Annotated in this window: 110 protein-coding genes and 1 riboswitch (1 of these 111 running past the window's edge); of the genes, 63 read left to right on the forward strand and 47 right to left on the reverse strand. The window is 72.9% G+C overall.

What is annotated here, in order from left to right:
* The 8 genes from ACFO9I_RS18845 to ACFO9I_RS18880 form a co-directional block, all read right to left on the reverse strand.
* Window positions 1–861: M20/M25/M40 family metallo-hydrolase (locus ACFO9I_RS18845; RefSeq protein ID WP_379183677.1), on the reverse strand; the 861-nt coding region annotated here is incomplete at its 3' end.
* 54 nt (window positions 862–915) lie between these two features.
* The gene (locus tag ACFO9I_RS18850; RefSeq protein WP_379183679.1) at window positions 916–2,163 is read right to left on the reverse strand and encodes a hypothetical protein; all 1,248 of its coding nucleotides are present in this window, start codon (window positions 2,161–2,163) and stop codon (window positions 916–918) included.
* 1 nt (window position 2,164) lies between these two features.
* Window positions 2,165–4,360, reverse strand: coding sequence for a hypothetical protein (locus tag ACFO9I_RS18855; protein WP_379183681.1), 2,196 nt, complete (start codon window positions 4,358–4,360; stop codon window positions 2,165–2,167).
* The gene (locus tag ACFO9I_RS18860) at window positions 4,357–4,905 is read right to left on the reverse strand and encodes a hypothetical protein (RefSeq protein ID WP_379183683.1); all 549 of its coding nucleotides are present in this window, start codon (window positions 4,903–4,905) and stop codon (window positions 4,357–4,359) included. The genes ACFO9I_RS18855 and ACFO9I_RS18860 overlap by 4 nt, the downstream gene beginning before the upstream one ends.
* Window positions 4,906–4,909: 4 nt before the next feature.
* The gene (locus ACFO9I_RS18865) at window positions 4,910–6,214 is read right to left on the reverse strand and encodes a hypothetical protein (RefSeq protein WP_379183685.1); all 1,305 of its coding nucleotides are present in this window, start codon (window positions 6,212–6,214) and stop codon (window positions 4,910–4,912) included.
* Window positions 6,198–7,082, reverse strand: a complete 885-nt coding sequence (locus tag ACFO9I_RS18870; protein ID WP_379183687.1) for a hypothetical protein — start codon at window positions 7,080–7,082, stop codon at window positions 6,198–6,200. The genes ACFO9I_RS18865 and ACFO9I_RS18870 overlap by 17 nt, the downstream gene beginning before the upstream one ends.
* Window positions 7,083–7,119: 37 nt before the next feature.
* Window positions 7,120–8,349, reverse strand: a complete 1,230-nt coding sequence (locus ACFO9I_RS18875) for a hypothetical protein (RefSeq protein WP_379183689.1) — start codon at window positions 8,347–8,349, stop codon at window positions 7,120–7,122.
* Between the two features lie 253 nt (window positions 8,350–8,602).
* On the reverse strand, window positions 8,603–10,735 hold the full coding sequence (locus ACFO9I_RS18880; protein WP_379183691.1) for a molybdopterin-dependent oxidoreductase: 2,133 nt from the start codon (window positions 10,733–10,735) through the stop codon (window positions 8,603–8,605).
* Between the two features lie 91 nt (window positions 10,736–10,826).
* Here ACFO9I_RS18880 and ACFO9I_RS18885 point away from each other — a divergent pair, with 91 nt between their 5' ends.
* The 4 genes from ACFO9I_RS18885 (at window position 10,827) to ACFO9I_RS18900 (ending at window position 15,604) form a co-directional block, all read left to right on the forward strand.
* Window positions 10,827–11,072 carry a DUF6458 family protein gene (locus tag ACFO9I_RS18885; protein WP_379183693.1) on the forward strand — a complete coding sequence of 82 codons (246 nt, stop codon included), beginning with the start codon at window positions 10,827–10,829 and terminating at the stop codon, window positions 11,070–11,072.
* Between the two features lie 255 nt (window positions 11,073–11,327).
* A complete protein-coding gene (rpsO, locus tag ACFO9I_RS18890; RefSeq protein ID WP_379183695.1) occupies window positions 11,328–11,603 on the forward strand; it encodes a 30S ribosomal protein S15 in 276 nt (91 codons plus the stop codon).
* 364 nt (window positions 11,604–11,967) lie between these two features.
* Window positions 11,968–14,217, forward strand: coding sequence for a polyribonucleotide nucleotidyltransferase (locus tag ACFO9I_RS18895; protein ID WP_379183697.1), 2,250 nt, complete (start codon window positions 11,968–11,970; stop codon window positions 14,215–14,217).
* 7 nt (window positions 14,218–14,224) lie between these two features.
* Window positions 14,225–15,604 carry a M16 family metallopeptidase gene (locus tag ACFO9I_RS18900; protein WP_379183699.1) on the forward strand — a complete coding sequence of 460 codons (1,380 nt, stop codon included), beginning with the start codon at window positions 14,225–14,227 and terminating at the stop codon, window positions 15,602–15,604.
* 8 nt (window positions 15,605–15,612) lie between these two features.
* Here ACFO9I_RS18900 and ACFO9I_RS18905 read toward each other — a convergent pair whose 3' ends face one another.
* From ACFO9I_RS18905 to ACFO9I_RS18915, 3 genes are all read right to left on the reverse strand, one after another.
* Window positions 15,613–16,164: a hypothetical protein gene (locus ACFO9I_RS18905; RefSeq protein ID WP_379183701.1), complete on the reverse strand. Its 552-nt coding sequence runs from the start codon at window positions 16,162–16,164 to the stop codon at window positions 15,613–15,615.
* A complete protein-coding gene (locus tag ACFO9I_RS18910; protein WP_379183703.1) occupies window positions 16,161–16,760 on the reverse strand; it encodes a sigma factor-like helix-turn-helix DNA-binding protein in 600 nt (199 codons plus the stop codon). Before ACFO9I_RS18910 ends, ACFO9I_RS18905 begins: the two co-directional genes overlap by 4 nt.
* 80 nt (window positions 16,761–16,840) lie before the next feature.
* Complete coding sequence (locus tag ACFO9I_RS18915; RefSeq protein ID WP_379183705.1) at window positions 16,841–17,356, reverse strand: class I SAM-dependent methyltransferase; 516 nt, start codon at window positions 17,354–17,356, stop codon at window positions 16,841–16,843.
* A 93-nt stretch (window positions 17,357–17,449) separates the two neighbouring features.
* Here ACFO9I_RS18915 and dapB point away from each other — a divergent pair, with 93 nt between their 5' ends.
* Both dapB and ACFO9I_RS18925 read left to right on the forward strand, forming a co-directional pair.
* Window positions 17,450–18,196: a 4-hydroxy-tetrahydrodipicolinate reductase gene (gene dapB / locus ACFO9I_RS18920; RefSeq protein WP_379183901.1), complete on the forward strand. Its 747-nt coding sequence runs from the start codon at window positions 17,450–17,452 to the stop codon at window positions 18,194–18,196.
* A gap of 147 nt (window positions 18,197–18,343) precedes the next feature.
* Entirely contained in the window at window positions 18,344–19,945 is a 1,602-nt protein-coding gene (locus tag ACFO9I_RS18925; protein WP_379183707.1) for a M4 family metallopeptidase, read from the forward strand.
* 103 nt (window positions 19,946–20,048) lie between these two features.
* Here ACFO9I_RS18925 and ACFO9I_RS18930 read toward each other — a convergent pair whose 3' ends face one another.
* A complete protein-coding gene (locus tag ACFO9I_RS18930) occupies window positions 20,049–21,107 on the reverse strand; it encodes a zinc-dependent dehydrogenase (RefSeq protein WP_379183708.1) in 1,059 nt (352 codons plus the stop codon).
* Window positions 21,108–21,320: 213 nt separating this feature from the next.
* Here ACFO9I_RS18930 and ACFO9I_RS18935 point away from each other — a divergent pair, with 213 nt between their 5' ends.
* Window positions 21,321–23,285: a PTS mannitol transporter subunit IICBA gene (locus tag ACFO9I_RS18935; RefSeq protein WP_379183709.1), complete on the forward strand. Its 1,965-nt coding sequence runs from the start codon at window positions 21,321–21,323 to the stop codon at window positions 23,283–23,285.
* Window positions 23,286–23,348: 63 nt separating this feature from the next.
* On the opposite strand, the gene ACFO9I_RS18940 is transcribed toward ACFO9I_RS18935, so the two are convergent.
* From ACFO9I_RS18940 to ACFO9I_RS18955, 4 genes are all read right to left on the reverse strand, one after another.
* Entirely contained in the window at window positions 23,349–23,651 is a 303-nt protein-coding gene (locus tag ACFO9I_RS18940; protein WP_379183711.1) for an AzlD domain-containing protein, read from the reverse strand.
* Complete coding sequence (locus ACFO9I_RS18945; protein WP_379183713.1) at window positions 23,648–24,361, reverse strand: AzlC family ABC transporter permease; 714 nt, start codon at window positions 24,359–24,361, stop codon at window positions 23,648–23,650. The genes ACFO9I_RS18940 and ACFO9I_RS18945 overlap by 4 nt, the downstream gene beginning before the upstream one ends.
* Before the next feature lie 42 nt (window positions 24,362–24,403).
* A complete protein-coding gene (locus tag ACFO9I_RS18950) occupies window positions 24,404–24,631 on the reverse strand; it encodes a hypothetical protein (protein ID WP_379183715.1) in 228 nt (75 codons plus the stop codon).
* Between the two features lie 111 nt (window positions 24,632–24,742).
* On the reverse strand, window positions 24,743–25,288 hold the full coding sequence (locus ACFO9I_RS18955) for a GNAT family N-acetyltransferase (RefSeq protein WP_379183717.1): 546 nt from the start codon (window positions 25,286–25,288) through the stop codon (window positions 24,743–24,745).
* A gap of 70 nt (window positions 25,289–25,358) precedes the next feature.
* Between ACFO9I_RS18955 and ACFO9I_RS18960 the strand changes: the two genes are divergently transcribed.
* On the forward strand, window positions 25,359–26,363 hold the full coding sequence (locus tag ACFO9I_RS18960) for an aldo/keto reductase family protein (RefSeq protein ID WP_379183719.1): 1,005 nt from the start codon (window positions 25,359–25,361) through the stop codon (window positions 26,361–26,363).
* A gap of 88 nt (window positions 26,364–26,451) precedes the next feature.
* Here ACFO9I_RS18960 and ACFO9I_RS18965 read toward each other — a convergent pair whose 3' ends face one another.
* Window positions 26,452–27,042 (reverse strand): DUF3043 domain-containing protein, encoded by a 591-nt coding sequence (locus ACFO9I_RS18965; protein ID WP_379183721.1) that lies wholly within the window; start codon window positions 27,040–27,042, stop codon window positions 26,452–26,454.
* 125 nt (window positions 27,043–27,167) lie between these two features.
* On the opposite strand from ACFO9I_RS18965, the gene ACFO9I_RS18970 reads away from it, so the two are divergent.
* From ACFO9I_RS18970 to ACFO9I_RS18990, 5 genes are read left to right on the forward strand one after another with little or no spacing between them, the layout of a single operon-like run.
* Window positions 27,168–27,950 (forward strand): PspA/IM30 family protein, encoded by a 783-nt coding sequence (locus ACFO9I_RS18970; protein WP_379183723.1) that lies wholly within the window; start codon window positions 27,168–27,170, stop codon window positions 27,948–27,950.
* On the forward strand, window positions 27,947–28,225 hold the full coding sequence (pspAA, locus tag ACFO9I_RS18975) for a PspA-associated protein PspAA (RefSeq protein ID WP_379183725.1): 279 nt from the start codon (window positions 27,947–27,949) through the stop codon (window positions 28,223–28,225). Before ACFO9I_RS18970 ends, pspAA begins: the two co-directional genes overlap by 4 nt.
* A 36-nt stretch (window positions 28,226–28,261) precedes the next feature.
* On the forward strand, window positions 28,262–29,191 hold the full coding sequence (gene htpX / locus ACFO9I_RS18980) for a zinc metalloprotease HtpX (RefSeq protein WP_379183727.1): 930 nt from the start codon (window positions 28,262–28,264) through the stop codon (window positions 29,189–29,191).
* 10 nt (window positions 29,192–29,201) lie between these two features.
* A complete protein-coding gene (gene pspAB / locus ACFO9I_RS18985; protein ID WP_379183728.1) occupies window positions 29,202–29,774 on the forward strand; it encodes a PspA-associated protein PspAB in 573 nt (190 codons plus the stop codon).
* Between the two features lie 59 nt (window positions 29,775–29,833).
* Complete coding sequence (locus ACFO9I_RS18990) at window positions 29,834–31,021, forward strand: sensor histidine kinase (RefSeq protein WP_379183730.1); 1,188 nt, start codon at window positions 29,834–29,836, stop codon at window positions 31,019–31,021.
* 25 nt (window positions 31,022–31,046) lie between these two features.
* Here ACFO9I_RS18990 and nadA read toward each other — a convergent pair whose 3' ends face one another.
* Both nadA and ACFO9I_RS19000 read right to left on the reverse strand, forming a co-directional pair.
* Entirely contained in the window at window positions 31,047–32,219 is a 1,173-nt protein-coding gene (gene nadA, locus ACFO9I_RS18995; RefSeq protein ID WP_379183732.1) for a quinolinate synthase NadA, read from the reverse strand.
* Between the two features lie 19 nt (window positions 32,220–32,238).
* Window positions 32,239–33,120 (reverse strand): GNAT family N-acetyltransferase, encoded by an 882-nt coding sequence (locus tag ACFO9I_RS19000; protein ID WP_379183734.1) that lies wholly within the window; start codon window positions 33,118–33,120, stop codon window positions 32,239–32,241.
* A 46-nt stretch (window positions 33,121–33,166) separates the two neighbouring features.
* Here ACFO9I_RS19000 and ACFO9I_RS19005 point away from each other — a divergent pair, with 46 nt between their 5' ends.
* Together ACFO9I_RS19005 and erpA are read left to right on the forward strand one after the other, a co-directional pair.
* Window positions 33,167–34,264, forward strand: coding sequence for a glycerate kinase (locus ACFO9I_RS19005; RefSeq protein WP_379183736.1), 1,098 nt, complete (start codon window positions 33,167–33,169; stop codon window positions 34,262–34,264).
* Window positions 34,265–34,354: 90 nt separating this feature from the next.
* Complete coding sequence (gene erpA / locus ACFO9I_RS19010) at window positions 34,355–34,717, forward strand: iron-sulfur cluster insertion protein ErpA (RefSeq protein WP_180933723.1); 363 nt, start codon at window positions 34,355–34,357, stop codon at window positions 34,715–34,717.
* Window positions 34,718–34,788: 71 nt separating this feature from the next.
* On the opposite strand, the gene ACFO9I_RS19015 is transcribed toward erpA, so the two are convergent.
* Entirely contained in the window at window positions 34,789–35,034 is a 246-nt protein-coding gene (locus ACFO9I_RS19015; protein WP_379183738.1) for a hypothetical protein, read from the reverse strand.
* 64 nt (window positions 35,035–35,098) lie between these two features.
* Here ACFO9I_RS19015 and ACFO9I_RS19020 point away from each other — a divergent pair, with 64 nt between their 5' ends.
* On the forward strand, window positions 35,099–36,091 hold the full coding sequence (locus ACFO9I_RS19020; protein ID WP_379183740.1) for a carbohydrate kinase family protein: 993 nt from the start codon (window positions 35,099–35,101) through the stop codon (window positions 36,089–36,091).
* 10 nt (window positions 36,092–36,101) lie between these two features.
* Here ACFO9I_RS19020 and ACFO9I_RS19025 read toward each other — a convergent pair whose 3' ends face one another.
* Complete coding sequence (locus tag ACFO9I_RS19025) at window positions 36,102–36,335, reverse strand: sulfurtransferase TusA family protein (RefSeq protein ID WP_379183742.1); 234 nt, start codon at window positions 36,333–36,335, stop codon at window positions 36,102–36,104.
* Window positions 36,335–37,513 (reverse strand): cysteine desulfurase family protein, encoded by a 1,179-nt coding sequence (locus tag ACFO9I_RS19030; protein WP_379183744.1) that lies wholly within the window; start codon window positions 37,511–37,513, stop codon window positions 36,335–36,337. The genes ACFO9I_RS19025 and ACFO9I_RS19030 overlap by 1 nt, the downstream gene beginning before the upstream one ends.
* 116 nt (window positions 37,514–37,629) lie before the next feature.
* On the opposite strand from ACFO9I_RS19030, the gene coxB reads away from it, so the two are divergent.
* From coxB to ACFO9I_RS19055, 5 genes are all read left to right on the forward strand, one after another.
* Window positions 37,630–38,553 carry a cytochrome c oxidase subunit II gene (gene coxB, locus ACFO9I_RS19035; RefSeq protein WP_379183746.1) on the forward strand — a complete coding sequence of 308 codons (924 nt, stop codon included), beginning with the start codon at window positions 37,630–37,632 and terminating at the stop codon, window positions 38,551–38,553.
* On the forward strand, window positions 38,550–40,313 hold the full coding sequence (ctaD, locus tag ACFO9I_RS19040) for a cytochrome c oxidase subunit I (protein ID WP_379183748.1): 1,764 nt from the start codon (window positions 38,550–38,552) through the stop codon (window positions 40,311–40,313). Before coxB ends, ctaD begins: the two co-directional genes overlap by 4 nt.
* On the forward strand, window positions 40,313–40,711 hold the full coding sequence (locus tag ACFO9I_RS19045; protein ID WP_379183750.1) for a cytochrome c oxidase subunit 4: 399 nt from the start codon (window positions 40,313–40,315) through the stop codon (window positions 40,709–40,711). The genes ctaD and ACFO9I_RS19045 overlap by 1 nt, the downstream gene beginning before the upstream one ends.
* Window positions 40,712–40,834: 123 nt before the next feature.
* The gene (locus ACFO9I_RS19050) at window positions 40,835–42,070 is read left to right on the forward strand and encodes a L,D-transpeptidase (RefSeq protein WP_379183752.1); all 1,236 of its coding nucleotides are present in this window, start codon (window positions 40,835–40,837) and stop codon (window positions 42,068–42,070) included.
* A gap of 283 nt (window positions 42,071–42,353) precedes the next feature.
* The gene (locus ACFO9I_RS19055) at window positions 42,354–43,358 is read left to right on the forward strand and encodes a hypothetical protein (protein WP_379183753.1); all 1,005 of its coding nucleotides are present in this window, start codon (window positions 42,354–42,356) and stop codon (window positions 43,356–43,358) included.
* A 198-nt stretch (window positions 43,359–43,556) separates the two neighbouring features.
* On the opposite strand, the gene ACFO9I_RS19060 is transcribed toward ACFO9I_RS19055, so the two are convergent.
* The 4 genes from ACFO9I_RS19060 to ACFO9I_RS19075 are packed head-to-tail and all read right to left on the reverse strand — an operon-like array spanning window position 43,557 to window position 47,908.
* On the reverse strand, window positions 43,557–45,302 hold the full coding sequence (locus tag ACFO9I_RS19060) for a cytochrome b (protein WP_379183755.1): 1,746 nt from the start codon (window positions 45,300–45,302) through the stop codon (window positions 43,557–43,559).
* The gene (locus ACFO9I_RS19065) at window positions 45,299–46,351 is read right to left on the reverse strand and encodes a ubiquinol-cytochrome c reductase iron-sulfur subunit (protein WP_379183757.1); all 1,053 of its coding nucleotides are present in this window, start codon (window positions 46,349–46,351) and stop codon (window positions 45,299–45,301) included. The genes ACFO9I_RS19060 and ACFO9I_RS19065 overlap by 4 nt, the downstream gene beginning before the upstream one ends.
* A complete protein-coding gene (locus ACFO9I_RS19070) occupies window positions 46,348–47,217 on the reverse strand; it encodes a c-type cytochrome (protein ID WP_379183758.1) in 870 nt (289 codons plus the stop codon). Before ACFO9I_RS19070 ends, ACFO9I_RS19065 begins: the two co-directional genes overlap by 4 nt.
* 43 nt (window positions 47,218–47,260) lie before the next feature.
* Window positions 47,261–47,908 (reverse strand): cytochrome c oxidase subunit 3, encoded by a 648-nt coding sequence (locus ACFO9I_RS19075; RefSeq protein WP_379183903.1) that lies wholly within the window; start codon window positions 47,906–47,908, stop codon window positions 47,261–47,263.
* A 66-nt stretch (window positions 47,909–47,974) separates the two neighbouring features.
* Here ACFO9I_RS19075 and ACFO9I_RS19080 point away from each other — a divergent pair, with 66 nt between their 5' ends.
* The 3 genes from ACFO9I_RS19080 to trpD are packed head-to-tail and all read left to right on the forward strand — an operon-like array spanning window position 47,975 to window position 50,439.
* Window positions 47,975–48,949 (forward strand): cytochrome c oxidase assembly protein, encoded by a 975-nt coding sequence (locus tag ACFO9I_RS19080; RefSeq protein ID WP_379183760.1) that lies wholly within the window; start codon window positions 47,975–47,977, stop codon window positions 48,947–48,949.
* Window positions 48,950–48,959: 10 nt separating this feature from the next.
* Window positions 48,960–49,382: a hypothetical protein gene (locus tag ACFO9I_RS19085; RefSeq protein WP_379183762.1), complete on the forward strand. Its 423-nt coding sequence runs from the start codon at window positions 48,960–48,962 to the stop codon at window positions 49,380–49,382.
* A gap of 31 nt (window positions 49,383–49,413) precedes the next feature.
* Complete coding sequence (gene trpD / locus ACFO9I_RS19090) at window positions 49,414–50,439, forward strand: anthranilate phosphoribosyltransferase (protein WP_379183764.1); 1,026 nt, start codon at window positions 49,414–49,416, stop codon at window positions 50,437–50,439.
* A 55-nt stretch (window positions 50,440–50,494) separates the two neighbouring features.
* Here trpD and ACFO9I_RS19095 read toward each other — a convergent pair whose 3' ends face one another.
* From ACFO9I_RS19095 to ACFO9I_RS19105, 3 genes are read right to left on the reverse strand one after another with little or no spacing between them, the layout of a single operon-like run.
* A complete protein-coding gene (locus tag ACFO9I_RS19095; protein WP_379183766.1) occupies window positions 50,495–51,124 on the reverse strand; it encodes a hypothetical protein in 630 nt (209 codons plus the stop codon).
* A 4-nt stretch (window positions 51,125–51,128) separates the two neighbouring features.
* On the reverse strand, window positions 51,129–51,407 hold the full coding sequence (locus ACFO9I_RS19100; RefSeq protein ID WP_379183768.1) for an Lrp/AsnC family transcriptional regulator: 279 nt from the start codon (window positions 51,405–51,407) through the stop codon (window positions 51,129–51,131).
* Window positions 51,408–51,446: 39 nt separating this feature from the next.
* On the reverse strand, window positions 51,447–53,228 hold the full coding sequence (locus ACFO9I_RS19105; protein WP_379183770.1) for a DEDD exonuclease domain-containing protein: 1,782 nt from the start codon (window positions 53,226–53,228) through the stop codon (window positions 51,447–51,449).
* 113 nt (window positions 53,229–53,341) lie between these two features.
* On the opposite strand from ACFO9I_RS19105, the gene ACFO9I_RS19110 reads away from it, so the two are divergent.
* The 6 genes from ACFO9I_RS19110 (at window position 53,342) to ACFO9I_RS19135 (ending at window position 59,012) form a co-directional block, all read left to right on the forward strand.
* On the forward strand, window positions 53,342–53,608 hold the full coding sequence (locus tag ACFO9I_RS19110; RefSeq protein ID WP_379183772.1) for a hypothetical protein: 267 nt from the start codon (window positions 53,342–53,344) through the stop codon (window positions 53,606–53,608).
* Window positions 53,609–53,619: 11 nt separating this feature from the next.
* Window positions 53,620–54,909, forward strand: a complete 1,290-nt coding sequence (locus tag ACFO9I_RS19115) for an NYN domain-containing protein (RefSeq protein WP_379183774.1) — start codon at window positions 53,620–53,622, stop codon at window positions 54,907–54,909.
* A 78-nt stretch (window positions 54,910–54,987) separates the two neighbouring features.
* Window positions 54,988–55,194 (forward strand): hypothetical protein, encoded by a 207-nt coding sequence (locus ACFO9I_RS19120; RefSeq protein ID WP_379183776.1) that lies wholly within the window; start codon window positions 54,988–54,990, stop codon window positions 55,192–55,194.
* Between the two features lie 163 nt (window positions 55,195–55,357).
* Window positions 55,358–55,506, forward strand: a riboswitch (cyclic di-AMP (ydaO/yuaA leader).
* A 98-nt stretch (window positions 55,507–55,604) separates the two neighbouring features.
* The gene (locus ACFO9I_RS19125) at window positions 55,605–56,528 is read left to right on the forward strand and encodes a C40 family peptidase (RefSeq protein WP_379183778.1); all 924 of its coding nucleotides are present in this window, start codon (window positions 55,605–55,607) and stop codon (window positions 56,526–56,528) included.
* Window positions 56,509–57,774, forward strand: coding sequence for a hypothetical protein (locus ACFO9I_RS19130; RefSeq protein WP_379183780.1), 1,266 nt, complete (start codon window positions 56,509–56,511; stop codon window positions 57,772–57,774). Before ACFO9I_RS19125 ends, ACFO9I_RS19130 begins: the two co-directional genes overlap by 20 nt.
* Window positions 57,771–59,012: a M48 family metallopeptidase gene (locus ACFO9I_RS19135; RefSeq protein WP_379183782.1), complete on the forward strand. Its 1,242-nt coding sequence runs from the start codon at window positions 57,771–57,773 to the stop codon at window positions 59,010–59,012. Before ACFO9I_RS19130 ends, ACFO9I_RS19135 begins: the two co-directional genes overlap by 4 nt.
* An 18-nt stretch (window positions 59,013–59,030) precedes the next feature.
* On the opposite strand, the gene ACFO9I_RS19140 is transcribed toward ACFO9I_RS19135, so the two are convergent.
* Window positions 59,031–60,818 carry an AMP-dependent synthetase/ligase gene (locus ACFO9I_RS19140; RefSeq protein WP_379183784.1) on the reverse strand — a complete coding sequence of 596 codons (1,788 nt, stop codon included), beginning with the start codon at window positions 60,816–60,818 and terminating at the stop codon, window positions 59,031–59,033.
* Between the two features lie 206 nt (window positions 60,819–61,024).
* On the opposite strand from ACFO9I_RS19140, the gene ACFO9I_RS19145 reads away from it, so the two are divergent.
* Genes ACFO9I_RS19145 through ACFO9I_RS19165 form a run of 5 tightly spaced genes read left to right on the forward strand, consistent with a single transcriptional unit; the run spans window position 61,025 to window position 65,078 of the window.
* A complete protein-coding gene (locus tag ACFO9I_RS19145) occupies window positions 61,025–61,477 on the forward strand; it encodes an SRPBCC family protein (RefSeq protein WP_379183786.1) in 453 nt (150 codons plus the stop codon).
* A gap of 22 nt (window positions 61,478–61,499) precedes the next feature.
* Window positions 61,500–62,681 (forward strand): ArsA family ATPase, encoded by a 1,182-nt coding sequence (locus ACFO9I_RS19150; RefSeq protein ID WP_379183788.1) that lies wholly within the window; start codon window positions 61,500–61,502, stop codon window positions 62,679–62,681.
* A complete protein-coding gene (locus tag ACFO9I_RS19155; RefSeq protein WP_379183790.1) occupies window positions 62,678–63,112 on the forward strand; it encodes a hypothetical protein in 435 nt (144 codons plus the stop codon). Before ACFO9I_RS19150 ends, ACFO9I_RS19155 begins: the two co-directional genes overlap by 4 nt.
* Window positions 63,109–64,050, forward strand: a complete 942-nt coding sequence (locus ACFO9I_RS19160; RefSeq protein ID WP_379183792.1) for an ROK family glucokinase — start codon at window positions 63,109–63,111, stop codon at window positions 64,048–64,050. Before ACFO9I_RS19155 ends, ACFO9I_RS19160 begins: the two co-directional genes overlap by 4 nt.
* A gap of 2 nt (window positions 64,051–64,052) precedes the next feature.
* On the forward strand, window positions 64,053–65,078 hold the full coding sequence (locus tag ACFO9I_RS19165; protein WP_379183794.1) for an ROK family protein: 1,026 nt from the start codon (window positions 64,053–64,055) through the stop codon (window positions 65,076–65,078).
* Here ACFO9I_RS19165 and ACFO9I_RS19170 read toward each other — a convergent pair.
* The 3 genes from ACFO9I_RS19170 to ACFO9I_RS19180 are packed head-to-tail and all read right to left on the reverse strand — an operon-like array spanning window position 65,011 to window position 67,529.
* Entirely contained in the window at window positions 65,011–66,255 is a 1,245-nt protein-coding gene (locus tag ACFO9I_RS19170) for a TIGR00300 family protein (RefSeq protein WP_379183796.1), read from the reverse strand. The genes ACFO9I_RS19165 and ACFO9I_RS19170 overlap by 68 nt on opposite strands.
* A 40-nt stretch (window positions 66,256–66,295) precedes the next feature.
* Entirely contained in the window at window positions 66,296–66,703 is a 408-nt protein-coding gene (locus ACFO9I_RS19175) for a hypothetical protein (RefSeq protein ID WP_379183798.1), read from the reverse strand.
* Between the two features lie 55 nt (window positions 66,704–66,758).
* Window positions 66,759–67,529, reverse strand: coding sequence for an alpha/beta hydrolase (locus tag ACFO9I_RS19180; protein ID WP_379183800.1), 771 nt, complete (start codon window positions 67,527–67,529; stop codon window positions 66,759–66,761).
* Window positions 67,530–67,647: 118 nt separating this feature from the next.
* Between ACFO9I_RS19180 and ACFO9I_RS19185 the strand changes: the two genes are divergently transcribed.
* Complete coding sequence (locus ACFO9I_RS19185) at window positions 67,648–68,382, forward strand: lysophospholipid acyltransferase family protein (protein ID WP_379183802.1); 735 nt, start codon at window positions 67,648–67,650, stop codon at window positions 68,380–68,382.
* 83 nt (window positions 68,383–68,465) lie between these two features.
* Window positions 68,466–69,536, forward strand: a complete 1,071-nt coding sequence (macS, locus tag ACFO9I_RS19190) for a MacS family sensor histidine kinase (protein WP_379183804.1) — start codon at window positions 68,466–68,468, stop codon at window positions 69,534–69,536.
* 4 nt (window positions 69,537–69,540) lie between these two features.
* Here the strand turns inward: macS and ACFO9I_RS19195 are convergent, their stop codons facing one another.
* Entirely contained in the window at window positions 69,541–70,980 is a 1,440-nt protein-coding gene (locus ACFO9I_RS19195; protein WP_379183806.1) for an NAD(P)/FAD-dependent oxidoreductase, read from the reverse strand.
* A gap of 97 nt (window positions 70,981–71,077) precedes the next feature.
* Between ACFO9I_RS19195 and ACFO9I_RS19200 the strand changes: the two genes are divergently transcribed.
* The 3 genes from ACFO9I_RS19200 to ACFO9I_RS19210 all read left to right on the forward strand — a co-directional run bounded on the left by ACFO9I_RS19200 (window position 71,078) and on the right by ACFO9I_RS19210 (window position 73,217).
* The gene (locus ACFO9I_RS19200) at window positions 71,078–71,584 is read left to right on the forward strand and encodes a flavin reductase family protein (protein ID WP_379183808.1); all 507 of its coding nucleotides are present in this window, start codon (window positions 71,078–71,080) and stop codon (window positions 71,582–71,584) included.
* A 66-nt stretch (window positions 71,585–71,650) separates the two neighbouring features.
* Window positions 71,651–72,319: a response regulator gene (locus ACFO9I_RS19205; RefSeq protein ID WP_379183905.1), complete on the forward strand. Its 669-nt coding sequence runs from the start codon at window positions 71,651–71,653 to the stop codon at window positions 72,317–72,319.
* Window positions 72,312–73,217, forward strand: a complete 906-nt coding sequence (locus ACFO9I_RS19210; protein ID WP_379183810.1) for a hypothetical protein — start codon at window positions 72,312–72,314, stop codon at window positions 73,215–73,217. Before ACFO9I_RS19205 ends, ACFO9I_RS19210 begins: the two co-directional genes overlap by 8 nt.
* Before the next feature lie 83 nt (window positions 73,218–73,300).
* Here the strand turns inward: ACFO9I_RS19210 and ACFO9I_RS19215 are convergent, their stop codons facing one another.
* Together ACFO9I_RS19215 and ACFO9I_RS19220 are read right to left on the reverse strand one after the other, a co-directional pair.
* The gene (locus ACFO9I_RS19215) at window positions 73,301–74,497 is read right to left on the reverse strand and encodes an FGGY family carbohydrate kinase (protein ID WP_379183812.1); all 1,197 of its coding nucleotides are present in this window, start codon (window positions 74,495–74,497) and stop codon (window positions 73,301–73,303) included.
* Window positions 74,494–75,330, reverse strand: a complete 837-nt coding sequence (locus tag ACFO9I_RS19220) for a DUF1028 domain-containing protein (RefSeq protein WP_379183814.1) — start codon at window positions 75,328–75,330, stop codon at window positions 74,494–74,496. Before ACFO9I_RS19220 ends, ACFO9I_RS19215 begins: the two co-directional genes overlap by 4 nt.
* A gap of 71 nt (window positions 75,331–75,401) precedes the next feature.
* Here ACFO9I_RS19220 and ACFO9I_RS19225 point away from each other — a divergent pair, with 71 nt between their 5' ends.
* From ACFO9I_RS19225 to ACFO9I_RS19235, 3 genes are all read left to right on the forward strand, one after another.
* A complete protein-coding gene (locus ACFO9I_RS19225) occupies window positions 75,402–76,640 on the forward strand; it encodes an MFS transporter (RefSeq protein ID WP_379183816.1) in 1,239 nt (412 codons plus the stop codon).
* A gap of 185 nt (window positions 76,641–76,825) precedes the next feature.
* Window positions 76,826–77,089, forward strand: a complete 264-nt coding sequence (locus tag ACFO9I_RS19230; protein ID WP_379183818.1) for a hypothetical protein — start codon at window positions 76,826–76,828, stop codon at window positions 77,087–77,089.
* A gap of 77 nt (window positions 77,090–77,166) precedes the next feature.
* Window positions 77,167–78,195, forward strand: coding sequence for a 6-phosphofructokinase (locus tag ACFO9I_RS19235; RefSeq protein ID WP_379183820.1), 1,029 nt, complete (start codon window positions 77,167–77,169; stop codon window positions 78,193–78,195).
* Window positions 78,196–78,200: 5 nt separating this feature from the next.
* Here the strand turns inward: ACFO9I_RS19235 and ACFO9I_RS19240 are convergent, their stop codons facing one another.
* The gene (locus ACFO9I_RS19240) at window positions 78,201–78,923 is read right to left on the reverse strand and encodes an endonuclease/exonuclease/phosphatase family protein (RefSeq protein ID WP_379183822.1); all 723 of its coding nucleotides are present in this window, start codon (window positions 78,921–78,923) and stop codon (window positions 78,201–78,203) included.
* Between the two features lie 105 nt (window positions 78,924–79,028).
* On the opposite strand from ACFO9I_RS19240, the gene ACFO9I_RS19245 reads away from it, so the two are divergent.
* The 15 genes from ACFO9I_RS19245 to ACFO9I_RS19315 all read left to right on the forward strand — a co-directional run bounded on the left by ACFO9I_RS19245 (window position 79,029) and on the right by ACFO9I_RS19315 (window position 95,571).
* Entirely contained in the window at window positions 79,029–79,637 is a 609-nt protein-coding gene (locus ACFO9I_RS19245) for a helix-turn-helix domain-containing protein (RefSeq protein ID WP_379183824.1), read from the forward strand.
* 149 nt (window positions 79,638–79,786) lie between these two features.
* The gene (locus ACFO9I_RS19250; protein ID WP_379183826.1) at window positions 79,787–81,103 is read left to right on the forward strand and encodes an MFS transporter; all 1,317 of its coding nucleotides are present in this window, start codon (window positions 79,787–79,789) and stop codon (window positions 81,101–81,103) included.
* Window positions 81,104–81,113: 10 nt separating this feature from the next.
* Window positions 81,114–82,490 (forward strand): FAD-dependent oxidoreductase, encoded by a 1,377-nt coding sequence (locus ACFO9I_RS19255; RefSeq protein ID WP_379183828.1) that lies wholly within the window; start codon window positions 81,114–81,116, stop codon window positions 82,488–82,490.
* Entirely contained in the window at window positions 82,487–83,686 is a 1,200-nt protein-coding gene (locus ACFO9I_RS19260) for a CaiB/BaiF CoA transferase family protein (protein ID WP_379183830.1), read from the forward strand. The genes ACFO9I_RS19255 and ACFO9I_RS19260 overlap by 4 nt, the downstream gene beginning before the upstream one ends.
* Window positions 83,683–84,492, forward strand: a complete 810-nt coding sequence (locus ACFO9I_RS19265; protein WP_379183832.1) for an enoyl-CoA hydratase-related protein — start codon at window positions 83,683–83,685, stop codon at window positions 84,490–84,492. The genes ACFO9I_RS19260 and ACFO9I_RS19265 overlap by 4 nt, the downstream gene beginning before the upstream one ends.
* Complete coding sequence (locus ACFO9I_RS19270; protein WP_379183834.1) at window positions 84,489–85,376, forward strand: dihydrodipicolinate synthase family protein; 888 nt, start codon at window positions 84,489–84,491, stop codon at window positions 85,374–85,376. The genes ACFO9I_RS19265 and ACFO9I_RS19270 overlap by 4 nt, the downstream gene beginning before the upstream one ends.
* Window positions 85,376–86,149 carry an SDR family oxidoreductase gene (locus tag ACFO9I_RS19275; protein WP_379183836.1) on the forward strand — a complete coding sequence of 258 codons (774 nt, stop codon included), beginning with the start codon at window positions 85,376–85,378 and terminating at the stop codon, window positions 86,147–86,149. The genes ACFO9I_RS19270 and ACFO9I_RS19275 overlap by 1 nt, the downstream gene beginning before the upstream one ends.
* 68 nt (window positions 86,150–86,217) lie before the next feature.
* On the forward strand, window positions 86,218–87,651 hold the full coding sequence (locus ACFO9I_RS19280; RefSeq protein ID WP_379183838.1) for an aldehyde dehydrogenase family protein: 1,434 nt from the start codon (window positions 86,218–86,220) through the stop codon (window positions 87,649–87,651).
* A gap of 7 nt (window positions 87,652–87,658) precedes the next feature.
* Window positions 87,659–88,621 (forward strand): adenosine deaminase family protein, encoded by a 963-nt coding sequence (locus ACFO9I_RS19285; protein ID WP_379183840.1) that lies wholly within the window; start codon window positions 87,659–87,661, stop codon window positions 88,619–88,621.
* Window positions 88,622–88,718: 97 nt separating this feature from the next.
* Entirely contained in the window at window positions 88,719–90,173 is a 1,455-nt protein-coding gene (locus ACFO9I_RS19290; RefSeq protein ID WP_379183842.1) for an APC family permease, read from the forward strand.
* Window positions 90,174–90,255: 82 nt separating this feature from the next.
* Window positions 90,256–91,590 (forward strand): class II 3-deoxy-7-phosphoheptulonate synthase, encoded by a 1,335-nt coding sequence (locus tag ACFO9I_RS19295; RefSeq protein WP_379183844.1) that lies wholly within the window; start codon window positions 90,256–90,258, stop codon window positions 91,588–91,590.
* A 70-nt stretch (window positions 91,591–91,660) separates the two neighbouring features.
* Window positions 91,661–92,656 carry a threonine aldolase family protein gene (locus ACFO9I_RS19300; RefSeq protein ID WP_379183846.1) on the forward strand — a complete coding sequence of 332 codons (996 nt, stop codon included), beginning with the start codon at window positions 91,661–91,663 and terminating at the stop codon, window positions 92,654–92,656.
* A 52-nt stretch (window positions 92,657–92,708) separates the two neighbouring features.
* Window positions 92,709–93,824: a hypothetical protein gene (locus ACFO9I_RS19305; RefSeq protein WP_379183848.1), complete on the forward strand. Its 1,116-nt coding sequence runs from the start codon at window positions 92,709–92,711 to the stop codon at window positions 93,822–93,824.
* Window positions 93,821–94,759: an ABC transporter ATP-binding protein gene (locus ACFO9I_RS19310; RefSeq protein WP_379183850.1), complete on the forward strand. Its 939-nt coding sequence runs from the start codon at window positions 93,821–93,823 to the stop codon at window positions 94,757–94,759. The genes ACFO9I_RS19305 and ACFO9I_RS19310 overlap by 4 nt, the downstream gene beginning before the upstream one ends.
* A complete protein-coding gene (locus ACFO9I_RS19315; protein ID WP_379183852.1) occupies window positions 94,756–95,571 on the forward strand; it encodes an ABC transporter permease in 816 nt (271 codons plus the stop codon). The genes ACFO9I_RS19310 and ACFO9I_RS19315 overlap by 4 nt, the downstream gene beginning before the upstream one ends.
* Here the strand turns inward: ACFO9I_RS19315 and ACFO9I_RS19320 are convergent.
* The 3 genes from ACFO9I_RS19320 to ACFO9I_RS19330 all read right to left on the reverse strand — a co-directional run bounded on the left by ACFO9I_RS19320 (window position 95,568) and on the right by ACFO9I_RS19330 (window position 99,580).
* Window positions 95,568–96,380, reverse strand: a complete 813-nt coding sequence (locus tag ACFO9I_RS19320) for a lipase family alpha/beta hydrolase (protein ID WP_379183854.1) — start codon at window positions 96,378–96,380, stop codon at window positions 95,568–95,570. The two genes, ACFO9I_RS19315 and ACFO9I_RS19320, sit on opposite strands and share 4 nt — an antisense overlap.
* Before the next feature lie 38 nt (window positions 96,381–96,418).
* Window positions 96,419–98,293: a zinc-ribbon domain-containing protein gene (locus ACFO9I_RS19325; protein ID WP_379183856.1), complete on the reverse strand. Its 1,875-nt coding sequence runs from the start codon at window positions 98,291–98,293 to the stop codon at window positions 96,419–96,421.
* A 129-nt stretch (window positions 98,294–98,422) separates the two neighbouring features.
* A complete protein-coding gene (locus ACFO9I_RS19330) occupies window positions 98,423–99,580 on the reverse strand; it encodes an NADase-type glycan-binding domain-containing protein (protein ID WP_379183857.1) in 1,158 nt (385 codons plus the stop codon).
* A 333-nt stretch (window positions 99,581–99,913) separates the two neighbouring features.
* On the opposite strand from ACFO9I_RS19330, the gene ACFO9I_RS19335 reads away from it, so the two are divergent.
* The 3 genes from ACFO9I_RS19335 (at window position 99,914) to ACFO9I_RS19345 (ending at window position 102,135) form a co-directional block, all read left to right on the forward strand.
* Window positions 99,914–101,188: an HNH endonuclease signature motif containing protein gene (locus ACFO9I_RS19335; protein ID WP_379183859.1), complete on the forward strand. Its 1,275-nt coding sequence runs from the start codon at window positions 99,914–99,916 to the stop codon at window positions 101,186–101,188.
* Between the two features lie 180 nt (window positions 101,189–101,368).
* The gene (locus ACFO9I_RS19340) at window positions 101,369–101,650 is read left to right on the forward strand and encodes a hypothetical protein (protein ID WP_379183861.1); all 282 of its coding nucleotides are present in this window, start codon (window positions 101,369–101,371) and stop codon (window positions 101,648–101,650) included.
* Between the two features lie 98 nt (window positions 101,651–101,748).
* A complete protein-coding gene (locus ACFO9I_RS19345) occupies window positions 101,749–102,135 on the forward strand; it encodes a DUF6281 family protein (protein ID WP_379183863.1) in 387 nt (128 codons plus the stop codon).
* A 4-nt stretch (window positions 102,136–102,139) separates the two neighbouring features.
* Here the strand turns inward: ACFO9I_RS19345 and aroF are convergent, their stop codons facing one another.
* The 5 genes from aroF to ACFO9I_RS19370 all read right to left on the reverse strand — a co-directional run bounded on the left by aroF (window position 102,140) and on the right by ACFO9I_RS19370 (window position 108,234).
* Complete coding sequence (aroF, locus tag ACFO9I_RS19350; protein ID WP_379183865.1) at window positions 102,140–103,186, reverse strand: 3-deoxy-7-phosphoheptulonate synthase; 1,047 nt, start codon at window positions 103,184–103,186, stop codon at window positions 102,140–102,142.
* Between the two features lie 129 nt (window positions 103,187–103,315).
* The gene (locus ACFO9I_RS19355; RefSeq protein ID WP_379183867.1) at window positions 103,316–104,203 is read right to left on the reverse strand and encodes a DMT family transporter; all 888 of its coding nucleotides are present in this window, start codon (window positions 104,201–104,203) and stop codon (window positions 103,316–103,318) included.
* Window positions 104,200–105,132 carry a deoxyribonuclease IV gene (locus ACFO9I_RS19360; RefSeq protein ID WP_379183869.1) on the reverse strand — a complete coding sequence of 311 codons (933 nt, stop codon included), beginning with the start codon at window positions 105,130–105,132 and terminating at the stop codon, window positions 104,200–104,202. Before ACFO9I_RS19360 ends, ACFO9I_RS19355 begins: the two co-directional genes overlap by 4 nt.
* 68 nt (window positions 105,133–105,200) lie before the next feature.
* Window positions 105,201–107,279: a Stk1 family PASTA domain-containing Ser/Thr kinase gene (gene pknB, locus ACFO9I_RS19365; protein ID WP_379183871.1), complete on the reverse strand. Its 2,079-nt coding sequence runs from the start codon at window positions 107,277–107,279 to the stop codon at window positions 105,201–105,203.
* A gap of 163 nt (window positions 107,280–107,442) precedes the next feature.
* A complete protein-coding gene (locus ACFO9I_RS19370) occupies window positions 107,443–108,234 on the reverse strand; it encodes a transglycosylase SLT domain-containing protein (RefSeq protein WP_379183873.1) in 792 nt (263 codons plus the stop codon).
* Window positions 108,235–108,414: 180 nt separating this feature from the next.
* On the opposite strand from ACFO9I_RS19370, the gene ACFO9I_RS19375 reads away from it, so the two are divergent.
* Entirely contained in the window at window positions 108,415–108,786 is a 372-nt protein-coding gene (locus ACFO9I_RS19375) for an Rv2175c family DNA-binding protein (RefSeq protein ID WP_379183875.1), read from the forward strand.
* A 76-nt stretch (window positions 108,787–108,862) separates the two neighbouring features.
* Here ACFO9I_RS19375 and ACFO9I_RS19380 read toward each other — a convergent pair whose 3' ends face one another.
* Window positions 108,863–109,945 carry a polyprenyl synthetase family protein gene (locus ACFO9I_RS19380; RefSeq protein ID WP_379183877.1) on the reverse strand — a complete coding sequence of 361 codons (1,083 nt, stop codon included), beginning with the start codon at window positions 109,943–109,945 and terminating at the stop codon, window positions 108,863–108,865.
* Between the two features lie 78 nt (window positions 109,946–110,023).
* Between ACFO9I_RS19380 and metF the strand changes: the two genes are divergently transcribed.
* A complete protein-coding gene (gene metF / locus ACFO9I_RS19385; RefSeq protein ID WP_379183879.1) occupies window positions 110,024–110,914 on the forward strand; it encodes a methylenetetrahydrofolate reductase [NAD(P)H] in 891 nt (296 codons plus the stop codon).
* A gap of 17 nt (window positions 110,915–110,931) precedes the next feature.
* On the opposite strand, the gene ACFO9I_RS19390 is transcribed toward metF, so the two are convergent.
* On the reverse strand, window positions 110,932–112,223 hold the 3' portion of the coding sequence (locus ACFO9I_RS19390; RefSeq protein ID WP_379183881.1) for a phytoene desaturase family protein. It continues 16 nt past the right edge of the window; the window shows 1,292 of its 1,308 coding nt (coding positions 17–1,308); its start codon lies off the right edge, out of view; the stop codon is at window positions 110,932–110,934.

The raw sequence follows: 112,223 nt of genomic DNA on the forward strand, positions 1-112,223 counted from the left end.
CGTGGGCACCGCGCCGGCGGCGGCGCCCGCGCGCAGCCTGCTCACGGTCAGCGCACCGCGTCGCGTGACCCGCGCGGCCAGGTCCCGCTCGTGCACGGCGCGCGCGCCGGCCGCCGCACGGACGTCCACGTCGCGCGGCAGGGGGGCACGCGACGCGCACGCCGATCCCAGTGCGGCCAGTGCGACCGACGCGCGCGTGAGGGCGCCGGCGAGGACCAGCGAGGGGTCGACGACCGCGCCGCCCAGCCGGCCGGCGTGCACGGGCGCCCCTCCCACGTCGACGCTCACCCGGAGCGGGACCGCGCCGCGCTGCGAGACCGTGACGGTGGGCCGGCCCGGCCCCGCCGCCCGGGTGTCGGTCACGACGACCGCGGCCACCGGTCCGGCCAGCGGGCCTCGCCGCCACGACGCGAGCACCGTCTCGAGGCCGGGGCTCCCCACCTCCTCCGTGCCGTCGACCACCGTCACCACCTCTCCCGGTGGGCCACCCGCCGCCGACCAGGTCGCGAGGGCCACGAGGTGCGCCATGAGCTGGCCCTTGTCGTCGCTCGCGCCTCGGGCCTGCAGGCGGTCCCCGATCCTGGTGGGCTCGAAGGGCGGCGTGGACCAGCCCGGCCCCGGCGGCTTCACGTCGAGGTGCCCGTAGACCACCGTGAGGGGCGTCGGCCGGCCGTGCCGCGCGGGGGTGCGCGCGACCACGACCGGTCCGGCGGACGTACGCCGCGTGGTCACCACGGGCGTGCCGCGCCGCAGCCAGCCGGCCACCCACGCGGCGGCACGGTCCACGTCACCCGCGTGCGCCGCCGAGCCGCTCACCGACGGGATGCGGAGCCAGTCCTCGAGCCGGGGGAGGGCCGCCACCGCGGAGCGTGCCCCGGCGGCACGGACCGCCCCGAGACGGACGTCCACGTGCGGTCAGCGCGGCGCCGGGCGGCGTACCCCGGCGCGCCCGCCGCGGTAGGTGCCGCGGCCCCCGCGGCGCGGGTAGACCGGCGGCACCTTGCGCCGCGGCTGCACCAGCCCCGGCGGCACCGTGAGCGGGCTGCGCTCGGCCACGGGCGCGGCGATGCCGGACTGCCCGAGCTGCTCCCAGGGGAGCACCCGGTCGCTGCCGGTGCGCCGCGCGAGGCTCATCGCCTGGGCGGAGGTGAGCCACTCCTCGGCGGGCTCCGCGATGTTCATCAGCATCGCCTCGAACTCGCCGCGCGAGGTCTCCAGGATGTGCGGGCCGGCCAGCCAGCGCAGCACGTCGCGACCGGTGACGGCCATCCGCTGGCGTGGCGAGCTCTGCAGCCGCTCGTCGAAGTAGCGGATCAGGACCTCGTCGACCACGTCCCAGGCGTTGTCCGCCCCGAACAGGTCCTTGACGTCCTCGGACCCCAGGATCCGGAAGCACTCCTCGAGCACCTGCATGACCTCGATGCGCATCACGTTGAGGTGGCCGAACGAGGTGAACTTCAGGTTGTTGCGCAGGTCGAGACCCGCACGCCTGACCACCGCGATCGAGCCGAAGCTCGGGTCGATCGCGCGTTCGCGGATGACGTCGGAGATCCGCTTGTCGCGCCAGAACAGCGTGACCTGGTTGACGAAGTGGCCGAAGAGCATGTGGAAATCGGTGTTCGGCCTGCTCTGCGCCGATCCCAGCCCGCGGCCGTAGCCGAGCACCCGGCGGTAGGCGTCGTGCCGGTCCTTGCGGGTGTAGCGCAGCACGTCGCGCCGGTCGAACTGGTAGAGCCGGTAGGCACCGGGCCCCGCCGAGAGCCGGACGGCGCCGCTCTCGAAGAGCTCCTTGAGCTTCTGCACGACCTTGAAGACGCCGATCTGCTCGTGCTGGTAGAGGTAGTAGAGGTCGCCGACCGCAACGATGCGCTCGGAGTTGACGGTCTCGTCGTACGGCGTGACGCCGTGCGTGGTGAGCGTGTCGCCGAAGTCCTGGGCGGCCTCCGGCCCGATGCCCACCAGGGCTGCGAGCCCGCGGTCCGGCGGTGCCGCCGCGTCGTCGTCCGCGTGGACCGCCGCGGCCTCCAGGTCGTCGATCTGCTGGTTCAGCTCCTCGGCCAGCGCCGGGTTGGACACCAGGCTGCCGGACAGCTGGTCCGCGACCTGCTGGCGGAGCGCCTGGATCCGGTCGAGCCGCTCCTGGTACTGCTTCTCGGTCAGCATCTCAGTGGCCTTCCTCGTTCGTGTCCGCCTCGCTCAACCCCTCCAGGTGGGCCTGGAGGTAGCCGTGCACCGACTCACCTGCGCCGCGGGCCTCGTCCAGGAGCGATCGCATGCGGCGGGCCACCGCGAGCTCCTCCTGACGGGCGGCGGCGGTCTCGGCCAGGTCCTGCAGCCGCGCCTCCTCCACCCCCGCGTCGTCCTCCAGCGCCGTCAGCTTGCGGGTCAGCGCGCTCTTGGGGCTGCCGGTCCGCTGCTCGCGCTCGAGCCGGACGTCCTCGATCTCCGCGCGGAGCGCCTCGAACCGCCGCCGCGCCTCCTCGAACTCGCCGGCCGCGACGACGTACTCCGCCTCCGCCCGGTCGTGCTCCTGCGTCACGCGGTCGGCCATCTCGGCCAGGGTCCGGCGCACGAAGTCGGCGTTGCCGACCGCGTTCCCGGCCTCCTCCGGCGGCGACGGCGGGTGCGTCCGGCGCCAGCGCGCGGCGTTCTCACCGAGCCGGCCGCTCGGCGGCGAGGTGGTCGCGGTCCGACCGCCGCCCGGGTCGGGGCCGACCCGGCTCAGCAGCTTCTTCTGCGGGCGCTTGGCCGGCCGGTCGGCGCGAACCAGGCGGGGCCAGGTGGTGGGCACCGGCGCGTGCACCGCGCGCCCGGTCTCGCTGTCGATGATCGCCACCGGTGCGTCGGCCGCAGGGAAGACCGCGCCGTCCGAGGCGATCCAGATCTTCGCCTCCTCGAGGATCGGGGCGATCTCGGAGTAGCGGAACAGCCCTGAGATGCTCTCGTCGTCGGCCGTGACCGTGCCCGGTATGGGTCGGACCAGCTTCCTGACGTTCAGCGTCTCCACCCGGCAGCCGTCCCCGTCCCGACGCAGCTTCCTCGGCACGAAGGCGGGCTCGTAGGTCGACCGGAGGTTCAGGCCGCGGAACTCGACGTTGACCGCTTCCTTGCCCGACTTGCCGGGCACGGTGTGCCCGAGGGACGACACGCTGATGTCGACCAGCACCACGCCCGCCCAGCGGCCGATCCGCTGAGCCCTGCGGGCCAGCTCGAAGAGCAGCCGGCACAGGCTGGCGACCGCGATCTGCACCCGCGCGGCGTACATCCCCGGCGGCCAGTCGTGGCAGCAGGAGGCCGGCAGGTAGCGCACGGGCGGCTCGTCCTCGTCGCCGGTCGTGGGCAGCAGCGGGTCGGCCAGGAACCGCTTGAAGGTGTCGGCGAGGGCCACCGCCGTCGGCGCCAGCGCGGCGACGATGCCGTCGCGGCCGGCGTCCTGGGCCAGCCGACGGCCCTCGTCGTGGAGGAACGCCGACAGCCAGCTCAGCAGACCGTCGAGGGTCAGGTTGGTCCGGTTGTCCAGCGGGATGGTCTGGCGCTCCGCGGAGCCGATCAGCACCGAGTCGAGCACCGTCTCGAGCTCCTCGACCTGGTCGGCCGCCGCGTCCATCAGGCGCGAGACGTGGATCAGCTCGGTGCCGAGGAACCCGTTGCCGGCGGTGCCGGAGAAGCGGCCCCGCTGGGCGCCCCACGCGCTGCGCAGGTCGCGCACCAGGTCGACGAGCGTCCAGAACGCCGTACGACGGCCCTCCTCCTCGATCGTGTTCACGTTGTCGTCGACGAGGCCGAAGCGCTCACGCAGCGCGCCGAGCTGGCCGCCGACCCCGTCCGCGTCGTCGTCGCCCCGGCCGACGAGGCCGTCGAAGTAGCTGTCGACCATGGCCACGCGCGGCCCACCGGGCAGGCCCATCTCGTCGACGAGGCTCTGCACGCTGTTGCGCACGATCACCCGGTAGGCCTCCATGTCGTCGAGGTCGCCGTCGGTGCGCAACGGGGTCAGCCCGTCGAGGATGCGCAGGATCTCGGCGCGCGCGATGGTGGCCCGCCGGTACAGCGAGGCCTGCCCGCCGCTGACGGCGCCGAGGTCGGCCTGGATGGCGTAGCCGCGGGGCACGAACTGTGACTCGACGTGGCCCTCGACCCGCACCAGCCGGAACGCCGCGGTGAGGGCGTCCACGAACGCCTTGGGGTCCTGCTCGCGGCTGCGCACGCCGAGGACGTTGCGGATCGCGGTCCGGACCGCCGGGCCCTGGTCGAGGGCCGGCACGGCCACCGACCGGGCGGGGGTCTCGACCATCGCGGGAAACGCCTGGTCGACGTCGACCACGGGGATCGTGGGGGGCTGGGCTTGGTTCGTGGTCACGATGTCCTCCAGTTGCTCGACGAGGGAGGGGCGGTCGTTGCCCTGCCTCCGGGTTCGGTGTTCTCGACTGCCGGTTCGGGGTGCCGCAACCAGAGCGTCACCAGGTCGGCGACCTCCAGCCAGACCCTGCGGGCCGCGGCCGCGGTCTCGGCGAGTGGCTGCTCGCACCGCTGCTGGGACTGCTCGATGCTGCCCTGCCAGGCCTGCCAGTCCCGGCCGCCGCGGCGGGCGACCTGGCGCATCGCGGCGGTTGCGGCGTAGGAGCGGAGGTCGCGCCAGTAGCACTGGCTCGCGGCGGCGAGCGCCTCGTCGATCAGCGGCATCCGCCGGGAGACCGGCACCGGCCCGTCGAGGGCGGCGAGCTCCTGGCTGACGGCGACGACCGAGGACTGCAGCTCCGAGACCTGCTCGGCAAAGTGGTCGACGGCGGCCATCTCGCAGCCGTCGGGGCGGTCCTCGTGCGCGATCATCACCAGCTCGGTGACGGCCTCGGACAGGCGGGCGGTGGCGGCTCGCAGGTCACGCAGGGCGAGGGAGATCGTCATGTGCTCACGTCCCGGAGAGTGCGGAGTAGAAGTTGCGCATCAGCACGTCGGGGGTGGCCAGCCGGCGGTCGACGGCGATGCGGACCGCCCCGATCAGGAAGCGCTCGGGGACCACGCCGGGGTCGACGCCGCGGGCCAGACGGCCTGCTGCCTCCTCGATCATCGCCTGCTGGCGCGGGGTGAACGTGATCACCTGGCGCAGCGACTTGTCGCCGAGCGAGGGGAACTTGGTGTAGCAGATCGCGTCCACCACCACCCGGACCGCCTCGGGCAGCGACTCGAGCATGGGACGCGGGATCGTCGTGCCCGCCGTGGAGGGGTAGAGCCGTCGCCACAGCCGCTCGTAGTCGGCGGCGATCGTGTCGAAGCCCATCCGGCGCAGCAGGTGGGTGGACAGGAAGGTCCGCAGGTACGGCGTCGGGTGCACGCCGCGCGGGGAGAAGGCCAGCACCTGCGCGGGCGACCGGCCGATGACGTCCATGAGCGAGGCCACGAACGCCTCCCCACCGAGCATGCAGCCCACGAGGTCGGCGAACACCTCCCGATCCCAGGAGGACCAGGTCCGCGCGACCGAGGGGGGCAGTCCGGCGGCCAGCAGCGCCCGGTGCACGGTCCGCGGGACCTCCTTCTCGAGCGCGAGCTCGTTCTGCAGGTTGTGGCAGACCTCGTGCAGCACCGCGCCCATCGTCCAGGGGTTCACCAGCCGGTGGTAGGGCAGCTGCACCAACGGGAACGGGTTGAGCTGGCGGCCCAGCTTGCGCAGCGGGATGTTGCGGCGGTAGGTCGCGGGGGAGAAGCCGGTGCGCATGTAGGCGAAGGGGCCGGGGCTCGGGATCGAGCGGGGCCTGCCCAGGTGCATGTGCACGTGCTGGTAGCAGTCGAGGGCGATCTTGTCGCAGGCGTAGAGCCAGTCACCGAAGGCGCCCTGCCGCTGCCCGAACAGCTCGAAGTAGAAGTCCCAGACCCGCTCGGTGGCGCGGACCCAGTCGTGGGCCCTGCTCTTGAGGTCGAGCAGCGCCCCCAGGTCGCTGCCCGAGCCGGCGGCCTCCACCTCGAGGACCGCGGTCTCCAGGGGGCGCCGCAGGCGGGCGAGCAGGTCGTTGACCGCCTGCACGTGCCCCTCGGACGGCCGGGCCACCCCGGTGCCGAACTCGGAACGCCGGAAGTCGCGCAGCGCCTCGAGGTGGCGTCTGACGTTGACGCCCTGGCTCACCGCGAACGCGGCGACCGGGTCGGGTGCGGAGCCGGCCCTCCGCACCCCCACGCGAGCGGGGTGGGTCGGGCCGACCCGCTCAGCGACGGCGGACACGGCGGGCCACCCGCCGGTTCACCGGGCGCACCGCCGGGCGCGCCACGGGCCGCCGGTAGCCGCGGCCGGGCCGCCCGCTGTAGACGCGGTACGGGCGGTTGCCGCGGCGGCGCGCGTTCCAGGCGGCGCGTCGCTGCCAGCGCCGGTCGAACGTGGTGACCGCCCGCACGGGCGAGGCGGGTTGCCGCAGCACCCGCCCGGTCATGGTGCCGAGCGTGCGGACCACGGTCGTGGCATCGATCGGCACACCGTTGGCGGCCTGGTCGGCCAGGCTCTGGGCGGTCCGCTGCAGCACCACCGGCAGCGCCCTGACCATGCGCCGGGTCTGCGGGCTGCGCCGGAGCCGGCGGGCGATCCGCGTGGCACCGCGGATCAGGGCCGGAGCGTTGCGGGCGAGCACCGAGGCGGCACGCGGGATCAGCCGCGCGGCGATCGGGACCAGCGCCCCGACGAAGGCCTCGGCCTCGGCCTCGCTCTGCGCCCGCTCGGCGCGGACGGCGAGGTGCGCCATCGTCTCGGCGTCGCGGTAGATGCGCCGCACCGGGTTGACGAACCCCTCGGCCTCCTCCTCGGCCTCGTCCTCGAACTCCTCCTCGAGCTCGGCCTCGGACTCCATCTCCATCTCCGCCTCGGCCTCGAACTCGAACTCGAACTCCTCCTCGAGCTCGGTCTCGTACTCCGACTCCAGCTCGTACTCCGCCTCGTACTCCTCCTCGCCGAGCAGGGAGCCGGCGATCGAGGCGAGCGGGCCGAGGAACGACTCGTCCTCGAGCTCCTCCTCGAGCTCGTACTCACCCTCGAGCTCCGACTCGTACTCGTCCTCGTACTCGCCCTGGATGGCGGGGTAGCGGTGGTTCAACGTGGTCATGTCGACTCCTCCTGGTGCGGGCTGGTGGGCGGGGCGGTCAGCGCCGCCGGCCGGCGGCCACGCCCACGGGGCGTCCGGACGGCACCGCGCCGCGGGGGACCTTGACGTCGCTGACGACCCGGACCGTCCGGGCGGGTGCGCCGCCGCGAGCGGGGACCCGGACCGGGGTCACGACCCGGACGAAACCGGGACGGGGCCGGGCGACACGGGTTCCGGCGCGCACGGTGCGCACGGCCGTGGGGCGGCGGCGGATCGTCGCCGGTCCGCGGCGCGCGCCGGCGTACGTCGGGCGCCGGTAGCCGGGGCGCGGGCGACGGCGGTTGACCTGGGCCAGTCCGCGGGCGTGGCGGCGGGACACCGCACGCTGCCAGCGGCCGTCGGCCAGCACCCGCTGGGCACTGCCGGCCATCACGGCCCCGACGTCCTCGGGACGCAGCCGACGGCCGCCGGCCTGCAGCTGGGCCAGTGTCCGGGCGCTGGAGCCCACGATGCCCGGGACCAGGCGGACACCCGGACGGCTGGCGGGGTTGCGGTGCAGCACCCGGGTCAGGACCGCGGCGCCGCGCAGCAGGTGGGGGAGCAGCCGCTCGAGCTCGCGGCGCTCGCGGGCGCTGATGGTCATCGCGACCGCGGAGCCGACGAAGCTCTCGGCCTCCGCCTCGGACTCCGTCGCGGAGGCGCGGGCGGCGAGGTACTCCGCCTGGGCCTGGCTCGAGGTGACCGGCGCGGTGGCCATCTCCTCCAGCTCCGACTCGAGCTCGTCCTCGAACTCACCCTCGAGCTGGGAGGTCACGGCCTTGGCGAGCATGCCGGCGGCGGGGCCGCCGACCGCGGTGGCCAGCAGCGGCGCCGCGGTCTTCGCGATGCGCTTGAGCATCGGGGCCGCCCGGCGCAGCGCCTTGCCGATCCGCTTGAAGAACAGCTCGGCCTCCGCTTCCGCCTCGTCCTCGTACTCGCCCTCGAGCTCGTACTCCTCCTCGCCGAGGAGGGAGCCGGCGATCTTCGCGAGGCCGCCGAGGAACGCCTCGTCCTCGTACTCGTCCTCCGTCTCGCCCTCGAACTCGGACTCGAGCTCCATCTCGAACTCGTCCTCGTACTCGCCCTCGAGCTCCTCCTCCATCTCGAGCTCGTACTCGTCCTCGTACTCCTCCTCACCGAGGAGGGAGCCGGCGATCCTGGCGATGCCCCCGAGGAAGGCCTCGTCCTCCGCTTCGTACTCCTCCTCCATCTCGAGCTCGTCCTCGAACTCGGTGTGCGCCTGCGTCATGGGCCTTGTCCTCTCAGCGCTTTCGAGCCGGCGGGCGGACCCGGGGTTCCGGGAGCGCCGGTGTGGTGGCCACCAGTGAACGGCGAGGGGGGCGGACGCAGTAGTCCCACGAGCGGGGTCGCCGGACCGGGGTCGGGCAGGCGTGGTCACCGGGTCCGGGTCGCTGTTCCGGGGTCGCCCGGAGATGTGTCACCGGGACGCGCAACCACGAGCGTGCGACCCCGGCCGGGCCAGGAGTCCTGGCCCGGGAGGGTCAGGCGGTGACGGTGACGGGTAGCCCGGTCAGCGCGGCGTTGCCGGACACGTCGAGCCTCGCGGGGTCGGTGAGGTCGTTGATGGAGACGCCGGGGACCGCGGCCGCTCCGGTCATCCGGGTGCCCGGGAGCGCGTGCCCGTAGCCGTGGGGGAGGGACACGACGCCGCGCATCATCTCCTCGCTGGCGCTCACCTCCACCCGTACCTTCCCGACGGCGGAGGCGACGGTGACGACGGAGCCGTCGGCCAGCCCGCGTGCGGTCAGGTCCGCCGGGTTCATGAGCAGCTGGTGGCGGGGCCGGCCGCGGGTCAGCCGCTCGGCGTTGTGGAGCCAGGAGTTGCAGTCACGCTGGTGGCGACGCCCGACGAGGAGCAGCCCGTCGGGGTCCGGCTGCGGCACCGTGCGCAGCCGCTCGAGGTCGTCGAGCACCAGCGGCGGCGCGGCCCGGACCCGCCCGCCGGGGTGGGGCAGCCGCTCGGGGAGCTGCCCGGCGCGGAGCGGACCGAGGTCGATGCCGCTGGGGTGGGCGCGCAGCCGGCGCAGGGTGACCCCCGAACGACCCCGGCGCAGCAGCAGCCCGACCAGCACCGTCGGGCTGGCCGACAGCCGCGCCCGCTGGGCCAGCCGCTTGCGCAGCGGGGGCTTGACGCGCAGGAGCGCGGTCGTGCGCCGGGCCAGCTCGCGGTAGATCTGCCAGTCGTGCAGCGCGCCCTTCTCGGGCTCCAGCACGGCGGGGGTGAACCGCGCCGTGTCGCGCACGGCCAGCAGGTGGAACACCAGGTCGTAGTGGTCGCGCTCGAGCGCGGTGGTCGGCGGCAGGATCACGTCGGCGTGCCGGGTGGTCTCGTTGACGTAGATGTCGACGGCGACCATGAAGTCCAGACCGGCGACCGCCCGGTCCAGCGCCGCCCCGTCGGGGGTCGACAGGACGGGGTTGCCGGCCAGCGTCAGCAGCGCCCGCACCTGGCCCTCGCCGGGGGTCTCGATCTCCTCGCGCAGCGCGGCCACCGGCAGCTCGCCGGCGAACTCCGGCAGCCCGCGCACCCGGCTGCGCCACAGGTCGTGGTGGCCGCGCCCGATCAGGCCGGTGCCGACCGCGTCGATCGCGGGGTGGGTGAGCATCGCGCCGCCGACCCGGTCGAGGTTGCCGGTCAGCAGGTTGAGCAGCTGGACCGCCCACTGGCACACGGTGCCGAAGGCGTGCGTGGACACCCCGACGCGCCCGTAGGCGACCGCGCCGTCGGCGGCCGCGAAGTCGCGGGTGATCCGGCGGATGTCGTCGGCGGCCAGGCCGCTGACCGCCTCGGCCCGCTCCGGGGTGAAGTCGGCGACGGCCGCGGTGGCCTCGTCCAGCCCGTCGACGTACGACGGCGGACACGTCAGCCCCTCGGCGACGAGGACGTTGACCATGGCGAGCAGCACGAACGCATCCGTCCCGGGCCGCACGAAGTGGTGCTCGTCGGCCGCCCGGGCGGTCTCGGTGCGGCGCGGGTCGAGCACGACCATCCGGCCGCCGCGCGCCTTCAGCTCGCGCAACCGGGCCGGGAAGTCCGGCGCGGTCATCAGCGAGCCGTTGGACGCCATCGGGTTGGCGCCGAGCACGAGGAAGTACGACGTGCGGTCGAGGTCCGGGACGGGCAGGAACAGCTGGTGGCCGTACATCAGGTGGGCCACCAGCTGGTGGGGGAGCTGGTCGACCGAGGTCGCGCTGAACTTGTTCCGCGTGCGGAACCCCTTCACCAGGGCCGTGCCGTGGGTCATCGAGCCCAGGCTGTGCACGTTGGGGTTGCCGAGGTAGATCGCGAGCGCGTCGCGGCCGTGGTCGTTGATCGCGGCGGCCAGGCCCTCGGCCGCGAGGTCGAGGGCCTCGTCCCAGCCGATCTCCTCCCACCGGACCTCCGGCTCGTCACCACCGGGACTCGTCGAGACCACCCGGCGGACGGGTCGGCGCAGCCGGTCGGGGTCGGCGTGCACATCGGCCAGCGCGATCCCCTTGGGGCAGATGTGGCCGCGCGAGAGCGGGTCCTCGGGGTTGCCCCGGATCCCGGTCACGACGCCGTCCTCCAGGGTGATGCGCAGGCCGCAGATCGCCTCGCACAGGTTGCACACGCCGATCCTGGTGGTCTGCATCACCGCATCCTCGCACCCCGAACGGGGTATGGATCGTTGGCACGCTCAAGTCCGCCCCGCCGGGGGCGGCACGATCGAAGGGACGCAACCGATGGGATACGGACTCGGAGTCTTCCTGCTCGCGCTGGGGCTGATCCTCGCGCTGGCGGTCACGGACTCGCTGAGCGGTGTCGACCTGACGATGGTGGGGTGGATCCTCACGCTCGCCGGCGTGCTGGTCATCGTGCTCACCGCGGCGCAGGCCAACCGCAGCCGCCGCTCGGCCGCCGTGACGACCCACGCGGACGGCTCGCGCACCGTCACCGAGCGCCGGGACGACGCGCCGCCGGCCGTCTGACCGCCGGCGGTCCGACCGCCCGTGACCGCCCCGGCCCGACCTCGTCGGGCCGGGGCGGTCGTGTGCCGGTCCGGCGAGGGGTCGGTGCCGCCTGCGCTCGGATTGGGTGGAGCACGCGCGGATTGATAGTCTTCACCGGTTGCCCCGACGTGGGCGACGTCCACGCACCACTGCCGTCCAACGGCCGCGGATCCAGAGTGCCCGGGTGAACAGGCCCCGGCGCGCCGCGCAACCAAGCACCGGAAGGAGCCCCGCATGTCGATCGGTACCGACGCGGAGACCAAGAAGAAGATCATCGCCGAGTACGCCACGACCGAGGGCGACACCGGTTCGCCCGAGGTGCAGATCGCGCTGCTGAGCCACCGCATCAGCCACCTCACCGAGCACCTCAAGACCCACAAGCACGACCACCACAGCCGTCGTGGCCTGCTGCTGCTCGTCGGTCAGCGCCGTCGCCTGCTGAACTACCTGCAGAAGACGGAGATCGACCGCTACCGCTCGATCGTCGAGCGTCTCGGCCTGCGTCGATGACCTTCGGAGCGGCTGCCCTTCCGGGCAGCCGCTCCCGTCACATTTCGGTCCTTTCCCGCTAGGGTCGGACCGGCACCAACAACTGAAACGCAACGCACGACCCACCAGGAGCGACCCGCCCGTTTCGGCCCGGTCCTCGGTAGTGGCTCTCAGGATCCCGACAGCTCGACCACCGGGCGCACGTCGCCCGGCCACCGGATTCCGGTGCGGGCACGGATCTGCGGGCCTCGATCGAAGACCGGCCCCCTCCCGTGGACGTCAGCACAGACGTCACGCCGAGGGACCCGGCGGGGGCTCGTCCCGAGACCCCGCCGCCAGAGCGGGACGCCGCGGATCGCTCCGCGAACAAGAAGGATGTACCCCTTTGACTGACACCAACGCCGGGGGTCCCGTGATCTCCGCCGTCGAGACCGTCCTCGACAACGGCAAGTTCGGCACCCGCACGGTCAAGTTCGAGACCGGGCTCCTCGCCCGCCAGGCCGCCGGTTCGGTGACCGCCTACCTCGACGACGACACCATGCTGCTGTCGGCGACCACCGCCGGCAAGCACCCCAAGGACCACTTCGACTTCTTCCCCCTGACGATCGACGTCGAGGAGCGGATGTACGCCGCGGGCCAGATCCCCGGCTCGTTCTTCCGGTCCGAGGGTCGTCCGGGCGAGGACGCCATCCTCACCTGCCGCCTGATCGACCGCCCGCTGCGCCCGACCTTCAAGAAGGGCCTGCGCAACGAGGTCCAGGTCGTCATCACCGTCATGGCGCTCAACCCCGACACGCCGTACGACGTGCTCGCGATCAACGCCGCGTCGATGTCGACCCAGCTCTCCGGCCTGCCGTTCTCCGGCCCGGTCGGCGGCGTCCGCGTCGCCCTGATCGAGGGCCAGTGGGTCGCGTTCCCGACGCACAGCCAGCTCGAGGACGCCGTCTTCGACATGGTCGTGGCCGGTCGGGTGACCGAGACCGGTGACGTCGCGATCATGATGGTCGAGGCCGAGGCCACCGAGCAGACCTGGACCCTGGTCCGCAGCGGTGTCCAGGCGCCGACCGAGGAGATCGTCGCCGGCGGTCTCGACGCCGCCAAGCCGTTCATCAAGCAGCTGTGCGACGCCCAGGTGGAGCTGGCCAAGGAGGCCGCCAAGCCGGTCCAGGAGTTCCCGATCTTCCTCGACTACGAGGACGACGTGTACGCCGCCGTCGAGGCCGCCGCCAAGGACGACACCGCCGCCGCGATGACGATCGGCGACAAGCAGGAGCGCGAGGCCCGGGTCGACGAGATCAAGGCCGGCCTGCTCGAGAAGCTCGCCGACCAGTTCGAGGGTCGTGAGAAGGAGATCGGCGCGGCGTTCCGCTCGCTGAACAAGCAGCTCGTCCGCGAGCGCGTCCTGCGCGACAAGGTCCGCATCGACGGCCGCGGCCTGGCCGACATCCGTCCGCTGCACGCCGAGGTCGCCGTGGTCCCGCGCGTCCACGGCTCCTCGCTGTTCGAGCGCGGCGAGACCCAGATCCTGGGTGTCACCACGCTGGACATGCTGAAGATGGAGCAGCAGCTCGACACCCTCTCCCCGGAGAAGTCGCGCCGCTACATGCACAAGTACGTCTTCCCGCCGTTCTCCACCGGTGAGACCGGTCGCGTGGGCTCGCCCAAGCGCCGCGAGGTCGGCCACGGTGCGCTCGCGCGCCGCGCGCTGCTGCCGGTGCTGCCGACGCGTGAGGAGTTCCCCTACGCGATCCGCCAGCTCTCCGAGGCCATGGGCTCCAACGGCTCCACCTCGATGGGCTCGGTCTGCGCCTCGACGATGTCGCTGCTCCAGGCCGGCGTGCCGCTGCGCGCCTCGGTCGCCGGCATCGCGATGGGCCTGATCTCGGGCGAGGTCGACGGCCAGACGCAGTACGTCGCCCTCACCGACATCCTCGGTGCCGAGGACGCGTTCGGCGACATGGACTTCAAGGTCGCCGGCACCCGCGAGTTCGTGACCGCGCTGCAGCTCGACACCAAGCTCGACGGGATCCCGGCCGAGGTCCTCGCCCAGGCGCTGACCCAGGCCAAGGACGCCCGCCTGGCGATCCTCGACGTCATGGCCGAGGCCATCGACGAGCCCGAGGAGATGTCGGTCCACGCGCCGCGCATCATCAGCCTGAAGGTGCCCGTCGACAAGATCGGCGAGGTCATCGGCCCCAAGGGCAAGGTGATCAACCAGATCCAGGACGACACCGGCGCCACGCTGTCCATCGAGGACGACGGCACCGTCTACATCGGTGCCACCAACGGTGAGGCCGCCGAGGCCGCCCGCGCCGCCGTCAACGCGATCGCCAACCCGACGATGCCCGAGGTCGGCGAGCGCTACCTCGGCACCGTCGTGAAGACGACCAACTTCGGTGCGTTCGTCTCGCTGCTGCCCGGCAAGGACGGCCTGCTGCACATCAGCAAGCTGCGCCCGCTCGCCGGCGGCAAGCGCGTCGACGCGGTCGAGGACGTCGTCTCGGTCGGCCAGAAGATCCAGGTCCAGATCGCCGAGATCGACGACCGCGGCAAGCTCTCCCTGATCCCGGTGGTCGAGGAGGGCGAGGGCTCCGAGGAGCCGGCCGACGAGGCTGCCGCCGAGGCTGCGGAGTGATCACTGCGTGAGCAAGCACGACGCTCCGACGACCGGCCAGCAGGCTTCTGCTGGCCGGTCGTCCGGTTCCACCCCGAAGTCCGCCCGCAAGAGCGGGACCACCAGGACCCTGCAGACGGTCACCGACGCCGAGGGCCAGGTGACCTCGCGCGTGCGGCGTACCGTCCTGCCCGGTGGCCTGCGCGTCATCTCCGAGAACATGGCGGGCGTCCGCTCCGCCAGCATCGGCGTCTGGGTCGGGGTGGGCTCGCGCGACGAGACCCCCGCGCTGCACGGCTGCTCGCACTTCCTCGAGCACCTGCTGTTCAAGGGGACCGCCGAGCGCTCCGCGCTCGACATCTCCATCGCGCTGGACGCGGTGGGTGGCGAGTTCAACGCGTTCACCGCCAAGGAGTACACCTGCTTCCACGCGCGGGTCCTCGACGAGGACCTGCCGCTGGCGGTGGACGTGCTCGGCGACATGATCACCAGCTCGCGGCTCGACCCCGAGGACGTCGAGGCCGAGCGTGACGTGATCCTCGACGAGATCGCGATGCACGACGACGACCCCGACGACGTGGTGCACAACCTGTTCGCCGCGCAGGCGTGGGGCGACTCCCCGCTGGGCCGGCCGATCGCCGGCACCGAGGAGTCGATCCGGGCGCTGACGCGCGACCAGATCGCCCGCTTCCACCGGCGCCACTACCGGCCCGCCACCATGGTGGTCGCCGCCGCCGGCAACGTCGACCACCAGGCGCTGGTGCGCCAGGTGCGCAAGGCCTTCGGGCGCAACGGCTGGCTGGACCGCGAGGAGGCCCCGGTGCCGCCGCGGCACGCGGCGCGTACCCGCCGCGTCACGCCCGGCACGATCGGCGCGCAGCGTCCCTTCGAGCAGGTCAACGTCGTGCTGGGGATGGAGGGGCTCACCCGCCAGGACGACCGGCGCTTCGCGCTGGGTGTGCTCAACACCGCGCTCGGCGGCGGCACGTCCTCGCGGCTCTTCCAGGAGGTGCGTGAGCGTCGCGGGCTCGCCTACTCGGTGTTCTCCTTCGCCAGCCACCACGCGGACTCGGGCCTGGTCGGCGTCTCGGTCGGCTGCCTGCCCAGCAAGCTCGACGACGTGCTGACCGTGGTCCGCGCCGAGCTCGCGAAGGTCGCCGCCGACGGGATCACCGCCGAGGAGCTCTCCCGCGGCAAGGGGATGCTGCGCGGGGGGCTGGTGCTCGGTCTGGAGGACTCCGGGTCGCGGATGTCACGGATCGGCAAGGCCGAGCTCGTCTACGACGAGCTGCTGAGCATCGACGAGGTGATCGCGCGCATCGACGGCGTGACCCTCGAGGAGGTGCGCGAGGTGGCCGCCGAGCTGTTCTCCCGGCCGGAGATCCTGGCGGTCGTCGGCCCGTCCTGAGCGCACGCTCAGACGACGAGGACGACGACGCCGGCGCAGGCCGCGGCGAAGAGCACGCTGGTGAACGTGCCGATGATGAAGCGCTCGGCCGCACCCGTCCGGACGCCGTCCTCGGCCGCCCGCAGCTCGGGGTAGCGTCCGAGCCCCTTCAGCGCCAGCACCACGGCCAGGCCCTCGGGCCAGCCGGCGACGAGGGAGGCGAAGATCGCGGCCCGCTCCAGGGCCCCGATCCAGGCGCCGCCCCGCAGCACCTGGCCGGCCCGGTCCATGGACCGGGCCTCGGTCTCGCCCCGGTCGACCAGGGCGAAGACGCGGGAGGTGACGGGGCCGCCGCCGACCACGGCCAGGGCACCCGCGAGCGCGACCAGCGCGACCCGGCCGCCGCGACCGTCGAGGGTGACGTCGGCGGGGACCGCGGCGACCAGCGCGGCGGCCGCGAGCAGCACCAGGCTGGCCGGCGCCCAGATGCGCAGCCCGAGCCGGGACCAGCCCCAGGCTCCTGCCACGACGCCGCAGGCCAGCAGGGTGACGACCAGCTGCCCGTAGTTCCCCGGGGTCACGCGTCCACCTCCGTGCCGAGCAGGTCGTCGGCGAGGTGCGTGACCAGCTCGCGGGCCCGCCGGCCCTCGACGATGCCGGCCGCCTGGGCGCGCTGGCTGACGGCGGACTGGCTGATGCCGAGCCGCTGCGCGGCCTCCTCGTAGGAGAGGCCCTCGTCGACGAGGTCGGCGACCTCCCACCCGCGGGCGGTGCGTCGGGCGAGCACGGCGGCCCACAGCCACAGCGTCGTCTCCAGGGCGCGCGCCGCGGGGGAGTCGCCGGCCACCCGCAGGTGCCAGGGGCTGTTCTTGGCGGTCGTCACGGCCTGGCGCGCGTGGAGGTACGCCGGCCCGCGGCCGGCGTTCGCGTGCTCCGGCAGCGGCAGCTCGACCTCACCGATGCCGATCCCGATGTTCCAGGCGGCCTCGCGCAGCAGCGCCTCCACGACCGGGGCGAGGGCGGCGGGGTCGTCGAGCACGCCCTGGAACTCGTCGCCGGCGGTGCGCTCGAACGGGCGGAGCAGGGCGACACCCGCCAGCGCCTCGAGGGTCGCGGGGATGCGGTCGTCGCTGGTGCGACTGCCCCGCTGGTCCACGGTCAGGACGGCAACGGCCACGGCTGCCTCCTCGGTCTCGGCCTGATGGCCACCGTACTTAAGGAAATTGCCTAATGCAAGCCGCGCATCAGGAAATAGACTTATCGACGGCCGATGATGCCGACGACGGCCGGGGCTTTCTGCTCCACGACCGAGACCCGGAAGCCGCTGCCGGCCAGGGCGGCCGAGGCCTTCTGCACGATGGTCGGGACCAGCTCGGCCCGGTTGGCCTCGTAGAACAGGAAGACGGCGCCGCCGGGCAGGACACGCTCGTGCAGGAGGGCCACCTCGTCGGCGCACTCGCGCACCCAGAAGAGGTTGACGTTGAAGGCGAACACCTTGTGCAGTCGCTTGACCGGGACCCGCAGGGTGGCGAGGTCGATCTGCCGCACGGTGAGGCGGCCCGCCTCGACGTACTTCGCGTTGCGCCGCTTGGTCCGGTCCACGCCGGACTCGGAGCGGTCGATCGCGAAGAGCTTGCCGGTCTGCAGCTTGCTGCAGATGAGCTCGGCGCCAGCCCCCGGACCGCACCCGATCTCGAGCACGTGGTCGGCCGGCTGGACGTCCATGAGGTCCACTGCCCACCGGATGCGCGCCGGAATCGTCTGCACCACCATGGGTCACAGCCTGCCAGAAGGGCGCGGAGGGCGTCACCGGACCTCGCCGTGTCCTGCATGGCCTAGGTTGTGGCGGTGAGCACGAAGCGGAACGTGGCGAAGGTGGGCGTGCTGGGCGCACGCGGCAAGGTGGGGTCCGAGGTCTGCCGGGCGGTGGACGCGGTCGACGACCTGGAGCTGGTGGCGCGGGTCGACGCCGGCGACCCGATCGAGGAGGTCACCTCGGCCGGGGTCGACGCCGTCGTCGACTTCACCCACCCCGACGTGGTGATGGCCAACCTCGAGTTCTGCATCCGCAACGGCATCCACGCCGTGGTCGGCACGACCGGGTTCGACGACGAGCGGCTCGACACGCTGCGGGGCTGGCTGGCGGACTCCCCGGGGACCGGAGTGCTGATCGCCCCCAACTTCTCGATCGGCGCGATCCTGATGATGCGCTTCGCCGCGGTCGCGGCGCCGTTCTACGAGTCCGTCGAGGTGGTCGAGCTGCACCACCCCGACAAGGCCGACGCACCGTCCGGCACCGCACGGCGCACGGCGGAGCTCATCGCTGCCGCGCGGGCCGAGGCCGGGTGCGGGCCGGTGCCCGACGCGACCAGCACCGCCCTCGAAGGCGCACGCGGCGCCGACGTCGCCGGGATCCGCGTGCACGGCCTGCGGATCCGCGGGCTGGTCGCCCACCAGGAGGTCGTCCTCGGCGGCGTGGGGGAGACCCTCACCATCCGGCACGACTCGCTGGACCGGGCGTCCTTCACCCCGGGCGTGCTGACCGGGCTGCGCGCGATCGCGGACCACCCGGGCCTCACCGTCGGCCTGGAAGGCTTCCTCGACCTCGGCTGAGCGCCCGCAGGAACTGCAGGTTCGTGCGCTGCACGAATCTGCAGGTGACCCTGCGTTCCCTCTCTCGTTGGGCCTTGCAACGCTCTGCGGGCCGCTCTCCCTCCAGGAAGCGGCCAGTCAACTTCGGGTACGACGAGAGGGATGTTCATGCGCAGGACTTTGGGGCTCGCCACCGTGGCGGTGCTGGCCGCCGGCACCATCGGCACCCAGGCCGGATCCGCCAACGGCCAGGCCGCCGGGGCGCCGAACCCGGTGACCGCGGCCGTCACGGCACTCCAGCAGCACCCCGGGGCGGCTCGCGACGCCGCGGGCCAGGCCTTCCGGGCCACCGACACCGTCATCGACCGGGACGGCAGCGCCCACGTGCGGATGGAGCGGACGTTCCACGGGATCCCGGTGCTCGGTGGCGACCTCGTCGTCCACCAGGGCCCCGAGGCGGGTTGGCAGGGCGTGAGCCAGACGCTGGCGGCCCCGCTGCACCTCTCGACGACGCCCACCGTCACCGCCGCGACCGCCTCCGCGCGCGCCCTGGCTCCGGCGAGGGCGACGCGCACCATCTCCGGCCTCGAGGCCAGCGGTGAGCCCCGCCTCGTCGTGGACGCCACCTCGGGCACCCCGCGGCTGGCGTGGGAGGTCCTCACCGGTGGCGTGCAGGAGGACGGCACGCCCAGCCGGCTCGCGTCGTACGTCGACGCCCGCACCGGCACGGTCCTGCGCCGCGAGGAGCAGATCCAGACCGTGGACGGCTCCGGCCAGTCGCTCTACGGCGGCACGGTGCCGCTGCAGCTGACGCTGTCGGGCTCGACCTACCAGCTCAAGGACCCGACCCGCGGGAACACCTACACGACCGACATGAACAACAAGTCGGACTCCTACCTGTGCCAGCTCTTCGGCAGCGGCTGCGCCACCGGGACGCTGTTCACCAGCCCGGACAACCTGTTCGGCAACGGCTCCACCAGCAGCCGCGAGTCCGCCGCGGTCGACGCGCAGTACGGCACCAACATGACGTGGGACTTCTACAAGAACACGTACGGCCGCAACGGCATCTTCGGCAACGGCACCGGCTCCTACAACCGGGTGCACTACGGCAACGGCTACGTCAACGCCTTCTGGGACGGCACCAAGATGACCTACGGCGACGGCGACGGGACCAGCTACGGCCCGCTCACCTCGCTCGACGTCGCGGGCCACGAGATGTCGCACGGCGTCACCGAGAACACCGCCGGCCTGACCTACTCGGGCGAGTCCGGCGGCCTGAACGAGGCGACCTCGGACATCTTCGGCACGATGGTGGAGTTCTACGCCGCGAACAGCAACGACCCGGGCGACTACCTGATCGGCGAGGAGTTCGACCTCAAGCAACACGCCGGCTTCCGCCGGATGGACAAGCCCAGCAGCGACGGCGCGTCGTACGACTGCTGGTCGACGCTGGTCGGCCAGGACGACGTGCACTACTCCTCGGGCGTCGGCAACCACTTCTTCTACCTGCTCTCGGAGGGCTCGGGCGCCAAGACCCTGAACGGCGTCTCCTACAACAGCCCGACCTGCAACGGCTCCACCGTCACCGGCATCGGCCGCGACGCCGCCGCGAAGATCTGGTACCGCGCGCTGACGGTCTACATGACCTCCAGCACCAACTACAAGGGCGCCCGCACCGCCACGCTCAACGCCGCCAAGGACCTGTACGGCGCCACGAGCGCGCAGTACAACGCCGTGGCCGCGGCCTGGAGCGCGGTCAACGTCGCCTGACGGCGTCCCGAACGGGGGAGAGGGCCCGCACCGGTGACCGGTGCGGGCCCTCTGTCCGTCCGAGCCTCTGTCCGTGCGAGCCCGGGCCGCGGCGACCTCGTGACTACGGCTCGACGGTGACCTTGATGGCCTCGCCCTTCTCGACGATCGAGAACGCGTCGAGGACCCGCTCCAGCGGGATGTGCTCGGTGATCAGGTCCTTGACCGGGACCTGGCCGGTGGCGATGTACTCCAGCGCCCGCTTGTTGTGCTCGGGCGCCGACCCGTTGGCGCCGTGGATGTGCAGCTGGCGGTAGTGCACGAGGTTGGAGTCGCAGGTGATGGTGGGGTTGGTCTTGGGGAGGCCGCCGAAGAAGGAGATCCGGCCGTTGCGGGCGGCCATCGAGATGGCCTGCTCCTGGGTGACGTTCGCAGCGGTGGCGGTGATGATGACGTCCGCGCCCCGACCGCCGGTGAGCTCCATGACCCGCTCGACCACGTCGACCTCGGCGCCGTTGATCACCTCGTCGGGCTGGACCGCGTCCGCCGACATCTTCAGCCGCTCGGCGTTGACGTCGACGAGGAAGACCTTGCCGACCTTGTGCACGCCGCGGGCGATGCGGATGTGCATGCAGCCGATCGGCCCCGCGCCGAAAACGACGACGGTGTCGCCCTCCTCGATGCCGAGCAGCTCCTGGGCGTTGATCGCGCAGGCGAACGGCTCGGCGGCGGAGGCCTCGTCGTACCCCACGTTGTCGGGGATGCGGTTGAGCCCGTCGACCTTGAGGACCTGCTGGGGCACGATCATGTACTCGGCGAAGCCGCCGTCGTACTGGTAGCCGACCGAGGTCTGGTTCTGGCAGACGGCCATCCAGCCCTTGTCGCACTCGTAGCAGTCACCGCAGGGAACCGCCGCGATGACCTGCGCCCGGTCGCCGACCTGCCACTGCGAGCCGTACGTCGCGTTGACGTCGGCGCCGACCTCCACGACCTCGCCGGCGATCTCGTGGCCGATGGTGCGCGGGGGAGTGAGGTTCTGGTGGCCGTTGTGCAGGATCTTCACGTCGGTGCCGCAGGTCGAGCAGTTGCGGACGCGCAGCTTGATCTCGCCCGGCCCGCACTCGGGTTCCGGCACGTCCTCGAGGCGCAGGTCCTCGGGGGCGTAGAAGCGCAGTGCCTTCATGGTTCCTCCTGGTCGCTACACGGGTGTGGGCCGACACTACCACCCGTATATCTGTGTTTGCCTGTGAATCTGTTGGCTAAAAGCCTTGACGTGGGCATTTTCGGCGGGATATACAGACAATCACAGATCCGCATGACGTGCGTCACACAGCGGCCCGCGCGCGCGGATGAGGAGCGGCCAGCCTCGGCTGGCTTTCCTGAGGAGGAAATGAGCATGGCGACTGCCACGCAGAACCCGGTCGCACGCCGCTCGGCGCGCGTCCACGTGCAGAAGTTCGGGACGTTCCTGTCCAACATGATCATGCCGAACATCGGCGCGATCATCGCCTGGGGTCTGATCACCGCGTTCTTCATCCCCGACGGATGGACCCCGAACGAGAAGATCGCCACGATGGTCGGCCCGGCCATCTTCTACCTGCTGCCGATCCTGATCGCCTACACGGGCGGCAAGATCGTCTACGACGTCCGCGGCGGCGTCGTCGGCGCGTTCTCGGTCATGGGCGTCATCATGGCCACCAGCGACCCGGTCTTCATCGGTGACAAGGGTGGCTCCCCGATGTTCCTCGGGGCCATGATCATGGGACCGCTCACGGCGCTGGGGATGAAGCACCTCGACGCCCTCTGGAGCCACCGGATCCGACCCGGCTTCGAGATGCTGGTCAACAACTTCTCGGCCGGGATCTTCGCGGGGATCATGGCCATCCTGGGCATGTTCGCGCTGGCTCCGGTCCTGCGCCAGTTCACGGAGTGGCTCGGCGACGCCGTCAACACCCTGGTCGACCACGGCCTGCTCCCGCTGACCTCGATCTTCATCGAGCCGGCGAAGGTGCTGTTCCTCAACAACGCGATCAACCACGGCGTGCTCACACCCCTCGGCATCCAGGAGGCCGCCGACAAGGGTCAGTCGGTGCTGTTCCTGCTCGAGGCCAACCCCGGCCCGGGCGCCGGCCTGCTGCTGGCCTACACGTTCTTCGGCAAGGGCCTCGCCAAGGCCTCCGCCCCCGGCGCGCTGATCATCCAGTTCTTCGGCGGCATCCACGAGATCTACTTCCCGTACATCCTGATGAAGCCCAAGATGATCCTGGCCACGCTCGCGGGGGGCATGACGGGGGTCTTCCTGCTCGTGCTCTTCGACGTCGGGCTGCGCGCACCGGCCGCTCCGGGCTCGATCATCGCGGTGTACGCCCAGACGCCGGGCGGTGACTTCCTCGGCATCACGGTGGGTGTCTTCGGTGCTGCCGCAGTCTCGTTCCTCGTCGGGTCGGTGCTGCTGAAGATGGACCGCGCCGAGGACGGTGACCTGCTCGACGCCACCGCCACCATGGAGGCGATGAAGGGCAAGAAGTCGCTGGCCTCCGACGTGCTCGCCGTCGACGCCCTCGGTGAGCACCACCAGGGTCCGATCCGCGACATCGTCTTCGCCTGCGACGCGGGGATGGGGTCCTCCGCGATGGGTGCGTCGGTCCTGCGACGCAAGATCCAGGCGGCCGGCTTCGGCGACGTCACGGTCATCAACAAGGCGATCGCCAACCTCGCCGACGAGCACGACCTGGTGGTCACCCACCAGGACCTCACCGAGCGGGCGCAGCAGCGCACGCCCTCGGCGCTGCACGTGTCGGTCGACAACTTCATGGGCAGCCCGCGGTACGACGAGATCGTCGAGCTGCTGCACGCGACCAACGCCGACGGGGCCGGAGCAGCCGCTGCGCCGCTGGCGGCCGAGGACGAGGAGGTCATGCAGGTCCTCGCCGAGGAGTCGATCGTCCTCGAGGGACGTGCCCGGACCCGTGACGAGGCGATCACCGAGGCCGGACGGCTGCTGGTGGCCTGCGGCGCGGTCGACGAGGCGTACGTCGACGCGATGCACGAGCGCGAGCGGTCGGTGTCCACCCACATGGGCAACCTGCTCGCGATCCCGCACGGCACCAACGAGGCCAAGCCGTCGATCCGGCGGACGGCGATCTCGTTCGTCCGGTACTCCGACGGGATCGACTGGAAGGGCAAGGAGGCGAAGTTCGTGATCGGGATCGCCGGCGCGGGCAAGGACCACCTCGCCCTGCTCGGCCAGATCGCGCAGGTGTTCGTCGACCCGGCCCGGGTTGCCGAGCTCGAGGCGGCCCAGTCACCGGCCGACGTGCTCCGGCTGCTCGGCGGCGTGAGCGCCGGCGCCGGGGCCTGACCCCGTCGTACCACTCGGCGCCGGGAGGCCCCGCACCCTCGGGTGCGGGGCCTCCCGGCGCTCTCAGGCCCAGACGCGCAGCAGCGCCGCGGTGAGGGCCGCTGCGAAGACCACCACCAGGAACGGGGCCCGGAGGACCAGCAGGCCCACGGCCACGGCCATCCCCGCGACCCGGGCGTCCAGCACGAGCCCCTGCCCGCTCGCGAGCACCTGCACCGCCACCAGCGCTGCGAGCAGCGCCACGGGCACCAGGTCGGCCACCCGCTCGACGACCGGGTGGTCGAGCACCCGCGCCGGCACCGAGAGCCCGGCCAGCTTGAGCAGGTAGCAGCCCAACCCGCCGAGGACGATCGCGGCCCACGTCATCGAGGTGGCTCCGGCAGCTCGGTGGGGTCGGCCCGGTGGGTGAGGACGCCGGCGAGCAGCGCCACCCCGGCCGCGGCCAGCACGGGTACGCCGGCCGGAGAGTGCGGCACGGTCGCCAGGGCCACGGCGGCGGCCGCCAGCGCCACGAGCCGGTTGCGGGCGTCCTTCAGGCGCGGCCACAGCAGGGCGAGGAATGCCGCCCCCACCGCGGCGTCGAGCCCGTAGGTGCGGGGGTCGCCGATGGCGGTGCCGGCCACCGCACCCAGCAGGGTCGCGAGGTTCCAGAGCACGAAGATGGTCACGCCGGTCGTGAGGAAGCCGAGCCGGGCGGCGGCGGTGCTCGGTCGCGTCACCGACATCGCCGTGGACTCGTCGATCAGCACGTGCGCCGCCAGGAGGCGACGGGCCCCCGACCAGCGCAGCAGGGGGGCCAGGCGCAGCCCGTACAACGTGTTGCGGGTGCCGAGCAGCAGGGCGGTCAGGGCTCCGGGGAGCGGGGCGCCACCGGCGGCGAGCACACCGGCGAACGCGAACTGCGAGGCGCCCGTGAACATGACCAGGGACAGCGCGCAGGTCTGCGCGACGCTCAGCCCGGCAGCCACGGAGACGGCGCCGAACGACACGCCGTACGCCCCGGTGGCGATGCCCACCCCGAGACTGTCACGGACGATCGCGCCGCGGTCGGCGGGCGTCAGGGTCTCGTCGGGCACCCGGCGACCGTAACAACGGCCGCGCAGGACGGCGGCCCGGTCTCAGTGCCGGCGGACGCGCACCGGTCGGGAGGGCGTGTGGAAGTCGTGGACGAGCGCGTAGGCCAGCAGCAGCCCGGCCACCGCACCCATGACGGCCCCCGCCGAGACGGCGACCGGAAGGGCGGTGAAGTGGGCGAGCCAGGCGCCGGACGCGACGCCGATGACGAGCGCGGCGGCCACCAGGACCAGCCGGTGGAGCCGAGGAAGAGGACCGAACACTGAAGACACCCCGTTCTGCGGCGGCGCCACCCGGAGTCGAGTGCGTGCCGACGTCCTCCATGGTCACCCTCCGGGCCGGAAAATCAAGAGCCTTCCGGCCCCGGCCCGGTCCAGCGCCGCTCAGTCCAGTGCGGTGTGCAGGCGCACCTCGCGGACGCGGGTGGTGCCCTGCCCGTCGAGGTCGAGCTCGCGGTGCGCCCCGTCGGTGGCCCAGCCCGCCCCGGTGAGGAAGCCGCGCAGGGCGTCGTCGGTGGAGACCGCCCACAGCACCGCCCGGGTGAAGCGGTCTGCCCGCAGCGTGTCCACGGCCGCCTGCAGCAACCGCGACCCGTGCCCGCGCCCCAGGTCGGCCGGGTCGACGGTGATCTCCCGCAGCTCCGCGTCGGCGACCGGGTCGCAGTCCGGGTCGGACGCCGGGGAGGTGACCGCGAGGCCCACGACCCGGTTGCGCTCCAGGGCGACCAGCACCCGGTTGCGGGCGTCGCCGGGGGAGACCAGCGAGGCCCGCCAGGCGGCCGCCGCGGCCTCGACGTCCGAGGGCAGCGACTCGGCGGGCACCAGGCCGGCGTACTTCTCCCGCCAGGCGCGCAGCTGCAGCTCGGCGACGGCCGGGGCGTCGTCCGCCCAGGCCACGCGCACGGACACGTCGGCGGTCGGGCTGGTCATGCCGCCATCCTGACAGTGCGGCCCGCGACGGCCGCCGGGGGACCTTGGCGGCCGGCCCTAAGGTCGAGCCATGGAGATTCGCAACCTCGGAGCGAGCGGCCTGAAGATCTCGGCCATCGCCTACGGAAACTGGCTCACCCACGGTTCCCAGGTCGAGGAGGACGCCGCCACCGCATGCGTGCGTCAGGCCCTCGACGAGGGCATCACGACCTTCGACACCGCAGACGTCTACGCGAACACGAAGGCGGAGACCGTCCTCGGCAAGGCCCTGAAGGGCGAGCGGCGCGAGGGCCTGGAGATCTTCACCAAGGTCTACTGGCCCACCGGCCCGGGCAAGCACAACGACCACGGACTGTCCCGCAAGCACATCATGGAGTCTATCGACGGGTCGCTCTCGCGGCTCGGCACCGACTACGTCGACCTCTACCAGGCTCACCGCTACGACTACGAGACCCCGCTCGAGGAGACGATGGAGGCCTTCGCCGACGTCGTCCGGCAGGGCAAGGCGCTCTACATCGGCGTCTCGGAGTGGCGCGCCGAGGAGATCCGGGCTGCGCACGCCCTCGCTCGGGAGCTGCGGATCCCGCTGGTCTCGAACCAGCCGCAGTACAACATGCTCTGGCGCGTGATCGAGGCTGAGGTGGTCCCGACCTGCGAGGAGCTCGGTATCGGCCAGATCGTCTGGTCGCCGATCGCGCAGGGTGCCCTGACCGGCAAGTACAAGCCCGGCCAGCCGCACCCCGAGGGGTCGCGCGCCACCGACAGCAAGGGGGGCGCGGACATGATCTCGCGCTGGCTCGACGACGACGTGCTCGGTCGGGTCCAGGACCTGCAGCCCGTCGCCGACGAGGCGGGCCTGTCGCTGGCCCAGCTCGCGGTGGCGTGGGTGCTGCAGAACAGCAACGTCTCGGCCGCCATCATCGGCGCCTCCAGGCCCGAGCAGGTCACCGAGAACGTGCGGGCCGCGGGCGTCAAGCTCGAGGACACCCAGCTGAAGCGGATCGACGAGGTGCTCGGCGACGTCGTGGAGCGCGACCCGGGGAAGACGCAGTCGCCGCGGCGCCGCGACTTCTGAGGCACGGCGCCGGCGCACGGCCCGGCGAGCAGGAACGACGAAGGGGCCGCCCCCGGCCGGGGGCGGCCCCTTCGTCGGTCGTCCGGGGTCAGCGGTAGTGCTCGGGCAGCTTCTGCCCGATCTTCACCTTGGCCTTGGGGAGTCGCATGAACTTCATCTGGAGCGCGCGCGTCACGGCGTAGTAGGTGGTGCCCTTGAGTGGCTCGCCCGGGAAGCGGCGGGTCAGCTCGCGGCGCAGCCGGAAGCGCAGGAAGAGCATGTCGGCGACGACGAGCAGGATCGTGCCCATCAGCACGGTGTTGCCGATCGCGGCCAGCCGGGCGTTGCCCGAGTAGCCCAGGACCATGGTGACCACGAGCAGCGGCACCATCAGCTCGATGAAGGAGAACCGGCTGTCGACGAAGTCGCGGATGAAGCGGCGCACCGGGCCCTGGTCGCGCGCCAGGTAGTAGCGCTCGTCACCGGCCTTCATCGCCGCGCGCACCTTCTGGCTGGACTCGGCGCGCGACGCACGCTGCGCGGCGGCCATCTCCTTGCGGGTGCGGGGGGTCTTGGCCCGGGCCTTCGCCGCGGCCTCGGCCTCGCGGCGCGACGGCGTGGGCCGCCCCTTGCCGCCGGGCTTGGCCGGGGTCTGCTCGGACGAGGGAGCGGGGGAGTCGGTCTTGCTGCGACGGAACAACGCGGGGCCTTCTCGAATGCTGCGAAACGGGTCGGGGCAACCCTACCGGCGTCCTCGCACGGCCTTGCTTTTGCGCCTAGGGTTGAGGCACACCGAGAATCACGTTGCGAGAGGGACCGCACCCCATGAGCCTCATGAAGCGCATCAGCCTGATCTTCCGCTCGAAGGCCAACAAGGCCCTCGACCGGGCCGAGGACCCGCGCGAGACCCTCGACTACAGCTACCAGCGCCAGCTCGACCTGCTCTCAAAGGTGCGCCGCGGCGTCGCCGACGTCGCGACCAGCCGCAAGCGGGTGGAGCTGCAGGTCAACCAGCTCGAGCAGCAGTCGGCCAAGCTGAGCGACCAGGCGCAGAAGGCCATCAGCATGGGGCGCGAGGACCTCGCCCGCGAGGCGCTGACCCGCAAGTCCGGGCTCACCAGCCAGATCAACGACCTCAAGGCCCAGCACGCCCAGCTCCAGGGCGAGGAGGAGAAGCTCACCCTCGCCCAGCAGCGGCTGCAGGCCAAGGTCGAGTCCTTCCGCACGCGCAAGGAGACGATCAAGGCGACGTACACCGCGGCCGAGGCGCAGACCCGGATCAACGAGGCGATGTCCGGCATCGGCGAGGAGATGGGCGACGTCGGCATGGCCATCCAGCGCGCCGAGGACAAGACCGCGCAGATGCAGGCGCGCGCCGGTGCCATCGACGAGCTGATCGCGTCGGGTGCGCTCGAGGACGTCAGCTCCACCAACGGCGGCGACGACATCGCGCGCGAGCTGGACTCGATGAGCTCCCAGGCCGACGTCGAGGCCGAGCTGGCCCGCCTCAAGGCGGGTGCGCAGCCGCAGGCGATCGAGCCCGGCCAGGACGGCGGCGCCATCATCGAGGCCGAGCCGGAGAAGCGCACGACCGGGGACCAGTCGTGATCATCCGGATCCTCGGGGAGGGGCAGTACGACGTCTCCGAGGACGCCCTGCCCCGGCTCAACGAGCTCGACTCGGCGGTCGAGTCGGCGGTCGAGCGCAGCGACGAGACCGCCTTCGCCGCCGCTCTCGCCGAGCTGCTGGAGGGCGTGCGCACGGTCGGCGTGCCCCACCCGGCCGATGCGCTGGACGAGTCCGACCTGATCCTCCCGCCGTCCGACGCCACCCTCGAGGAGGTCCGGGAGCTGCTCTCGGACGAGGGGCTGATCCCCGGGTGAGCTGCCCGGTTTCGGCCGCCTGCTTGAATTTCTGACATGGCGCACTCCCGGTTCATCAAGGACACGGGCCTCACCGCGCGGATGACGCTGGTGATGTTCCTGCTCGGCGCGCTGTTCGTCGGGCTCGTCGTCGGCCTGATGCTGGTCTTCGCGGGCAGTGGCAACTCCGGGCTCGCCTTCGTCATCGGCGTGGCCGGCCTGGGCGTGGCCTGGTGGCAGTGGTACTCCTCGGACAAGCTGGCCATGAAGGCGATGCGGGCTCGCGAGGTGACGCCCGAGCAGGCGCCCGAGCTGCACGGCATGATCGACCGGCTCTGCGCCCTGGCCGACATGCCGAAGCCGCGGGTGGGCATCGCCGACATGGCGATCCCGAACGCCTTCGCGACCGGCCGCTCCCCGGACCGGTCCGTGGTGTGCGTGACCACGGGGATCCTGAGCACCCTGGACGCCGAGGAGATGGAGGCCGTGCTCGCGCACGAGCTCTCCCACGTCGCCCACCGCGACGTCCTGGTGATGACCGTGGCCTCGTCCGCCGGCATCGCGGCCGGGATGCTGACGCGCGGCGCGCAGTACGGCGGACTCGGGCTCTTCGGCGGACGCCGCGACAACAACAACGGCGTCCCCGTGTGGCTGGTCGTGCTGGTGGTGAGCCTGGTCGTCTACGCCATCAGCTTCTTCCTGCTCAAGCTGCTCTCGCGCTACCGCGAGCTGGCCGCCGACCGGGCGGGGGCCTACCTCACCATGAAGCCGGCCGCGCTCGCCTCGGCGCTGCAGAAGATCACCGGGGAGATGAACACCATCCCCCAGCGCGACCTGCGTGCGTCCAACGCCATGAACGCGTTCTTCATCGCCCCGGCCGTCCGGGGTGTCTCGCTGAGCACCCTCACCTCCACGCACCCGACGCTCGAGCAGCGGCTGGAGCAGCTGGCCCGGATCCAGGCCGAGCTCGGCCGCCCCGGGCAGTGAGCGCCCGCTGATGGGGTTCTGGGACGCCGTGACCGGGCGGTCGCGCCCGAAGGCCGCCAACCTCGACTCGCTGTTCCTGGTGCCGAGCGCCGCGATCACCCTGCAGACCTCGCTGGGCCTCGCGCCCACCGGGGAGGGAGCGGTCTGCTACCGGGCGGCGGCCGGCGTGGCCTTCCAGCAGACCCAGGACGACGTGGTCGCGCTGCTCAACGACGACCCGACGGCACCCGACGTGTCGGTCTCGCGGGACGACTTCGGCTTCACCTGGCTGGTGGCGCACCGCGACCCGGCCGACACAGGCGGCCTCTGCACCGACCTGCACGCGGTCAACACCGCGCTCGAGGACCAGGGCTTCGGGGCCGGCCTGCTCTGCTCGGTGGTGCCGTTCGCCGACGCCACCGCACGGCGCGTGGGCCTGGTCTACCTCTACAAGCAGGGCACCTTCTACCCGTTCGCGCCCACCGGTCCGCAGACCCGCGACAACCTGCTGGAGATCCAGGTCCGCGACCAGCTGGCGGCCGAGCTGCCGATGGAGCGTGACCTGTCGCGGTGGCTGGCGCTGTGGGGCGCACCCGGCCTGTGACACCTGTCCCACTATCCTCACCCCTGCGGAGGAGCGGCGCGGGGACAGGGAGCAGCAGCGTGAGGAACGTGGTCGACGAGCACAGGGTCGCCGAGATCGCCCACTACGAGGTGCTGGTCCGCCCACCCCGCCAGGACCTGGTCGCGCTGGTCGAGGTCGCGGCCCAGGTGGCGCAGGTGCCCATGGCCACGATCAACCTGATCACTGCGACCGAGCAGCACCAGATCGCGACCACCGGCTTCGACGCGTCGGTGTGCCGGCGCGAGGACTCGATGTGCGCCGCGGTGCTGCACGTCGGCCACCCGGTGATCGTGTCCGACGCCAGCCGCGACGAGCGGTTCCGGGACAACCCCTTCGTCACCGGCGAGATCGGCCACGTCCGCTTCTACGCCACGCACCAGCTGGTGACCCCGCAGGGCGTCGTCATCGGCACCCTCTGCGTCTTCGACGAGCGGCCGCGCACGCTGACCCCGGACCAGGAGCACGCGCTGGCCTCGCTCGCGGACCGCGTCGTGGACCTGCTGGAGCTGGACCTGCGGACCCGGGAGCTCGAGGACCTGCACGACGAGCTGGAGCGCTCGAACGAGCAGCTGGCGGCCTTCGCCGGCCAGGTCAGCCACGACCTGCGCAACCCGCTGGCCGCGTTGTCGATCTCGCTGCGGCTGCTCGACGAGAAGGCACGCCACCTCGAGCCGGGGCCCGACACGGAGATGATCGCCCGGCTCGCGGGTCGTGCCATCGCCGGAGCGGACCGGATGCAGGCCCTCATCGACGACCTGCTCGCCTACGCGCGACTGGGCGGCGAGCTGTCCCGGGTCGAGGTCGACCTGGCGAGGACGATGGCCGAGGTGCGTGAGGACCTGGGCCCGGCCCTCGAGGGCGCCACGCTCGAGGTCGGGGACCTGCCCACCGTCGAGGGTGACGCCGTCCAGCTGCGGGCGGTTCTGCAGAACCTCGTCGCCAACGCCGCCAAGTTCACCTGCCCCGGGGAGCCGGCCCACGTCGCGGTCGACTCCGTCCGGACCGCCGACGGCTGGCGGGTGCGGGTGGTGGACCACGGGCTCGGCGTACCGGAGGGGGACCGCGAGCGGGTCTTCGAGCCCTTCACGCGCGTCCACCCACGGGTGCCCGGCTCGGGCATCGGGCTGGCCACCGTGCGCCGGGTGGTCGAGGCGCACGGCGGCCGGATCGGGCTCGAGGGCACGCCCGGCGGCGGCACGACGGCCTGGTTCGAGCTGCCCGCCTGACCGCGCGACGACGCCGGCGGCCGGGTCAGTCCTTGTGGGACCGGCCCGGCAGGTCGAGCATCCGCTGCAGCGCCACCTGGGCCCACCGCTCGGTCTCGGGGTCCACCTCGATCCGGTTCACGACGGTGCCTGCCACGAGCGACTCCAGCGCCCAGACCAGGTGCGGGAGGTCGATGCGGTTCATCGTGGAGCAGTAGCACACGGTCTTGTCGAGGAAGACGATCTGCTTGTCGGGGTGCGCGGCCGCGAGCCGCTTGACGAGGTTCAGCTCGGTCCCGATCGCCCAGCTCGACCCGGCCGGGGCTGCCTCGATCGTCTTGATGATGAACTCCGTGGAGCCCACCAGGTCGGCCTTGAGCACGACCTCGTGCTGGCACTCGGGGTGGACCAGGACCTGCACGCCGGGGATCGTGGCGCGCAGCTCGTCGACGACGTCGGGGGAGAAGCGGCCGTGCACGGAGCAGTGGCCCTTCCACAGGATCATCCGCGCGTCACGGAGCTGCTCGGCCGACAGCCCGCCGTTCGGCTGGCGCGGGTCCCACACGACGCAGTCGTCGAGGGTGAGGCCCATCTGCAGGACCGCGGTGTTGCGGCCCAGGTGCTGGTCGGGCAGGAAGAGGACCTTGGCGTCCGGCTTCTGCGCGAAGGCCCACTCCAGCGCGACCTCGGCGTTGGAGGAGGTGCAGACGGCGCCGCCGTTGCGACCGCAGAACGCCTTGATGTCGGCGGAGGAGTTCATGTAGGTGACGGGGACCACGGAGTCGGCGATGCCGGCATCGGTGAGCGCGTCCCACGCCGCCTCGACCTGGGCCAGGCGCGCCATGTCGGCCATCGAGCAGCCGGCTGCGAGGTCGGGCAGCACGACCTGCTGGTCGGGCCCGGTCAGGATGTCGGCCGACTCGGCCATGAAGTGCACGCCGCAGAACACGATGTACTCGGCCTCCGGCCGCGCGGCCGCGTCCCGGGCGAGCTTGAAGGAGTCGCCGGTGACGTCGGCGAACTGGATGACCTCGTCGCGCTGGTAGTGGTGACCGAGGACGAACACCTTCTCGCCGAGGGCCTCCTTGGCCGCGCGGGCGCGCGCCACCAGGTCGGGGTCGGAGGCGGGCGGCAGGTCGCCCGGGCACTCGACGCCGCGCTCGGATGAGGGGTCGCGGCCGAGTCCGAGCGGCAGCAGCGGCAGGTCCACAGTGGTCATGCGCACAGTCTAGTGAGGGTCAGAGAAGCGCCCCGTTGTGGAGGTACGGCGTGGGCGGCGCCATGGAGCGGAGGCCGAGGTAGCCCTCCTGGTGCAGCTCGAGGCGGGCCGCCATCCCCACGTCGACCGCCCACTCGTTGGCGGCCGTGACGTGGCCGATCACCACCTCGCCCTCGGCGTCGGCGAGGGCGGCCCACAGCAGCCGGGTCGCCGTGCGCCGGTTGGTGGCGGCGAGCAGCGCGACGTTGCCCTTCTCGTCGACGTACGCGTAGCCCGACCCGGTGGTGGTGTCCGAGACCAGCAGCCGCCAGAAGCCCAGCATGACCTCGTGGTCCGGACCGTGCGCCGCCCCGCGGGTCCGCCGGTCGATCGAGTCCATCAGGTCGACGTCCCCGACCGAGCCCTCCCGGACCTTCTCGACCACGGGGATCGCGGACCGGTCGACCGTGCCGCTGAGGAACATCTGCGGGTGCAGGGAGAAGCCGGCGAGGCGGTAGCGGCGGGCCGCCTTCGGGTCCGACGACGCGGCCAGCATCCCCCGCCGGGACCCGCGACCGTGGTGGAGGGCCGCCGCCAGCAGCGTCTTGCCGATGCCGCGGCCCTGCAACCCGGGCCGCACGGCGTACGTCGCCAGGCACCACAGCTTCTCCCGGTTGAAGGAGGTGGCCATGCCCACCATCGTGGCGCCGTCCTCGGCGACCCAGCACCCACCCGGGTCGGTCTCGAGGAAGTGGAGGGTGCGCGTCACCCAGTTGGCACCGCGGGCGGCGGGTCGAAGCTCGGGCTCGGGCCAGGAGCGGCGGTGCATCCGGGTGTCCAGCTCGTGGAACCCCTCCGCGCTCAGCCTCTCGGCCGCCGGCACGTCCTCGGGGCGCATCGGGCGGATCGTCACGTCGTTCACAGGGATGACCCTAGACACGCGCCGGGGCTCTGGGACGATGCCCGGCATGCGCATCCTCGTGGCCCCCGACAAGTTCGCCGGCACGCTCACCGCCGTGGAGGCGGCCGAGGCCGTTGCGGCGGGCTGGCGGCGGCACGCCCCCGACGACGAGCTCGACCCGGCGCCGATGTCCGACGGGGGACCGGGCTTCGTGGACGTGCTGCACGCCGCCCTCGGCGGTGAGCTGCTCGCGGTGACCGTCCGCGGGCCGCGCGGCGACGGCGTCCCGGCCACGCTGCTCCTGCACGGCGACACGGCGTACGTCGAGAGCGCCCAGGCCTGCGGGCTGCACCTGACCGGTGGTGACGGCGCCGAGGACGCGACGACGTACGGCGTCGGCGAGCTGGTCGCCGAGGCCGTCGACGCCGGGGCCACCACCGTCGTGGTGGGGCTGGGCGGCAGCGGCACCAACGACGGTGGGGCAGGACTGCTGGCGGCGCTCGGAGCCGAGGCGGACCGACCGCTGGACGCCGGAGGGGCCGCCCTGGCGGGGGTCACGCGCGTCGACCTCGCCGCGGCTCGGGAGCGTCTCGCGCAGGTGCGCCTGGTCGCCGCGTCCGACGTGGAGAACCCGCTCACCGGGCTGTTCGGTGCGACCAAGGTGTTCGGCCCCCAGAAGGGGATCGTCGAGGAACGGCTGCCCGTGCTCGACGGTCACCTCGAGGAGCTCGCGGCCGCGGTGGACCGGCGCACCGCGCTGGAGAAGGGCGCCGGCGCCGCGGGCGGCCTCGGGTTCGCGCTGCTCGCGCTCGGCGCCACCCGGGAGCCCGGGATCGGCCTCGTGGCCGAGGCCGTCGGGCTGGCGGGCCGGGCCCGGGCGGCCGACCTCGTGGTGACCGGGGAGGGCGCGTTCGACTACTCCAGCCGCGCCGGCAAGGTGCCGTACGGCGTGGCCACCGTCGCCGGGGAGGCGGTCCGTCCGTGCGTCGTGCTGGCCGGACGGGTGCTCGTGGGGGCCCGTGAGATGCGTGCCCTGGGCGTGGAGTCGGCGTACGCGCTGGTCGACATCGTGGGGGAGGAGCGGGCCCTGGGCGACCCGGCCGCCGCGCTGGCCGACGTGGCAGAGCGGGTCGCGCGCACCTGGTCTCCCCAGGACCGTCGTTGACGGATGGTCGGTGACCCCGGGTGGAATATCCGGCGGTGTGCGACCATTGAAGCCAGTAACAACCCCTCAGCCAACTTGGGAGCACGCGACATGACCGAGCAGGTCGAGACCACCACCGAGCGCCGTACCGACCAGATCAACCTGAGCCCGGTCGCCGCTGCCAAGGTGAAGAGCCTCCTCGAGCAGGAGGGCCGCGACGACCTTTCCCTGCGCATCTCCGTGCAGCCGGGCGGCTGCTCGGGCCTGCGCTACCAGCTCTTCTTCGACGAGCGCAGCCTCGACGGTGACGTGGTCACCGACTTCGACGGTGTCGCCGTGGTCGTCGACCGGATGAGCGTCCCCTACCTCAACGGCGCGATGATCGACTTCGTCGACTCGATCGAGAAGCAGGGCTTCACCATCGACAACCCGAACGCCACGGGTTCGTGCGCGTGCGGCGACTCGTTCCACTGAGCCGCTCGTCGACCTGAGCACACGAAAGCCCCCGCCGCTCGGCGGGGGCTTTCGCGTTCGTCGGGTGCGGGTCAGTCGAGGTGCAGGTGCAGCGCGTTCGCGATCCGCGTGGCCGCCTCGGTGATCTCGATCTCGCCACGCTTGGTGACCTCGCGCGGGTAGTCCTCGAAGCGGATGCTGGGGGCCGGGCGGACGGCGGCCGCGGCAACGCGCTGGAGCCGCAGGTTGGCGCCGGTGGCGCGGCAGTCGGCCGACATCTCGGCCGGGGTCGAGGCGTCGTCGTAGGCGAGGCGGGCAGGGGGCTTCGCAGCGGTCATGTCAACGACGCTATTGGCTACCGCCGGGTACCCGAAGCGGTACCCACCGGTAGTGTCTCGTGTCATGTCGTTGCTCATCGCGGGATCGATCGCCACCGACCACCTGATGACGTTCGGGGGCCGGTTCGCCGACTCCCTGGTCGTCGAGCAGCTGGACAAGCTGTCGGTCTCCTTCCTCGTCGAGGACCTCGAGATCCGCCGCGGGGGAGTCGCCCCCAACATGTGCTTCGGCCTCGGTCGGCTGGGGCTGCGTCCCGTGCTGGTGGGCGCCGCCGGAGAAGACTTCGCCGACTACCGCTCCTGGCTGGAGCGGCACGGCGTCGACTGCGACTCGGTGCACATCTCCGAGAGCCGCCACACCGCGCGGTTCGTGTGCACCAGCGACTCCACGATGGCGCAGTTCGCGTCCTTCTACCCCGGCGCGATGAGCGAGGCCAGGCTGATCGAGCTGGCCCCGATCGTGGCCCGCGTCGGTGCGCCGGACTACGTCCTGATCGGCGCCGACGACCCCGACGGGATGCTGCGTCACACCGAGGAGTGCCTGCAGCGCGGCTACCCGTTCATCGCCGACCCGAGCCAGCAGCTCGCGTTCGGCGAGGGCGACATGATCCGCAAGCTGATCGACGGCGCCGCGATCCTGTTCTCCAACGAGTACGAGTCGCACATGATCGAGTCCAAGACGGGCTGGAGCCAGGACGACATCCTGGCCCGGGTGGGGATCCAGGTGACGACCCTCGGCGCCGACGGCGTCCGCATCCTGCGCAAGGGCGAGGACACCATCGAGCTGCCCGCCGCCAAGAACGTCGCCGCTCTCGAGCCGACCGGTGTCGGCGACGCGTTCCGGGCCGGCTTCCTGGGCGCGATGACCTGGGACGTGGGCCTGGAGCGCTCGGCCCAGGTCGGGTGCGTGCTGGCGGCGTACGTCGTCGAGACGGTCGGGACGCAGGAGTACTCCTTCACCGCCGAGGAGTTCCTCGGCCGCGTCGAGGAGTCCTACGGGTCCGACGCGGCCGCGGACATCGAGCCGCACCTCGCCGGCATCCCGCACTCGCACTGACCCGGGCGGGTCACGACCGCCGGCGTACGACGTAGCGCGGGGTGCCGTCGGCGGCGACGTCCTCCCCGACGTACTCCTGCCCGCGCATCCGGCACCAGGCCGGCACGTCGACCCCGGCGGCCACGTCGGTCGCGACGACCGCGATCGTGCCGCCGACCGGCACGTCGGTGAGGTGGCGGCCCAGCTCGATGACGGGCAGCGGGCAGGGCTTCCCACGGCAGTCGAGCTCGAGGTCGGCGTCCACTAGAGCCCGACCTCGGCGCGGATGTCCCGGACGACCTCGGGCAGCACGCGCAGGAACCCGTCCACGTCCTCCTCGGTCGTGTCGCGGGTCAGGGACACCCGGACGTTGCCGTGGGTCAGCACCCCCATCGCGGTGAGGACGTGGCTGGGCTCGAGGGTGGACGCGGTGCACGCCGAGCCGCTGGCGACGCCGAAGCCGCGCCTGTCGAGCTCGGTGACCAGCGCCTCGCCGTCGACGTACAGGCAGGAGAACGTCACCAGGTGGGGTAGCCGGTCGACCGGGTCGCCCACCACCTCGACGTCGGGGATGGCCCCGGCGGCGTCCCGGATCCGGTCGACCATGGCGACGTGACGGGCGTTGACCCCGTCGCGCTCGGCCACGACGGCCTGCAGGGCTGCGGCTGCGGCGAGTGCTCCCGGGACGTCGGGGAAGCCGCCCCCGAAGTCCTCGAGCGCCATCTCGCCCGGGAAGGGGTTGCCCCAGCGGGCCCCCTTGCGGAGCAGCAGGAGACCGACCCCCGCCGGGCCGCCCCACTTGTGCGCCGAGGCCGCGGCCGCGGTCCAGCCGGAAGGCAGGTCGAGACGTCCCGCGGCCGCGCAGGCGTCGACCAGCAGCGGGACGCCGCTGCCGGCCAGCCGTTCGGCCACGCGCGGGACGGGCTGCGTGGTGGCCACCTCGTGGTTGGCGGCCTGGAGGGCCGCGACGGCGACACCCGGCGCCAGGCAGGCCTCGACGAAGGCGTCGGCGTCGACCCGGCCGGACCCGTCGACCGGCACCTGCACCGGTGCCGCGTCGTCGCGACGGGCCAGCCAGGACACGGCGTGCCGCACGGCGGAGTGCTCCACCGAGGAGAGGACCGCCGTGCTGCCGCGCACCGGGTTGCCCGCGACCAGCCCCAGCAGGCCACGGTGGACCGCGTCGGTGCCGGAGGACGTGAAGGTGACCTCGTCGCGGCGCACGCCGAGGCACTGGGCGACGACCTCGCGGGCGTTGTCGAGCAGCAGCCGCGCCGAGCGGCCGGCGCCGTGCAGGCGCCGCGGGTCGGCGTACCCCTGGTCGAGGGCAGCGAGGAGGACGTCGCGCGCAGCAGGGTGCAGCGGCTCCGACGAGGCGGAGTCGAGGTAGGCGCTGTGGCGTCGGCCCGCGACCGGCCCGGGCGCCCCCGCGGCATTTGTCACAGGTCGAACCTAGACCACGCGCAGGCGGGGGCGGCGCGGGTGCCCCGGCGGACCACCCCGGGTGCGATTCCGATAGTCTTCTGCGTATCCGTGATCGTTGAGAGAGAGGCTCGTTCGTGGGTCTGCAACTCCCCAAGCGTGCGGCCGGGAACCTGCGCCGAGTGGCTCTGCCGGTCGCGCTGGGCACCAGCCTGTTGCTGTTGAGCAGCTGCTCGTCCGAGACCAAGGCCGAGTGGAAGCGCGGCGCCATGCCCGACCCCGGGTCGGAGCAGGGTGAGCACATCCTGAGCCTGTGGCAGGGTGCGTGGATCGCGGCCCTCATCACCGGCGTCGTGGTCTGGGGCCTCATCTTCTACGCCGTGTTCCGCTACCGGCGGCGCAGCGAGGACGAGGTACCGATCCAGACGCGGTACAACCTCCCGCTCGAGATCTTCTACACGATCGCCCCGATCATCATGGTGATCGTGTTCTTCCAGCACACGGTGAACGTCCAGAACGCCGTGCTCGACGACGACCTCCCCGTGGACAACACGATCGAGGTCACCGGCCAGCAGTGGTCGTGGACGTTCAACTACGGCGTCGGCCAGATGGACGCTGCGGCGAACGACGACGCCGCCGACCAGGAGTACCCGTACTCCTCCTACGTCTACGAGGCCGGCACCGGCTCGCACATCCCGACGCTGGTGCTGCCGGTCGGCAAGACCACGCGGTTCAACCTGCACTCGCCCGACGTCATCCACGACTTCGGCGTCCCCGGCTTCCTGATGAAGATGGACGTCATCCCGGGCCGCGTGAACCACTACGAGATCACGCCCACCCGGACCGGTACGTACAAGGGCAAGTGCTACGAGCTCTGCGGGGTCTACCACTCGCGGATGCTCTTCAACGTCGAGGTCGTCAGCCAGGCCGACTACGAGCAGTACGTCTCCGACCTCCAGGCCGCCGGCCACGAGTCCGAGACCCCGCTCATCGGCGCGGAAGACGCCTACACCCAGGCCGGGCTCGAGTCCGGCGCAGAGTCCGACGGAGGCGCGGAGTGACCGCCACAGCTGCACAGCCGACGACCGTCACCGGTCGCAAGACCCTCGGCCAGCAGGTCGTCCGGGTCCTCACCACCACCGACCACAAGCTGATCGGCAAGCTCTACCTCGGGACCTCGTTCGCGTGGTTCCTCATCGGCGGCGTGATGGCGCTGCTGATCCGTTCCGAGCTGGCCTACCCCGGCATGCAGGTCGTGAACGACGAGCTCTACAACCAGCTCTTCACCATGCACGGCACGATCATGCTGCTGCTGTTCGCGACGCCGCTGTTCTTCGGCTTCGGCAACGTGATCATGCCGCTGCAGATCGGCTCTCCCGACGTGGCGTTCCCGCGCCTGAACATGTTCAGCTACTGGCTGTTCCTGTTCGGCGGCCTGATCGCCGCCTCGGGCTTCCTGACGCCCCAGGGTGCGGCCGACTTCGGCTGGTTCGCCTACACCCCGCTGTCGGACGCCGTCCGGTCGCCGGGCGTCGGTGGCGACCTGTGGATCATGGGTCTGTGGATGGCCGGCCTGGGCACGATCCTGGGTGCGGTCAACTTCATCACCACGATCATCTGCATGCGTGCGCCCGGCATGACCATGTTCCGGATGCCGATCTTCGTCTGGAACACGCTGGTCACGAGCCTGCTCGTGCTGATCGCCTTCCCCGTCCTCGCCGGCGCGCTGCTCTCGCTCGAGGCCGACCGCCAGCTCGGCGCCCACGTCTTCGACGCGGCGCACGGTGGCGCGATCCTGTGGCAGCACCTGTTCTGGTTCTTCGGCCACCCGGAGGTCTACATCATCGCGCTGCCGTTCTTCGGCATCGTGACCGAGATCCTGCCGGTGTTCAGCCGCAAGCCGATCTTCGGCTACGTCGGCCTGGTCGGCGCCACGCTCGGCATCGCGATCCTCTCGGTCGCCGTGTGGGCCCACCACATGTTCGTCACCGGCGCGGTCGACCTGCCGTTCTTCTCCGGCATGACGTTCCTGATCGCGGTGCCGACCGGCGTGAAGTTCTTCAACTGGATCGGCACGATGTGGGGCGGGTCCCTGTCCTTCGACACACCGATGCTCTGGTCGGTCGGCTTCCTGACGACGTTCCTCTTCGGTGGCCTGACCGGCATCATCCTGGCCAGCCCGCCGCTGGACTTCCACGTCTCGGACTCCTACTTCGTGGTCGCCCACTTCCACTACGTGGTCTTCGGCACCGTCGTGTTCGCGATGTTCGCCGGGTTCTACTTCTGGTGGCCGAAGATGACCGGCCGGATGCTCGACGAGCGCCTCGGCAAGGTGCACTTCTGGCTGCTGTTCGTCGGCTTCCACCTGACCTTCCTGGTGCAGCACTGGCTGGGCGTCGAGGGCATGCCCCGTCGCTACGCCGACTACCTGCCCGAGGACGGCTTCACCACCCTCAACCAGGTCTCCACGGTCGGTGCGTTCCTGCTGGCCAGCTCCACGCTGCCGTTCCTGTACAACGTGTACATCTCGCGGAAGGCGCCGCTGGTCGAGACCGACGACCCGTGGGGCTGGGGCCGCTCCCTGGAGTGGGCCACCTCGTGCCCGCCGCCTCGCCACAACTTCGTGACGATCCCGCGGATCCGCTCCGAGTCGCCCGCGTTCGACCTGCACCACCCCGAGGTCGCCGCGATCGAGCTGGAGCAGAACGAGGCGGCCCGCGACGGTGACTTCGCCGACGCGCCCGACATGGAGGGCCGCCGGGAGCACGTCACCGGCCGCACCGACACCGATCCCCGCAACCCGGGGGAGGAGAACGCCTGATGAAGTCCGAGGCCTGGATCTTCGGGATCTGCACCGTCTTCTTCGTCCTGGTCAGCCCCGCCTACTGGCTGATCACCGGCGACTGGACGGGCACCTCAGCCCTCACCATGACCACGCTGCTCTCGGCCATGGTCACGATGTACCTCGGCTTCCACGCCAACAAGATGGACCCGCGTCCGGAGGACCGCAAGGACGCCGAGATCGCGGACGGTGCGGGGGAGCTGGGCTTCTTCCCGCCGTACTCCTGGTGGCCGCTGTGGTGCGGCGCGACCCTGGGCGTCGTCGTGTTCGGCACCGCCGCGGGCGCATGGTGGCTGCTGATCATCGGGGTCGCCCTCGGCGCCCTGGCGCTGTCCGGGTGGATCTTCGAGTACTACCGCGGCGAGCACGCCCACTGAGGCCCGTCGCTGCATTCCTCGGCCCCGCGTGAGCGTTCACACGTCGCGCGGGGCCGAGGCATGTCCGCTCCAGCGGTTACGCTGGTCCGGAGTCCGCTGACGTCTGCACTGGGGAGTTCCTGCATGTCCGAGAGTCGTGTTCGCGCCCACAACCGGGGACGGCGCCTGCGCCGTGGCCTGGCCGGCGTGGCGACCCTCGCCCTGGCGAGCGTCCCCCTGGCGGCCTGCCAGTCCGACGAGTCCGGCCCCGTGGGGGCCGACGGTTCCGAGCCGAGCAGCAGCGCCTCGTCGACCGTCGACCCGGTCAAGGTGACCACGGAGGTCGGCAGGAACAGCCACTCCGTCCCCGTCGACCGGACCGTGAAGGTCTCCGCCACGGGTGGGCGGCTGGACTCGGTGACCGTGAAGTCGCCGGCCGGTCCGCTGCCCGGCGACCTCTCGGGCGACGGCAGCACCTGGACGGCCAGCGGTCGGCTCGAGCCCGGCACGACGTACGTCGTGCGGTCGGTCGCGCAGCGCAGCGACGGCACCGAGGTCACCCGGACCTCCCGGTTCCAGACCGAGGACCTCACCCTGGACCAGCAGACGTTCGCCTCGGTGGCGCCGCTGCAGGACGAGACCGTGGGCGTCGGCATGCCGGTCATCGTGACCTTCGACGTGCCCGTGACCGACAAGGCCTCGATCGAGAAGCACATGTCGGTGAGTGCGTCGCCCCGGCAGCCGGGCTCGTGGCACTGGATCAGCGACACCGAGGTGCACTGGCGTCCGCGCGCCTACTGGAAGGCCGGCACCGACGTCTCCGTCGACGTCGACATCAACTCCGTCCCGGCCGGCGCGGGCATCTACGGCCAGGAGAGCCGTCACGTCGACTTCCACGTCGGCGACGCCCACGTCTACAAGGTGAACGCGCAGACGCACCAGATGCAGGTCTTCTCGAACGGCAAGCTGCTGCGGACCATCCCGATCACCACCGGCAAGGCCGGGTTCACCACCCGATCCGGCACGAAGGTCATCATCGAGAAGTTCGAGACCAAGCGGATGAACTCCGAGACCGTGGGCATCGGCAAGAACAACCCGGACTACTACGACATCGACGACGTCAAGTACGCCATGCGGCTGACCTACTCCGGCGAGTTCATCCACGCGGCCCCGTGGTCGGTGGCCTCGCAGGGGTCCGCGAACGTCTCCCACGGGTGCACCGGCATGAGCACCGACAACGCCAAGTGGCTCTACGACATGACCATCCGTGGCGACGTCGTCCAGTACACCGGCACGGACCGGCAGATGACCCTCACGAACGGCTACGGCGACTGGAACGAGTCCTACGCCGACTACCGCGGCGGCTCCGCCCTCTCCTGACACCGACCCGTCGCAGGTTGACGGTGAGGATCGTCGACCCGTCGCAGGTCGACCGTGAGGATCGTCGACCCGTCGCAGGTCGACCGTGAGAATCGTCGACCCGTCGCAGGTCGACCGTGGAGATCGTCGACCCGTCGCAGGTCGACCGTGAGGATCGTCGACCCGTCGCAGGTCGACCGTGTCGGGTGCCACCTGCTGCTCACAGGGCAGGCTCGCGCGCTGCCCTTCCACAGGCGGTTGTCCGCCTGGTGTGGGGTGCTCGTGACCGGGCATCGGCGCAGGTATGGAACTCGAACCCACTCCCGGGACCCGGGGCGGTCCCGCCGCCCCGGTCCCCGTCGACCGTCCGTTCACCCGGGCCCAGGTGGTCCGCGACGGAGTCACCGATCGCCAGCTCGCCGCCTGGTGCTCCAGCGGCGACCTCGTGAATCCCCTCCAGGGCGTCTACCACGCGTCCCAGCTACCCGACGGTCTGGATCTGCGCATCGGCTGCCTCAAGCTGGTCGTTCCCGACGATGCCGTCATCACCGACCGGACCGCAGGCTGGCTCCACGGTGCCCCCATGATCCTGGCACCGAACGATCACCTGGCGGTGCCGCCCGTGTCCATGTTCCGACCGCCCGGGTACCGGCTGCGCAACGAGCTGGCCGCCAGCGGTGAGCGCACCTTCGCGGCGGGGGAGGTGGTCGACCTGGACGGCCTGCGGGTCACCTCCAAGCTGCGCACCACCTGTGACCTCGGCATGATGCGCGGCCGGGACCAGGCGTTCGCGGCCATGGGCGCGATGATGGCAGTGGCGGGCGACGAGTTCGGCATCGCAGAGCTGGTGGACCAGGGGGACCGCTTCCGGGGCTACCGCCGCGTTCGGCAGTTCCGTCAGCTCGCGCCGATGGTGGATCCGCGACCACAGTCCCCACCGGAGCACATCCTCCTGCTGCGTTGGCTCGACTGCCCGTCGCTCCCCGTCGTGACGCCACAGCTGCAGGTCGTCGGTCCGGAGGGTCACTTCTACCTCGATCTCGGGGTCGAGGGCCTGGGGTACGGCGCGGAGTACGACGGCGACCGCTGGCACGGCCCTGAGCAGCAGCGTCACGACCGCGCGCGCCGAGGATGGTTGGCCGAGCACGGGGAGTGGCTGATCGACGTGTTCGTGGACAGGCACCTCTTCGGTAGCGTCCAGGCCGTCGAGCGACGCCTGTACGCCGGTGTCGCCGAGGCGAAGCGACGCCTCGGCCGTCGTGCGTGGCGAGGTCAGGACCGCGGTCCGGATCGTGCCCGCTTCTGGTGAAGCTGCGACGGGTCGGCGTGGTGGGGCGTGAAGCAGCGCCGGGTCGGCGTGCTCGGGCGTGAAGCTGCGACGGGTCGGCGTGCTCGGGCGTGAAGCTGCGACAGGTCGGCGTGCTCGGGCGTGAAGCTGCGACGGGTCGGCATGACGACGGCCCGCCCGGAACGAGTCCGGACGGGCCGTCGTGGTGATCGCGGTCGCTCAGTGGGAGCGGAGGTGCTCCTCGTCGACGAGGTGGTGCCCGTCGAACTGGTGGCCGTCCGCCGGGTGGTCGAGACCCGCCTGGAGAGCCTGCTCGTGCTCGGCGTGGTGGTGGGCCTCCTCGAGCTCCTCGGCGGTCGGCTTCTGCACGTTGTCGGCGTACATCAGCGTCGCGAGCTTCGCCTTCAGCTTCTGCGAGCGCGTACCCGGGGCCGGCACGCCGTTGGCGTCCGTCTCCGCGGTCTCGATCGCGTGCAGGTCGTCCCGCTCGCGGGCCGTCATGGCGTAGGCCCGGGCCGGGTCGATCGGCAGGTGCCGCTCGCTGTAGCCGCCCTCGGGGGAGCGCATGATGATGCCCGTCTCGTAGCCGTGCAGCAGGGTCTCGTTGTCGTGACGCTGCAGCGAGATGCACCAACGGCGCGTGATGAAGAACGCGATGGCCGGACCGACGAAGACGGCCACCCGCATGAAGTAGGTGATCTGGTTGATGCTGGCGTGCAGCTTGATCGCGATGATGTCGTTGCCGCCCGCGGCCCACATCAGGCCGTAGAAGGTCATCAGCGAGACCATGACCGCCGTGCGCGTCGGCGCGTTGCGCGGCCGCTCGAGGAGGTGGTGGTCGCGCTTGTCACCGGTGATCCAGGACTCCAGGAACGGGAGCAGCAGCAGGATCGTGAACATCAGCCCGGGCAGCACGATGATCGGCAGGAAGACGTTGAAGGGGAACGTGTGACCCCAGAACGCGAACTCCCAGCCCGGCATGATGCGCAGCGCGCCGTCGGGCCAGCCCATGTACCAGTCGGGCTGCGAGCCGGCCGTGACCTTGGTCGGGTCGTAGGGGCCGAACTTCCACACCGGGTTGATCGTCAGCAGGCCACCCATGATGGCGCTGACGCCGAAGACGATGAAGAAGAAGCCACCCGCCTTGGCGGCGTACACCGGCAGCATCGGGAAGCCGACGACGTTCTGCTCGGTGCGGCCGGGGCCAGGCCACTGCGTGTGCTTGTGGTAGACGAGCAGCAGCATGTGGGCGGCGATCAGCGCGAGCAGGATGCCCGGGATGAGCAGCACGTGCACGGTGAACAGGCGCGGGATGATCGCGTCACCGGGGAACTCGCCGCCGAAGATGAAGAACGACAGGTAGCTGCCGACCAGCGGGATCGACTTCATGAAGCCGTCCGCCGCGCGGACGCCGGTGCCGGAGAGCAGGTCGTCGGGCAGGGAGTAGCCGGTGAAGCCCTCCAGGGTGCCGAGGAGCAGCAGCAGGCAGCCGATCACCCAGTTGAGCTCGCGCGGCTTGCGGAACGCGCCGGTGAAGTAGACGCGCAGCAGGTGGATCATCATCGCCGCGATGAACAGCATGGCGGCCCAGTGGTGCATCTGCCTCATCAGCAGACCGCCACGGACGTCGAAGGACAGCTTCAGGCTCGAGGCGTAGGCCTCCGACATGGTGACGCCGCGCAGCGGGTCGTAGGAGCCTTCGTACTGGACCTCGCCCATGCTGGGCGTGAACCACAGGGTGAGGAAGACGCCGGAGAGGAGCAGCACGACGAAACTCCACAGCGCGATCTCACCGAGCATGAAGGACCAGTGGTCGGGGAAGACCTTGCGCAGGTTCTTCTTCATCACCGTGGCCAGACCGAGGCGGTCGTCGGCCCAGGTGGCGGCGGCGCCGATCTTGCTCGGCTTCTTCGCGGTGGCGGCGCTGGTGTTGCTCGTGGCCACCTTGCTGGTGTCGATGCTCACGACGGGTCACGCTCCCAGAAACTCGGTCCCACGGGTTCGGTGAAGTCACTCATGGCAACCAGGTAACCCTCATCATCCACGGTCAGCGGCAGCTGGGGAAGGGCGTGGCCGGCGGGCCCGAAGATCACCCGACCCGAGTCGGTCAGGTCGAAGGTCGACTGGTGGCACGGGCACAGCAGGTGGTGGGTGGTCCGCTCGTTCAGCGAGATCGGGCAGCCCACGTGGGTGCAGATCTTGGAGTAGACGACGATCCCGTCCACCGACCAGTTGAGGGTCTGCTCGGAGACGATGTCGTCGGGCTCCATCCTCGCCACGATGACGGCGGCCTTCACGCGCTCCTGCTGCAGCTCGACGCCCTCGAGCTCGGGGTAGCCGTTCTCCTCGGTCGGGAAGATCGCCTCCGGCTCGGCGTTGACCAGGTCGCCGATCTCGAGGTCGGAGACCTTGATCGGCGTGCCGACCACGTCGCGGACGACGCGCATGCCCTTGGCCCAGATCGTGTGGTTCAGCTTGTCGCCCGGCAGCGGACCGAGGTCGCGCAGCAGCACGATCGCCGGGAGGCCCAGGATGCCGACCGCACCCAGCAGGCTGTTGCGGACCAGGGGGCGACGGCCGATGCCGGACTCCTCGAGGCCGGCGCCGAGCGCGGCCAGCGTGGCCTCGCGGTCCTCGTCGGAGGACTTGGCGGGGTGGCGGTACTCGACGATCTCGTGGTCACCCATGAGCTTGCGCGCCCACTGGATGATGCCGATGCCGATGAAGAGCAGGGCACCGCCGAGGAAGCAGCCCAGCGTCACGTTGGAGGCGCCGAGGCCACCCACGGTGTCCCACTCGGCCCCGATGTCGAAGGCGAAGTACGACACGAGGAACAGCACCGCGCAGATCATCGACAGGCCGAACAGTGCGGCGACCTGGCGCTCGGCGCGCTTCTCGGCCTTGGCGTCGACGTCGGTCGGGCGCCACTGGTGGGCCGGCAGGCCCGGGTTCGCGATCGGCTCGTCCTCGAACGTGGCCGGGACGAGGTCGTGCGAGTCGTGGGAGTCGCTCACGCTTCCACCTTCTTCTTGTTCGAGCGCGTGGTGTGGGCGGCGATCCAGACGGCGAAGCCGACGAGCGAGCCCAGTCCGACCAGCCAGGCGAAGAGCCCCTCGCTCACGGGACCGAGGCCGCCGAGGCCGAAGCCGCCGTAGCCGGGCGCCTCCTCCAGCGAGCCGAGGTAGGCGATGACGTCACGCTTCTCCTCGGGCGAGAGGTTGCCGTTGGAGAAGTTGTCCATGGCCTGCGGACCGGTGAGCATCGCCTCGTAGATGTACTTGGGCTCGACGCCACGGATCTTGGGGGCGTAGCCGCCCCGCGGCATGGCGCCGCCGGAGCCCTCGAAGTTGTGGCACGCCGTGCAGTTGGTCAGGAAGATCTGGCCGCCGCGGACGATGGCCTCCTCGCGCTCGGCGTCGCTGAGGCCCTCGATGCTGTAGTCGTCCTTGGTCGGGATCGACGGGCCGGGGCCGAGGGAGGCGACGTACGCCGCGAGCTGGGCGATCTCCTCGTCGGTGTAGACGACCTTCTTGCGGGGCGCCTGCGCGCCCGGCTGGGCCATCGGCATGCGGCCGGTGCCGACCTGGAAGTCGACCGCCGCGGCGCCGACGCCCACCAGCGAGGGGCCGATCTGGTTGCCGTTCTGGGTCCTCACGCCCTCGCCGTTCTGGCCGTGGCAGAACGCGCAGCCGACGAGGAAGAGCTCCCGGCCCTTCGCCGCCTGGTCGGCGTCGCTCTCGGCCTGGTCGGCCTGGGCGGGGGAGAAGGCGGCGTACAGGGTGCCGGTCATCAGCAGCCCGAGCAGCAGCACCACGAGCCCGGCGAGCGGTCCGCGGCGGTGGCGTGAGAGTCGACCGGCGGAGCGGTTCAGGAGACGCACATTGAGTCCTTGCTGGGAGTCCTGGTGGGGTCCGACGTGGGGGTCACTTGACGAGGTAGATGGTCGCGAACAGCCCGATCCACACCACGTCGACGAAGTGCCAGTAGTAGGAGACGACGATCGCGCTGACCGCCTGTTCGTGGGTGAACCTGCGGGCCATGAACGTGCGTCCCAGCACGAACAGGAAGGCGATCAGACCGCCGGTCACGTGCAGACCGTGGAAGCCGGTGGTCAGGTAGAACATCGTGCCGTAGGCGGAGTCCTGGATGGTCACGCCCTCCTTGACCAGGGAGGCGTACTCGGTGGCCTGGCCGCCGATGAAGACCGCACCCATGACGTAGGTCAGCACGAACCACTCGCGCAGGCCCCAGCCCTTGACCTGCCAGACCGAGCCGGAGCGGCCGACCTGGCCGCGCTCCGCGGCGAAGACGCCGAGCTGGCAGGTGAGCGACGACAGCACCAGGATCGTGGTGTTCACCGACGCGAACGGGATGTTCAGCTTCTCGGTGTTGGCCGCCCACAGATCCGGGCTCACCGCGCGGATCGTGAAGTACGACGCGAACAGGGCCGCGAAGAACATCAGCTCACTGGAGAGCCAGATGATCGTCCCGACGCTGACCATGCTCGGTCGGTCGTGGTGCCCGTGCAGTCGGGATGCCGGAATCGCAGTTGCAGTCGCCACGGACGCCATTATGTCGTGGCGCGTCAACGAGGGCACCCCGACCCCCTCCTGTTGCGGGGTCGTAATGTTCACACCGTGCTGAGTGCCTCGTCCGTCACCGTCTGGGACGCCGCGGAGGCCCTCCCCAGGTTCACGATGGGGCGGGTGTTCACGGAGTGGTCGCTCGAGCCGCTGCCCTTCGTCATCACGGTCTGGGCGGCGGGTCTCTACCTGCTCGGCGTGGTCACGCTGCACCGCCGGGGCGACCGCTGGCCGGTGGGTCGGACGGTGTCGTTCGTCGTCGTCGGCATGGGGTCGTTCTACGTCGCCACGGCCTCCGGCCTGGGGGCCTACGACCTGACCCTGCTGAGCGTGCACATGGTCCAGCACATGATGCTCTCGATGCTGGTACCGCTGGCGCTCGCGCTGGGCGCCCCGGTCACGCTCGCGCTGCGGACGCTGCCCGCCCGCCCGCGAGCCTGGCTGCTGGTGGTGCTGCACTCGCGGGTCGCCCGGGTCCTCTCGTTCCCGCCGCTGACGCTGGCCCTCTACGTGGTCTCGCCGTGGGCGCTGTACTTCTCCGGCTGGTACGACGCCTCGCTGCACTCGACGTACGTCCACGAGATGATGCACGTGCACCTGGTCCTGGTCGGGGCGCTGTTCTTCTGGCCCCTGATGGGCATCGACCCGGTCCCCGGACGCGTCGGCTACCCGGCGCGGATGCTGCTCGTGGTGCTCACGCTGCCGTTCCACGCGTTCCTGGGGGTCACGATCATGGGCCAGGAGGGCCTGATCGGCCACGACTGGTACCCCTCCCTCCACGACGGGCCGATGGGCGCCTGGCTGCCCGACCCGCACGACGACCAGCACCTCGCCGGCGGGATCCTGTGGGGCTCCGGCGACCTGATCGGCCTGGTCTTCTTCGGCGTCCTCTTCGCGCAGTGGGTGCGCTCCTCGATGAAGGAGGCGGCCCGCGAGGACCGGCGCCTGGACCTGCTCGAGGCCCGCGCCGCCGCACGCGCGTCGGGCACGGCGACGACCAGCCCGGTCACGCCCGGCGCGGACCGGTAGCATCGCCGCCGTGAGCGACTCGACCTCGACCCGGACCGCGCCCCTGAAGGTGCTCGTCTACAGCGACGACGTCAACACCCGCCAGCAGGTGATCCTCGCCCTGGGCCGTCGCCCCCATCCCGACCTCCCCGAGGTGGAGTACGTCGAGGTGGCGACCGAGCCCGTCGTGATCGCGAACATGGACGCGGGGCAGATCGACCTCGCGATCCTCGACGGCGAGGCGGTGCCCGCCGGTGGCATGGGGATCGCCAAGCAGCTCAAGGACGAGATCTACCAGTGCCCGCCCGTGCTGGTGCTGACCGGCCGCCCCCAGGACGCCTGGCTGGCCACCTGGTCGCGGGCGGAGGCCGCCGTGCCGCACCCGATCGACCCGATCCAGCTCGCCGAGACCGTGGTGACGCTGCTGCGCTCGCGCGTGCCCGCCACCAGCTGACGGCCCCACGGGCCACCCGAAGGACTCTGTGATGACCACCTGGCCCGAGGTTCTCGGCGCGCTCGTCGACCGGACCGACCTCTCCGCGGAGCAGACCGCGTGGGCGATGGAGGAGATCCTCGAGGGGCAGGCGACGCCGGCCCAGATCGCGGGTTTCGCCGTGGCGCTGCGCGCCAAGGGCGAGACCACCGAGGAGGTGCTCGGGCTCGCGGATGCGATGTACGCCCGCGCCACACCGATCAGCGTGCCGGGACGCCTGCTCGACGTCGTCGGGACCGGGATGGACCGGTCGATGTCGGTCAACATCTCCACCATGTCCGCGATCGTCGCGGCCGGCGCGGGCGCGCTCGTGGTCAAGCACGGCAACCGGTCCGCATCGTCGAAGTCCGGGTCGGCGGACGTGCTGGAGTCGCTCGGCATCCGGCTGGACCTGCCCGCCGCACGGGTGGCCGAGGTGGCCTCGGAGGCCGGCATCACCTTCTGCTTCTCCGCCGCGTTCCACCCGGCGATGCGGCACGCGGCCGTGCCGCGACGCGAGCTGGGCATCGGCACCACCTTCAACTTCCTCGGCCCGCTCACGAACCCGACCCGTCCCCAGGCCCAGGCGATCGGCTGCGCCGACGCCCGGATGGCCCCGGTCATGGCCGGCGTCTTCGCGCGCCGCGGCCTCGACGCGTGGGTCTTCCGCGGTGACGACGGGCTCGACGAGCTGACCACCACGACCACGTCGTCGGTGTGGATGGTGCGCGAGGGCCGGGTCGCCACCGCGACGGTCGACCCGCGGCGGCACGGCATCGCGCTCAGCAGCGCCGAGGCGCTGCGCGGCGGCGACGCCGCCCACAACGCGGAGGTCGTGCTGCGGCTGCTCGACGGCGAGCAGGGTGCCGTGCGCGACGCGGTGCTGCTCAACGCAGGAGCCGCTCTCGCGGTGTACGACGAGGTCCCGGGCAGCGTCGACGACGCGCTCGCCGCCGGCCTCGAGAAGGCGCGCCGCTCCATCGACTCCGGGCAGGCCAGGGCCGCCCTGGAGCGCTGGGTGGCCGCCTCGGCCGCCTGAGCGTTCACGTGCCGGGCGTTCACGTGCCGGGCGTCGACGAGCGGAGACTGGGCGATCAGGCGAGGTCGAGCACCCAGGACTCGCCCTCGCGGCGGAAGCCGAGCCGGTCGTAGTAGGCGCCGACCATCGCCGGCGGCGTCACCACGCGGTGGAACCCGTGCTCGCGCAGCAGGCCGCTGCGCCGCCAGACGAACTCGCCGGGGGAGAAGTCGCGGAACCGGGGCGTGACGTAGTCCAGGACCACGTGTGCAACCTCGCCCTCGGCGCGCAGGAGCACGACGCCGACGGTCTCGTCACCGGTCACGACGACGAACGCGTGGCCGTCGGTGTCGGTGGGGTCCCACAGGAAGTCGGGCTGGAACTTCAGGATGTCGGCGCCGTGGACCCGCAGCACGTGCCGGAGGTACTCGTCACCGGGCGCCACCTCCACGGCGCCGAAGACCGTCTCGTCGTGGCGCTGGCGCAGCAGCCGCACGATGAACCACACGTTAATGGCCGCGAGCACGGCGTTCATGCCCACCATCGGCCACACGCCGATGAGGGCGTTGAAGGCCAGCAGGATCAGGCAGGCCAGCAGGTTGAGCGTGCGGAACCGCAGTACCCGCGCCTGCAGCAGCGAGAAGACCAGCAGGGCGCTGCCGCCCCAGCCCAGGACATCGAGCCAGTGGTCGGAGAACCAGCCCACGCGCTCAGTCCAGGCCGAGCGAGAACGCCGACTCCAGGTCGTGGCGGGAGTAGGCGCGGAAGGCGATGTGCGTCTCGGTCGAGGTGACCCCCGGGACCTTGTTGAGCCGGTCGGCGACCACGTTGGCCACGTCGTCGTGGTCGCGCACCCGCACCAGGGCGATCAGGTCGATCTGGCCGGTCACGGAGTAGACCTCGCTGACGCCCTCGAGGGCGGCGATCTCCTCCGCGACCTCGGGGATCCGGGCGACGTCGGCCTTGACGAAGACGATGGCGGTGATCACGGACGACAGGCTAGGGCATGGGGCGTCGCAGGGGGCCTCTCACCGGGCGGGCTGGTGCACCGGGGCGAGGCCGCGGCGGTCCTCGAAGGGCACCAGCGACTCGCGCGACTGGTGCACGGCGTCGTGGATCGCGAGATGCCGGGTCGCGCCGGCCACCGGGCAGGTCCACTCGCCGTCGACCTCGACCAGCCTGATCCCCGGCGACTCCAGCCAGCGCAGGATCTTCTCCGTCTCCTCCGCGGTCGCGGCCGGCACCGGGCCCGGGGCACCGGCGACGGTCTCGGCGCTGGCCCGCAGCTCGGAGACGTACTGGTGGGCGTCGGCGCCGGGCGGGATGGTCCCGGCGGCCGCCAGCCGGCCGAAGCGCACGACGTGGACCGCCCACCGGCCGTCGTCCTCGCGGCGTGCGGCGACCACCTCGGGGCAGCGGGTGAGCGCGGAGAGCCGTTGCGTGCGGGCGGCGGCGCGCACGAACGCCGCCAGCCGGTCGCGGTGGATGCCGGCCTCCTCGAAGCGTTCGTCGGCGGCCAGCGCGGCCATCCGGCTGTTGATCGCGTCGACCACCTCGTCGGGGCGGCGCAGCAGCGAGTCGCGCAGCTGGCGCACCACCGCGGCGTACGTCGTGGGGTCGACGCTGCCGTCGCAGGGGGAGAGGCAGCGCCCCATCTCGGCCAGGACGCAGGCGGCGCGGGACGGCTCGCGGGAGAGCCGGTCGGAGCACTGCCGGACCGGGAAGGTGTCGTGCAGCGCGGCCAGGCACTTCTCGGCGGACTTCTTCGAGGAGAACGGGCCGAGGTAGTCGGCGTCGTCGTCGAGGACCCGTCGCACCAGCGACAGGCGCGGCCACGGCTCACGGGTGAGCTTGACGAAGTGGACCTTCTCCGGGAACCGGGAGCGCCGGTTGTAGCGCGGCTTGTGCTCGGCGATCAGCCTCAGCTCGCGCACCTCGGCCTCCAGCGTGGTCGCGCACTCGATCCCGTCCACCCGGGAGGCCAGGCCCACCATCTCGCCCATCCGCGAGCGGGTCTCGGAGGCGGTGAAGTAGGAGCGGACGCGGGTGCGCAGGTCACGCGAGGTGCCGACGTAGAGGACGCGGGCGCGCTCGTCGCGGAAGAGGTAGACGCCCGGGGAGTGCGGCAGCGCCTCGGCGAGGTGACGCTTCTTGCGCTGGGCGGTGGTGACGCGCGAGGAGAACGTCTGCAGCTCCTCCAGCGTGTGCACGCCGAGGCCGCCGAGCCGCTCCATCAGGCCGTGCAGCACGTCGACGGTGGCCCGGGCGTCGGACAGCGCGCGGTGGTTGGGCGTGGTGCCCGAGTTGAACACCCGGGCCAGCGAGGAGAGCTTGCAGTTGGGCGCGTCGTCGCGGGTGATGACCCGGCGGGCCAGCTTGGCCGTGTCGAGCACCTCGAACCGGGGCCACGGGCGGCCCTGCTGCTCGGCGAAGTGCTTGAGGAAGCCCACGTCGAAGGGGGCGTTGTGGGCGACCAGGACCGTGCCGGCGGCGAACTCCAGGAACGCCGGGAGCGCGGACTCGATCGGCGGCGCGTCGGCGACCATGGTGTTGCTGATGCCGGTCAGGACGGCGATGAAGGCGGGGATCTCGGCGCGCGGGTTGACCAGCGTCTGGAACTCCGAGAGGACCTCGCCGCCGCGCACCTTGACCGCACCGATCTCGGTGATCATCGAGCCGCCCTGGGCGGAGCCACCGGTCGTCTCGAGGTCGACGACGCAGAAGGTGATGTCACGCAGCGGTCGTCCCAGCTCGTCGAAACTTCGTTGCGACTCCCACCGGGAAGGCGCACCGTGGGTGGCGCTGCTCATGTCCTCGACGCTAGAGGCGCGCACCGACAGTCCGCCGGCGACGCGCGGACTACCCTGTCGACGAGGCCCGACCAGCCGAACGACCCGACCACCCGACCGGAGCGAGGAGTGCCGTGAGCACCGTGATTCCCGACGCGGCCCACCGCTGGCGCTGCTCCGGCTGCGGCAACCTCACCCGCTTCGACGTGGCCCGCAGCCGACGGACCCGCGAGTTCTGGCACTTCGACCTCGCCGGTGACCACCGGGTCGAGGAGACCGAGGTGGTCGCCGAGGCGGTGACCTCCGTGGTCTGTCGCTGGTGCGGCCGCGACGACGCCGTCGAGGTGGTGCCGAGGGTCGAGCTCGTGGACGGCTCGGGGAACGGCCCGGGGAACGGCTGAGCGTGACAGCCGTGTCCAGCACCCCGCCCACGCTCGGCGGGCTGCCCGACGCCGTGCGTACGCGCGTCGTGGCGCTCACCGCCGACGCGCTGCCCGACGTCGTACGCCTCCCACCGGCGCTGCGCCGCGTCGCCGGCTTCGCCCCGCAGCGGCGGGCCCGGCTCGGGAGCAGCGCGATCGTCGCCTCGCTGGAGTCCGACGACGAGTTCCGCGAGCGGGTGGGCACGCAGGTGCTGGCCCGCACGTCGTACGACGCGGCCGCGCTGGTCGCCGGTCCGCAGGCGGTGTCCGGCGACCCGGTCGAGATGGCGGCCGTGACCTGGCTGGTCCGCCCCGACGGCTGGGAGGACGCCGTGGTCTCGCTCAGCCAGGACCTGCGCGGTCCCGACAGCGCCGAGCGGGAGGCGGCCGAGGCCGTGCGGCTGCGGGAGAAGCTGGCCGACGCCGAGCAGGCGCTGCACGACGCCCGGGCCAGGCTGCGCGCCCAGGTGGAGGAGTACAAGACCGAGAACGCCTCGCTGCGCCGCAAGCTCGGCGAGTCCCGGACCGCCGAGCGTGCGGCCCGGGCGGCGCACGAGGAGCTGGTGCGCGCGGTCGAGGAGTCGCGCGCCGCCGACGCGGACCGCTGGGCCGGCCAGGACAAGGAGCTGCGTCGGCTGCGCGCCCGGGTGGCGCAGCTGGAGGCCGAGGCGACGGCCGACCGGCGGGCGGCGCGTTCGGACCGCGACGAGGTGACCGTGCGGGCCCGGCTGCTGCTCGACACCGTGATCGACGCGGCGTCCGGGCTGCGCCGAGAGCTGGCGCTGCCCGGGGTCGAGGGGGCACCGGGGGACCGCCTCGAGGCGGAGCTCACCCGGGTCGCCGAGGGGCGCGCGGCCGGCTCCGTCGCCGGTGGGCCGGCGCTGCTCGAGCGGATGCTCGCGATGCCACGCGCCCGGTTGATCGTCGACGGCTACAACGTCAGCAAGACCGCGTGGCCGACCTCGCCCCTGGACGCCCAGCGGACGCGGCTGCTGCAGGGGCTGGCGCCGCTGGTGGCCCGGCTGGGCGTCGAGACGACCGTGGTCTTCGACGCGGCGTCCGCGACGGCCCGCACCGTCGCCCCGGCCCCGAGGGGCGTCAAGGTCGTGTTCAGCCCCGAGGGCGTGATCGCCGACGACGTCATCCGCGACCTGGTCGCGGCCGAGCCCACCGGGCGGGTGGTCGTGGTCGTCAGCAGCGACCAGGAGGTCGCCGCCGACGTGGCCCGGGCGGGGGCGCGGGCCCACCCCGCGGAGGCGCTGGTCGGCCTGCTGAGCTGACCAGGGGGCGGGGGCCGACACGCCGGTGCCCGGCCGACGCGGGCCGCGGTGTCGGTGGCGGGTGGCAGCGTCACCGGCATGACGACGCGAATCGACTGCGACACCTGCGTGGTGCGCGGCCTGGCGTGCCACGACTGCGTGGTGACCGTGCTGCTGGGGCCGCCCCCCGAGCTGACCTTCGACGACGACGAGCGCCGTGCGCTCGACGTCCTGGCCGAGGGTGGCCTCGTGCCGCCCCTCCGGCTCGTCCAGCCCATCGCCGGCCGCGACATCGAGTCGGCGTGACCACAGTGACGAATGTGACAGGAGTGTGCTCCTGAGGGTCGGCCGTGGCCAGAAACACGGCCCAACATGGGGAGGGGAGTTTGATGCTCCGCCCGACCCCCCACTAGTGTGTGGCGCTCAGGTGTCCGTGAACGTGGATCAGACCGGATCCACGCGGGCACCGCGCTGAGTCTCGGGCCCTCTCGGAGGCCCGGGAGCCGGGGAACCAACCCACCTGGGGTGAATCGCCCGCAAGGCGTCGGCACTCGTGCCGGCGAGGAGCGGGAGTAGGGCCTGTCGTGCCCGAACCCGTCAGCTCACCCGGTAGGCGTACGACACGCAAGGGAGACCGCCCGCTCGTGCTGAACGGTCGGAAGCGCACCATCACGCGCCCTATCGGCGCTGCCCTGTCCGGACTCGCCCTCGCGGCCGTGGTGGGAGTCGTCCCCTCGACGCCCGCCGGCGCGGAGCCGAGCATCGACGACGTCAAGAGCCGCGTCGACACGCTGTACCACCAGGCCGAGCAGGCCTCGGAGCGGTACAACGACGCCCGGCTCGAGCTCAAGGAGCTCAACCAGGAGCTGGTCTCGCTCAAGGCCGACCAGGCTCGCCAGGACAAGCGTCTCGGCGCCGTCCAGGAGCAGGTCAAGGACTCGATCGTGCACCAGTACGAAGGCGAGAGCCTCTCGGCGGTCGGCGAGGTCGTCGTGTCCGACGATCCCCAGGCGTTCCTGTCCCAGCTCTCGACCATGTCGGCGTTCAACGACATGCAGGGCCAGCTGTTCGACGACTACGCCACCGAGGCCAAGGCGCTCGACATCCGCCGCTCGGCGACCGAGAAGCGCGCCGCCCGGATCGCGGAGCTCAAGAAGGGCCTCGCCGAGGACAAGGCGGCCATCGACGACAAGCTCTCCGAGGCCAAGTCCCTGCTCGGCAAGCTCGAGGCCGAGCAGCGCGACGCCCTCACCTCGCGCAGCACCACCCGCACGCCCGAGGTCTCGGCCTCCGGCCGGGCCGCCGCCGCGGTGCAGTACGCCATGGCCCAGGTCGGCAAGGCCTACGTCTACGGCGCCGCCGGCCCCAGCGCGTTCGACTGCTCGGGCCTGACGATGATGGCCTGGGCGCAGGCGGGCGTGGCGCTGCCGCACTCCTCCAGCGCCCAGTACAACAGCGGCCCGCACATCCCGGAGTCCGAGCTAATGCCCGGCGACCTGGTCTTCTACTACAGCCCGATCAGCCACGTCGGCATGTACATCGGCAACGGCATGATCGTGAACGCGGAGAACCCCAGCGCCGGCGTGAAGGTCACCAGCCTGCACACGATGCCGTACGTCGGTGCGGTCCGCCCTGGCTGATCGCACGTCCGGGAAGGCCGGTCGCCCCCTGCTGTGGGCGACCGGCCTTTCGCTGTCCCTGGTGCTGGTCGCGGCGCTCGTCGTCCGGCTGGTCCTCGACGACGACCCGTACGTCGCCACCCCCTCTGCCGGGCCGGCCGCCCGGGTGGAGCCGGGGGCGGCCGCCGCAGCGCTGCACGACCTCGAGACCGCGGTGGCCGCCCGGGACGCTGCCGCCGCGCGCGCCCTCGCACCCCCGGACGACGAGGCGGCCGCCACGCTGCTGGCCGCCGTGGTCGGCAACGCCCGCGCCCTGCGGGTCGAGGACTTCTCGCTGCGCTACGTCGACGAGGAGGGGGCCGTGGCCCCGGACGGGTCCTGGTCGGCCGCCGTCGACGCGACCTGGCGGTTCGCCGGCTTCGACCGCGCCCCGGCGCGGGCCGAGGTCACCGTCCGCTTCGTGGCTGACGGGGACCGGGTGGCCGTCGACGGCTTCGGGGGCGGCGACCGCCGCGACCCGCTGTGGCTGCACGAGCCGCTCCGCGTGCTCCGGTCCCCGGGATCACTCGTGATGGTCGCCGGTCCGTCCCGGCGGGCCGAGCAGTACGCCGCGCGCGCCCGGGCCGCGGTGCCGGTCGTACGCCGGGTGCTGCCGGGGTGGCGCTCGGGGCTGGTCGTCGAGGTGCCCGCCACGGCCCGCGACCTCGACGCGGCACTGGCCGCCGACCCGGGGGAGTACGCCAACATCGCCGCGGTGACCGCCACGGTGGACGGGTCGCTGACGCCCTCGTCCCCGGTGCACGTCTTCGTCAACCCGGAGGTCTTCGGCGACCTGCGCCCCCAGGGCGCGCAGGTGGTGATGAGCCACGAGGCCGTCCACGTCGCCACCGACGCGGCGACCAGCGGCATGCCGCTGTGGCTGCTCGAGGGCTTCGCCGACTACGTCGCCCTGCGCGACGTCGCCCTGCCGCTGTCCACGACCGCCGGCCAGATCACCCGGCAGGTGCGTCGCGAAGGGGCCCCGAGCAGGCTGCCGGACGCCGCGGAGTTCGACACCACCACGACGCACCTCGGCGCGTCGTACGAGGGCGCCTGGCTGGCCTGCCGGTTGCTGGCCCGGACCGGAGGAGAGGCGGCGCTGGTGCGCTTCTACGAGCAGGTCGACGCCGGCACCGGGCTCGGCCCCGCCCTCAGGTCGACGTTCGGCCTGAGCGTCGCCGAGCTGACCACGCGGTGGCGGCGGCTCCTGACAGACTTGGCGTCGTGACCCCCGAGGACCGCAGGACGTCCGTCGTCGTCCTCGTCGTCGGGGGAGTGCTGCTCGCCGGCCTGGCCGCCTGGCTCGTGCCCTGGCACCCGGTGCCGGGCGGCACGCCCGGTCCCGCGGCCCCCGGCTCGGTCTTCACGCAGGCCCAGGTCGACCGGGCCGAGGCGTTCTCGTCCGGCGCCCGGTGGTGGAGCTGGAGCTCGCTGGCGGTCTCGTTGCTGGTGGCCTGCTGGTTCGGGTTCACCCGGGTCGGCGGCGACCTGGTGGAGCGGCTGCGCGGCCCGTGGTGGTGGCGGGTGGTCCTCGCGGTGGTCGGCCTCGAGCTGGTCGGTCGCGTCGTGACCCTGCCGTTCGCGGTCCTGCTGCACCGGCACCTGGTGGCCTACGGCCTCAGCACCCAGCCGTGGAGCGGCTTCGCCGCCGACGTGGCCCGCAGCGAGTTGGTCGCGGTCGTGACGACGTCGCTCGCGCTGGTGGTCCTGGTCGGCTGCGCGCGGCGCTGGCGGCGCGCCTGGCCGGCGGTGGCCGGAGGGCTGCTCGCCTGCCTGGTGCTGGTCGGGTCGTTCGTCTACCCCCTGCTGGTCGAGCCGCTGTTCAACTCGTTCACGCCGCTGCCCGACGGCGACCTGCGCACCCGCATCCTCGCGCTCGCGGACGCCGAGCACGTGCCCGTCGACGACGTGCTGGTCGCCGACGCCTCGCGTCGTACGACGACCCTGAACGCCTACGTGTCCGGCTTCGGCGGAACCCGGCGCGTCGTCGTCTACGACAACCTGGTGCGTGACCTGCCCGAGGACCAGGCACTGTCCGTCGTGGCCCACGAGCTGGCGCACGCCCGGCACGACGACGTGCTGGTCGGCTCGGTGCTCGGTGCCGCCGGCGCGCTGGCGGGGGTCGGCCTGCTCGGGCTGCTCGTCGGGGCGCTGGGCCGGCGCAGGTCCATGGGGGACCCGGCGGTGGTGCCGCTGGTCCTCGCCCTGGTGGCCCTGGGCACCCTGCTGGCGAGCCCGGTGCAGAACACCGTCAGCCGGATGATCGAGACGCGGGCCGACGTCGACGCCCTCGAGGCGACCCACGACCCCACCGCCTTCGAGGCGATGCAGCGCGAGCTGGCGCTGAAGTCGCTGGCCGACCCGACCCCGCCCGCGTGGTCGCAGCTGTGGTTCGGCAGCCACCCCACGACCCTGACGCGGATCGCGATCGCCCGGCAGCTCGCCGACCGGACCGGCGAGGGGTAGTCGGTCGGGAGCAGCCGCTCAGGAGTAGAGCGCGGCGACCTCGTCGCGGAACTCGCGCATCACGACGTTGCGCTTGAGCTTGAGGCTGGGCGTGAGCTGGCCGCCCTCCTCGGTCCACTCGTCGGGGAGGATCGAGAACTTGCGGATCGACTCGGCCTTGGACACCGCCTTGTTGGCCTCGTCCACCGCGCCCTGGATCTCCGCCTGCAGGTCGGGGTCGTCGATCAGGTCGGCGACCCCGCCGGACTTCCCGTGGGTCTCCGCCCAGGCCGGGAGGGACTCGGTGTCGAGGGTGATCAGGGCGCCGATGAACGGCTGGCCGTCGCCGACCACGACGCACTGGTCGACGAGGTGGTGGGCACGCAGGCGGTCCTCGAGCACGGCCGGGGCGACGTTCTTGCCGCCGGCGGTGACCAGGATCTCCTTCTTGCGGCCGGTGATCCGCACGAAGCCCTCGTCGTCGACCTCGCCCACGTCGCCGGTGTGGAACCAGCCGTCGCGCTGGAGGGCCTCGCGGGTGGCCTCCTCGTTGTTCCAGTAGCCGGCGAAGACCTGGCCGCCCTTGAAGAGCAGCTCGCCGTCGTCGGCCACCCGGACCGCGGTGCCGGGGAAGGGGCGACCGACGGTGCCGATCTTGACGGCGTCCGGGACGTTGGCGCTCAGCGCGGCCGTGGTCTCGGTCAGGCCGTAGCCCTCGAGGACGGTCAGGCCGATGCCGCGGTAGAAGTGGCCGAGCCGGTCGCCGAGGGGGGCGCCGCCGGACACGGCGTACTCGCAGCGCCCGCCGAGGGCGTCGCGCAGCTTGGCGTAGACCAGGCGCGAGAAGACGGCGTGACGGGCTCGCAGCGGCAGCGAGGGCCGGCCCTTGTCCTGGGCCCGGGACCACGCGATCGCGGTCTCGGCGGCGAGGTCGAAGACCTTGCCGCGGCCGTCGGCGGTGGCCTTCTGCGAGGCGGTGTTGAAGACCTTCTCGAAGACGCGGGGGACCGCGAGGATGAACGTCGGGCGGAACTCCTGCAGGTCGGCCAGCAGGTTCTTGATGTCGGCGCTGTGGCCGAGCCGGGTCCGAGACTTCACCGCGCCGATCTGGATGATCCGGGCGAAGACGTGGGCGAGCGGGAGGAAGAGCAGGGTGGCGGCGCCCTCGGTCGCGAACAGCCGCTCCATCTCCTCGACCGCGACGCCGAGCTCGAACATGAAGTTGCCGTGGGTGAGCATGCAGCCCTTGGGCCGCCCGGTGGTGCCCGAGGTGTAGATGAGGGTGGCGAGGTCGAGGGGAGTGGCGGACCGGCGCCGCTCCTCGAGCACGTCGTCGGCGATGTCCTGGCCCAGCCGGGTCAGCACGTCCACCGCGTTGTCGGCGATCGACCACACGTGGTTGAGGTCGTCGAGGTCGCCGCGCGCCTCGGCGACGCGGGCGACGTGGTCGGCGCCCTCCGCCACGACGGCCCGGGCGCCGGAGTCCTTCAGGATCCAGGCGATCTGCTCGGCCGACGAGGTCTCGTAGACCGGCACGGTGACCGCGCCGGCGAACCAGATGGCGTAGTCGAGCAGCGTCCACTCGTAGCGGGTCTTGGAGATCAGGGCCACCCGGTCCCCGGGCTCGATCCCGGCGGCCACGAGGCCCTTGGCCACCCCGGTCACCTCGGTGAGGAAGGTCGCCGCGGTGACGTCCTCCCATCCCGCGGAGGTGTGGCGGCTGAAGACCACCGCGTCGGGCGCCTCGTGGGCGTTGTCCACCACGTCGTCGGTGAGGTTGCCCGTGGCCGGGACCTCGATCGTCAGGGGCGTGGAGAACTCACGCACGGTGCCTCCTCGGGGCTGTTCCGCCGAGCAGGCCGTCACGGTCGACGGCGCGGCTGCAGCACTGGGTGAACGCGGGTCATCGACGGAGGTTACCGTTGCCGGACGGGCCGCTCGCATCCGGTACGCTCGCTCCCCGACGCGACCACGCAGCCGGGGCCGGTGCCCCTGCGACGACGGACAGGCCCACCACCCAGCCGAGGAGCCCCATGGCCGAGCAGACGACGTCCTCGATCGAGATCGAGGCCGCTCCCGCCGACGTCATGGCCGTCATCGCGGACTTCGACGCCTACCCCCAGTGGGCCAAGGGCGTGCGGACCGCGGACGTCGTCTCCGCCTACGACACCGGCGCGGCCGCCGGCCGGGCCGAGCAGGTCTTCTTCGAGCTCGACGTGTCACCGATCAAGGACGAGTACACCCTGGCCTACGAGTGGGACGCCGACCGCACGGTCACGTGGACCCTCGTCGAGGGCAAGATGCTGCGCGCTCTCGACGGCGCGTACGTCCTCCGGGAGCGTGCCAGCGGCCTGACCGAGGTGACCTACCAGCTCGCCCTCGACGTCTCCATCCCGCTGATCGGCATGCTCAAGCGCAAGGGCGAGAAGATCCTGATCGACACTGCGCTCAAGGGCCTGAAGAAGCGCGTCGAGACGCTCGGCTGACCCGGGCGGCGACCAGCTCACCGTGCGCATCCTCCTGTTCACCGGCAAGGGCGGCGTCGGCAAGTCGACCGTGGCGGCAGGGACCGCCGCGCTGGCTGCAGCCGAGGGGCACCGCACGCTGGTGCTCTCGACCGACCCGGCGCACTCGCTGGCGGACGCGTTCGGTGCCGAGGTCGGCCCCGAGCCCACGGCGGTCGCGGACCACCTCTTCGTGCAGCAGGTCGACGCGCAGCTGCGGTTCGAGCAGTCGTGGGCCGAGATCCAGCGCTACCTGCTCTCGGTCCTCGACGTCGCCGGCGTGGACCCGCTCGCCGCCGAGGAGCTGACCGTCATCCCGGGTGCCGAGGAGGTCCTCGCGCTGCTCGAGCTGCGCCTGCACGCCCTGTCGGGGGACTGGGACGTCATCGTGGTCGACTGCGCCCCCACGGCGGAGACGCTCCGGCTGCTCGCGCTGCCCGAGGCGCTCGGCTGGTACATGCACCGGGTGCTCCCCGTCGAGCGCCGCGTCGTCAAGGCCCTCAAGCCGGTCCTCTCCCGGGCCGCGGGGGTGCCGATGCCGGGCGACAGCGTCTTCGACGCCGTGGAGCGGCTGCACGCCGAGCTCGACGAGGTGCGGGCGCTGCTGTCCGGCCCCGACGCGAGCGTCCGGTTGGTCCTGACCCCGGAGAACGTCGTGCTCGCCGAGGCGCGTCGCTCCTACACGACCCTCTCGCTCTACGGCTACCGCGTCGACGGCGTCGTCGCGAACCGCGTCTTCCCCACAGGCGGCAGCGACGACTGGCGCAACGGCTGGGTCGCCGCCCAGGACCAGGTGCTGGCGGAGACCGCCCAGTCCTTTGCCGGGCTGCCGATCTGGCGCTCGGTCTACCGCACCGGCGAGCCGGTCGGCGTGGAGACGCTGACCACCCTCGCCCGCGAGCTGTACGACGGCGACGACCCGCTGCGCGCGCCGGCCGGCGGTGGCCCCTTCCGGGTCAGCCGCAACAGCCGCGGGGCGGTGCTGAGGCTGGCGCTGCCCAACGTCTCCCGCGCCGAGGTCGATCTCGCGCGCCATGGCGACGACCTCGTCGTGACCGTGGGGTCGTATCGTCGTCTCCTCACGCTGCCCGCGGGACTCTCGCGGCACCGGATCGCCGGTGCCCGGGTGGACGAGGGTGAGCTGCAGGTGAGGTTCGAGGCGACCGGAGCAGGAGCACAGACGTGAGCGAGGCAGGCGGCCCGGGACCGGGCGACCCCACCTCCGGGGAGCACGTGGGCAGCGTGGCCGAGGAGGCGATGAAGCTCTTCGGTGCGCTCTCGGACTGGGCGCGCGACCACGGCGGCGACCTCGGGCAGGGAGTGGGTGGCCTCGTCGACCAGGCGGTCGCCGCCGCGCACGACGTCGACGAGCACATCGCCACCGGTGCGCCCGAGTGCACGTACTGCCCGATCTGCCGCGCGGTGCACGTCGTGCGCCAGACCAGCCCGGAGGTGCGCGCCCACCTCGCCACGGCGGCGTCGTCGCTGCTGCAGGCCGCGGCCGGGATGCTCGCGACGACGGTGCCGGACAGGGGCCGGGACAACGACGCGGGGGTCGAGCGGATCGACCTGGATGACGACACGGACGGGGCCTGGCCCGAGGAGGACGACGAATGACGCTGGCCTGTGGGATCGACGTCGGTGGCACCAAGATCGCCGGCGGGGTCGTCGACGAGGACGGGAACATCCTCGAGGAGCTGAGGGTGGAGTCCCCGGCGACCGATGCCGAGGCGATCGAGTCGGCGATCGCCGACCTGGTCGCGCAGTTCGCGTCCCGCCACCGGATCGAGGCGGTGGGCGTGGGCGCCGCCGGCTACGTCGACAAGGCGCGCTCCGTGGTGCTGTTCGCCCCCAACCTGGCCTGGCGCAACGTGGACCTGCGGACCGACCTCGAGAAGCGCGTCGAGCTGCCGGTCGTCATCGAGAACGACGCCAACGCGGCCGCGTGGGGCGAGTTCCGCTTCGGTGCCGGCCACGACGTCGACGACCTGCTGCTCGTGACTGTCGGCACCGGCGTCGGCGGTGGCCTCGTCCTGGACGGGGCGCTCTACCGCGGCGCGTTCGGTGTCGGCGCGGAGATCGGCCACATGCGGGTCGTCCCCGACGGCATCCTGTGCGGCTGCGGCAAGCACGGCTGCTTCGAGCAGTACGCCAGCGGCTCGGCGCTGGTCCGGGAGGTGCGGGCCGCGGCCGCCCGGGGCTCCGCATCGGCCGCGGGGCTCCTGGAGCGCGCCGGTGGCGACCCGCAGCAGATCACCGGGCCGCTGGTCACCGAGGCGGCCCGGGCCGGTGACCGGTTCGCAGTCGGCCAGCTCGCCGTCCTCGGCACCTGGCTCGGCGAGGGGATCGCGTCGCTGACCGAGGTCCTCGACCCCGCGGTGGTCGTCATCGGCGGTGGGGTCAGCGAGGCAGACGAGCTGCTGCTGGACCCGATCCGGACGGCCTTCGCCGCGCAGATGCCCGACCGGGACTTCCGGCCGAGCCTGGAGATCCGCAAGGCGCGGCTGGGCAACCGGGCGGGGCTCATCGGCGCTGCCGACCTCGCGCGGAGCTAGCCGTGCCGCTCTTCATCGGCGTCGACGTCGGGGGCACCAAGGTGCTGGCCGCCGCCGTGTCCACCTCGGGCCGGCTGGTGCGCACCGCCCGCCGCTCGACCCCGGGTCGCACCGTGGACTCCACCGTGGTGGAGGACGCGCTCACCGAGGCCGTCCGGGACGTCGCCCGCGGCCGCCGCGTCGACGGCGTGGGCATCGCCGCGGCCGGCTTCGTCGACGCGGCGGGGGAGCGGGTGATGTTCGCCCCGCACCTGCCGTTCCGCGGCGAGGAGGTCCGGGCCCGGCTGATGGAGCGCTGGGACACCACGGTCGTGCTCGACAACGACGCCAACTGCACGGCCCGGGCCGAGTGTGCCTACGGCGCGGCCCGGGGCGCCAGCGACAGCATCGTCGTGACCCTGGGCACCGGCATCGGCGGCGCCGTCGTCATCGACGGGCGGGTGCACCGGGGCAGCAACGGCATGGCGGGCGAGTTCGGGCACATGCAGGTCGTGCCGGACGGGCTGCCCTGCGAGTGCGGCGGCCGCGGCTGCTGGGAGCAGTACTCCAGCGGCAACGCCCTGGCGCGGTTCGCCCGGGCGCGGCTCACGCGCTCGGCGCGCCTCCAGGAGCTCTGCGGCGGGGACGTCGACCAGCTCACCGGCCCGATGGTCACGACCGCGGCCGAGGCGGGCGACCCGGTCGCGCTGGAGGCGTTCGCCTCCGTCGGGGACTGGCTCGGTGTCGGCCTGGCCAACCTCGTGGCCGCCTTCGACCCCGAGGTCGTGGTGGTCGGCGGCGGGCTGTCCGCGGCGGGAGAGCTGTTGCTGGACCCGGCCCGCACCGCGCTGGGCGGCTCGCTCGTCGGCGTGGGCCACCGGGTGGTCCCGCCCGTGCTGCGGGCCACGCTGGGGTCCGAGGCCGGCGCCGTGGGGGCCGCCGACCTCGTGCGGACCGTCGTACGCGGCGAGAGCCGTTGGCTCAGGAGCGCCGGTAGTCGGGGACGAGCTCTACGGCGAGCTGCTCGAGGAACAGCCCCACGTCTGTGACGATGCCGCGGGCCTGCGAGGAGCCGCGGTCGGCGAGCTTGGTGACCGTCGCGGGGTTGATGTCGACGCAGACCAGCGGAATCGACGCCGGCAGGATGTTGCCGGTCGCGACCGAGTGCAGCATGGTCGCGACCATCAGGCAGAACCCCACGTCGGTGAGGTGGGCGCGCATCGCGCGCTGGCCCTCGATCACGTCGGTGTAGACGTCGGGGAGGGGACCGTCGTCGCGGACCGACCCCACCAGCACGAACTCCTTGCCGTGGGTGACCAGGGCGTGCATGATGCCGCCGGTCAGCACGCCGGACTCGACCGCGGCGCCGATCGAGCCCTCCTTGCGGATGGTGTTCAGCGCGCGGATGTGGTGCTCGTGGCCGTGCTCGACGCCGCTGCCCATGGCGAGGTCCACGCCCAGGCTGGTTCCGTAGAGCGCGGACTCGATGTCGTGCGTGGCCAGCGCGTTGCCGGCGAAGAGCACGTCGACGAAGCCCGCGTGGACCATCGCGACCATGGCCGGCGCGGCGCCGGTGTGGACGACACCGGGGCCACCGACCCACAGCACCTTCTTGCCCGCGGCCCTCGCCTCGCGCATGCCGTCGGCGACCTGCCGCACGAGCACGGCCTGCGGCTTCTCCGAGGACACGTCGGACTCCATGAAGCCGAAGCTGCCCGCGGTCTTGTCGGGCTTCGGCACGCTCACCTGGACGCCGGCGGCGCCGCAGACGACGAGCATGCCGGCCCGGACGTCGGACATGGGCAGGGTGTAGACCCGGTGGGGGGCACCGTGGGCGTCCCGCTCGAGCACCAGGCCGCAGTCCATCTCGGGGTTGGCGACGTTGAGCCAGCGCCCGTCGACCCGGACCCGCGTCTCGAGGTTGGTCGTGGAGTAGAAGCCGTCGGGGAAGACGCCGTCGGTCTCCGTCACGGCCACGTCGGCCTCGCCGGGGTCGACCATGTTGACGCCGCGGGTCTGCAGCCGCATCAGCAGCCGCTGCAGTGCCTCGTCGTCGTCAGCGGTGACCGTGATGACCGCATGGGAGGTGTCGTCGGTCTCCCGACCGACGTCGAACCGGTCGATGGTGTAGTCGCCGCTGTACTCACGGATGTCGTCCAGCACCCGGGACAGGATGCCGTGGTCCATCAGGTGGCCGCTGATCTCGACGGTCTCGCTCTCGCTCACGGGGCGAGCCTAGGGCACGTCCCGCGCGGGCTCCCAGGGCCTACAGTCGCGCGCCGTCGTCGAACGGGTCCCGCGGCTCGCGAGGCATCCGCACGACGAGGTAGACGAACCCGCCGACGAACCACGCCACCAGCAGGTAGCCGATCCACGAGGTGAAGTGGAGCCCAGCGAGGAGCGCGACGAGCAGGATGGCGGGCGCGCCGAAGACCCCGCCCCAGGCGACCAGCCGGTCGGGGGTGACGTGGGGCAGCGGCGGTGGCGGCGGGGGGACGAAGCGCTCCGCCTCCGGCTCCGGCTCGGGCTCCCGCGCGGGCTCCCGCTCGGGCAGGTCGACGTCACCGGAGGGTCCGGGGGCGGGCTGGGCCGGCTCGACGTCGTCGAGCTCGGGACGGTCGCCGTAGTTCTCGACGATCGCGCGCCAGGCCTCGTCCTCGCTGTCGGGTTGCACCCGTCGAGGGTAGGTCCTGGCTGGGCACGGGACCACCGCGCCCACCTGGTTTTCCTCAGGATGCGGTGACGCGGGCGACGAAGGCGGCGGACTCGTCGAAGATCAGGTCGGCGTCGTTGTCGAGGGTCGCCACGTGGTAGCTGTTCTCGAGACGGCGGACGGTCACGTCGCGCGAGGACACCGCGCCCAGGATCCGCGGCTCGGAGGACTCGTCGACGACCTTGTCCACGGTCGAGCGGAAGTAGAGCAGCGGGGCGGTGACGCGGGGCAGGTCGGCCACCAGCGTCGGCCAGGCGCGGAACATCGAGTGCGCGGCCCGCAGCGGGGTGCGCTCGTAGCCGTGCTCCACGACGCCGGGCTTCTTGATGTCGTTGGTGATGCCGGGGAACGACGGGACCACGTGCTTGAGCACGGGCAGCAGCTTCACGTCGAGGCGCTTGGTCGCCACGGCCGGGTTGACCACGACCACGCCCGCGACCCGGTCGGACCGGTCCGCGGCCAGCTGCAGCACCAGCGCGCCGCCCATGGACAGGCCGGCGACCACGACGCCGTCGTTCTCGGCCGCGAGCTTGTCGAAGGCCCGGGTCAGCTCGGCGTACCAGTCGGCCCAGGTGGTGCGGTTCATCTCCTGCCAGGTGGTGCCGTGGCCCGGGAGCAGCGGCATCTCGACGGCGTACCCGAGCTCGGCGAGGTGCTCGGCCCACGGCCGCATCGAGGCCGGCGAGCCGGTGAACCCGTGGCTGAGCAGCACGCCGACCCGGCGCCCGCCGGTCAGCTCGGGTCGGGCCGCGGCCGAGAGGGGGGAGTGGAGAGCGTCGATCGCCATGCGCGCATTGTGCCCCAGCGCACCCCTTCGCGCGCGCAGGTCCGGACGAGTGCAACTCGGCAGTAGGCTTCGCAGCAACGGTCCGATCGGGCGGCAGCGCAGGGTGTGGAGGTCAACGGTGTTCTACTGGTTCCTGAAGTGGGTCGCCCTCGGTCCGTGGCTCCGGCTGGTGTTCCGGCCGCGGGTCTCCGGGGCCGAGAACGTCCCCGCGGAGGGGCCGGCGATCCTGGCCAGCAACCACCTCTCCTACGCCGACTGGCTGTTCATGCCGCTCACGCTGCCGCGGCGGGTCACCTTCGTGGCCAAGGCGGAGTACTTCACCGGCCGCGGGGTCAAGGGGTGGCTGCAGAAGACCTTCTTCTCCGGCTCGGGCCAGGTGCCGATCGACCGTTCCGGCGCGGACGCCGCGGCCGGCGCCCTGATGTCGGCCAAGCGCGTCCTCGGCGAGGGTGGGCTCTTCGGGATCTACCCCGAAGGCACCCGCTCGCACGACGGCCGCCTCTACCGCGGCAAGACCGGCGTCGCCCGGCTCGCGCTGGAGACGGGCGTGCCGGTGATCCCGGTCGCCGTCGTCGGCACCGACGTGGTCGCCCCGCCCGGCAAGAAGTTCGGCTCGTTCACGCGCCCCGTGGTGCGGTTCGGCACGCCGCTGGACTTCTCGCGCTACGAGGGCATGGAGAACGACCGCTACATCCTGCGCTCGATCACCGACGAGATCATGTACGAGATCATGCGGCTCTCCGGGCAGGAGTACGTCGACATGTACGCCAGCCGGGCCAAGGAGGAGTCCAAGCGGCTGGAGAAGGAAGCCGCCGACGCCACCGCCGCCGACGAGCAGAAGAAGGCGTCCTGACCGCCACCTCCCACGGATCCGCCCCCCTCGGGTCGGGCCCGGCAGCGGTCGCGGTCGAGAGCCGGCTGCTCCGCGCGCTGGCCGTGCTGCGCGTGGTCGTCCTGGTCAACGCGGTCGCGCTCAACCTCTGGCGTGCCGACAACTTCGCCCACCCGGTGGCCGGGGCGCTCTGCGTCGCGCTGATGCTCGCCTGGACCGGCGTCGCGCTGTGGGCGTACGCCGCCCCGGCCCGCCGCACGCCGCTGCTGCTGGTCCTCGACCTGGCCGTCGCCGTGGCGCTGGTGCTGCTCTCGCCGGTCGTCAAGGGGGACGGCATGCAGGCCACCGTCCCGGGCTTCTGGGTGATGGGCGCCCTGCTGGCCTGGGCGGTGCACTGGCGGTGGCTCGGCGGGCTGGTCGCCGGCCTGGTGCTCGCCGCCGCCGACCTGGCCGTGCGCACCGAGCTGACCCAGGCCAACTACGGCAACGTCTTCCTGCTCCTCATCGGCGGCCCGGTCGTCGGCTTCATGAGCGGCTCGCTCCAGCAGATGGCCGACGAGCGCGACCAGGCGGAGCGGGCGGCGGCAGCGGCCGCGGAGCGGGCCCGGCTGGCGCGTGCCGTGCACGACGGCGTCCTGCAGGTGCTGGCGCTGGTCCAGCGTCGCGGCGCCGAGCTGGGCGGCGAGGCCGCCGAGCTGGGTCGGCTCGCCGGCGAGCAGGAGGCGGCGCTGCGGACGTTGGTCCGCAACCAGGACGCCGTCGGTCCCGCCCCGGCCGGGGTCGACCGACCGACGGACCTGGCCGCCGCCCTGGCCCGGCTGGAGGCGACCCGGCCGGTCAGCGTGGCCGCGCCTGCGGACGCCGTACCGCTCCCGGCGCCGGTGGCGCGCGAGCTGGTCGCCGTCGTCGAGGCGTGCCTGGACAACGTGGCCCGGCACGTCGGCCCCGACGCGCACGCGTGGGTGCTGCTCGAGAGCCTGCCCGACCGGCTGGAGCTGAGCGTCCGGGACGAAGGGCCGGGGATCCCGGCGGGCCGGCTGGCCGAGGCCGAGCGGGAGGGACGGCTCGGCGTGGTCGAGTCGATCCGGGGGAGGGTGGTCGACCTCGGTGGCACCGCCACCCTGACGACCGGCTCGTTCGGCACCGAGTGGGAGATCTGCGTCCCTCGCCCCTGAGGGCTCAGGCGACGGTCGCCAGCAGCCGGGCCAGCTCGTCGCGGTCGTGCAGCCCGTCCGCTGCTGGCGGCGGGGGCGGGTCGGCGGGAGGCAGCCGGCCCAGCACCGAGCGGGCCAGTGCGGTGGTCTCCCGGCGCGCGACCACGCGGTCGTCGTCCATCACCATCGAGGCGCGCATGACGATCCGGAACAGGTCCGGGTCGTTGCCGGCGGCTCGCTCGAGGTCCCTCGCACCGATCGGGTGGCCGTCCGGGAGCTCGACGTCGGGTGCGTTGGCCGGGGCCGGGACGCCCTCCACGGCGGCGCGGAGCTTGCGGCCGACCGCCGCGTCGGTCGCGGTGGCCTCGCGGTAGTACACCGCGAGCACCCGCCGTTGCCAGGCAGCGAGGGCGACCGTCGCATCGTCGTCCGGTCCGGCCGCCAGCAGGTCGTGGAGCGCTCCGGCGCCGGCCAGGCCCATCGCGATGCCGCGGCCGCGCGTGGGGTTGGTCATCGCCAGGGAGTCGCCGACCTGGTGCAGCCCCAGCACCACCGGCCGACCGTCGCGGACGGTGCTGCGGAAGCGGTTGTCGAGCGAGCCCAGGCAGAACACGGGCGTGGTCGGCTGCATCGCGTCGAGCCAGGTCGCGAGACCGGTGTTGCCGCGGGCCACGGCCGTGAAGGCGTCCTCGTCGCGGACCTGCTTGAAGAGCGGGTCGCCGTCGTGGACGCAGAGCGCCAGCATCGCGGTGTCGTTGTCGCCGAGGAACAGCAGCTGCAGGAAGCTCGGGTACTCGTGGGCCTCGAGGTAGCCGCGGTTCGGCCGTGGGGCGCGGGCCGGGTCGACCCGGAAGTGCCGGGTGTAGTAGCGCACCGTGCTCGGGTCCACCTGCTCCACCAGCGGATGGCCGAATCCGGCGAGCCAGCCCGGCACGGGCGAGCGCCGGCCGCCGGCGTCGACCACCACGTCGGCCTCGACGTCGCCGCCGTCGGCGAGGCCGAGGCCCCGCACGCGGGGGAGCGGTCCCGCCTCGTCGAGGACCAGGCCGGTGGCGCGGGTGTGCAGCACCTCCACGCCCGGCTCCGCGGCCAGCGCCCGGCCGACGACGCGGTCCAGCGTGACGCGGCGGCAGCGCAGGGTGGTGAGCTCGTCGTCGCGGGGGCGGCCGCCGTCGAGGAGGGGCGGGGGCACCATGTCACCGAGCCGGACCACCGGGGCGCCGGCGTCCGTCACCGCGGTCGCCACGTCGGGGAGCCGGGTGGCCAGCTCGTGCCACGCCCGGGCCATGAATCCGTGCGCCTGCACGGCATGGGGCGCGCCGGGCCGGGGCTCGACGGTGTCCCGGTCCGAGCTGAAACGGCTGTGCTCCGGGTCGACCACCGTCACCCGCCAGCCGCTGCGCGCGAACAGCAGCGCCGTGGCGGCACCCACCACGGACCCGCCGAGCACGGCCAGCCGGGGCATGCTCCGACGCTAGGACCGGTGGGTGGGGGTGTCGATGGCCCGACCGGGCCAGCTGCCGCGGCGCGGTGGGTACGACGGCCGCCGTACCCTCGCCTGCGTGACCATCCACAGCGAGCACCCGTTCCTGGACCCCGAGCCGGACCCGGTCCGCCGGTGGCGCGGCCGGCTCGGCGGCGCGGTGAGCCTGTGGACGTCCGGGGACGAGCACGGCCGCGCCGGCCTCACGGTGTCGTCCCTCATGGTCGCGGGCGGTGAGCCGGCGCGCGTGCTGGCCCTGGTCGACCCGGACTCCGACCTGGCCGACGTGCTGGGACGGACCCGGCGGGCGGTGGTGCAGCTGCTCGAGTGGGCGCACCGCGACCTCGCCGAGGCGTTCGCCGGCACGGCGCCGGCGCCGGGCGGGCCGTTCCGCACCGGGGAGTTCGGGCCGACGCCGTGGGGGCCGCGGCTGCTCACCGCGCCGACCTGGTTGGGCGTGGCGCTCGAGACGACGACCGAGGTCGGCTGGTCGACGCTGGTCGCCTGCACCGTCGAGCACGTGGAGGTGGGGGAGGACGACGTACCCCTCCTGCACCGTCGGGGTCGCTACAGTCGCGGCCAGTGACGCGCTGCCCGGGACGGGCGGCCGGCGAGGCGTGAGGGGCGACGGGTGGACGAGCCGGTGAGGATCATGGTGGTCGACGACCACCCGATGTGGCGCGACGCGGTCGAGCGCGACCTCGCGGCGGCCGGGTTCGACGTCGTCGCGGTCGCGGCGAGCGGCGGCGAGGCGCTGGCGAGGTTCGCGGCCACCCGCCCGCGGGTGGTCGTGCTCGACCTGCAGATCCCCGAGCCCGGCGGTGTCGAGGTCACGGCCGAGGTGATCCGCCAGGACCCGGGCGCGCGGGTGCTGATCCTGTCGGCCTCGGGGGAGCAGGCCGACGTGCTGGCGGCGGTCAAGGCGGGCGCCACGGGCTACCTGGTGAAGTCCGCGTCGCGGGAGGAGCTGTTGACCGCGGTGCGCCGCGTGGCCGCCGGCGACACCGTGTTCACCCCCGGGCTGGCCGGGCTGGTGCTGGGCGAGTTCCGGCGGCTCTCGGGGGCCGGGCCGGCAGCGGCCGACGACGACCCCGCACACCGCCCCGAGCTGACCGAGCGCGAGACCGAGGTGCTGCGGATGGTCGCCAAGGGGCTGTCCTACAAGCAGATCGCCGAGCGGCTGGTGCTCTCCCACCGGACCGTGCAGAACCACGTGCAGAACACCCTGCGCAAGCTCCAGATGCACAACCGCGTCGAGCTGACCCGCTACGCCATCGAGCAGGGGCTCGACGAGCCGGCCGGGGAGCCGGGACGTGGCTGACTCGGAGCCGGACCCGCTGCTCGCCGTCGCCGACGAGCTCTACGGGCTCGGCCTGCCGGAGTTCACCCCGGCGCGTGACGCCCACGCGAAGGAGCTGAAGGGCACGGACAAGGAGCTCTCCGCCCGGGTCAAGGCGCTGCGCAAGCCGTCGGTGGCCGCCTGGGTGGTCAACCTGTTGGTGCGCCGCGAGGCCGAGCAGGTGGGTCAGGTGCTGGCGGTGGGGGGCGCGCTGCGCGCCGCGCAGGCGGGCCTGGCCGGCGACGAGCTGCGGGCGCTGACCCGCCAGCGCCGGCAGCTGACCGCGGCCGTGGCCTCACGGGCGCGGGCGGTCGCGGCGGAGGCGGGGCAGCGGGTCACGTCCGCGGTGTCCGACCAGGTCGAGGCCACGCTGACCGCGGCGATCCTCGACGAGGACTGCGGCCGCGCAGTGCGCAGCGGGCTGCTGGTCACCGCGCTCGCGGCCACCGGTGTGGACGCCGTCGACCTCACGTCGGCGGTGGCGGTGCCGGAGGCGCTCGGGTTCACGGCGACGCCCCGGGACGCCGAGCCCGCGCCGCGGCCCGAGCTGCACGTCGTACCCGACCCCGAGGCGGACCGGAAGGCGCTGGCCGCGGCCCGCGAGGAGCTGGCCGAGGCCGACGCCGCCCTGGAGGCCGCGACCGGCGAGCTGGAGGCGGCCTCGGCCCGGGTCGGCGAGCTCGAGGCGCGGAGCCTGCAGGTCCAGGGCGAGATCGACGAGCTGCGCCGGCGCCTGGCCGCCCTCGAGGCACAGGCCGAGGAGGTCGACGACGAGGTCGAGGAGGCGGAGGACGCCCGCTCCGAGGCCGAGGCGGCGGTCGCCGACGCCACCCGAGCCCGGGACGCCGCCGCGGCGGCCCTGAGGAAGTTGAACGGATAGTCCGGCACGTTCTGGGCTTTGAAGGGATAGTCCGGCACGTTCTCCTCGTGGCGGCCGGGGCCGTCTCCGTGAAACGTGCCGGACTATCCGTCGAAATCGGCGTGGCTTCGGTCGCTGGGCTCGAAGCGGCGGTCGAGACGCCGGACCTGGCGCAGCTCGTCGGTCGAGGACCAGACCCCGGTGCCGAGGCCGGCGAGGAAGGCCGCCCCGAGGACGGTGCTGCCCGTGCCGGACGACCGCTCGACCGGGATCGCGGTCCGGTCGGCCAGGTCCTGGCAGAGCCGGTCGTCGGCAGCGGGGACGCCGTCGATGCGCAGCACGGACCCCGTCGGCATCCGCCCGAGCAGGTCGCACAGGTCGTCAGCGGTCGCGACGCCCCCGGCGGTCTCGCCCTCCAGCGCGTAGGTCAGCCCGCCGTCGGGGGAGCGCCAGGCCGCGGTCGACAGCAGTCCCGCGTCCGAGCGCACCAGGGCGGTGCCGGTGTTGGCGAGGACGGACCACTGGGTGCACGCGGCGTCGCCCTCGTCGAAGCAGGTCTGGCCGACGAGGGCCGACTGCTGGTCGCCTGCGATGCCCGCGATCGGCAGCGACAGGCCCAGGAACGACCGGGAGTCGGTCGTCGCGACCTCGCCCCAGCTCGGCACCAGCTCGGGCAGCGCGTCGAGGGGCACGCCGAACAGCGCGCAGAGCTCGTCGGACCACTCGCCCCCGGCCAGGTCGAGAAGCAGCGTGCGGCTGGCGTTCGAGACGTCGGTGACGTGGTAGGTCCCGCGGGTCATCCGGGCGACCAGGTAGGAGTCGACGGTGCCGAGGGCGTACCTCCCGGACTGCACGAGCGCCCACGTGTGCGGCTCGTGCTCGGCGAGCCACATGAGCTTGGTGGCCGAGGAGCAGGGATCCAGCCGGAGGCCGGTCAGCTCGGCCACCCGCTCCTCGTGGCCGGCGTCGCGCAGGCGGGTGCAGATGTCGGCGGTACGGCGGTCCTGCCGCACGATCGCCCTGCGTGGCGAGCCGAGGGTCTCCCGGTCCCACAGCAGGATCGTCCCGCGCTGGTTCGTGATGCCGAGCCCCTCCAGCCCACCGGGGTCGACCTGGCGGAGCACCTCGCGGGTCGCCGCGAGCGTCGCCTGCCAGATCTCCTCCGGGGCGTGCTCCAGCCAGCCCGGCTGCGGGACGTGCTGGTCGAGCTCTTGGAGGCCGGAGGCCAGGATCGAGCCGGCCCCGTCGACGACGACCGCGGTCACGCCGGTGGTGCCGGCGTCGATCGCGAGGACGCTCATCCGCCGCGGCCCCCACGCACGACCTCGAGGATCCGCCGGTCGATCCAGGACAGGTCCGGGGCCACCCGCATCTCGTAGTTCTCGGTGCCGACCCAGGCGTGGAAGTCGCGGTGGCCCCCGGCGTGCGCGAACTCCTCGAGCTCGCGCTCGATCTCGGGGGTGACCGGCACCTTCTCCTCCTCGGTCGAGGCGGTCAGGTAGAGCTCGCTGAGGTCCAGCAGCCGGGCCAGCTCGTCGATCGGGTCGCCCCCGCTGGACGCGGCGTCGTCGACGCGCAAGTCGACCGCGATGTCGTCGAGCCCGCCGTAGCCGGCCCCCTCGCGCACCACGAGCAGCGCGGCCGACTGCCGGCCGCGGCTGTCGCCGCCCGCGGCGTCACCGGCAGCCAGCGCGGCGAGCAGCCGCTGGGCCAGCGGGGCGTCCTCGGCCGACGCCAGCCACGCCTGCTCCATGGCCTCGACCACCTGCACCCCGGCCAGGATGTTGCCCTGGATGGCGTACCCCTCTCCGGTGACGCCGCCGGCCCAGTCCAGGCAGGCGTGCCCGGTGTGGGTGGCGGCGTTCCCGTCCAGGTCGACGATGCCGACCTGGCGGTGGTCGCGGCCCTCGTCGTCCTCCAGCAGCCGCTGGAGCGCCACGGCCGCGGTGGCGCCGTCGTCGAGGTGGGCGAGGGCCTGGCCCTTGTACGCCACGTTGGCGTCGGCCTGGGTCGCGATCGCGCCGACGCCGGCGACGGCGGCGGGGACCAGGGATCCGACGGCGAGGAACTTCGAGGCGACGGCGACACCCCAGGACTCACCGTCGGCGGAACGGGCCACGATCGAGAACGTCATGCCGCGACCCTAGTGCCGTCCCGGCGAAATGCGGTTGCCTTGAAGTGGGGTTGAAGAAGCAGGATGCAGGGGTGCTCGACAGACTCGGCTTCCCTTCCGTCGGCGATCACCGCCGCTTCGTCACCGCGATCGCCGTGGACGCCGTCGGCAGCGGCGTGTTCATGCCCGTCTGCGTGCTCTACTTCCTGGTCACGACCGACCTGTCCCTCGTGCAGGTCGGCGCGGCGATCTCGCTCGCCTCGGCGGTCGCGCTGCCGGCCGGTCCGCTGCTCGGCGGCCTCGTCGACAGGTACGGCGCCAAGCACGTGCTGCTCGCCGGCAACGCCCTGCAGGCGGTCGGCTTCGCGGCGTACCTGTTCACCGACTCGTTCGTCGCGCTGACGCTCTGGACGGTCGTGGTCACCGTGGGACGCACGGCGTTCTGGGGCTCCTACGGCAACATCGTCGCCGCGATCTCGGTGCCGGGGGAGCGCGAGAAGTGGTTCGGCTTCCTCGGGGCGCTGCGCAACGTCGGGTTCGCCCTCGGCGGGCTGCTGTCGGGCTTTGCGATCACGATCGGCACGACCACGGCGTACGCCGCGGTGGTGGTCGCCAACGCGGTCTCCTTCGCCTTCGCGTTCGTGCTGCTGCTGGCGGTGCCTCCCACACCCCGGACCGGGCACCGCAGCCCCGAGGGCGCCTGGGGGGTGGTGCTCAGGGACCGGCCCTACCGGCTGCTGTGGGTGACCCAGCTGGCCTACTCCACCTCGATGATGGTGCTGAACTTCGCGATGCCGGTGTACGCCACCACGGTGCTCGGGCTGCCGGGCTGGGTGACCGGAGCAGTGTTCACGCTGAACACCGTGATGGTCGGCTTCGGCCAGGGCCTGGCGGTGCGGGCGATGACCGGTGCGCGGCGCTGGCGGGTGCTGGTGCTGACCAACGCCGTGTTCGCCTCGTCGTTCGTCGTCATGCTCGGCGCCAGCCGGCTCTCGGTCGCCCTGGCCACGGTGGTCGTCCTGCTCGGGTCGGTCGTCTACACGGTGGGGGAGATGCTCGGTGGCCCGGTGCACGGCGCCCTGTCGGCCGAGGCGGCACCCGAGCACCTGCGCGGTCGCTACCTCTCGCTCATCCAGCTGGCGTGGAACCTCGCCAGCACCGTCGCCCCGGTGGCGTTCGCCTGGCTGCTGGACCGGGGTGCTGCGCCGATCTGGCTGGCCATGGTCGCGGTGGCCCTCGTCGGGGGGCTGCTGGCCAGCCGGCTCGGGACCACCCTCCCGCACGCCTCGCGGCCGGTGACGAACCGCGCCGAGGAGCCGGTCGCCGCCTGACCCCGGTTCGTGGACACCGGCAGCGGTCAGGCCTGGCTCGTGCTGAACGACCTCTCGGGCCAGACCCGCGCGTACCTGTTCGGACAGATGCTCGGGGTCGGGCTGATGTTCGGCAGCACGCTCGCGGCCAGCCCCGGTCGGCTCCGGCTGGTGGTCGCGCTGCTGGTCCTCGGGTTCTGGTCACCGTGGGGTCCGCCCTGGTGTTCACGCTGCGGATCCGCCGCGCGGACCGGGCCCTGCGTGCCGAGGTGGGACGCGGGAGCGGCGAGATCGCGGGCGCGACCCCCGACCGGATCGTCGCGATCGAGGCCGACCCCCGCTGGCGCACCGAACGGTTGCCCACCGACCGGTCCGTGGTGGGCGGCTGGCTGCCCGTCGCCGGGCTCGCCGTCCTCGGGATGCCCGCTGGGCTCGGCGCGGCCGCCGCGGTGGTCTCGCTCGCGGGCTGAGCCTGGTCTGGCCGGGCGCCCGCCCGGCCACTAGAGTCGAGAACTCCCTTGTTGAACGATCCAATCGAGGAGTGCACATGCGCGTCGGAGTGCTGACCGGAGGCGGGGACTGTCCCGGACTGAATGCCGTGATCAGGGCGGTGGTCCGCAAGGGCGTGCGCCAGCACGGCTTCGAGTTCGTCGGCTACCGCGACGGCTGGCGCGGCCCGCTGGAGGGCGTGACCATGGAGCTCGGGATCGAGCAGTGCCGCGGCATCCTGCCCCGGGGCGGCACCATCCTCGGCTCGTCGCGGACCAACCCGTTCAAGATCGAGAACGGCGTCGAGCGGATCAAGGACAATCTCGCCAAGGACGGCGTCGACGCCCTCGTGGCCATCGGCGGTGAGGACACCCTCGGGGTCGCCACCAAGCTGGCCGACCTGGGTGTGAACGTCGTCGGCGTGCCGAAGACCATCGACAACGACCTGTCCGGCACCGACTTCACCTTCGGCTTCGACACGGCGGTGAACATCGCCACCGAGGCCATCGACCGGCTGCACACGACGGCGGAGTCCCACCACCGGGTGCTCGTCGTCGAGGTGATGGGCCGCCACGCGGGCTGGATCGCCCTGCACTCCGGCATCGCCGGCGGCGCGAGCGCCGTGCTGATCCCCGAGCATCCGTTCGACATCGACGCGCTGTGCGCCTACGTCGAGGAGCGCTTCGAGACGCGCTACGCCCCGATCATCGTGGTCTCCGAGGGCGCGGTGCCCGCCGAGGGGGGCGACATGACGCTGCTGACGGGGGAGAAGGACGCCTTCGGGCACGTCCGCCTCGGCGGCATCGGTGAGCGGCTCGCCTCGGAGATCGAGACCCGGACCGGCAAGGAGGCGCGTGCGGTGGTGCTGGGACACACCCAGCGCGGCGGCACCCCGACCGCCTTCGACCGCTGGCTGGCCACCCGGTTCGGCCTGCAGGCCATCGACGCGGTGGCCGAGGGCGACTTCGGGAAGATGATGGCGCTGCGCGGCACCAAGATCATCCGGGTGCCGCTGATCGAGGGCACCGGTGAGCTCAAGCTGGTGAGCCCCGAGGAGTACGCCGAGGCCCAGGTCTTCTTCGGCTGATCCCCTCAGCCCTGGTCGGGACCGGCCAGCTCCACCACCAGGGCCCGGTGGTCCGACACCGGCAGCCGGGGTGCCTCGACCGCGGCGGCGCGGAGCGGACCGTCGGCGAGCACGTGGTCGAGCTGGCGGTCCGGCCGGTCGGCGGGGTACGTCGCGACGTCGGCGAGGCTGCGCAGGCCGGAGACCCGTTCCACGCGTGCCCGGCCGGCGTTCAGGTCGCCGAGCAGCAGCAACGGCCTGGGCGAGTCGCCGATCTCCCGCGCCAGGGCCCGCAGCTGGCGTCCCGCCGTCCACGGCACGAACGACAGGTGCGTGCCGACGACGGTCAGCCGCCCGCCCGGGGTCGACACCTCGGCCACCAGGGCCACCCGAGGCTCCTCGCGCCCGGGCGCGCGCAGCCGGACCGTGCACCAGGACCGGACCGGCAGCCTGCTGAGCAGGGCGATCCCGTACGCCGGGGTGCCGACGGCCTCGGAGCCGGTCGCGGCCACCCAGTCGCCCGGCAGCCCGGTCACTGCCGGCGCGAACCGGTGGGCGACCGCACCCATCGCCGCGGCCGCGACCGCCGTCAGGTCGGCACCGCCCGAACGGGGCTGGTCGCGGTCGACCTCCTGCAGCGCGAGCACGTCGGCGTCGAGGCGGCGTACCGCGTCGCCGAGGGCGCGCGGGTCGACGGGACCGCGCGGGCCGACCCGGCCGTGCAGGATGTTGAACGTCGCGACGCGCACCACCAGCACGCTACGAGATCGGGCCGTCTTCACTTTGCTAAAGAAATCATTGACATAGTGAAGATCACTCCTATGCTGTACATCACGTAGATCGAAGGAGAGCTCGTGACGAACGGCACCAGCAGGAGCACGGACGGCGTCTCGATGGAGGCCATGCAGGCCGACTTCGGGAGCCGGGTGCGCACGCTCCGCAAGGAGCGCCAGCTGACGACCGAGAAGCTCGCGGAGCTCGCTGGAGTCAGCTCCGGCTTGATCAGCCAGATCGAGCGCGGGCACGGCAACCCGTCCTTCGCGACCCTCGTCCAGCTGGCGCACGGGCTGCAGCTGCCCGTCGGCCAGCTGCTCCAGCCCAACGAGACCGAGCGTGTGGTGGTCCGCAAGGACGAGAGGCGACGCCTCGACAGCCACGGTCTCGCGGCCGGTGACGGCGGTGTCTACGAGCTGCTCACGCCGGACCTCAACGGTGCCCTCGAGGCCAACTGGGTGGTGACCCCACCCGGCTACGACACCACCGCGACGCCGTACCGCCACAACGGCGAGGAGTTCGGCATCGTGCTGTCCGGCACGAAGGACGTGTACCTCGACGGCGTGCGGCACCGCCTGCACGCGGGGGACTCGATCCGCTACGCCTCCACGATCCCGCACTGGTACGTCAACCCCTCGGACTCCGAGGAGTGCACGGCTGTCTGGGTGAGCACCCCGCCCACCTGGTAGTCCCCTTCTCCCTCCCCAGATGAGCAGGCCGCACCCTCGCGGCCCGGTACCCCCTACCCGTCTCCCGATCCCGGGCGCCCCGTCGCCGCGGGCTCCACCGAGCGCGCCCTGACGCAGGGCCCTCCCGTCCCCGAACCGGAGAGTTCGCCATGACCGCTACCCAGGAACCGGCCGTTCCCGCCACGGCACAGGTCACCACCCCCACGCCCACCACCAGACCCGCCTCGACCCGCCGGGCGATGCTCGGGCTCGGCCTGGGCAACACCCTCGAGTGGTACGACTGGATGATCTTCGGCCTGTTGGCCGCGTTCGTCGGCCCGCACTTCTTCGCCAGCTCCGACCCCGTGACCGCGACCCTGGACGCGCTGGCCGTCTTCGCCGTCGGGTTCTTCGTGCGCCCCCTCGGCGGCGCGCTCTTCGGCACCGTCGCGGACCGGATCGGCCGGCGCAGCGTGATGCTGTGGTCGGTCGGCACCATGGCGGTCACCACGCTGGTGATCGGCCTGCTCCCGACGTACGAGTCCATCGGTGTGGCCGCCCCGGCGCTGCTGCTGGTCTGCCGGCTGCTCCAGGGCCTCTCGACCGGCATCGAGGCGCCGCTGTCCACGGCGTACGCCGTCGAGGTGATGCCCGAGGGCCACGAGGGCCGCGCCGCCGGCTACATCAGCTTCTTCGTCAACGTCGGCATCCTGCTCGCCTCCCTGGTCAGCTTCGCCACCAGCTACGCCATCGGCGGCGACGCGATGGCCACGTGGGGCTGGCGGGTGCCGCTGCTCTTCGGCGCTGCGCTGAGCTTCTTCGTCCTCTACCTGCGCCGGGCGCTGCCGGAGACGCTGCACGAGCAGGAGAAGTCCGAGACCACCGGCGAGGCCTGGAAGGGCGTCGGCAGGCACTGGCTCGGACTGGCCGCGATCATCTTCGTCGTCGGTGCGGCGCAGGCCTACAACTACGCGTGGAACGTCGGCCTGCCGAGCCTGGCCCGCGGCTCGTACGGCGAGAACCCGACGACCGTCTTCGGCATCACCACGGCGCTCGGCGTCATCCTGCTCGTCGGCGCGATCGTCACCGGCCGCGTCGCCGACCGGGTGCGGCTCTCGCGAGCCTTCGTCGTCACCCGCCTCGCGGCCGTCCCGGGCGTCTTCCTGATGCTGCTCTACGCCGGCCCCGGCATCAGCACCTTCACGCTGGTCCTCCTCGGTGGCGGCGTCCTCCTGGTCGCGAACATGACCCTCTACAACGTCGTGTCGACCTCCCTGATGCCGAAGTACTGCCGGGCCACCGGCACCGGCCTGGGCTACGGCGTGGCCGTCGCGCTCTTCGGCGGCACCGCGTCCTACCTCCTGGTCTGGCTGCAGAGCCGCGACCTGCTCTGGGTCTTCCCCGTCTACACCGCCGCGCTGTCGGTCATCAGCGTTGTCCTGTACGCCGCCGCACGCCGCCACAGCGGCACCTTCGCCGGAGAGTGAGCACCACCCCATGAACACCCTGACACCCCAGGACCACCTCAGCACCAGCTCCGACGAGCTCACCGCCCCCGTGGTCCGCCGCAGCGACGTGGTCGTCGTGGGCGGCGGCCCGGCCGGGGTGAGCGCAGCGGTCGCTGCCGCCCGCAGCGGTGTCGACGTCACCCTCGTCGAGCGCTACTCCGCCCTCGGCGGCCTGGCGTCCGGCGGCATGGTGCTCGTCCTCGACGACATGGTCAACGGCGACGAGATCACCGTGACCGGCGTCGTCGACGAGTACGTCGAGCGGATGGCTCGCAAGAAGCTGGCGGTCTACCCGCCGGCCGAGGAGCGGGCCACCTCCCAGGAGCTCTGGAACAAGTGGGGCCGCTGGGGGACCTTCAACTTCCACTCCCACACCAACCCGAAGCCGATCTGCTACGCGGTCGCCTTCGACCCGGACGCGTGGAAGTCGACCTCGATCGACCTGGTCCGGGAGTCCGGGGTGCACCTGCGGATGCACAGCTGGTTCTCCCGGCCGATCGTGGACGACGGCGTGCTCAAGGGCGTCGTGGTGGAGACCAAGCAGGGCCCGCAGGCGATCCTCGGCGACGTCGTCATCGACACCACCGGCGACATCGACGTGGCCTCGCGCACAGGCACGCCCTACGTCCACGACAAGTACCTCGTCACCCTCGTCTTCCGGCTCGGCGGCGTGGACACCGACGCTGCGGAGCGGTTCGAGCAGGAGAACCCGCGCGAGGCCCGTGCGGTGAACCGGAAGATCAAGCGGCTGCTCGGCGGCGCCTGGGAGCTGTGGTGGCTCAAGACGCCGCTGCCCGGAGTTGTGTGGTGCAACACCCCGCACATGACCGGCTTCGACGGCGCCGACCCCGAGTCGCTGACCAACGCCGAGTTCGCCGCCCGCGAGCGGATCGGCAACGCCCTGGAGTCGATCCGGGCCGACCTGCCCGGCTTCGAGAACGCCTACGTCCTCGACGTCGCCCAGCAGATGGGCGTGCGGCAGACCCGGCTGCTGCAGGGGGAGTACGTCGTCACCAAGGACGACGTCGTGAGCCGTCGGCACTTCGCCGACTCCGTCGCCCGGGGACGTGACTACTACACGCCGTACCGCGCGCTGCTGCCCGTCGGCGTGGACCAGCTGCTGGTCGCCGGGCGACACTACTCGGCGACGCCCGAGGCGCAGCGCATGTCGCGCGAGATCCCTCCCTGCATGGCCCAGGGCCAGGCCGCCGGGATCGCCGCGGCGATCGCGGTGGAGAAGGCGCTGCCGGTGCGCGACGTGCCGGTCAGCGAGATCCAGCTGCGGATGCGCGACCAGGGCGCCGACCCGGGGGACAAGCCGGCAGCCAACGCGACCATCGACCCGAGCGAGGAGACCGACCGATGACCACGCCCCACGCCCCCGCCCGCGCCCTGGAGGGAGTCGTCGTCCTCGACTTCACCCAGGTCTACATGGGCCCCTCGGCCACCCAGATGCTCGCCGACTACGGGGCCGAGGTGATCAAGGTCGAGCGTCCCGTGTGGGGTGACCTGTCCCGCAACTCCCTGCCTGACCCCGCGGGCCAGGAGAACCCGATCTTCATCTCGATCAACCGCAACAAGCGGTCGGTGACCATCGACACCCGCACCGAGACCGGCCGCGAGGTCGTCCTCGACCTGGTGCGACGGGCCGACGTGGTCGTCAGCAACTTCCGCTCCGGCGTGATGGAGCGGATGGGCTTCGGCTACGAGGCCCTCACCGAGGTGAACCCGACGATCGTGTGGGCCTCCGGCACCGGGTTCGGGGAGGAGGGCCCCTACGCCCACAAGGGCGGCCAGGACGTGATCGCCCAGGCCTACTCGGGCGTGATGTGGCGCCGTTCCGACGACACCGTCCCGCTGTCGGTCTACCCGACCACGCTGTGCGACTACACGACCGGCATGCACCTGTGCCAGGGCATCCTGCTTGCGCTGATCGCCCGCGACCGCACCGGCGAGGGCCAGAAGGTGCAGGTCAACATGTACGACTCCATGCTGCACATGCAGATGCAGGAGGCCGCGACCCAGCTCAACCGCGGCCACGAGGTCAACTGGGCGGCGATGCCGCTGTCCGGGGTCTTCCCGACCAGCGACGGCGCCGTCTGCATGGTGGGCGCCTTCAAGGAGAACCCGCTGCGCGACATCTCCAAGGCGCTGGAGCTCGACGAGGACCTCTCCACCCGACCCGGCTACGACACGCTGGAGGGCCAGTTCGAGCACAAGCCCGAGCTGCAGGCGATCTTCCGCGAGCGCTTCGCCACCGACACCACCGCCCACTGGGTCGCGCGGCTCGAGGAGCAGGACATCCTGTGTGCCCCGGTCCGCAGCCTCGAGGAGGCGCTGGCCGACGAGCAGACCGCGGTCAACGGCATGGTGGTCGAGATGGAGCACCCGCACGGCGGCACCATGCGGGTCCTGAACTCGCCGATCCGCCTCTCGGGCACCCCGAACGACGCCCGCCGCCCCGCGCCCATGCTCGGCGAGCACAACGCCGAGGTGCTCCGCGAGCTCGGGTACGACGACGACCGGGTCGCCGAGATCCTCGAGGACGGGGTGATCCGATGAGCGCGGGGAGCACCGAGCCCCGGGTCGACGAGGTCCGCTACGAGCTCAAGGGGCACGTCGCCTGGGTGACCATCGACCGGCAGCACGTCCTCAACGCCGTGGACGAGGCGTCGTCCCGGCGCTGCACCGAGATCTGGGACGAGATCGAGCGCGACCCCGGCGTGCACGCCGTCGTGGTGACCGGCGCGGGCGAGCGGTCCTTCTGCACCGGCGCCGACATGTCGGCAGCCGGGGTCGGCAAGACCGGCATCGACTACTGGGCCGACCTCGACCCCGACGGGTTCGCCGGGTTGAGCCTGCGCCGCACCCTCGACGTCCCGGTGATCGCCCGCGTCAACGGCTACGCCTTCGGGGGCGGCATGGAGATCGTGCTGGGTGCCGACATCGTCGTGGCCGCCGAGCACGCACAGTTCGGGCTCACCGAGCCCCGGGTCGGGCGGCTGCCGCTCGACGGCGGCATCGTGAAGCTGGTGCGCCGGATCCCGCACACCCAGGCGATGTCGGTGCTGCTGACCGGCCGGCGCGTGCAGGCTGCGGAGATGCAGCGGATGGGCCTGGTCAACGAGGTCGTCCCGGCCGCGCAGCTCGACGAGGCCGTCGACCGCTGGCTGGCCGACATCCTGGCGTGCGCCCCCACGTCGCTGCGGGCGATCAAGCAGATCGTCAACCGCACCGACCACCTCACCGACACCGAGGCCCGGGGCCTGCGGCTCCCCGCCCTGGTGGAGGCACTCACCAGTCCCAACGCCGACGAGGGCGTCGCCGCCTTCCAGCAGAAGCGCAAGCCCGTCTGGAGCGACCGGTGAGCGGGCTGATGCGCCCGGGCGTCTGGGGCGTCCTGGCCACGCCGTTCTCGGGCTCGACCCTCGACGTCGACGACGGTGGCGTGGCCCGCCTGGTCGAGCACGCCGACGCCGCCGGCGTCACCGGGCTCACCGTGCTCGGCGTCTTCGGCGAGGCCGCCCGCCTGTCCTGGGCCGAGCGCCGCCTCGTCCTCGAGACCGTCCTGGACAGCACCGACCTGCCGCTGGTGGTCGGCTGCACGTCGCTGGCCACCGCGCCCGTCATCGACGAGGCACGGATGGCGGTCGAGCTGGTCGGCGACCGGCTCGCCGGGGTGATGGTGCAGGCCAACAGCGCCGACGCGCGCACCCTGGACAGCCACCTGCGCGCCGTCCACGAGGCCAGCGGCGCCGACGTCGTGGTCCAGGACTACCCGGTGGTCAGCGGCGTCTCCGTCTCCGCCACCGTGCTGGGTGACCTCGCCGCCCGCTCGCCGCACGTGGTGGCGGTGAAGGCCGAGGCACCGCCCACGCCGGTGGCGGTCGCCGAGCTGACCGGCCGCTGCGACGTACCGGTCTTCGGCGGCCTGGGCGGGATCAACCTGCTCGACGAGCTCGCCTGCGGCGCCGCCGGTGCGATGACCGGGTTCTCGTTCCCCGAGGCCCTGGTCGCGACCGTGCGGGCGTGGGACCCCTCCGACCCGGAGAAGAGTCGCGCCGAGCTGCTGGACCACCTGCCGCTGATCACCTTCGAGCAGCAGGTCGGCATCGCGCTGGCGGTGCGCAAGGAGTGCCTGCGCCGCCGGGGCCTGATCGCCGAGGCCGCGGTCCGGCCGCCCGCGCGCTCGCTGCCCGACTCGCTGCGTCCCGTCCTGAACGCCCACGTCGACCGCCTGGAGGCACACTGATGGATCTCGGAATCAAGGGACGTACGGCGCTGGTGCTGGCGTCCACCGGCGGCCTCGGTGCCGCGATCGCCACCGCGCTGGGCCACGAGGGCGCGAACGTCGTCGTCTGCGGACGCAACGGCGAGCGGGCCGAGGAGCTGGCCGCCTCGCTGCCCTCGGCCGTCGGCCTCACCGTCGACCTGACCGAGCCCGGTGCCGTCGACGCCCTGCTCGAGTCGACGCGGTCCGCGTTCGGGGACCCCGACATCGTGGTCCTCAACGGGCCCGGCCCCGCGCCGAGCCGGGCCGAGGACCTCGACGCGGACGGTGCCCGCGCGGCCGCCGAGCTGCTGCTCCTCCCGCACGTCGCGATGGTCCGGGCGACCCTCCCGGCGATGCGCGCGCGGGGCTGGGGGCGGATCCTCGCGGTCGGCTCCAGCGGGGTCGAGGCACCCCTGGCCAACCTCAGCGCGTCTAACGTGGGCCGCGCCGCGCTCGCGGCGTATCTCAAGACGCTGGCCTCGGAGGTCGCGGCCGACGGGGTCACCGTCAACATGCTGCTGCCCGGCCGCATCGGCACCGACCGGCTGACCCGGCTCGACGAGGCCGCCGCGGCCCGGCAGGGCCGGCCGGTCGAGGAGGTCCGGGCCGCGTCCCGGGCCGCGATCCCGGTGGGCCGCTACGGCGACCCGGCCGAGTTCGGCGCCGTCGGTGCCTTCCTGTGCAGCGCCCAGGCCTCCTACGTCACCGGCAGCCTCGTGCGCTGCGACGGTGGACTGCTCGCCCACCTCTGACCCGTCCCCGAACACCTGCCGCCTGCCCCCGACGGACAGGCTGTGCCACCCCTCCCGAGGAGAACCCCGTGACGAAGCACGCCCAGAACCTGGTCGACGGCGCCTGGACCGGCGCGTCCGCCACCGAACGACGCAACCCCGCACGACCCGGCGAGGTGGTGGCGACCTCGCCGTCGTCGACCGCCGCGGACGTGGACGGCGCCGTGGGTGCGGCGGCCGCCGCGCAGCCGGGCTGGGCCGCCCTGACCCCCGTGGCCCGGGGCGCTGTCCTCATGGACGCCGCCGACCTGCTGCGCCAGCGGCACGCCGACATCGCAAGCGACCTGGTCCGGGAGGAGGGCAAGACCCTCGCCGAGGCCACCGGGGAGGTGCGCCGCGCGATCGACGTGCTGCGCTTCTTCGGCGCCGGAGGCTGGCGCTCGACGGGGGAGACGCTGCCCAGCGTCGTCCCGAGCACCAGCATCCACACCCGCTCCGAGCCGCTCGGCGTGGTCGGCCTGGTCACGCCGTGGAACTTCCCGATCGCCATCCCGGCCTGGAAGATGGCGCCTGCGCTGGTCTCGGGCAATGCCGTGGTGATCAAGCCGGCCGAGCTCACGCCCCTCTCGGTGAACCACCTCGCCACCGCGCTGCTCGACGCCGGCCTGCCGGCGGGCGTCCTCAACGTCGTGCACGGCGAGGGATCCGTCGCCGGCGAGGCGCTGGTCGCCCACGAGGGCGTGGCCGCGGTGTCGTTCACCGGGTCCACCGCCGTCGGTCGCCACCTGCAGGAGGTGGTGGGGAGGCGACGGGCCCGGATCCAGCTCGAGATGGGCGGCAAGAACGCCTACCTCGTCCTCGACGACGCCGACGCCGAGGCCGCCGCGGCCACCGTCGCGGCAGGCGCCTTCGGGCTGACCGGCCAGGCGTGCACCGCCACCTCCCGGGTCTACGTGACCCCGGGCATCCGGGACACGTTCCTCAAGCTGCTCCGTGAGCGCGCGGCCGCCGTCCGGACCGGCGACGGCCTCGACCCGGCCACGACCATGGGGCCGGTGGTCTCCGAGGCGCAGCTGGCCAAGGACCTCGCCGCGATCGCGTCCGCCTCAGGCGCCGGCTACGAGACGGGGGAGACCCTCGTCGACCCCGAGGGCCAGGCGCTGCGGCCGGTCGTCTTCTCGGGCGTGCCGCACGAGAGCCCGATCGCCCGCGAGGAGGTGTTCGGCCCGGTGGTCGCGGTCGTCGACGTCGGGGACTACGAGGAGGGCCTGCGACTGGTCAACGACTCGACATACGGCCTCACCGCGGGCGTCTGCACCCGTGACCTCGCCACCGCCCACGACTTCGCCGCCAGGGCGCAGGTCGGCGTGGTCAAGGTCAACCGCCCGACGACCGGGCTGGACCTCAACGTCCCGTTCGGCGGCGTGCGGGACTCCTCGACCAACACGTTCCGGGAGCAGGGCGCCCGCGCCGTGGACTTCTACACCTGGTCCAAGAGCGTGTACGTCGGCCACGACCTGTGAGCCCCCGATGGTCGTGCTGAGGGAGCGGCTCGACCTGCGGGCCCTGCCCAAGGCCGAGCTGCACCTCCACCTCGAGGCCACGATCGCGGCCGACACGGCCCGGGAGCTCGCCGCGAGGGCGGGCCTCCCGGTGCCCCCGGCCGGACCGTTCGGCGGCCAGGCGGAGTTCGTGCGCGCCTACGAGGGCGCGCGCGACCTGGTGCGCTCGCTCGACGACGTACGCCGCCTCGCGGCCGAGCTGGCCTCCCGGCAGGCCGCGGACGGGGTGCTGTGGAGCGAGGTGCACCTCGCGCCCTCGACCTACGCCGGTCGGCTCGGGCCGGCGGACGGGCTGGTCGAGGCCTTCCTCGACGGGGCCGGTCACGGCGGGGCCGGTGGCCGCCTCGGGCTGGTCCTCGGGATCAACCGCGGCCTCCCGGTCGCCGAGGCCGTGGCGACCGTCGACCTGGCGCTGCGGTGGGCCGGCCGCGGCGTGGTCGCGCTCGGGATCGCGGGTGACGAGGCCGCCCACCCCCTGGAGCCCTTCGCGCCGGTGTTCGCGCGGGCCCGGGCGGCCGGACTCCCGGCCGTCCCGCACTGCGGTGAGGGCACCGGCCCCGCAGGGGTGCGGTCTGCGCTCGCGCTGCACCCGCAGCGCCTGTGCCACGGGCTCGGGGCCGCGGGGGAGGACGGCCTCCTCGACGAGCTGGCAGCGCGCGGGATCTGCCTGGACATGGCGCCGAGCTCCAACGTGGCGCTCGGGCTGGTCCCGTCGCTGGCGGAGCACCCGCTGCCCGGTCTCCTGCGGCGGGGCCTCGAGGTCACGGTGAGCACCGACATCCCGGGCTTCCTGGGGCACGGCCTGGTCGAGGAGCTCGAGCTGTGCCGCCGGGCCTGGGGGCTCGACGACGGCGAGCTGGCCCGGCTGGCGGCGACCTCGCTGCGGCGCTCCTCGGTGCCGCTGGACGATCGGATCCTGAGGAAATCCTGAGATCGGGCACCCCCGGGGGGTTTCCGGCCCCCACCCGCCGGGGAAAACTGTCCGGTCAACCGGCCGAGCGTCGAGCCGGTCCGATCAGGAGGCAAGCATGACCAGCAGTGCCACCGAGCACGTGGACGTCAACGGGCGCGAGCCTGACCTGAAGCGGGTGATGGGGCCGGGGCTCCTCCTGCTGTTCATCGTGGGCGACATCCTCGGCTCCGGCGTGTACGCCGTGACCGGCAAGCTCGCCGGGCAGGTGGGCGGCGTCGCCTGGCTGCCGTTCCTGGTGGCGTTCGCGGTGGCCACGCTCACGGCGTACTCCTACCTCGAGCTCGTCACGAAGTACCCCCAGGCCGCGGGCGCGGCGCTCTACACGCACAAGGCGTTCGGCATCCACTTCGTCACCTTCCTGGTGGCCTTCACAGTGGTGTGCTCGGGCATCACGAGTGCCTCGACGTCGGCCGGCCTGCTCTCGCAGAACCTGCTCATCGGGCTCGACGAGCTGCTGCCGGGCATCCCCACCGGTGACGGCGCGACGCTGGCCGTGGCGCTGCTGTTCATGGTGGTGCTGGCGATGATCAACCTGCGCGGCGTCGGCGAGAGCGTGAAGTTCAACGTCGTGCTGACGCTGATCGAGATGTCGGCGCTCGCGATCGTGATCGCGATCGGCTTCTGGGCGATCGGCAGCGGCGAGGGCGACACCTCCCGCATCACGGTCTTCGAGAATCCGGACGACAAGGGCCTGTTCATGGCCGTCACCATCGCGACCGCCATCGCGTTCTTCTCCATGGTCGGCTTCGAGGACTCGGTCAACATGGTCGAGGAGGTCAAGAACCCGGAGCGGATCTTCCCGAAGATGATGCTCACCGGCCTCGGCATCGCGGTCGTCATCTACATGCTGGTCGCGATCTCCGTGGTCGCGGTGATCCCGGCCGGCGACATCGCCGCCCCGAAGAACCCCGAGGCGGGGATCCTGCTCGACGTGGTGCGCGTCGGCGCCCCGGACCTGCCGATCGACAAGTTCTTCCCGTTCATGACGGTCTTCGCGGTCGCCAACACGGCCCTGATCAACATGCTCATGGCCAGCCGCCTCATCTACGGCATGGCCACCCAGGACGTGCTCCCGCGCAGCCTCGGCCGCGTCTCGCGCAAGCGCCGCTCGCCGTACACCGCGATCGCGTTCACGACCGTGCTGGCCCTGGCGCTGATCCTGGTGGTGCGGCTGCAGGCCGAGAGCACCATCGTCGTGGCCCTGTCCGGCACGACCGCCCTGCTCCTGCTCGCCGTCTTCACCGTCGTCAACGTCGCCTGCCTGGTGCTGCGCCGCGACCCCGCCCGCGGCACCTTCCGCGCGCCGACCGTGGTGCCGGTGCTCGGCGCCGTCTGCTGCGCCTACCTGCTGGGCCCGTGGGCCCGGCTCGAGGCCGACTTCATCCAGTACAAGATCGCGGCCGGCCTGCTCGGGCTCGGCGTCGTGCTGTGGGCCCTGACGTGGGCCACCAACCGCGGCGTCCGCGCCCAGAAGACCGGGTTCCGCGACATCGACCACCTCGAGGAGTAGTCCCCGGGTCGTCCTCGTCACAGCCGTCTCGCCGGCGTCCCGCCAGTTCGGGGCGCCGGCGTGTCGCGCGTACCCTTGACCGGTGAGCATTCCCGACCTCGAGGCCCTGCACGATCTCGGCCCGGCCCAGCAGCCGACGTACCCCGACCGGGGTGCCGTCGACGCTGCCGTCGCCCGGCTGCGCACCATGCCGCCGCTGGTCTTCGCGGGTGAGTGCGACGACCTCAAGGCCAAGATCGCGGCCGTCTCCCGCGGCGAGGCGTTCCTGCTCCAGGGCGGCGACTGCGCCGAGACCTTCGCCGGCGTCACCGCCGACAACGTCCGCAACAAGCTGCGCGTGCTGCTGCAGATGGCGGTCGTGCTGACCTACGCCGCATCTGTGCCGGTGGTGAAGGTCGGCCGCCTGGCCGGGCAGTACGCCAAGCCGCGCTCCTCGGACTTCGAGACCCGCGACGGGGTCACCCTGCCGGCCTACCGCGGCGACGCCGTCAACGGCTTCGACTTCACCGAGGCCGCGCGCATCCCGGACCCGCAGCGCCTGGTCGACGTCTACAACGCCTCCGCCGCGACGCTGAACCTCGTCCGCGCCTTCGTGACCGGCGGTTACGCCGACCTGCGCCAGGTCCACACCTGGAACACCGACTTCGTGCGCGAGTCGCCGGTCGGGCAGCAGTACGAAGCGATGGCCAACGAGATCGAGCGCGCGCTGACCTTCATGAAGGCGATCGGCGCCGACCCCGACGAGTTCCACCGCGTCGACTTCCACTCCAGCCACGAGGCGCTGGTGCTGGAGTACGAGCACGCGATGACCCGCATCGACTCGCGCACCGAGATGCCCTACGACGTCTCCGGCCACTTCGTGTGGATCGGCGAGCGCACCCGCCAGCTCGACAACGCCCACGTCGAGCTGCTCAGCCACATCCGCAACCCGATCGGCGTGAAGCTCGGCCCCACCACGACGCCGGACGACGCGCTGGCGCTGGCCGCCAAGCTCAACCCGACCAACGAGCCGGGCCGGCTCACCTTCATCACCCGCTTCGGCGCCGGGAAGATCCGCGACGGCCTGCCGCACCTGGTGGAGAAGGTCAACGCGGCCGGCATCGACGTGGCCTGGGTCTGCGACCCCATGCACGGCAACACCTTCGAGGCCTCCTCGGGCTACAAGACCCGTCGCTTCGACGACGTCATCGACGAGGTGCAGGGCTTCTTCGACGTGCACCGCTCGCTCGGCACCTGGCCCGGCGGCATCCACGTGGAGCTGACCGGCGACGACGTCACCGAGTGCGTCGGCGGCGGCGAGGAGCTGGCCGAGATGGACCTCGGCAACCGCTACGAGTCGGTCTGCGACCCGCGGCTGAACCGGGTGCAGTCCCTCGAGCTGGCGTTCCTCGTCGCGGAGATGCTCCGGAAGGCCTGATCGGCGCGGTCGTGCGGGCAGGGGTGCGCCCGGGCGCACTCCCCACCGCACGACTCGTTAGGTTGGGCGGGTGATCGACCTGCGCAGCGACACCCTGACCCGACCCACCGAGGCGATGCGCCGGGCGATGGCCTCCGCCGAGGTCGGCGACGACGTGTACGGCGAGGACCCCACCGTCGCCCGCCTCGAGGAGCGCGTGGCCGGGCTGCTCGGCCACGAGGCGGCGCTCTTCACCCCCACGGGCTCGATGGCCAACGTGCTCGCGGTCCGCTCGCTGGTGTCGGTGGGCCAGGAGGTGCTCTGCGAGGCCAGCGCCCACATCGCCCGTGCCGAGCTGGGCGCCCACGGTGCCTACACCGGGCTGACCATGCGGACGTGGACCCACTCGCGCGGGCAGGTCGACCTGCCCGCCATCCGGTCCATGCACGCCCCCGACATGGGTCCGTTCTTCGTGGCCACCGCGGCGTTCTCGGTCGAGAACACCCACAACTTCGCCGGCGGCACCGTGCTCCCGCTCGAGGACCTGCGCGACCTGCGCGAGCTCGCCACCGGCCTCGGGGTCGGTATCCACATGGACGGCGCCCGGCTCTGGAACGCCCACGTGGCCACGGGCGTCCCGCTCGCGGAGTACGGCGCGGTCGCCGACGTGCTGGCGGTCTGCCTCTCCAAGGGCCTGGGCGCGCCGGTGGGCTCGCTCATGGTGGGCAGCGCGGACGCCGTTGCCGAGGCGCGGATCTGGCGCAAGCGGATGGGCGGCGGGATGCGCCAGGTGGGCATCCTGGCCGCGGCAGGCCTGCACGCGCTCGAGCACCACGTGGAGCGGCTGGCCGACGACCACGCCCACGCGCGGCTGCTCGCCGAGGCCTGCGGGGTTGACCCGGCCGGCGTCGACACCAACATCGTGGTCGTCCCGCGCTCGGACGCGCCCGACTTCGTCGCCGCGGCCCGCGAGGCGGGGGTCCTGGTCTCGGCGGTCGGCCCCACCGCCGTACGCCTCGTCACGCACCTCGACGTGACCCGCGACGACGCCGAGAAGGCCGCCGCGGCCCTCGCCCGCCTGGCCTGACGCCGCACGTCACGCGTCGAACCGGCTCAGGCGGCCGGGCGTAGATTGCGGTATGACCAGTTCCCGGCGCTGGGCGGTCGTCGCCGCCCTCGTGCTGCTGGTCGTGGGCGTGCCCCTGGGTTGGCAGGCCCGCCCGGCCGGGGACCCGGCGGTGGGCGCCGCCGAGCTGCTGTCCCGGGTGCGGGCCTCGGAGGGCCGCGGCTACTCCGGGTACGTCGAGACCACCGGCACCCTCCAGCTGCCGGTGACCGACCGGTTCACCGACATCGGGGCCCTCTTCGGCGAGTCGAACCGGCTGCGCGTGTGGTGGCGCTCGGCCGACCACTGGCGCGTGGATCGCCTGCTCACCACCGGCGAGACCGACCTCGTGCACGACCTGAACCTCACCACCGAGTGGGACTACGAGCGCGGGGCGGCCCGGCGCAGCGTGGACCCGGGCATCCGGCTGCCGCGCACCGCCGACCTGCTGCCGACGACGCTGGCGCACCGGCTGCTCGACGACGTCGACGCCGCGCAGGTGACCCGGGTCCCCGCCGTACGGGTGGCGGGACGTGACGCGCCCGGGCTGCGGCTGGAGCCCGGCTCGCGGCAGAGCAGCATCGACCACGTGGACCTGTGGGCCGACCCGGACACCGGGTTGCCGCTGGCCGTCGAGGTGTACGACGCCGCCGACGTCGACCCGGTCTTCTCCACCCGGTTCCGTGAGCTCTCGACCACTCCACCGGACCGGAGCCGCACCCGGTTCGCCCCGCCGCCGGGAGCGGACGTGTCGTTCGAGGAGGTGCTCGACATCGCCGACGCCGCCGACCAGTTCGCCCCGTTCGTCCCGCCCGTCTCGCTCGCCGGGCTGGCGCGGTCGGCGAGCTCCCGGGGCGCGGTCGGGGTGTACGGCGCCGGCCTGACCCAGGTCCTCGCGATCCCGCTGTGGAGCCGCGCGGCAGACCCCCTCCGCGAGCAGCTGACCCGGACGCCCGGCGTCCGCTCGGTCGACGAGGGGACGGTGCTGCGGGTCGGTCCCCTCGGCGTCCTGCTCACCGACCGGATGACGGGCGAGGAGGGCTACGGCGGAGGCTGGCTGCTCACCGGCACCGTCACCGACCGGACCCTGCTCACCGCGGCCGACGACCTCCTCGCCGGGGCCCGGTACGACGAGGGTCGGTACCCGTGATCCGCACCCGGGGACTGACCAAGCGCTACGGCCGCATCGTGGCGGTCACCGATCTCGACCTCGACGTGCGCGAGGGCGACGTCTACGGCTTCCTCGGCGCGAACGGGTCCGGGAAGACGACCACCGTGCGGATGCTGCTCGGGCTGGTGCTGGCGACCTCGGGCTCGATCGAGGTGCTGGACCGGCCGATGCCGCGGTCCGGCCGGGAGGTGCTGCCGCAGCTGGGCGCCCTGGTCGAGGGGCCGGCGGCGTACCCGCACCTCTCGGGGCGGGCCAACCTGGCGCTCTTCGACGCGATGGGGCGCGGCGGGGGGCGCTCGTCGCGGGCGGCCCGGGTCGAGGAGGCGTTGGAGCGGGTGGGTCTCGGCGGCGTGGACAAGCGGCCGGTGCACGCCTACTCGCTGGGCATGCGGCAGCGGCTGGGACTGGCCAACGCCCTGCTGCGCCGGCCGCGGCTGCTGGTGCTCGACGAGCCCACGAACGGGCTGGACCCCCAGGGCATCCACGAGATCCGGGACCTGCTGCTGGAGCTGAACGTGGCGGGCACGACCGTGTTCCTCTCGAGCCACCTGCTCGCGGAGATCGAGCAGATGTGCACGCGGGTGGGCGTCCTCGACGGTGGTCGGATGGTGCTCCAGGAGCAGCTCGACGTCCTGCGCCGGCCGACGGGACGCGTGGTCGTGCACACGCCCGACGCCGACCGGGTCCGCGGACTGCTGGACGGCCGGGTGGAGCACCAGGACGGGCACCGGCTGCTCGTCCGGGGCGACGACGTGGCGGCGCTCAACGCCCTGCTGGTGCAGGCGGGCATCCGGGTCGAGGGGCTGGCACCGGAGCGCCGGACCCTCGAGCAGGTCGTCCTGGAGGCGACCGGGCCGAGCGGCGACCGCGGCGGGAGCGGCGGGAGCGGCGGGAGCGGCGGGGTGGGCCGATGATCGCCGTCGAGCTGCGCAAGCTGGTGCTGAGCCGACGCACCTGGGTGACGATCGCGCTCATCGACGCCCTGCCGACGCTGGTGGCGGTCCTGCTCGCGGTCACCGACCTCGGGCCGCGGCCGGGGACCGGGCCGGCGTTCCTGTCCGCGGTGCTGACCGACGGCAGCCTCTACCCGCTCGCCGCGCTCGGCATCGTGCTCCCGCTCTTCCTCCCCATCGCGGTGGCGATCACGGCGGGGGAGGCGATCGCGGGCGAGGCGCAGGCCGGCACGCTGCGCTACCTGCTGGTCCGCCCGGTCGGGCGCACCCGGCTGCTGGTCGCCAAGCTGGTGAGCGTGATGGCGTTCGTGGTCCTCACCGTGCTCGTGGTGGCCGTGACGGCGTACGTCGTGGGCACCACGCTGCTCGGCCGCGGCGACGTCGCGGCGGCGACCACCAGCGTCTCCGGCACGTCGCTGTCCACCCAGGAGCTGCTGGGGCGCACCGGCCTGGCCCTGGCCTACGCCATGCTCTGCATGCTGGGTGTGGCCGCGATCGCGCTGTTCCTCTCCACGGTCGCCGAGTCGCCCCTGGGGGCCGCCCTGGGCACGCTGGCCGTGCTCATCGCATCCACGATCCTGCTGACCCTGGACGCGGCCGACGCGCTGCGGCCGTGGCTGCCGACCCGCTACTGGCTGGCCTTCGTCGACCTGTTCCGCGACCCGATCCTCTGGCGGGACGTGGTGCGTGGGGTGGCCCTGCAGGGGGTGTACGTCGTGGTGTTCCTGGCCGCCGCGTGGGCGAACTTCGCGACCAAGGACGTCACCGACTAGCCCTGGTCGGTCGCCCGGCCGCGGCACACGCCCGCGCCCGGGACCGCCGGCGGATCGGTGCCGAGCTCGAGGACGACCATCGCAGCGACGGTCGGGTCCCGCGGGACGTCGGCGTGCCCGAGGGTCTCGGGGCAGACCGACTGGACCGCGAACGCCACCGACCCGTCGAGACGACCGGACTCGGGCGGCACCACGACCTGGTCGTCGGTCGTCCAGATCGACACCCAGAGGGGGCCCGGTGGGGTCTCGTCCTCCGTCGCCAGCCGGCGCATCAGGTCGCTGTCGGGTGACAGCTGTCGGCAGGCAGCCGGGCAGGCGTCCGGTGCGAGGTCCCCGCCGAGCGCCGCGATGTCGGTGCCGTGGTGGGGGGAGGCCAGCGTGACGGCGCGGCGCACGACCTCGCCGCCGCCCTCCTCGGCGACCCAGAGCCGGACCACGACGCCGCCGGCTGAGTAGCCCACCACGTCGACCGACCCGGCTCCCGACCGGGTGAGCACGGCCTCGGCGGCGTCGGCGAGCGCCCGGGCCTGGGCGCGCAGGTCACCCGTGCCGCCGTCGAAGGCCGGAACGACGGTGACGTCGCGCCCGGCGGCCCGCAGACGGGCGGCCAGCACCTCGAGGCCCTCGGTGGAGCCCCCGTAGCCGGGCACCAGCAGCACCGGCCCCGGGTCGGACTGGGGTACGGCGTGCACCGGCTCGTCCCGGCTGCGCACCAGCGCCACCGCAGCGCCGGCGAGGAGCGCGAGGACGGCGAGTGCGGCGAGGACGAGGAAGAACCGCCGGCGCGCCGGGGACAGGGCGTCGAGCACGTGGCCAGTCTGCCCCCGGCGCACTCAGCGCAGTCGGGTCACTCCTGCCCGGGAGGCGGGGTGATCGGCCGGATCCGGGTGCGGCCGTCGTCCGCGCCGGCGTCGGCCGGCGGCCAGGTGGGCTGCCGCGGCGGCTGCGGGTTCCCGTGCGGCTGCGGCCAGGGAGCGCCGCCCGGGGCCGGGGGCGGCGGGGGCGGGGTCGCCGGCTGCCAGCCCTGCTGGGCCGGCTGCTGCTGCGGCTCCCAGCCCTGGTGGGGGTGCTGGGCCTGGGGGTGCGGAGCCTGCGGGTGCTGGGCCTGGGGGTGCTGGGCCTGCGGGCCACCTGGCTGCCAGGCAGGCGGGGGACCGGCCTGCCGACCGGGGTCGGACTGCATCCGGCCGGCCAGCGCCGAGGCCTGCGCGCGCAGGGTCGAGGCGTCCAGGGCCCGGCTCATCAGCGCCACCAGGCCGGCGCAGACGAGGGCGAACAGGGTGAGCAGCAGGGTCGCCTGCCAGCCGACCTGGCCCAGGAAGTAGCTGCCGCGGTAGTCCTCCTCCTCCAGGCTGAGCCCGGCGTGAGCCGAGGTGACGCGCGACATCAGCGGCAGCGCGACCAGCAGCAGGGCGACGAACACACCCAGGTTGCCGAGGATGCGCTGCGGCGCCGCGGTCTTGCGGGCCACCGCGAACGCGGCCAGGAAGAGCACGACCAGCATCACGACCGGCGCGGCCCACAGGCCGGGGGTGTCCTCGGCGTAGTGCGCGAGGTGGTGCAGCTCGCTGCTGTCACCGCCGCCGGGGCCGGACTCGTCCGAGCTCACGCCGTACGCCGCGCCGGAGCCGAGCGAGATCAGCCAGAAGCCGCCGCTCGCGATGAGCCCGAAGATCAGCGCGATGCCCGCCGACAGGTCGTCGTCGGTGGGGTCGTTGTCGTGGACCGTGTCGCCGGTGAAGATCAGCAGCAGCAGTCCGACGATGCCGGCCACCGGCAGCATCGCGACGATGGTGCCGACGCCGTACAACGGCGCCGCCGTCCAGTCGTGCACGCGCTGGACCGAGGCCGGCCACCAGTCGCGCCGCGACGCGTAGAGGACCGCGACCAGGGTCGCCAGGAGCATCACGAAGGACAGGAAGAACGCGCCCGCGATGCTCGGGCCCCAGGAGGCGTCGAAGCCCAGCTGGCGCGAGCTCAGCTCGGAGCCCCAGCCGCCGCCCAGCTTGTCGTTGTCGCCGCGGAAGACGATCGCGAACACCATCACCGCCAGGCCGAGGAGCAGGGCGGCACGGGCGGCGTCACCGATCGCGTCCGACACGCGCTGGTAGCGCCTGGTCACCCGGCGGAAGACCAGCGCGGCGGCCACCAGCGCGAGGATCGTGACGGTCAGCGGGAACATCCCGAGATGGGCGGACGCCTTCTCGCCACCGAAGTCGAGGTCGAGGACCAGGTCCGCACCGAAGGTCGCGGCCAGCAGCGTCGCCACGAGGGTGAGTCCGTTGTCCACGCCGAAGTCCTCGGGCTTGGACATCAGGGCGAGCACCGTGGACAGCACGCCGGCGACGCCGAGCGCGGTCGCCGCGGTGAGACCAGCGCCCAGCCAGTTGCCGACGAGGATCCGCTGCCAGTCGACCGAGGGCAGCGACGGGGAGGTCGAGCCCTGGGGGCGCGCCTGCGGGCCACCCTGCGGAGCGGCGTACGGCGTGCCCGTCGGAGGCGGAGGCAGGACGGGCGGCGCGCTCGGCGGTGCCGTGGGAGGCGCCGCCATCGGGGCGGTGGGCGGGGCTGCCGGAGGAGTCGCGGGTGGGGCCGCCGGTGGCATCACCGGGGCGGCCTGCAGCGGGGCCGTCGGGGTGTCCGAGCCGAGCGGTCGGCCGCAGCCGCCGCAGAAGCGACTCGTCTCGGGGTTCTCGGAGCCGCAGTGGGCGCAGGTGGGCATGGGTTTCCCGTCATCACAGGTGAGATGTGTCGCGCGGAAGGCTATCCCGCGCGCACCCTGCCCAAACCCGGCGCGGGCGTGGCCGGCGTACGCCGGTCCGGTGACGGTCCGGTCCGGCGTCGATCCGGCTCAGCCGGGCGCGCCCCGCAGGGTCACGTCGCTGATCGGCGTGTAGTTGCGTGCCGCGCGGCCCTTGCCCGGCTTCGAGACCGACAGCAGCCGCAGGGTGACGGTGCGGGTCGTGACCGGCTCGATCCGCAGGGTCTGCATCCGCATGGTGTCGCGCAGCGCCTGGGTGACCGTGGTGCCGTCGTCGAAGGCCCACTCGACCGTGAGGACGCGGCGGTTGCCGTGGTACCAGTCGAGGCTGCGGCCGCGCTGGTCGGCGGCGACCTTGGCGTAGCCGTTGATCATGCCGACAGCCGTCAGCCGGGTGTCGGTGGGCAGGTCGAAGGTGATCTCCTCGCCGGACCCGTCACCGGCCATCCGCCAGCAGGTCGAGGCCACGCCGTCGAGCATGTTGCGGGCGTCGTAGCGGACCATGTTGCCGCTGGTGTCCTGGTTGGGCGGTGCCGTCGCGGGCACCTTCGCCGTGGCCTCGCGCGCGAGGTCGCCGGGCTCGCCGTCCGGCGCGGTGGAGGGTTGCTTCCCGGAGCCCCCCGGCTCCTTCTTCGCGGTCGACTTCGCCTCGGCGCGGGCGGGCTGCTCGTCGTCGCCGCCGAGCAGCAGCCAGCCGCCGAGGGCGGCCACCAGCACCAGGACGGTCGCTCCGACCGCCCACGCGAGCCAGCCGCGGCCGGCACGGTGCGGGTCGCCGGCGGGCGGCTCGGGCGCCGGGACTACCTCGTCGGCGAAGAGCGGGAAGCGGGGTCCGTCGGTGCCGGCGGGCGGCGGTGGGGGAGCGCCGGCCGGGCCGGGCCGCCCGGGCTGCCTGGGCGGTCCGGCGGGAGGTGGTCCCACCGGGCCGGGTGCTGCGGCCGGGGGTGGCGTGGTTGGGGGTGGTGTGGTTGGGGGTGGTGTGGTCGGCACGGTCGGGACCGGGCGGGTCGCGCCGCCGTCGACCGCAGGGCGCTCTGCGGTGCCGGTGCGCCAGTCGTCGGGGTCGGCGTCGACCGGGAGCCGGGGGATCTGCCGGGTGCGCTCGTCGTGGTCCACGGCGACGTCGGCCCGGTGCTGCCCGGCACCCGGAGCCGGTGCCGGTGCCCGGAGCTCCTGCACCTCGGCGCCACACGCCGTGCAGAACCGGCCACCGCCGAGCTCGTGCCCGCAGCTCGCGCACGTGTCCACGTCACCCTCCTCCGGTCGATCTGGTCCGCAGGCCAGCGTAGGGGAGCGCCTGATCGCGGGGCGCGGCTGTCTCCGCGAGTGGGCGTGCACGGCCGGTGGTAGGGGGGCGCCTGCCGGGCCGGGCAGGTCCTGGGCTCCGGTCGGCGGCCGGCTTTCAGGTTGGTCGTGGTCGAGCTCTTGGCTGGCTGCGGACGGGGTCCGCTCGGGGTGGCTCGGCTCCCCGGCTTGCGGCTCCGCCGCTGCTCCGGCCGACCCGGTTCGGGCGCCTTGCGAGCCTGTCCACAGACTCGAAACTTTACTCGAATATGATGTTGACATGTCGTAGAATGAGGCATGGCAGTCAACCCGACCCCGATGACGCACCCACTGGTGCGCGGCGCCGGCGAGCTGGCTGCCCTGGTCACCGACCTGGCTTCCTGTGACCCCGGCTACCTCGACCCGGCCGAGAAGGAGACCGCGCTCGTGCTGCTGGGCCGCGCCAGCGAGCAGCTCGCCGCGATCCAGGGTCGACTCTTGGCCAACGCCGAGGACGTGGTGGTCGAGACCGGGGACCGGAACGTCGCCGCCTGGGCCGAGCGCACCCAGCACGCCGACTACCCGACGGTGGCCCGCCGGACCCGGCTGGGCGAGGCCCTGGACCGGCGGTGGCCGCGGCTGCAGGCCGCCTGCCTGGACGGCCGGGTCAACCAGGCCCAGGCGCAGGTGATCGTCACGGCGCTGGACGGGCTGCCGGACCGGCTCGGCCCCGAGCTGAGGACGAAGGCGGAGGCCCACCTGGTCGAGCAGGCCGCCCACTTCAGCCCCCGGGCCCTGAAAAGACTCGGCGAGCACCTGCTGGCGGTGCTGGCCCCCGAGATCGCCGACGCCGAGGAGCACCGCCGGCTCGAGGCCGAGGAACGCGCCGCCCGCCGCACCACCCGACTGACCCTGCGGGTCCGCGGCGACGGGTCCACCGACATTCAGATCCGGGTCCCCGACCACGTCGCCTCCCGGCTCAGGGTCTACCTCGAGGCCCTCGCCGCACCCCGACGCGACCACCTCACCGAGGCCGGGACGGGGAGCAGCGAGGGTGGGAGCAGCGAGGTGGAGCGGCTGCCCTACCCCCGCCGGCTCGGGGAGGCGTTCTGCGCCCTGCTCGAACGACTCCCCACCCAGGTGCTGCCGCAGCACGGCGGCACCGCCACCACCGTGATGGTCACCATCGACCTCGCCCAGCTCACGAGCGGGCTCGGGGCCGCGGGCCTGGCCACCGGCGACCGGATCACCGCCGCCCAGGCCCGCCGGCTGGCCTGCACCGCGCAGATCATCCCGGTCGTGCTCGGCGGCGACTCCGAGGTCCTCGACCTCGGCCGCACCCGCCGCCTCTTCTCACCCGCGCAACGCAAGGCCCTGCTCATCCGGGACCGACGCTGCCGCGGCGAGGGCTGCGCCATCCCGCCCGCCTGGTGCGAGGCCCACCACCTCAACACCCCCTGGGCCCAGGGCGGGAGGACCGACCTCGCCGACGGCGTGCTCCTCTGCTCCTGGCACCACCACCGCGCCCACGACCCCCGCTTCGGCACCGACCGGCTCCCCAACGGCGACGTCAGGTTCACCCGACGCAGGTAGGCCGACCACTGCCGGAGACCGCCGAACCCCAAGTGCCGCGTCACTCCGAGAGGAGGGGCGACGCCTGACCTGCGGCTGCGCCGGCGTCACAGGTGCATGCGCGAGCGAGCGTGTTGGCTTGCGGTGCCTGTGACGACCCGACGGCAACAAGCTCCAGACTCCTCTGGGATCGAGGTCGCGATGACGAGCGCCGACAACGACGACTTCGCGAGGGCCTACTCGCGAGAGAACGAGTACGGTCTCTTCAACCGGTACTACGAGGCGGCCGCCAGAGGCTGGGCTGACCTTCTGGCACCTCCCCTGCACGCCATGACGGATGCCTTTGCTGCCGCAGGGTTGCGCATCCACACCGTCAGCGAGCCACCTCTGGCGCCGGACACGCCCCAGGAGCTGCTTCCCCCGGGCTTGGAGGAACGCAGGTCGTTCATGCGCCTCCTGTTCTTCGTCCTCGAGGCCGTCTGAGATCGAGGTCCCGCCCGACCCGGCGGGGTCAGGCGAGCACACGCGGTCGTGCCCCGGCAGGGCGGAACCGTCCGTGCGGGGGCGCCGTCCAAACCGGCATGAGGACGGGAACCCGGCATCCACGACTGCGCGTTGCCGGAGGGGTGGTGGCGGTGACCGCGGCGGCGGCCGCCTGCTCCGCGGGGCAGCCGGGCGCGGGGGAGAGGTCGACGTCCACAGCCGACTGTGCCGTGGAGGTGCGCGTGGACGGGACCGTGTACGTCGAATCGGGCTTCGCCCCGCGGCCGCCAGGACGCCTGCTCGGCACCGCGGAGCTGGCGTCGTGCGCCGATGTCGGACGGGACGCGCCGGGCAGCTGGTTCGGTGACGACCCGCAGCAGGTCCGGGTGTGGGCGGTGCCCGGTCGCGACCCAGGCGACGTCGTGGCCATCCGGGCGCCCGGCGGGCAGCTGCGGATCCTCGAGGCGGTGGAGCCCGATCCGTGAGCGGTCAGCCGCGGATCCGTTCCCGCGCGTCCAGGCGCCCGACGACCGGCGGCAGCCGGCGTACCGCCTGGGCCAGCTCGCGCAGCTCCGTGCCCTGCAGGGCCTGCGGCCCGTCGCACAGGGCGGTCTCCGGGTCGGGGTGCACGTCCACGATGATCCCGTCGGCGCCGACCGCGATCGCCGCCCGCGAGAGCGGGACGACGAGGTCCTTGCGTCCGGCCGCGTGCGAGGGGTCGACGATGACCGGGAGGTGGCTGGCGGCCTGCACGACCGGGACCGCGGAGATGTCCAGGGTGTTGCGGGTGGCCGGCTCGAAGGTCCGGATCCCGCGCTCGCACAGGACCACGTCGAGGTTGCCGCGCTGCGCGATGTACTCCGCCGCCATCAGCCACTCCTCGATCGTGGCCGTCATGCCGCGCTTGAGCAGCACCGGCTTGCCGGCCTCGCCCACGGCCTGCAGCAGACCGAAGTTCGCCATGTTGCGGGTGCCGATCTGCAGCATGTCCGCGTGCTCGGCCACCACGGGTACGTCGCGGGCGTCGACCACCTCGGTGACGACCGGCAGCCCGGTGGCCTCCCGGGTCCTGCTCAGGATCCGCAGCCCCTCGACGCCGAGCCCCTGGAAGGCGTACGGCGAGGTCCGCGGCTTGAACGCGCCCCCGCGCAGCAGGGTCGCCCCGGCCGACTTCGCCATCCGCGCCGTCTCCAGGGTCTGCTCCGCCGTCTCGACCGCGCACGGCCCGGCGAGCAGCGTGAACGTGTCCGGGCCGATCGGCACCTGGTGGCCCTCCGGCCCCACCCAGACCGTCGACCGCTCGGGGTGGTGCTGGCGGCTGACCAGCTTGTACGGGTCGGAGATCCGGTGCACGTCCGCGACCCCGGGCAGGGTGCGCAGGTTCAGGTGGTGGAAGGAGTCGATGTCCCCGACCAGGCCGATGATCGTGCGCACCACCCCGGTGGAGACGAAGGCTTCGCCGCCGACCTCCTCGACCCGCGCGACCACGCGCGCGACGTCCTCGGGGGTGGCGTCCGGCGACATGACGACGACCATGGGCGGGTCCTCTGCTTCGGGGCGACCAGGGCGACCACGTCGTCGGGGTCGGGGTACCCCCGACGCTAGGCGAGGCAGGTGCAGGGCCGCGGGGGGACGCCCATGATGTGGGACCCGGGCAGCCGATGCTCACACGGTGAGGTGCTGGACCTCGCCCTCGACCTTGCGACGTGGCGCCAGCTCGACCACCAGCATCGCCGTCAGGACGAGCAGCCCGCCGGTCAGCATCCGCAGCGTGAACGACTCACCACCGAGCAGCACCGCGAAGAACGCCGCGAACACCGGCTCCATGCTCATGATGATCGCGCTGCGGGTCGGCGGCAGGTGGGCCTGCGCCCAGGTCTGGCCGAGCAGGGCCAGCGCACCCGCGAACAGCGCCATGTAGACCAGCGAGAGCCAGTCCGCGCCGGTCTGCGGCAGCACGATCCCGTCCGGCGCGGTGGCGGTCAGGCACACCAGTGCGATCACGACCAGCTGCACGATCGACATGCCGAGCGCCTCGTGCGGGGTGGACCACGCGCCCAGCCCGACGATGTGCAGGGCGTAGAGCCCCGCGGCCACCAGGGTGATCGCCTCGCCGTACCCCACGGAGAGGCCGTTCAGCGTCAGGACGGCCAGCCCCGCCATCGCCAGCAGGACCGCACCCCAGGTCACCGCCGTGATCCGGCTGCGCAGCAGGACGGCCGCGAACACCGGCGTCAGCACGACGTACATCCCGGTGATGAAGCCGGACACGCTCGCCGCGGTGTGCGCCAGGCCGGCGGTCTGCAGGATCTGCGCGACGCCGTACAGCAGCCCGAGCACGACGGCGCTGCGGCGCGCCTGTCGCGAGAGCCGCCCGACCGCGCGCGGCGCGACCACCAGCACCGCCACGCTCGCGACCGCGAACCGGACCGCGAGGAAGTCCAGGGTCGGGACCCGCTCGAGCAGGTCGTGGATCAGGAAGAACGTCGACCCCCACATCGCGGTGATCGCCAGCAGCGCACCGGTGGCGAGCAGGGACGTACGACGGTTCATCCGGCAGCGGTCAGGGTCAGCGCCTGCCGGCGCAGCTGCTTGAGCAGCGGGATGTCGACGTTGTCGGCGTCCCGGGAGCCCGGCGTCTCGAGCACGAACGGGACGCCCTCGGTCGCCGGGTGGGCGAAGAGCTCCTCGAACGCGCCGGTGCCGATGTGGCCCTGGCCGATCAGCTGGTGCCGGTCCTTGAAGGCGCCCCGCACGTCCATGGAGTCGTTGGCGTGCACCAGCCGCAGCCGCCCGGGCCCGCCGATCTCGACGATCCGGTCGACGGTCGCCGACGCGCCACCCGGCTCGTCGAGCGGGGCGCCCGCGGCGAACACGTGGCAGGTGTCCAGGCAGATGCCGGCCTTGGGGTGCCGGTCGAGGGCGGCCAGGTAGGGCTCGAGGTCGTCCACACCCGCGCACAGGGACCGGCCCTGGCCGGCGGTGGGCTCGAGCAGCAGCCACGGCGCGTCGTCCCCGGCCACGGCGTCCAGCAGCGGCAGCAGGCCCTCGCGCACCTGCCGCATGGCGGCGGCGTACCGCGCCGCGCCCTCGGCCGGGTCGGTGGACGGGTCGACGAAGGAACCGGTGTGCACGACGACGCCCTCGGCCCCGATCTCGGCGGCCCGGCGCAGGTTGTGGGCCACCGAGGCGACGGACTTCTCGTACGTCGCGGGCGTGGGGGAGCCGAGGTTCACCAGGTACGGCGCGTGGATGAAGGCGCGCATCCCGCGGCGCTCGAGCTCGGCCCGGAAGCGGGCGTCGTCGGCGGGCTTGCCGGCGCTGAGCGCCCAGCCGCGGGGGTTGCCGACGAAGATCTGGAGGGTCTCGCAGCCGAGCAGGTCGGCGTTGGCCAGCGCCCCGTCGACCAGCCCCTTGCCGACCAGCACGTGGGTGCCGATCGGGTTGCGGGCAGCATGGTCCACGGTGGGGTCGAGGGGCATGGGAGAAGCCTAGGTCGGCCCGCGCGACCGGGAAGAGCCGCCCTCGACGCCTGGTCCGGCAGGCGGCCTCAGAGGATGGAGAGCGTGACGGTCGACCCCTTGGGGATCATCGAGCCGGACCCCGGGTCGACCGAGTAGACGTAGCCGACCCCGATGTAGTGGTCGTTCTCCTTCACCTCGACCTTGAAGCCGAGCGCCTCGAGCTTGGCGGTCGCCGCCTCGACCCCGCTGGCCACCAGGCCGCCGGGCACCTCGACCAGCTCCGGTCCCTTGGAGACCACCAGCGTGACGGTGTCGCCGCGGTGGAGCGTGCCGCTCGTGGGCGTCTGGGAGATCACGTGCCCCTCGGGGACGGTGTCGGAGTACTCGCCGGAGCCGCGGTCGACCTCGAGGCCCTTGCCTCGGAGCGCCTGCTCGGCCCGGTCGGCGTCCTTGCCGGTCCAGTCGCGGACGGTGATCGGCCGCGGACCCTTGCTGACGATCAGGCTGACCGCGGTGTCGGGTCGCAGCGTGGTGCCGGCCTTCGGGTCGGTGCCCAGCACGGTGCCGTCGGGCACGGTCTCCGACCAGCGCTCGATGGTGCGGCCGTAGGACAGGTGGGCGCCCAGGATGGCGTCCTGGCCCTCGTCCTCGCTCATGCCCTTGGTGCGGGGTACGTCGTACCGCTCCTTGCCCAGCGACACGACCACGGTGACGGTGCCGCCGTCGAGGACGCGGGAGCCGGCGTCGGGGTCGGTGTCGATGACCCGGCCGGCCGGCACGGTCTCGGAGTAGGCCTTGTCGCCCATCTCGGCGTCCAGCCCGGCCGCCCGGAGCTTGTCGACCGCGGCCGACTTCGTCAGCCCGATCACGCCCGGGGTGGAGGTGTAACGGGCCCAGCCGAACCACCACGCGCCGGCGCCGGCGGCCGCGACGAGCAGCAGGAGGAGCACGAGCAGCATCGGCCCGCGACGCGAGCGTCGCGGGCGCCGCGGGGCGCCCCCACCGGGTGCGCGGGTCGGGGGCGACGGGGGGCGCTGGTCGGAGCGCGGGATCAGGCTGGTGCGCTCCGCGGCGTCCTGCCCCGCGGCGGCCGCGGCGGGCGCGAACAGGGCCGCGAGCTCGGCGCCGTCGAAGGGGTCGGGGGCGGTGTCGTGGCGCCCGCGGGGGACCTGCACGGCCACGGTGTCGTCGCCGGCCGGCCGCGTCAGGGCAGGGGCCAGGTCGGCGGTGAGCTCGGGATCATCCTGCACGCCGTCGGCGAGCGCGTGCGCGACCCGGCGCACCTGGTGCAGCAGCACGCCGGCGTCGGCGGGCCGCTGGGCCCGGTCGCGCGCGGTGGCCCGGGCGACCAGCGCGTCGACGTACGCCGGGATGCCGGGGACCAGCTGCGAGGGCGGGGGGACGTCCTCGTGCACGTGCTTGTAGGCGACCTGGATCGGGGACTCGCCCTCGTGCGGCTTGACGCCGGTGAGCAGCTCGAAGAGGACGACGCCCGCGGCGTACACGTCGGCGCGGGCGTCGGAACGCCCGTCGATGACCAGCTCGGGCGCGAGGTAGGAGACGGTGCCGATCAGGACGCCGCCGGTGGCGGTGTGCTGGGTGTCGGCGCTGACCGCCTTGGCCAGCCCGAAGTCGGCGACCTTGACCCGGCTCGCGCCGGAGCCGGGGTCGGTGGCGATCAGGACGTTCTCCGGCTTCACGTCGCGGTGGACCAGCCCGGCCCGGTGGGCCGTCGCGAGCGCGGAGAGCACGGGCTCGATGAGGGCCAGCGCGCGCGCCGGGCTCATCGGCGCCTCCTTGCGGATCACGTCGCGCAGCGTGTGGCCGGGGATGAGCTCCATCGCCAGGTAGACGGTGCCGTCGTCCTGCCCCTGGTCGTAGACCGCCACCACGTTGGGGTGCGACAGCCGCGCGGCCGCCCGGGCCTCCCGGACGAACCGCGCCGCGAACTCCTCGTCGTCGCCCATGCCGGGATGCATGATCTTGACGGCGACGGTGCGGTCCAGGCGGAGGTCGGTGGCCTCGTAGACGCTGGCCATGCCACCGCGCGCGATCCGCGGCCCGATCCGGTAGCGCCCGTCGAGGAGCCGGCCGCTCATGGGGTCGCCGACGACGGCGTCGGCGCCCGTGGGGGCGTGCCGATCTGACTGCCGACGTGGCTGCACAGCGACCCTCCTGCGGCCGGATGGGGAAGGATCCGGTGGCCCAATCGTACGGATCCGGCCGCCCGGCCCCGCGTCCAGGCGGCTCCCGGCGTGGCGCGGAACACGCGTGCCTCGCGCGGGGCCGGCTCGGGACCCCGCCGCGCGGATCGGTCCCGGCGGCCGGTCAGGCCGGCGGTCGACCCGCCTCGAGCCGGTTCTTGATGGCGAGCACGTTGGCCACGTAGTGCCTGGTCTCGGTGTAGAGACCGTCCGAGCGCACCGCCCCGAGGCCCTGGTAGTACGCGCCGACCTGGTGCCGGCGCGAGCCGGTCTCGTCGGCCAGGACACGCAGCAGCTCGACACCGGCGGTGGCGTTGTCGGCCAGCCGGTGCAGGTGCAGGCGCCGGCCGGTGTACATCGACATCCACGAGCCGGTGGCGGGCAGGACCTGCATCGCGCCGATCGCGCCGGCCTCCGAGCGCCGGTCCATCTGCCACCCCGACTCCTGCCAGGACACCGCGAGGGCGAGCTGCGGGTCGACGCCGTGGTCCACCGCGGTGCGCGCGACCGTACGCCGCACGGTCGCGGTCCCCGGGTCGGGTGCCGGGGTGCTGTGGTCCTGGTGGTGGCGGGTCTGGTGGTGGCGGGTCTGGTGGTGGCGGGTCTGGTGGTGCCGGGTCTGGTGGTGCCGGTGCTCGTGCGCGTGCGGGAGGGCCGAGAGCACCTGCGGGATCTCGAGGTGCTGCCCGACCCGGATGCCGGCGCCGGACCCGAGGTGGTTGTGCGAGATCAGCTCGGCGGTCCACGCGTGGTAGCGCACGGCGAGGCCGGTCACCGTCTCGCCGGGGCGCACCGTGTGGTCCAGGATCCGGCGGCCGGGTGGCAGGTCGCCGTCGGTGGCGCCGGCGGGGGTCGGCAGCAACAGCAGGGTCAGTCCGGCCAGGCCGGCGGTGAGCAGTCGTCTCGTCGATGACATCGGGGTCGACTCCCTTCGCGTCGCGCGGCACCCGGACCCGAGCGATCCGGTGGGGGAGGCCGCGGACGACGATCGACCGTAACCCGGCTGCGGCTGTGGCTCAAGTGACTGCAGTGACGGGGGAGCCTTCCTCCGGCTCGGGTTTTCGTCCCGGCACCGAGCAGTGGAAGAGTTGTCCCCATGAGCGAACCGAGACTTGCCGACGCCGACCTGGCCGCGCTGGTCCCCACCTGGCTGGACTGGGCCGAGACCGCCCGCCAGCTCGGGGTCACGGTGGGCAAGGTGCGCACGATGATCCGCGACCACGAGCTGGCTGCGGCCGTCCCCGCCCCCGGCGCCGGCCAGCAGGTCCCGGCCGACTTCGTCCAGGACGGCCTGGTCGTCAAGGGCCTGCCGGGCCTGCTCACCGTGCTGCACGACGGCGGGTACGACGACCGCGAGTGCATCGCGTGGCTGTTCACCGACGCCGACCTCCCGGGCCGGCCCATCGACGCGCTGCGTGAGAACCGTGGGTCCGAGGCCAAGCGCCGGGCCCAGGCGATGGCGTTCTGACCGGCACCTGACGCGACGCCTCTCCCCGAGCCGGCGCGGAGCCGGCGAGGTCGGACGGGGCGGTCGGACGGCGCGGTCAGACGGCGCGGTCGGTGGCCGCGGAGGCGAGGTCGCGCAGCACGCCGCGGGCCCGCTCGTCGACCTCGGCGCGGTCCAGGGCCGCGACCGCCCGGCCGGCGAGCTCGGAGATCACCGTCTCGACCTGGGCGTGGGCGCCCGAGGCGTCGATGATGCCGCGCAGCCGCTGCACGGCGGCCACGTCCAGCTGGGTGCCGAGCGAGGAGTGCAGCAGCTCGGCGTCTTCGCGGCCGGCGGCGTCCAGCGCGAGCGCGACCAGCACCGTGCGCTTGCCCTCCACGAGGTCGTCACCGGCCGGCTTGCCGGTGGTGGCGGGGTCGCCGAAGACGCCCAGCAGGTCGTCGCGCAGCTGGAAGGCCTCGCCCAGCGGCAGCCCGAAGGCGGTCAGCTCGCGCATCGTGCCGGCATCGGCCCCGGCGAGGGCGGCGCCGATGTGCAGCGGCCGCTCGATGGAGTACTTCGCGGACTTGTAGCGCAGGACCGTCATCGCCGCGTCCACGTCGGCGAGGCCGCGCGCCTGGACGGACACGTCGAGGAACTGCCCGGCGATCACCTCCGAGCGGCACCGGTCGAACACGTCGAGCGCGGGACCCACCTGCGCGGCGGGCAGCCCGCAGCGGCGCAGCAGCTCGTCGGCCCAGCTGAGCAGCAGGTCCCCGAGCAGGATCGCCGCGGCCGCGCCGTACTGCTCGGGCACGCCGCGCCAGCCGGCGCTGCGGTGGTCGGCCTCGAACTGGCGGTGCGTGGCGGGGCGGCCGCGCCGGGTGTCGGAGGCGTCCATCAGGTCGTCGTGGACGAGCGCGCTGGCGTGCAGCAGCTCCAGGGACGCGCACGCCCGGATCAGGGCGTCCTCCTCGTCGGGCCGGGACGCGACGTCGGGGGAGACCGCGAGGTGGCCCCAGTAGCAGAAGGCCGCGCGGAAGCGCTTGCCGCCGGACACCGAGGCCCGTGCCTCGTCCAGCAGCCGGGTTGCGTCGGGGCCGAGGGGGGCGAGCCGCTCCGCCTGCTCGTCGAGGAACGCGTCGAGCGTGGCCTGCACGCGGTCCCGGAACCCGGCACTGTCCCACCCGCTGCTCGTCACGCCGACGAGCGTAGCCACGGCCGCCTGCCTCGTGGACAACGCCCCGGCCACCGCGCCCCTGAACCTAGACTTCCGGGCATGACCGAGGACCGCGCCCAGAGCATCGGGGAGCTCATCCGCACGGGAGGACGCTCGTTCTCTTTCGAGTTCTTCCCGCCCAAGGACGAGGCGGGCGAGGAGCAGCTGTGGCGGGCGATCAGCGCCCTCGAGCCGCTGTGTCCGACCTTCGTGTCGGTGACGTACGGCGCCGGAGGCAGCACCCGTGACTCGACCGTCCGGCTCACCGAGCGGATCGTGCGCGAGACCTCGATGACGCCGATGGCGCACCTGACCTGCGTCGGCCACACCCGCGGTGAGCTCGAGCGGATCCTCGACTCCTACTCCGCCGCGGGCGTGCGGCACGTGATGGCGCTGCGCGGCGACCCCAGCGACGGGCCGCGGGCGCCGTGGACCGCGACGCCGGGCGGGCTGACCTACGCCAGCGAGCTGGTGGAGCTGGTCAAGGAGCGCGGGGAGTTCACCGTGGGCGTCGCGGCGTTCCCCGAGGGCCACCCGACCGCCGAGTCCCTCGACCACGACGCGGACGTGCTCGTGGCCAAGGTCCGCGCCGGCGCGGAGTTCGCGGTGACCCAGATGTTCTTCCGGGCCGCGGACTACTTCGGCCTCGTGGAGCGGGTGCGCGACCGTGGTGTCGAGGTGCCGATCCTGCCCGGGATCATGCCGATCCTGAACCTCAACGCCATCCGTCGCCAGGGTGAGCTGATCGGTGCCGACGTGCCCACGGAGGTGGTCGAGCGGATCTCGGCCCACGACGGTGACCCGGCCGCGGTGCGCGCCGAGGGGATCGCGGTCGCGGCCGAGCTGTGCGACGAGCTGCTGGACGGTGGCGCCCCGGGGCTGCACTTCTACACGCTGAACCGCTCCAGGGCCACGCTCGAGATCTTCTCCGCCCTCAACGTCACGGTCTGAGGCGGCGGCCCGCCGCGCTACCGCTCCGCGGGCCCGACGGCCTGGGCCACCAGCGCCGCGGACAGGCCGACGAAGGCCAGTCCGGCCCCCGGGGTGGCGTGCGCGCCGGCGGCGTACACGCCCGGGACAGGCGTGCCGGGGCCCAGCCGGCGGCGCACGGTCGCGCGGCCCTGCCACAGCACGCCGAGCGGCGAGCCGCCCCACTGCTCGACCAGGTCGCGCGGCGAGCGGTCCACCCGGGCGACGACCTGCTCGCGCACGTCGATGCCGTGCCGCGCCAGGGCGCGCAGCATGTCCTCGGCGAGGCGACCGCGGCCGTGGACCGTCCACGCGGCGTGCCCGGCCGGCGCCCGGCCACCGGTGCGCACGACCAGCATCGGGTCCCCGTGCAGGACGACCTCGCGGGGCAGGTCGGGCACCGGCCCCTCCAGCCCGACGTGGGCGACCACCGGGGGGATCGCCGGCATGGTGCGCTCCACGAAGCCCGCCAGGGCCGGGAGCCGGCGCGGGTCGATCGCGCAGACCACGACGTCGGCGTCGACCTCGCCGTCGGCGGTCGCCACCGCCGCGACCCGCCCGCCGCGCAGCACCAGGTCGATGACCTCGGTGGACGTGGCCACCTGCACCTTGCGGGTCTCGAGCCGGCGCCCCAGGGCCTCGGCGAGCACGCCCATCCCACCGGTCACGGTCCAGGCACCGAACCGCTGCTCGACGTACGCCGTCACGCCCAGCCAGGCGGGCACGTTGCGCAGGTCGTGGCCCTCGGCCACCAACGGGTGGCCGGCGACGAGACGGAGCCGCTCGTCCTTGAACGTCCGGCGCAGCCTTCTGTGCATCACCTCGCGGCTGTCCAGCCGGGCCGCGACGTCGCGGGGCAGGTCGTCGGGTCGCCAGGGGCGCTCGAGGTAGCCCTGGCGCAGCACGTCCCAGTCGTCGGCGTACGCCGACACGTGGTCGGCCCAGCGCCGGCCGAGCCCGGGCTCGAGGGCGTCGAAGGCGGCGATCTGCGCGGCCCGCGAGCCACCGGGCAGCCGGACCGAGGTGTCGTCCTCGAAGCGGTGCTCGCGGATGACGTCCAGGGGCACGAGCTCCAGCTCGCGCTCGAGCGGCCTGCCGGACTTGCGGAACAGGTCGCGGACCACGGCGGGCAGCAGCGCGGCGTGCGGGCCGGCGTCCCAGGCGAACCCGTCGGCGGTCTCCTCGACCAGCGCGCCGCCGAGCCTCTCCGAGCGCTCCAGCAGCGTGACCTCGTGGCCGAGCTTGGCCAGCCGCGCCGCCGCCGCCAGGCCGCCGAACCCGCCACCGACCA

The organism is Nocardioides sp. GCM10023255 (genome assembly GCF_042653125.1).
Classification (GTDB): domain Bacteria; phylum Actinomycetota; class Actinomycetes; order Propionibacteriales; family Nocardioidaceae; genus Nocardioides.

What these genes read in the sequence shown, in the direction of transcription:
- ACFO9I_RS18850 (WP_379183679.1), bottom strand. Translation starts at nt 2,163, where the DNA reads ATGCTGACCGAGAAGCAGTACCAGGAGCGGCTCGACCGGATCCAGGCG.
- ACFO9I_RS18860 (WP_379183683.1), bottom strand. Translation starts at nt 4,905, where the DNA reads ATGACGATCTCCCTCGCCCTGCGTGACCTGCGAGCCGCCACCGCCCGC.
- ACFO9I_RS18870 (WP_379183687.1), bottom strand. Translation starts at nt 7,082, where the DNA reads ATGACCACGTTGAACCACCGCTACCCCGCCATCCAGGGCGAGTACGAG.
- ACFO9I_RS18875 (WP_379183689.1), bottom strand. Translation starts at nt 8,349, where the DNA reads ATGACGCAGGCGCACACCGAGTTCGAGGACGAGCTCGAGATGGAGGAG.
- ACFO9I_RS18880 (WP_379183691.1), bottom strand. Translation starts at nt 10,735, where the DNA reads ATGCAGACCACCAGGATCGGCGTGTGCAACCTGTGCGAGGCGATCTGC.
- ACFO9I_RS18885 (WP_379183693.1), top strand. Translation starts at nt 10,827, where the DNA reads ATGGGATACGGACTCGGAGTCTTCCTGCTCGCGCTGGGGCTGATCCTC.
- rpsO (WP_379183695.1), top strand. Translation starts at nt 11,328, where the DNA reads ATGTCGATCGGTACCGACGCGGAGACCAAGAAGAAGATCATCGCCGAG.
- ACFO9I_RS18915 (WP_379183705.1), bottom strand. Translation starts at nt 17,356, where the DNA reads ATGGTGGTGCAGACGATTCCGGCGCGCATCCGGTGGGCAGTGGACCTC.
- ACFO9I_RS18925 (WP_379183707.1), top strand. Translation starts at nt 18,344, where the DNA reads ATGCGCAGGACTTTGGGGCTCGCCACCGTGGCGGTGCTGGCCGCCGGC.
- ACFO9I_RS18930 (WP_379183708.1), bottom strand. Translation starts at nt 21,107, where the DNA reads ATGAAGGCACTGCGCTTCTACGCCCCCGAGGACCTGCGCCTCGAGGAC.
- ACFO9I_RS18935 (WP_379183709.1), top strand. Translation starts at nt 21,321, where the DNA reads ATGGCGACTGCCACGCAGAACCCGGTCGCACGCCGCTCGGCGCGCGTC.
- ACFO9I_RS18940 (WP_379183711.1), bottom strand. Translation starts at nt 23,651, where the DNA reads ATGACGTGGGCCGCGATCGTCCTCGGCGGGTTGGGCTGCTACCTGCTC.
- ACFO9I_RS18955 (WP_379183717.1), bottom strand. Translation starts at nt 25,288, where the DNA reads ATGACCAGCCCGACCGCCGACGTGTCCGTGCGCGTGGCCTGGGCGGAC.
- ACFO9I_RS18960 (WP_379183719.1), top strand. Translation starts at nt 25,359, where the DNA reads ATGGAGATTCGCAACCTCGGAGCGAGCGGCCTGAAGATCTCGGCCATC.
- ACFO9I_RS18970 (WP_379183723.1), top strand. Translation starts at nt 27,168, where the DNA reads ATGAGCCTCATGAAGCGCATCAGCCTGATCTTCCGCTCGAAGGCCAAC.
- htpX (WP_379183727.1), top strand. Translation starts at nt 28,262, where the DNA reads ATGGCGCACTCCCGGTTCATCAAGGACACGGGCCTCACCGCGCGGATG.
- pspAB (WP_379183728.1), top strand. Translation starts at nt 29,202, where the DNA reads ATGGGGTTCTGGGACGCCGTGACCGGGCGGTCGCGCCCGAAGGCCGCC.
- nadA (WP_379183732.1), bottom strand. Translation starts at nt 32,219, where the DNA reads ATGACCACTGTGGACCTGCCGCTGCTGCCGCTCGGACTCGGCCGCGAC.
- ACFO9I_RS19005 (WP_379183736.1), top strand. Translation starts at nt 33,167, where the DNA reads ATGCGCATCCTCGTGGCCCCCGACAAGTTCGCCGGCACGCTCACCGCC.
- erpA (WP_180933723.1), top strand. Translation starts at nt 34,355, where the DNA reads ATGACCGAGCAGGTCGAGACCACCACCGAGCGCCGTACCGACCAGATC.
- ACFO9I_RS19015 (WP_379183738.1), bottom strand. Translation starts at nt 35,034, where the DNA reads ATGACCGCTGCGAAGCCCCCTGCCCGCCTCGCCTACGACGACGCCTCG.
- ACFO9I_RS19020 (WP_379183740.1), top strand. Translation starts at nt 35,099, where the DNA reads ATGTCGTTGCTCATCGCGGGATCGATCGCCACCGACCACCTGATGACG.
- ACFO9I_RS19045 (WP_379183750.1), top strand. Translation starts at nt 40,313, where the DNA reads ATGAAGTCCGAGGCCTGGATCTTCGGGATCTGCACCGTCTTCTTCGTC.
- ACFO9I_RS19050 (WP_379183752.1), top strand. Translation starts at nt 40,835, where the DNA reads ATGTCCGAGAGTCGTGTTCGCGCCCACAACCGGGGACGGCGCCTGCGC.
- ACFO9I_RS19055 (WP_379183753.1), top strand. Translation starts at nt 42,354, where the DNA reads ATGGAACTCGAACCCACTCCCGGGACCCGGGGCGGTCCCGCCGCCCCG.
- ACFO9I_RS19075 (WP_379183903.1), bottom strand. Translation starts at nt 47,908, where the DNA reads ATGGCGTCCGTGGCGACTGCAACTGCGATTCCGGCATCCCGACTGCAC.
- trpD (WP_379183764.1), top strand. Translation starts at nt 49,414, where the DNA reads ATGACCACCTGGCCCGAGGTTCTCGGCGCGCTCGTCGACCGGACCGAC.
- ACFO9I_RS19105 (WP_379183770.1), bottom strand. Translation starts at nt 53,228, where the DNA reads ATGAGCAGCGCCACCCACGGTGCGCCTTCCCGGTGGGAGTCGCAACGA.
- ACFO9I_RS19120 (WP_379183776.1), top strand. Translation starts at nt 54,988, where the DNA reads ATGACGACGCGAATCGACTGCGACACCTGCGTGGTGCGCGGCCTGGCG.
- ACFO9I_RS19145 (WP_379183786.1), top strand. Translation starts at nt 61,025, where the DNA reads ATGGCCGAGCAGACGACGTCCTCGATCGAGATCGAGGCCGCTCCCGCC.
- ACFO9I_RS19160 (WP_379183792.1), top strand. Translation starts at nt 63,109, where the DNA reads ATGACGCTGGCCTGTGGGATCGACGTCGGTGGCACCAAGATCGCCGGC.
- ACFO9I_RS19180 (WP_379183800.1), bottom strand. Translation starts at nt 67,529, where the DNA reads ATGGCGATCGACGCTCTCCACTCCCCCCTCTCGGCCGCGGCCCGACCC.
- ACFO9I_RS19195 (WP_379183806.1), bottom strand. Translation starts at nt 70,980, where the DNA reads ATGCCCCGGCTGGCCGTGCTCGGCGGGTCCGTGGTGGGTGCCGCCACG.
- ACFO9I_RS19205 (WP_379183905.1), top strand. Translation starts at nt 71,651, where the DNA reads ATGGTGGTCGACGACCACCCGATGTGGCGCGACGCGGTCGAGCGCGAC.
- ACFO9I_RS19215 (WP_379183812.1), bottom strand. Translation starts at nt 74,497, where the DNA reads ATGAGCGTCCTCGCGATCGACGCCGGCACCACCGGCGTGACCGCGGTC.
- ACFO9I_RS19220 (WP_379183814.1), bottom strand. Translation starts at nt 75,330, where the DNA reads ATGACGTTCTCGATCGTGGCCCGTTCCGCCGACGGTGAGTCCTGGGGT.
- ACFO9I_RS19235 (WP_379183820.1), top strand. Translation starts at nt 77,167, where the DNA reads ATGCGCGTCGGAGTGCTGACCGGAGGCGGGGACTGTCCCGGACTGAAT.
- ACFO9I_RS19250 (WP_379183826.1), top strand. Translation starts at nt 79,787, where the DNA reads ATGACCGCTACCCAGGAACCGGCCGTTCCCGCCACGGCACAGGTCACC.
- ACFO9I_RS19255 (WP_379183828.1), top strand. Translation starts at nt 81,114, where the DNA reads ATGAACACCCTGACACCCCAGGACCACCTCAGCACCAGCTCCGACGAG.
- ACFO9I_RS19260 (WP_379183830.1), top strand. Translation starts at nt 82,487, where the DNA reads ATGACCACGCCCCACGCCCCCGCCCGCGCCCTGGAGGGAGTCGTCGTC.
- ACFO9I_RS19265 (WP_379183832.1), top strand. Translation starts at nt 83,683, where the DNA reads ATGAGCGCGGGGAGCACCGAGCCCCGGGTCGACGAGGTCCGCTACGAG.
- ACFO9I_RS19275 (WP_379183836.1), top strand. Translation starts at nt 85,376, where the DNA reads ATGGATCTCGGAATCAAGGGACGTACGGCGCTGGTGCTGGCGTCCACC.
- ACFO9I_RS19285 (WP_379183840.1), top strand. Translation starts at nt 87,659, where the DNA reads ATGGTCGTGCTGAGGGAGCGGCTCGACCTGCGGGCCCTGCCCAAGGCC.
- ACFO9I_RS19290 (WP_379183842.1), top strand. Translation starts at nt 88,719, where the DNA reads ATGACCAGCAGTGCCACCGAGCACGTGGACGTCAACGGGCGCGAGCCT.
- ACFO9I_RS19305 (WP_379183848.1), top strand. Translation starts at nt 92,709, where the DNA reads ATGACCAGTTCCCGGCGCTGGGCGGTCGTCGCCGCCCTCGTGCTGCTG.
- ACFO9I_RS19315 (WP_379183852.1), top strand. Translation starts at nt 94,756, where the DNA reads ATGATCGCCGTCGAGCTGCGCAAGCTGGTGCTGAGCCGACGCACCTGG.
- ACFO9I_RS19325 (WP_379183856.1), bottom strand. Translation starts at nt 98,293, where the DNA reads ATGCCCACCTGCGCCCACTGCGGCTCCGAGAACCCCGAGACGAGTCGC.
- ACFO9I_RS19335 (WP_379183859.1), top strand. Translation starts at nt 99,914, where the DNA reads ATGGCAGTCAACCCGACCCCGATGACGCACCCACTGGTGCGCGGCGCC.
- ACFO9I_RS19340 (WP_379183861.1), top strand. Translation starts at nt 101,369, where the DNA reads ATGACGAGCGCCGACAACGACGACTTCGCGAGGGCCTACTCGCGAGAG.
- ACFO9I_RS19345 (WP_379183863.1), top strand. Translation starts at nt 101,749, where the DNA reads ATGAGGACGGGAACCCGGCATCCACGACTGCGCGTTGCCGGAGGGGTG.
- aroF (WP_379183865.1), bottom strand. Translation starts at nt 103,186, where the DNA reads ATGGTCGTCGTCATGTCGCCGGACGCCACCCCCGAGGACGTCGCGCGC.
- ACFO9I_RS19355 (WP_379183867.1), bottom strand. Translation starts at nt 104,203, where the DNA reads ATGAACCGTCGTACGTCCCTGCTCGCCACCGGTGCGCTGCTGGCGATC.
- ACFO9I_RS19360 (WP_379183869.1), bottom strand. Translation starts at nt 105,132, where the DNA reads ATGCCCCTCGACCCCACCGTGGACCATGCTGCCCGCAACCCGATCGGC.
- ACFO9I_RS19370 (WP_379183873.1), bottom strand. Translation starts at nt 108,234, where the DNA reads ATGTCATCGACGAGACGACTGCTCACCGCCGGCCTGGCCGGACTGACC.
- ACFO9I_RS19375 (WP_379183875.1), top strand. Translation starts at nt 108,415, where the DNA reads ATGAGCGAACCGAGACTTGCCGACGCCGACCTGGCCGCGCTGGTCCCC.
- metF (WP_379183879.1), top strand. Translation starts at nt 110,024, where the DNA reads ATGACCGAGGACCGCGCCCAGAGCATCGGGGAGCTCATCCGCACGGGA.